This window comes from Flavobacterium sp. MMS24-S5, from assembly GCF_050320125.1.
GTDB lineage: Bacteria > Bacteroidota > Bacteroidia > Flavobacteriales > Flavobacteriaceae > Flavobacterium > Flavobacterium tyrosinilyticum.
The window spans coordinates 2,195,172-2,310,514 of the sequence record NZ_CP190016.1 but is presented as its reverse complement, the minus strand read 5'-3'; the positions used below and the strand labels follow the sequence as shown (position 1 = coordinate 2,310,514).

Genomic DNA, 115,343 nt, shown 5'->3' with positions numbered 1-115,343 from the left:
ACTTCTTTTAAAGCCGATTCGTCTTGTCCTAGGAAATCTTTTAAAGTATCTAAAGAATACATTTGAGAAGAATTATTGCTTTCAGTTTCTAGAAATTCGGTTGCAGGAACTTCTTCGTGATCTAAAATATGCTGAATCGTTTCCAATAAAATTTTTGGAGAATATGGTTTCTTTACAACTGTTGTAAAACCAGCATTTTTATAAACCGAAATATCCAGATCTGTCCGGCCAGTAAGTGCAATTACAGGCTGATTTTTAAAGATAGTTTCTGGAAGTTCACGAAGTTTTTCTAAAAACAAGAAACCATCAATTTCCGGCATTTGAATATCAGTGATAACAAAATCAAAACGCGTGTTTTTAATCGTTTCTAAAGCCTTAGCAGGATTCGTAAACGAAAATACATGATGTTGTTCTTGTTTTAAAACTCCAGTAGTTAGATTCAGAAGATTAATATCGTCATCAACTACAATGAAAGTTTGTTTCTTAGTGTTTTTTGATGGTTTGCTTTTAATCTCATTTGAAACAATTGGTGCAGTCTGACTGTTATCAAACAATAATGGCAATTGAATGGTGAATGTGCTTCCTTTTCCAAAAATACTGTCCAAACTTAAGCGTCCGCCCAAAATAGAAATAATCTTTTGGCAGATTGATAATCCTAAACCAGTTCCGCCGTATTTTTTTTCAATGCCTTCATTTGCTTGTGCAAATTCTTCGAAAACCAATTTCTGATTCGCTTTTTCAATTCCAATTCCAGTGTCTTGAATTGAAATTGTAAAAGACTGCTCGTCATTCGCGTAAGCGGCAATTCGAATATGACCTTCTTCTGTAAATTTATAGGCGTTACCAACAATATTTGTCAAAATTTGTTTTAAACGAAATGGATCTCCAACAATACGTTTCTGAAATTTTTCATCCACATTAATTATAAGATCAATATCTTTTTGTTTGTACACCGTTTGGATATTTCTCGCAACATCTTCGATAATTTCTGGCAGTGAAAACGGAACTTTTTCTATAGAAATTTTTCCTGCTTCGATCTGAGAGAAATCCAATAAATCCTGAACAAGCTGCGTAATATATTCAGACGAATTTTTTATGTTTTTAATGAAATACGATTGCTTGGTGTTGACATCTGAATTTCCTAAAAGTTCAGAATAACCAACAATGGTACTCAAAGGCGTTTTCAAATCGTGACTTACGGTCGAAATTAATTGTTCCCGACTTTTCAGCAGATTCTTTGTTTTGAAATTGGCGATTTCCAACTGTTTTTTATACAATTGAGATTTAGAATAATCGCTTACAATTAGAATCGAGAAAAAGAGCGTTAGCAATAAACCAATTACGGCAGATGCTGTGACAATTTCGTTGACTCTTTTTAATGATTTTTCTTTTAATGAATTGTTTTTTATCGAATTAATGATGATTTCTCGTTCGATAATTCGTAGTATTTTTCGAAGCTGATCAGAAATTGCAATCTCATTTTGAAGTAGTTTGTTTTCTTCAAAATTCAGAGATTCTTTCTTTTTTTCAGCTTTTAATTTTACAGAACTCAAAAGCTTTTTAGAATTGGCTAAAATCGAATCAGAAGCTTTTTTACTTAATGTGTTTGTGCTGTCGTCAGGAATATTCGAGTTTAAATAATCTACATATTGTTGCAAAACACTTCGCTGGTAACTTCCTAACTGATTTGGGTTTTTGGTGAAATCCTGAAGTTCGAGTTTTCTTAGATTAAACTCCATTTTCGTGATTTCATCAATTGCTGTATTTACCGAAGTTTCGTCGTCTGCTTTATTCTTGATTTCTCTTAATTGTTTAATGTTTTCTGTCTTTTCAGCCAAAAAATAATTCACACTATCTAAAAGCGTTTTCTGATACTCGGTAGTAACAATTTGTTTTAAAGTATCAATTCGTTTTCGGAGAGAATCGGTTTCGATAAGATAATTTTTGAAATCTTTTTCGGAGTTATTTTGAATGGTTTGCCTTGCTAAACTTTCAGTTTTATAGACATTTGAATATAATTTACTAACTCTAAGAATTTTGGTTTTTTCTAAAGCAATTTTATCTTCCAGTTTGTTATAAACGACATTTTCAGAATATAGAAACCATCCAACCGTTACAACCAAAGCCAATAATGCAACATAGCTGAATAAAACTTTGATTGCGGTGTAACTTCTTTTGGTCTCCATATTTTGCTTAAAAGATTTGGGAATTAGGTCCCGAAGCCTCGGGATTAAAACATTGCAATTTATCTAAAAAAATCTGTTTTCGGAAGAGTAAATCTATCCAATATGTTATATAATTGTAAGGTTTGAAAATGAAAACAGCCGTAGATTATGTAAATCTACGGCTGTAAAATATTCTTTTTAGGTGTTACAAAGTTTCATCTAACCATTTGAAAAATTCACCTTGCCAAACCTGTGCATTTTGTGGTTTTAATACCCAGTGGTTTTCGTCTGGGAAATACACAAAACGGCTTTTGATTCCTCTTAACTGAGCAGCTTGAAAAGCTTCCTGGCCTTGCCCGATCGGCACACGGAAATCTTTTCCTCCTTGAAAAATCAAAATTGGCTTATTCCAGTTTTGAACCAAAGTTGCAGGATTAAAAGTTGTGTAGGCTTTTTGCGCTACAGCATTATCTTTTTCCCAGTATCGTTCGCCAAAATCCCAGTTATTAAAGAAAACTTCTTCAGTTGTTCCTAACATAGAAACGGTATTGAAAACACCATCATGAGCGATAAAAGTTTTGAAACGATTTTTGTGAATTCCAGCTAAATAAAATACAGAATATCCTCCATAACTAGCGCCAACACAACCTAAACGGCTTTTGTCAACATAACTTTCTTTTGCCACATCGTCAATTGCAGAAAGATAATCGTCCATAACTTGTCCACCCCAATCTTTACTAATTTGCTCGTTCCATTCAACTCCGTGTCCTGGCATACCGCGACGGTTTGGAGCTACAACCACATAACCTTTAGCGGCCATTAAAGAAAAATTCCATCGGAAAGAATACGATTGTGTTAACGCACTTTGTGGTTCGCCTTGGCAAAATAACAAAGTAGGATATTTTTTTGAAGCGTCAAAATTTGGAGGAAGAATTACCCAAACCAGCATTTTTTTACCGTCAGTTGTTGTAACATAACGTTTTTCCGTTTTGCTTAAAGCTAAAGTTTTATACGTTTCAGTATTGATGTTTGATAATTGTTTCCAAGTATTTTTCTTCAAATTGAAAGAATAAATTTCTCCCGCATGATTCATATCAGTTCTTGTTACGATGATATCGTCTCCAGAAAAGCCAATTAAATCATTCACATCAAAATCTCCGTTTGTCAATTGACGAACGTTGATTGCGATTTTAGTTAAACCAGGGAAATTAACAGAGAAAAGTTGTTTTGTTCCATCAATTGGTGCAACAAAAAATACTGTTTTCCCGTCTTTGTTCCAGATAAAATTATCTACAGTTCCGTCCCAGTTTGCCGTTAAGTTTGTTTTAATTCCTTTAAATTCAACAATAATATCGTTTTTATCAGACTCGTAACCGTCGCGTTTCATTTGTAGCCAAGACAAATTTCCTGTTGGTGAAAATTGTGGAGCCGTATCGTAACCTAAATTACCTTCAGTTTTATTCGTTGTTTTTTGAGTTTCTAAATTGTACTCATAAATGTCTGTGTTGGTAGAAATCGCGTAGGCAGTTCCTGCTTTTTTCTTGCATACATAAAAAATGCTTTTGCTGTCTGGAGACCAGATGTAATCTTCGTCACCACCAAAAGGCTTTTGCGGAGAATCGAAAGTTTCACCTTTCAAGATGTCGATTCCTTTTGCTCCGTCTTTGTTTTCTTTATAAAAAACGTGATTAAACTTTCCTTCGTTCCAAGTATCCCAATGACGGTAATCCAATCCATCATAGATTTGAGCATCAGATTTATCAAGACTTGGGTAGAAATCTTTACCTAAAACTTTGTCGATTTTTACTTCATCATTATAAACAACAAATTTTCCGTCAGGAGAAATATTTTTGTCTTTTAAAACGTCTTTTGTGTCTTTGATTTCAGTGGCATTACCTCCGTTTACTGGAATAATATAAAGTTTAGAAGTCGATTTGTTATCGGCAACAGAAGGTGTTGAAACCTTGTAAACAATATTTTTTTCATCTTTCGAAAGTCCGAGTGGAGTTACTCGTCCTAATTTCCATAACAATTCCGGAGACATTACATTCTGTCCGATAGCATTTAAACTCATCATTATTAAGGTTGTTACTACTACTTTTTTCATAATCAAATTATTCTTTTTTTTGTGTGCTAAAAATACAACATTTAAAGGCCAAGTTGTTAAAATCCAAATCCCAAAAAATGTTAAAATTCCAATGTGAAGAAATTCCTATTTGTCACCCTGAGCGAAGTCGAAGGGCTTATCGAGATGTGGCTTCGACTTCGCTCAGCCTGACAGTTCGAGTAAAATTGTAAGCAATCAAGTTTTTGGAATTTGGAATTTCATTTAGTTTTGGATTTTAAAAAATTGTAATTTAACCCAAGATTGGAATTTGGAGTGTAAAGAATTGAAATTTATTTTTTAAAATAAAAAATTTATGGAACTAAGCTATTGGGAACTTAAAAACTGGTTTACGAATATAGATTATACTATTGTAGGAAGCGGAATAGTTGGTCTTCATACCGCATTACGCTTACGCGAAAGATTTCCTGCTGCAAAAATTCTGGTTCTTGAACGCGGAATGCTGCCTCAAGGAGCAAGTACCAAAAATGCTGGTTTTGCCTGTTTTGGAAGCCTGTCTGAAATTATGGATGATTTAAAAACAAATTCAGAAGAAGATGTTGTGGCACTTATTGAAAAACGATGGAAAGGATTGCAATTGCTCCGAAAAAGATTAGGAGACGTGGCAATCGATTTTAAACCTCACGGGGGATACGAATTATTTTTGAAAGAAGATGAATTTGGATTTAATGAATGTATTTCGAAAATTCCGTTTATCAATGAAATTTTAAAACCACTTTTTAAAGCTGATGTTTTTTCGAAAGAAGTAGACCGTTTTGGATTTGGAAATAGTAACGAGTATTTAATTTTTAATCCATTTGAAGGACAGATCGATACTGGAAATATGATGCAGGAATTGTTGAAACAAGCAATTTCGGAAGATATTTTAATCTTAAATCAGCAAACGGTAAAATCGTATATCGATGCAGGAAATCAGGTTGAAGTTGTAGTAAACGATTTTAGTTTTAAAACCCAAAAACTGCTTTTTGCGACCAACGGCTTTGCGGGCGAACTAACAAAAGGTGCTGTAAAACCGGCGAGAGCGCAAGTACTTATTACAGAGCCCATTCGCAATTTAGACATCAAAGGAACGTTTCATTTAGATCGAGGCTATTATTATTTCAGAAATATTAATGACCGTATTTTATTAGGCGGAGGAAGAAATCTTGATTTTGAAGGAGAAACAACTACTGAATTTGGACAGACGAAAATTATTCAAAATAGATTGGAAGATTTACTGAAAAATGTAATTTTACCAAATCAGGATTTTCAGATTGCGCACCGATGGAGTGGGATCATGGGAATCGGAAATAGTAAGAATCCCGTCGTAACCCAACTTTCTGAAAATGTATTCTGTGGAGTGCGTTTAGGCGGAATGGGAGTCGCGATAGGCAGTTTAATAGGAACAGAATTAGCAGATTTAATAGAATGAAAGTAACCAAAAAACCGGCACCAAAAACAACTACAAACAAACCAAAACCTAAAACTTCGGCTTCAAAAAAATCGAATCGTTCTTTTGGAGAAAAAGTGAAATGGTTTTTTATTAAAGCCGCTTTATGGTTTTTTGGAATTTCTATCGGGTCGGTTATATTTTTTAAATATGTTCCTGTACCATTTACGCCATTAATGCTCATTCGTGCAATCGAAAATAAAATGGCAGGAAAAGAAGTTTACTTTGACCACGATTGGGAACCGATTGAAAAAATCTCAATGAATTTGCAAAAAGCAGTTATTGCCAGTGAAGACGGAACTTTCCTTACACATAATGGTTTCGATTTTAAAGCATTGCAAAAAGCATATAAAAGCAACGAACGCGGACGCCGAATTCGAGGCGGAAGTACGATCTCCCAGCAAACAGCCAAAAATGTCTTTTTATGGCAAGGAAAAAGTTATTTCCGTAAAGGTTTAGAAGCGTATTTTACGATTTTGATTGAAATTGTATGGGGCAAAGAGCGCATTATGGAAGTTTATTTGAACAGTATCGAAATGGGTGATGGAGTTTATGGTGCTTACGCAGCAACAGAACATTGGTACCGTAGAGATGCTTCGAGTTTAACGCCAATGCAGGCAGCAGGAATTGCAGCGATTCTTCCAAATCCAAGAAAGTTTAAAGCTACAGGATCTTCAAGTTATATCAATAGAAGAAAAGAACGAATTGTACGTGAGATGCATTACGTTGGAAAAATCAGTTATAATGGAAAAGAAGAAAAGAAAAAGTAAAAAATCGCTTTTTGCTTTTCTAATATTGACCGTAACGCTCGCTTTTGGACAAGGAAAAACTGCAGAAATAGGTTTTATATCTGATAACGATTTATATACATCGTCTAAATACGATATGTATTATACCAATGGTTTGGAGCTTTTTTATCGTTTTTTATCAAAAAATGACAATCCGAAAATTAATAAAGAAATGACCGAATTTAGAATTGGGCAGTATCTTTACAATCCGAGATTTTTAAACAAAGAAGCAGTTACGGTAAACGATCGTCCTTTTGCAGGTTATCTTTTTGCTGAAGTAGGAAAAAGCTTTTTTTATCAGAGCGAATCGGTTTTAAAGACCGATTTTCAAATTGGTTTTCTTGGACCGAATGCTTTGGGTGAGGAATTACAGGAAGGTTTTCATAAAATAATTGGCTACAAAAAAGTATATGGCTGGCAAAATCAGATTCATAATGCTTTAGGGGTTCAGGCTCACGCTATTTATTCTAAAAAAATGTTTCCTTCAAAACATAATGATTTTATAGATCTTCATTGGCAGTCAGAAGGAAATCTGGGAACGATTTTTTCAGGAGTTTCAACAGGATTTATGGCTAGATTCGGATTTAAAAAATTACTGCCAATTTATGACTCTAATATGCATGATGCTTCGATAAGTACACAAATTCAACCAAACATTAGAGAATTTTATTTCTACGCAGCGCCAAGTGTCAACTATCAGTTTTATGATGCTACAATCGAAGGAAGCATGTTTAACGATACAAGTCCGATTACTTTTGAATTGGAGCCACTTCGTTTTAATGCCGAAGCTGGTTTAAAATACCGACACAACAATTTCAATATTTCGTATTCTTTTCTTTATCGAGGAAGAGAACTGAATGACCCTGGAATTGATACTAATTCGGGATATTTTTATGGTTCGATAAGGATGGGGTTTTTGTTGCGATAGTTATGTGAGGAAGTTATGTTAGGAAGTTATGTGAGATAGTGGTGCGAGATAGTGCTATGAAATAGTGCGTTGCACTATCTTGATGTATTTTAGGCTTTCAGCCTAAATCCCTAATAGTAGCTCTGAAAGAGCAAAACCAACAGAATAGTGCAACGCGCTATTGACAATAGGCGTAACCCGATATGAATGTGAATGTTATGAATGTGAATATAGAGAGTTAGCCCTGAAAGGGCGAAAGCCTAATCCCAAAGATAACGTTCGTCATATTCAACATTATATTTGTTTAGAAAGGCTAAAAGTTCTTTTTTGAATGTCTTTTTTCTATGATGTTCCTCTTGGTTTTTAATATACTTTATCACTATATCTAATTGAGAAGGATTAACAGAAAAAATACCATAACCGTCCTGCCAGTAAAAGTTTGCATAACGCGAATCTACTGTTTTTACCCATTTTGATGATTGTTTTTTTACTTCTTCAACCAATTTCATTTGCGTAATTTTTTTAGACAGCAGACATAAAATATGAACATGGTCATCATGTCCTCCTATTTGAATAGGATTGCATTCTAAACCTTTGCAAATCCCTCCAAGATATGCCCATAATTTTTCTTTCAGATTGTCATCAATAAATGGATAACGCCTTTTTGTGCTAAAGACTAGATGCACATATACTTTGTATAATGATTGTGGCATGTTTTTCTCTTTTGTTATTACATTTTATGAATTTTAAGCCGTAAGATGAACGATTTGAAATGCAAATATTGTATAAGTAAATAGAGAATTTGGATCTTAAAAGTTTTATTTATGACACAATAGGGCATAATGTAAAAAAAGCCACTTCTGTTAATTTCCAGAAATGGCTTTTTGTTATAATGAATAGATTGCCCTTTAATCCCAACGGCTTAAATTTCCTTCGGCACGTTCAAATAATTCTTCCAAAACATTTTCCAAAGATCTTTCGGGAAGACCAGATTCTAAAAAATCCAGTAATTGATCTGTAGTAGCTTTAATATTATCCTGATGACAATAAATGTTGGTAAAGTTTCCGTTTTGATCAAAAATAACATATTCGCTACTTTCCTCTATATCTTCTTCAGATGTCATCCAGCCAATACATTGAAAGTTTGAATTTATTTTTTCAGTTTCTTCTAGAGTAAGCAATTTGTATTTCTGAAGTTCTGGTCTGTCATTTCCCCAATAAGCAATAATCATATCGATAATACCTGTAGAATTATGGGCAAAATCGGCTCTCTGTTTCATGTATTGGGTTAGATTTTGAGCAGAAGAAATACAAAAAATCTCATCAGATTCGATACCGCCAATAGTTTTATAAAATTCGATTAATTCTTTTGGTAAAGGAAGAGAGAAATAAGAAGTCAATTCTTGTATTTCTTCGTCTGAAGCCGGAGACGATTCTTTGATTTCATCGTATTCAAGTTCACATTCGATAATGCGTATTTTTATTTGTTCCATGGTTTTCTTAGAATTGATGTTGTTGCAAATGATTATTAATGACGATTATCGCATTGCAGAAAAATCTCCTCATTAGATTTGTCAATAATTGAAATATTTGGGCAGCCAAAAGACATATATTCGAAACCAAAAACAACTTCAGGTTTATTTTTAAAAAGTTTTCCTATCCATTGATCAATAGAATCGTCTCCATTTTCATAATTTAATGGAGCAGGAGATGTGCCTTCGCTTTGGCTAAAAAGTTTTTCGATTATAACATTTTTCGTTTTAGAATCGACAACCAAAAGACGTCTGCCATAAATTATTTTATTGCTATCTAGATAGTCTTGTAAAAAATACTCATAGCTTTCTGTTTTGTAAAAATACGTATTCCCTGTTACTGTGTTCTTTAACAAAGTACGGTCGTTATTTTTCATTGCTCTTGATGGATAATCCTTTTTTGCAATTTTTTCCCATGTAATAGGCTTCAAACGTTCCTTCGAGAACGGATTTTCTTTACCTACATATACCAAAGCATCTCTATAATATTCGCTGAATCCATTTAAATATTTTTTGCTGATTTCAAACCCAATCATAAAATCATAATTTTGGTATGGCCAATCTTCTTCAGAAGAATAACCATTTAACATTGCAGCAGTTTTTAGGTTTTTTACAGCAAAAGAAACGTGTTTGTTTTTAGCATAATCGATTATGAAAACAGAATCGGTTTCAGATATGTTGGTTTTAGACAAAAACCTTTTTCTATAGTTTTTGTCAAACGTGAAATACACCGCATTGTACTTTCCTATTTTTTGGATGTTTGGTAAAGCAAGAGTATCTTTTTCGTCGTTTACAGGATAAATATCCGAAAGAGAAACAAAAGCAACATCGCTGCTGTCTTTTGGAGTAATTGTAAATAAATTGATGCTTTCTTTTCTTGTAGCATCTTCGGTTTGAAGAGTATCCGTTTCAGTTTCTGCGTTTTCTGTCACTTCAGGAAGTGCAGTTGTTGTGGTGTTTTCTTTTTTATTGCAGGCAGATAATAGAATTAAAAAAGTGGCTAATAATAAAAACGATTTTGTTGTCATTATTTAAATTTGATTTTGGGGTTCGCTATGTACGAAAGTACTTTAATTGTTTTTTATTGCAATACTATTTCCTGTGTTTTTATCGAAAGTAATAGTTTTGTTTGGTTCGCCGTAAAAGAGAGTCAAAGTCAGCGTGCTATCGGTTTCACTTCTAAAAATAATATCTTTTGCCGTCCTGATTTTAATGTCCAAATTATCATTCATAAGCTGAGAGTCGGTGCATTTGATAATTCGTTTTTCAAATAATCCTTTCTTCTCAATTACCTCCAACCACGGATGAACCATCACACCGTAACCCACAATTTGTACTCTATAATTTTCATTTAAGTCTTTATTTTGGTACAAACCTAAAGATGTGCTTGAAAGCAGTAAAGTATAAAACGGAAGCATCATGGCAATAATGCTAATTGCAAATGTTACGATTATCGCTGCCAAAAGAAGTTTTGCCAAGAGTTTTTTCCAAAAAACAATAATTATTACAAAGTTGCTTATCAGCCAGAGCCATGATAAAACTACATCGCTATAATAACCACGAAGACTAATTTCTTTAAAGTAATATAAAAGGCAGTCCATTACAAAAAGTGTCCAGATGATGAAATAGATTCGTAAAAGTGTTTTTTTACCCGAACTCATAATTTTCTTGAGATATAGTTTAAACTAAATACTGTAACAATAGATAAAATTGAAATAGGAAGGAAGGAGAATTTAAAAGTATACATTATTTCTTCTTTAAAGAGATAGGTACTCCAAGCAGATTCTCGATCTACAAAAATGGTGTAATTCCAGAAAAACCAAACAGTAATTAAGATTAGTAATTGAAGTATAGCTTTTAGATTACTGTTTTTAATGAATGAAAGAGCCAGTAAAACTATGGATAAGAAAACAGTAGAAAATAAAGTCATTAAATAAGCATCGTCAAAAAAAGAACAATCTAAACAGCCACTTGATATTTTATCAGAAAAGCTTCCCATTGCCCAATATATTTCAATTAAAGTAAAAACGAAAAGTAAAACTGCAATTATAAGAGGTTTCTTTGTGAATGAGAATATTTTGTGTTTTAAGGTTTGATCCATTTGGAAATGTTTGATAAACTATTAAAAATAGCGTGTTTTGAATTTTGTCTCATGCAAAAATAGAAAACAGTTTTTTAAAGAAATATCTTTCAAAGGATATAATTGCATTAAAATAGGTTTTATTAAAAAATAAAACACTTAACTGTTTGATAACATGAAAGATATTTTTAATTATTTACTTTTAATTAAAAATTTAATTATGGATATCAATTGGAACATAATAGCGGTTGTAGCAATATTGGTAGTTATTCTTGTTGTGATAACAATCAGAAAAAATCTTCGGGAGAAAAAGAAATTGGAAAATTTGCTGAACAACGATTTTAAAAAAGCTGAGAAAGACAGGGTTGATGCTGATGATTCGGCGGATGAGAAATAGTTGATTTTATAATCTTTAAAATTCTATTCATAGCGATAGATTTTTCATTTCGATTTCTATGACAAAATTATAGAAAAGACAAAACCCTTGTAAAATAAAGCTTTACAAGGGTTTTATGTTTATTGTGGAGAATACCGGATTCGAACCGGTTACCTTCCCGATGCATCGGGATACTCTAGCCTTTTGTTTCTATTAGGGTTTCAATGTATTTCCGACTTTTCATTTTTTTTATTTGTAATTCTCTTTGATAAGCTTCACTTCTGGTAGCAAATGTTTCTGAATATTTTAATACCCAGTCTTTCACAATTTTTGTGAATTTACTTCTGCTATTTAAATGATCTTTTAAACGCTGTTCAATATTTTGGCAGGAACCAACATAGTATTTGTCTAAGGTTTTTGAATATATGATGTAGATATAAAACATAAAATGTGTGCTAAAAAAAAATACCCAAACAACAGTATCTGTTTGGGTATTTTTAAATTATTTGTGGAGAATATCGGATTCGAACCGATCGCCTCTACGCTGCCAGCGTAGCGCTCTAGCCAAATGAGCTAATCCCCCGTTTGTTGAGAAATAGAATTCAAACTGTCACCTTCCCGATTTTTCATCGGGACGCTCTAGCCAAATGAGCTAATCCCCCGTTTGTTGAGAAATAGAATTCGAACTGTCACCTTCCCGATTTTTCATCGGGACGCTCTAGCCAAATGAGCTAATCCCCCGTTTGTTGAGAAATAGAATTCGAACTGTCACCTTCCCGATTTTTCATCGGGACGCTCTAGCCAAATGAGCTAATCCCCCGTTTGTTGAGAAATAGAATTCGAACTGTCACCTTCCCGATTTTTCATCGGGATACTCTAGCCAAATGAGCTAATCCCCGTTGGTTTTTGAAAAATACCAGATTCGGACTGTCACCCTCCCGATTTTTCATCGGGACGCTCTAGCCAAATGAGCTAATCCCCCAAATGCGTTAACAAATTAAGTCAATTAATTCTCAAAAAACAAATTTCCAGAAGTTTCGTATCAATTATTTTCAAAAGCGTAACTTTACCTTTAAATGTAATTTTTATGAGCCTAGAAAATACAAACGGAAGCTTAGAAACTTCTTTTCAAAATACGATTGCGACTGTGCAATTTGGTCATCCAGCAAGTAATTCTTTTCCGCGTGAATTGTTAAACAGACTTACAGCTGAAATTAATTCTTTAAGCAGAAATGAAGAAGTTTCGGTAATTGTTCTGAAAAGTGAAGGAGAAAAGACGTTTTGCTCTGGCGCTTCTTTTGATGAACTTTTGAAAGTTGAAAACGAAGAACAAGGTCTAGAGTTTTTTTCAGGTTTTGCACATCTGCTCAATGCCATGCGAAATTGCAACAAAATTATAATTGGACGTGTTCAGGGAAAAGCAGTGGGTGGTGGTGTCGGAATTATTTCGGCTTGCGATTATGTTTTTGCAACTTCTCGAAGTGATATTAAATTATCAGAATTAGCAATCGGAATTGAACGATTCGTAATTGAACCTGCAGTTTCTAGGAAAATAGGAAAAACAGCAATGACACAAATGACATTAGCGGCTCACGAATGGAAATCGGCAAATTGGGCTTTTGAAAAAGGACTTTTTTCGGTTTTATGTGACGCTGAAAATTTGGATGCTGAGGTTGAAAGTTTTGCTCAAAAACTAAGTTCTTATAATCCTGAAGCGCTTTATGAAATGAAAAAGATTATTTGGGAAGGAACAGAACAATGGGAATCTCTTTTATTTGAGCGTGCTGCCATTACAGGTAAACTCGTTTTGTCTGATTTCACTAAAAACGCTTTGTTGCAATTTAAAAAATAGGTATGATATAAGTCATTGATTTTAGAAAAATGGGAGCATAGCTTTGAAAAATATTTTAAAATCAAATTTTCACTATATAAATTATTGAACATGACTATTATTTCGTTAATGCAAAAAGTTGACATTGCAGAGAAAATTAAAGATGCTCCAGACAACGGTTATCAAATTGGCGTTGTCATTGGATCTTTCATTCCGTTTCTAGTTTTGGGCGGAATTGCTTTGTGGATGTATACTCGTGCTAAAAAAAGAGCTAAAAACGGCAATTAATTTGTAAATTTGCAAGCTTAAAATTAAAAATCGATGAGTAATATCAGAATTACAAAACAATTTAGTTTCGAAACCGGTCACGCTTTGTACGGTTACGACGGAAAATGCAAGAACGTTCACGGACACAGTTATAAATTATCGGTAACAGTTATTGGTTCGCCAATTACAGATCGATCGAATGTAAAGTTCGGAATGGTTATTGACTTTTCTGATCTAAAGAAAATTGTAAAAGAAGAAATCGTCGATCAGTTTGATCATGCTACAGTTTTCAATCAGACAACTCCGCATATCGAATTGGCAAATGAATTGAAAAACCGTGGACATCACGTTATTTTGGTAGATTATCAGCCAACAAGCGAAAATATGGTGGTCGATTTTGCAGAGAGAATCGTGGCAAGACTTCCAGAAGGAATTTCTCTTTTCTCATTAAAACTTCAGGAAACAGAATCGTCTTTTGCAGAATGGTACGCATCGGATAATATCTAAAACTCCAATTTTTTTAAATTCCAAACTCTTCGACTTCGCTCAGAGAGACAAAAGTCTAAAATTCTAAGAAGTCTAGTAATCTAAAACTCTAAATGAAAAAAATATATTTTGCTTCAGATCAGCATTTTGGTGCGCCAACTCCAGAATTGAGTTTACCGCGTGAAAAGAAATTCGTGGCTTGGCTTGATGAGGTTAAAGAAGATGCCGAAGCAATTTTTTTATTGGGAGATTTATTCGATTTTTGGTTTGAATATAAAACCGTTGTTCCAAAAGGTTTTGTACGCATATTAGGCAAACTGGCTGAAATTCGCGACAGCGGAATTCCGATTTACTTTTTTGTCGGTAATCATGATCTTTGGATGAATGATTATTTTGAAACCGAATTGAATATTCCGGTTTATCACGATAATAAAGAATTTACCTTTAACGGAAAAACCTTTTTAATTGGTCACGGTGACGGAAAAGGTCCTGGTGATAAAGGTTATAAAAGAATGAAAAAGGTTTTTACCAATCCGTTTTCAAAATGGCTTTTCCGCTGGCTTCATCCAGATGTTGGCGTAAGTTTGGCTCAATATTTATCAGTAAAAAACAAACTGATTTCTGGTGACGAAGACGTGAAGTTTTTAGGAGAAGAAAACGAATGGCTGGTTTTATATGCCAAACGAAAACTAGAAACCAAACATTACAATTATTTCATTTTCGGACACCGCCATTTACCAATGATTATTCCTGTTGGAGAAAACTCCGAATATGTCAATCTTGGCGATTGGATCGGATATTTTACTTACGGTGTTTTTGACGGCGAAAAATTCGAACTTAAAAAATTCGAAAAATAATTACTTCGCATTCGGATAAATTCCGATTTTATGCGTTCGCAAAATATATTCTGAAAGCTGTTTGCTGTTTGAAAGCTGAAACTTAATTGCTCCAGATGCTTTTTTCGGCATGTGGCATTCTACACAATTGCTCGCTAATAATTGCTCTGGCATTGTTTTTAAAGTGGTTTCTTTGTGCTTTAAGCCTTGATGACAGCTCATACAGATTTTAGAATAGGAAGCCAAGTTTTTAGAGGCATTTTCATGAGGATTATGGCAGGTAATACAATCCATTTTGTCGCTTTTTATAAAGCATTTGCTCTGCGCCATCAATCGATACTGATTGCCATGCACATCAAAATTTGTTGTGTCATTAATGCTTTTGGTTTCGCGAAAGAACTCCGATAAATTATCTCCAGGTTTAAACTCAAAACGAGATTTTAGTTTCATACCATCGTTTCCTGCGTGGCATAAAGCGCAGGCATCAAGTTTTTGCTGTCTGTTTAAGTTTTTAAAACTTGTAATGCTATTGGCAACTTTTACGTTTGAATTTTTTAAATGAAAGTTCACATGTTTTTTAGCAGGACCGTGACAGCGCTCGCAGTCAATTCCGTAAACAATTGTTTCTTTTCGGATGATATCTTCAACATCCATAGACATCATATTTCTTTGTTCAGAATTTTGATTCACGCTTCGGCTGCTGGCATTTGAGGCGTGGCACGAATAGCAGTCTTTAACCACCATTCGATCAAAATAGGGTTTGTCTGCAGGAAAACCAGGACTTGTTGCCCAATTGTTTATGGAGTGATAAAAAGAAACTGGCAATTCGTATGTATTGTTGTCTTTCCAGTAAACTGAAGTTTGAGCATGTTTGGTTCCAAATACAATTTCAAATTTGTATTTAGCTGTTTCTTTACCGTTTTTATAAACAACTTGATACAAACTGTCGCCACGTTTTTCCATGACCAGTTTGGTGTCTTTATCGTAAATGAAGGTGTGATTTTTAGAATCGAAATCGCCTAAAACGTTTCCTAAAATTGCTGGAGAAGTTGCTTTAAAGTGCGAACTTTTGAATGCCATATCAGATTCTACTTTATGACATTGTATACAACTCTCAGATCCCGCATAATCAGTTCCGCGCGGATCAATATATTCTTCAGATTTGTTATTGCAACCGACAACGAGAATTGCCAGAAGTGTTAGAGTTAGTCGAAATACAGCTTTTTTCATTGCTGTAAATATACTTTTTTTTGAATTGAATCGAAATATATTTCAATAATGAAAAAATGCTGTTAAAATATTTAGAATGCTTCTTAATTCATGCCAACTCCATAAACATACTCATCCAGTTCGATTTTAAATAAAGAGCCTTCAACCAAATCTTTAATCGATTTTAATTCGGTCATGTTTACAGCCAAATCTATAGAATTGCAAGGTGTTTTCAATAAAAACTTATGGCAAGAATATTTCATTTCGCATGCTTCGCAACAAGCATTTTCTATCATGCTGTCTTCAATCAAATCGCAAAAATGATTTAATTCTTGAACCGTAAAATAAAAGCCAGTTTCTTTAAAAACCAATTGCACTTTGTCGGAAATTGTAGTGTTATGATCTTTCCAGTAAAAAGCTATTCCAAAGTTGTTATGATATATCTGCTCAATTTCTCTCATCGTAAATCCTTTTATTTCAACAAATATAAATATTATTTATATTAATTCTAAATAAAAAAATCATAAAAGTTTGAAAAAAAATCTTTCCAGCTGGCTTTAGTTCATACCCGAACCGTAGATATATTCATTGAGATTAAGTCGAAATAAAGAACCATCAACTAAGTCTTTTATAGAATTTAACTCCATTGGAGATATTTCTAAATCCAACGCAACATAAGGAGTCTTCAATAAAAATTTATCGAAGGCGCGTTTTACACCATGCGTGTCATAATTATTATGGTCTGTTACGCAGTCTTCAATTAAATCGTGAAATTCATTTAATTCTTGAACCGAAAAATAAAATCCCATTTGTTTAAAAAGCAATTGGATTTTATCTGATATAATTTCGTTGCCTTCTTTCCAATAAAATGAAATTCCAAAATCGTTTCGGTATATCTGCTCGATGTCTTTCATGGCAATTTTTTTAGGCCACAAAGATACGAACTGTTTGTATTAATACTTGACTAAGAAAAGCATAAAAAAAAGCTAAAAACCAACATGACTATTTGATTTTTAGCTGTTTATAAAGTATTTGTGATTTTGCTTTTTTATGAAATTCTATCTCATAATAAGATTATTTCAACCAATTTTTTAGCTTAGAAAGAAATGCTGTCTGTTGGTCAACAAATAAATAATGCGAGCAATTATCAAGGAAAGCAAAGTGATTTTCTCCAGTAATTGCCTTAAGAGAATTAATTTGTGCCGATGAAAAAATACCGTCATCTTTTCCGTAGATTTCATAAATAGGAACTCCAGCAGATTTGATTTTCTTTAAAATCGCGCGCGTATCGATGTTATTTTGTTTTTCATTTTGATAAAAAAGAAGTGGAGCATTTTTATTTCTAATATTCGTTTTATAAAATTCTCCAGCTTCATAATCAGAATAAAGCTTTTTAGATTCTGCTGTCGGATTTGGCATTTTAAAAAAGCCATTTTCACCAGCAAGGTCATAACATCCTTTTCTGTATGCGGCTGAGTTTTTATTAAGATTCTCAACAATGCTGATTTTTTTTAATTGTTCAGAATCGTTGCTGTACTTTTTCTTCAGCGTATTTAAAATGTGATCGTAAGTTTCCTGTTGAGAAAATAAAGCGCCAGCCAAAACCAATCCACTTACATTTTTCGGATATTTATGGGTATAAAGTGTCGCAACTAAACCGCCAAAACTATGACCTAGTATAACGGCTTTCTTTAAGTGATATTTTGAATAAATTGAGTTCAGATCCTGAAAAGCTTCTTCATAAGTAAATTTTGCATTTGGGTCTGCAGATCTTCCTTCTCCTCTTCGGTCATAAGCAATCACATAGAAGCCTTGATCGGCCAGTTTTTGAGCCGTTGTTCCTTCAAATAAAGTTGCGTTGCCACTTGGTCGCCATGAATGAAAATTATGGGTTTGTTATTTTCATTTCCGTAAGTTTTGATATAGAGATTTTTCCCTTTTGCGAAAAAGGAAAATATTAGAAATAAAGAAAGAAAAAATGACTTCATCTATTCTAACTTATGATGATCGTCCATATCTTTTTTCAAATCTAAATTTCTAAAAGTTGGAGATTTCAATGCAGTGAAAATTACAGTTAAAAGCGTAACACTTCCTCCAAAAACAACCGAAGTTACAGCTCCCATCAATTTGGCAGTTGCACCACTTTCAAAAGCACCTAATTCATTTGAAGATCCAACAAAAATTGAGTTTACGGCACCGACGCGTCCGCGCATGTGATCTGGAGTTTTAAGCTGTAGAATAGTCTGACGGATTACCACTGAAATTCCATCAGCCAATCCGCTTAAAAATAAAGCGAAAACAGAAAGCCAGAAATAAGTAGATAATCCAAACAAGATGATGGATAAACCAAAAACAAAAATGGCAATTAAAAGTTTCTTTCCTGCATTTTCATACAAAGGTACGTAAGCCGAAATGAGCATCGTGATAAAAGCACCTACAGCAGGAGCGGCTCTTAAAATTCCGAAACCTTCAGAACCCACTTTCAAGATGTCTTGTGCAAACACAGGCAATAAGGCAACGGCACCTCCAAAAAGGACAGCAATCATATCAAGTGATAATGCGCCAAGAACAATTTTGTTCCTGAATACAAATGTCAAACCTTCCATAAGGCTATCTTTTATAGATTCTCCCATTTTCGGATTTACAATCGGTTTTTGGCCAATTTGTGATAAGGCAAATAACGAAAGAATTGAAAATCCAAAAACCAAACACATCGGACCAGTGAACACCAATCCAATTAATAGAAAATCCAGCTAATGCAGGTCCCATAACGGCTCCAATCTGCCAAACCGAACTACTCCAAGTTGCCGCATTTGGATATACTTTTTTAGGAATGATCAACGATAAAAGAGAGAAAATAGTTGGTCCCATAAAAGAACGAACGATTCCGCCAAAAAAGACTAAAGCGTAAATAGAATACAAAATAACATGTGTAGACCAGCTTCCAACAACTTTTGGCCAAGTCAATAAGAAAAGCCCAAAGCTAATTACTGAAAATCCTAAAATACACTTTACCAATAAGCCTTTCTTTTCTCTTTGATCGACAATGTGTCCTGCAAACAAAGACATTGAAACGGCAGGAATAATTTCCATTAAACCAATAATTCCTAAAGAAAGCGGGTTTTTGGTTAGACTATACACTTCCCATTCAATAACAATAAACTGCATAGACCAAGCAAAAACCATGGCAAAGCGCAATAATAAAAATACGTTGAATTCTTTATATCGAAGCGCCTGATAAGGATCGGGTTTGTTGGATTTAATTTCTTCCATTTGTTCTAATGTCTTTCAGCATAAGCTGTGTTGAAACAGTTCCGTTCCATTCGTTTTCGGCAATGCAATATGCTAATTGAAACGGATTTTGATTTTTTACAATATTTAGTTTTTTTCCTAATCCGAAACCAATTGCGGCGATTCCGTCTGAGTTGTTTTGTTTGGCAAAAAGCCTTAAATGTTCTTCTTCTGCACCTAAAGTTTTAGCGTAACCTGTATCAATAGCATTTTCAGTCATAAAAACAGGCGTCATATTCTGAGGTCCGAAAGGTTCGAATTGTTTTAGAATTCGAATTAATTTGGGTGTTATATCAGAGAAATTGATTTCGGCATCTATCTCAATTTCTGGAGTAAGCATTTCGGGTAAAATAGTTTCAGAAACCTGTTTTTCGAAAGCATCTTTAAAAGTTTGATAGTTTTCTGCTTTCAAAGTCATTCCTGCAGCGTACATGTGGCCTCCAAATTGTTCCAGATGTTCGGCGCAAGCGTCTAAAGCATTGTAAACATCAAAACCTTTTACAGATCGGGCAGAGGCTGCATATTTGTCACCGCTTTTAGTAAAAACCAAAGTCGGACGATAATACGTTTCAATTAATCTTGAAGCTACAATTCCGATTACGCCTTTGTGCCAATCTTCTTGAAAAACGACTGTTGAAAAACGTTCTTCTTCGTTGTTTTCTATAATCTGCTGAAAAGCTTCTTTGGTGATTTTTTTATCTAAATCTTTTCGATCTGCGTTGTATTGCTCAATTTCCGAAGCAAATTGTTGTGCTTGTTCAAAATTGAATTCAGTTAACAATTCAACAGCGTGATTTCCGTGTTTGATTCTTCCGGCAGCGTTAATTCTTGGCGAAATAATAAAAACGACATCGGTAATATCGAGAACTTTCTTTTTTACCTGATGTGTTAAAGCTTTAATTCCAGGTCTTGGTTCGCTATTAATAACTTTCAATCCGAAATGTGCTAGAACTCGATTTTCTCCCGTAATAGGAACAATATCAGCAGCAATTGCAGTAGCTACCAAATCAAGGTATGGAACTAAATCTTCAATCGTTTCATTTCGATTTTGTCCTAAAGCTTGAATTAATTTAAAACCAACTCCACAACCGCACAATTCATCGTAAGGGTAGGAGCAGTCTTCTCTTTTTGGATCTAAAACAGCAATGGCATCTGGAAGAAATTCTCCGGGGCGGTGGTGATCGCAAACAATAAAGTCAATGTTTTTTGCTTTCGCGTAGGCGATATGATCAATCGATTTGATTCCGCAGTCTAGAGCGATAATTAAAGAAATTCCGTTGTCATCTGCGTAATCAATTCCTTTATAAGAAACGCCATAACCTTCGGCATAGCGATCGGGAATGTAAGTGGCAATGTTGGGATAATGCGATTTTAGATACGAAGAAACCAAAGAAACGGCTGTTGTTCCGTCAACGTCGTAATCGCCAAAAACTAAGATGTTTTCTTCGTTCTGAATGGCTTGTTCAATTCGGGCAACAGCTTTATCCATATCTTTCATCAAATACGGATCATGTAAATGTTCTAAAGAAGGACGAAAGAAATTCTTCGCCTCATCAAAAGTTTCAATGCCACGCTGAATCAAAAGCGTTGCAACAAAATCTTCTACATTTAAGGCTTGCGCCAAATGTTTGACTTTTTCTTCAGAAGGTTTTGGTTTTAAGCTGCCGAACGCATGGGTTGATTTTAGATTTTAGATTTTAGACTTCAGATTTGTGAAATCGTTTAATCTGATTGTAATTTTTTTGCCACAGATTAAAAGGATTATAATGATTTTTTAATCTGTGTTAATCATTTTAATCTGTGGCAAAATATCTTGTATTTAGAAGGGCTTCGACTTCGCTCAGCCTGACAATGCTATTTTGCTTCTAAAGCATTGCCTTCAAACTGAATTCCGTCCCAACCTAAGTTGATGAAATTTCTAATATTCTGGTGATTTGTTCCGTTTGGATCTCCTAAAACTTCTTCAAAATAAAAAGCTCCAAAACACGCTAAAGTTTCTTCTTTGCTTAAGTTTTGCAATTTCGCGAAAGAAAACAATTTGCAAGAACCTGAATTTTCGCCAGCTGCATTATGCTGTGTTCCGTTTTGAAAAGCTGTTGGAGTAAAGTTGTAATTTTCTTCGATTACTGCAATCGTTTCAGGAAATGTGATTTGTGTTGGAGTTTGTTTTACTTTTTCTAAAAAGGCTTGAATGCTCATGTTGTTATGTGTTGTTTTTTTTGCCACAGATTAAAAGGATTAAAAAGGATTTTTTTTATGTGATTTTTTAAACACAAATTACCGCTAATTAAATTTGTGCTAATTTGTGTAATTTGCGGTAAATCCCAACATTAATCTATGTCAATTTTTAATATTGTTTCTATTCTTCTTCGTCCTTAGAATACTTACTTTTTTTCGCTTCTTTTTCTATTGTCTTCCCTGCAACAACAACTACGATTTCGCCGCGTGGTGCTGTTTTTTCAAAATGCGCTAAAACTTCTTTTGCAGTTCCGCGTACATTTTCTTCGTGTAATTTTGATAATTCGCGTGAAACGCAAACTTGTCTGTCTTCTCCAAAATATTGCACAAATTCTGCTAAAGTTTTAACGAGTTTATGCGGAGAAACGTATAAGATCATCGTTCGAGTTTCTTCGGCTAAAGCCAAAAAACGAGTCTGACGTCCTTTTTTATCAGGTAGGAAACCTTCAAAAACAAATTTATCATTTGGAAGTCCGCTGTTTACCAATGCAGGAACAAAAGCAGTTGCTCCAGGAAGACATTCTACTTCAATTTTATTTTCTACACAGGCTCTTGTCAATAAAAATCCTGGATCAGAAATCGCTGGAGTTCCAGCATCTGAAATCAAAGCGATAGTTTCGCCCGCTTTCAAACGTGCAATTAAGTTTTCGGTAGTTTTGTGTTCGTTGTGCATATGATGGCTGTGCATGTGCGTGCCAATTTCAAAATGCTTTAGGAGTTTTCCGCTTGTACGTGTATCTTCCGCCAAAATCAAATCGACTTCTTTCAAAACCCGAATGGCTCTAAAAGTCATGTCTTCAAGATTGCCAATTGGCGTTGGAACGATATATAATTTTGACATAATTTATTTTAAAGTTTGAGCACGAATTGCACGAATTGGCACAAATTCTAATTTCTCTAAAAACTGTACCCAGCAAAATTCGTGTGAATTGGTGAAATTTGTGTTTTTAAGAGAATTTTTTCTCGATAATTCCCATAAAACGCTCTGCGTAATCGTCTTTTCCTTCCCAGTTGTTATAATCAGGTTTTACCATGTTTTCGATAAACTCGTTTGCTTCCACATAGGAATCAAAAGTTAAAAGCTGATTTAAAACACGGCTGTAATCTTCTGTGCTGTTGCCAAAAAGATTTTTAGTAAAAGCAATTCTGTCATTCAAATCAATATGAAAACCTCTTGCCAGTTTTTCGTTCAAACTTACCGATTTTGGCTGTGCAGGAGTTTCAAGAATAGCCGTTTCCACTTTTTTAGTTTCCTTAAAATCACTGATTGAAGGAGCTTGTGTTGGTGGAACAGCTTCAAAACTTTCCACTTTTACAAACTGTGCATCGGCGTAATTAATGCCGAAATCTTCAAATTGAATAGTTGGCTGTGCAGGAGTTTCTGCTTTTGGCTCTTCTATAATTTCTTCTTTGATTTCTTCCTTAATCGGCTCGGTTTCTAATTCAAAAGCAGGTTTAAAATCAGGAATAGGCTTTAACTCATTAACAGTCGTAAACGAAAGATCATCGATAGGTTTTTCAGTTTCTTCTACTTTTTCAGCAATTGGCTCAACAATTTCTTCGACAATTGGCTCTTCAATAACTGCTTCTTCAATTTCGGCGGCAATTGGTTCAATAGTTTCTTCAATTACGGGTTCTTCGATTTCAACCGCAGGTTCAATGGTTTCGGCAATTTCAGCTGGTTCTTCTTCTGGAATTTCATTTTCGTAAGATTCTTCAAGTGCAATAACTTTTTCTTCAGCAGGAGCTTCAAGTTCAATTATTGTTGGAACTGCATCTTCTTTTTCGAAAATAGTTTCCAATTCAGAAGTAATATCGCTTTGCCCGATTGTTGGTTTTGCAGCTATCGAAATTCTCTTCTACAAATTTTAATACCGCTAATTTCTCGTATAATTTCTGAGTTTCAAGGTACAATTGATTGATATCGGATTTATTTTTAAGTTTTAAAATTCGATGTGCAATGCTAATTAAATCAGCTTCCAATTTTTTTTTCATAACTGTTGAAAATTATAGTGAATAAGGTATTTTAGTGTATTTGATGTCTGAATGTTTCTATTCTCAAGGAAATTCAAAAGATAATTTTTTATTTCTGTTAATACGCTGTCGCGAATTTAAGGTTTGATAAAAATTTTCTACTTTTGAAAAAATGTAAAACAGTACATTTTTACATCAATTTATTGCCAGTACAAAGTAATAAAAACTATTCATTTTTAAAGGTAGAAAAATACAAAATGTTTCTCGAAAATACAGTAAATCACAAAGAACAATTTGGTTGGATTGAAGTTATTTGTGGATCAATGTTTTCGGGTAAAACCGAAGAGCTGATCCGAAGATTAAAGCGCGCCCAATTTGCCAAACAAAGAGTCGAAATTTTTAAACCCGCTATTGATACCCGTTATCATGACGAAATGGTTGTGTCGCATGATGCCAACGAAATTCGTTCTACGCCAGTTCCTGCGGCGGCTAATATTTTAATTTTGGCCCAAGGATGCGATGTGATCGGTATTGATGAAGCTCAGTTTTTTGATGACGAAATTATTACCGTTTGTAACGATTTGGCAAATCAAGGAATTCGTGTAATTGTGGCTGGATTGGATATGGATTTTAAAGGAAATCCGTTTGGACCAATGCCAGGACTTATGGCAACTGCAGAATATGTAACGAAAGTTCATGCTGTTTGCACGAGAACTGGTAACTTAGCAAATTATAGTTTTAGAAAAACAGCTAATGATAAATTGGTAATGTTGGGTGAAACCGAAGAATATGAGCCACTTAGCCGTGCAGCGTATTTTAACGCCATGAAAAAAAATCAGGAAAAATAGATCTATTTTCCTTGTACAAGCCTTAACAAAACAATATAAAATATGAGAAAATCGACTGGTTTATTGTTATTATTAATTGGAATTGCAGTTGCTTTTGTAGCTTATTTTCAATTTTATCTTGGCGAAAAGGAAGATGAAGTAAATACTGAAGTTAAAGAACTAGTTGTGAAATACAATAAAAGCTGTCCGCTAAATATTCAAGAAGGAATTCGTTTAGACAGTGTCACTTTACCTCAAGAAAGAACAGTTCAGTATAATTTAACCTTGATAAAGGTGGTTAAAGAAACTGCAGAGATCAGCGTAATTCAGGAAGAAATCAGAAAAAGTCTTTTAAGCACTGCGAAAGCAAATCCTGGACTGCAGGTTTTTAGAGAAAACGATTACACTTTGGTGTATAGTTACTCTGATAAAAAGAAAGTGTTTTTGTTTGATGTAAAAATATTACCAGACGAGTATAAATAATTCTAAGAAAAAGATATATAAAACCCGACAGATTTCCAAAACCTGTCGGGTTTGTTGTTTTTGAAAACAATTGTCAGACTGAGCGGAGTCGAAGTTCTATCTAACGTAAATGAGCTTCGACTTCGCTCAGCCTGACAAAAGGTAAGCGTTTAGAATTTATCAAAAATTAGTATAAAATAAACCCGACAGGTTTTAAAAACCTGTCGGGTTGCTATTTAAATGGACTTATATTTCTTATGAGGTTAGAAAAAACTAAATTTTCTTTCTCATTCTCGCCACTGGAATATCCAATTGTTCACGGTATTTTGCAATAGTTCTTCTCGCAATCGGATATCCTTTTTCTTTTAAGATTTCTGCCAATTGATCGTCTGGAAGCGGTTTTCTCTTATCTTCTTCTTCAATTGTATTCTGAAGAATCTTTTTAATTTCAAGAGTTGAAACGTCTTCTCCCTGATCGTTTTTCATAGCTTCAGAGAAGAATTCCTTAATCAGTTTTGTTCCATAAGGTGTTTCAACATATTTACTATTGGCAACGCGTGAAATCGTCGAAATATCCAAACCAACCATATCTGCAATATCTTTTAAGATCATTGGTTTTAGTTTCGTTTCATCGCCGTCTAAGAAATATTCTTCCTGATAATGCATAATGGCATTCATGGTTACAAAAAGAGTTTCCTGACGTTGTCTGATGGCATCGATAAACCATTTAGCAGAATCCAGTTTTTGTTTGATAAACTGAACGGCATCTTTCTGTGCAGTCGATTTATCACGGGATTCTTTGTATGTCTGCATCATTTCCTGATAATCTTTAGAAACGTGCAAAGAAGGAGCATTTCTTCCGTTTAGGGTCAATTCTAATTCGCCATCTACAATTCTGATGGCAAAATCGGGAACAATGTTTTCTGTAACTTTATTGTTTCCGGTAAAAGAACCGCCTGGTTTTGGGTTCAAACGTTCAATTTCGTGAATTGCTTTTTTAAGCTGTTCGTTAGAAATGCTGTATTTCTGTAATAATTTATCATAATGTTTCTTCGTAAAAGCATCAAACTGATTTTCGATAATGTCAATTGCTAAATCAACATATTCAGTTGGAGTTTTATGTTTTAACTGAAGCAATAAACATTCTTGTAAATCACGAGCACCAACACCTGAAGGTTCAAGCTCATGAATTACTGTCATCATTTTTTCGACCATTGCTTCATCAGTATAAATTCCCTGAGTAAAAGCCATATCGTCTACAATATCTGGAATACTTCTACGGATATAACCCATATCATCAATACTTCCAACAAGGAATTCAGCGATTTCGCGCTCTTCATCATTCAAAATAAAAGTATTCAACTGATTGATTAAGTCTTGATGAAAACTGATTGGAGCTGCAAAAGGCGTTTCGCGTTCTTCGTCGTCACTGTAATTGTTTACCTGAGTTTTGTAATCAGGCATATCGTCGTCGCTTAGATATTCGTCAATGTTAATGTCGTCTGCTTCGATTCTGTCAGATTCTGCGTCATCATAATCGTCGTAGTCTTCATTGGCGTATTCATCAGCTTCGTAATCGTCTTCTTTTCCAGCTTCAAGAGCCGGATTTTCGTTCATTTCTTCTAATAAACGCTGTTCAAAAGCTTGCGTAGGCAATTGAATTAACTTCATCAGCTGAATTTGCTGTGGAGATAATTTTTGGGATAATTTTAAATTTAAAAATTGCTTTAGCATAGTTAAGGCGCTATTTTTTGCCACTAAGGCGCGAAGGCACAAAGTTTTTTTTATTTTTTTGTTTCTTGTTTTTTGCCACAAAGGCAATAAGCCACAAAGTTTTTTGCTTTCTTATATTTCTGCAAAAACTTAAAATACTCTTTTGGTATTTATAAATCTTTTGATTCCGCTCTTTATTAAAGGAACATTGAAATTAATTAAAAAGCCTAAATCTTTATTCAATAGTTTTAATTGACTTATAATTTGTGCTTCCCAAACGGGATTTATTTGTTCAACTGCTTTTATTTCTATAATTATAGAATCTTCAACCAGTAAATCTAATCTTAATCCTTCGCTAAATTCTATTCCGTCGTAAAATATTGGAATATCAACTTGGCGTTTTACATCAAGACCAGCTTTAGTGATTTCATGAGCCAAACAAACTTCATAAACTCTTTCTAATAATCCAGGCCCAAGTTGTTTGTGAACTTTAAATGCTGCGTTTACAATTATTTTTCCAATTTCTTCCGTTCTTTCAGAGAGCATATTTTTTATGGTTTTTCCACGAAGACGCTAAGGCACAAAGTTTTTTTTAAGTTTTTAAATCTTTAGTAAAAATTAAAATAATACTTGTGAATTTGTGTCTTCGTGGTATTATTTTAATTTTTTTTGAGCCTTTAACTCAGTTAGTTTAAAAATAAACTTAGCGTCCTTGTGCCTTTGTGGCAAAAACTTTATTTCTTAGAATTCCGCACTTCCAGGAGTTCTTGGGAAAGGAATTACGTCTCTAATGTTTGTCATTCCTGTTACAAACAATACCAAACGCTCAAATCCTAAACCGAAACCTGCGTGAGTTGCCGATCCGAATCTTCTGGTGTCTAAGTACCAGTATAATTCTTCTTTATCAATTCCAAGTTTTTCCATTTTCTCAACCAAGACATCGTAGCGCTCTTCTCTTTCAGAACCACCCACGATTTCTCCAATTCCAGGGAAAAGGATATCCATTGCACGAACTGTTTCTCTTCCTGGTTCAGTGTTGTCGTTTAAACGCATGTAAAACGCTTTAATGTTTGCTGGGTAATCGTATAAAATTACTGGACATTTAAAGTGTTTTTCAACCAAGAAGCGCTCGTGTTCTGATTGTAAATCAGCTCCCCATTCGTTGATTAGGTATTGGAATTTTTTCTTTTTATTTGGAGTTGAATCTCTTAAAATGTCAATTGCTTCTGTATAAGAAACACGTTTGAAGTTGTTTTCTAAAACAAAGTTTAGTTTTTCTAACAACGCCATTTCGCTTCTTTCTGCCTGTGGTTTTGATTTTTCTTCTTCCAGAAGTCTTCCTTCTAAGAAAGCTAAATCATCTTTACAGTTGTCTAAAGCATATTTGATTACGTACTGAATAAAATCTTCAGCCAAATCCATGTTGTCATCCAAGTCGTTGAAGGCAACCTCAGGCTCGATCATCCAGAATTCTGCCAAGTGACGAGAAGTGTTTGAGTTTTCTGCTCTAAAAGTTGTGCCCAAAAGTATAAATCTGACCCAAAGCCATAGCAAAAGTTTCACCTTCTAACTGTCCAGAAACCGTCAAGTTCGTATGTTTTCCAAAGAAATCTTTTTTGAAATCAATGTTACCTTCTTCATTTTTAGGAAGATTATCCAATGGCAATGAAGTCACTTGGAACATTTCTCCAGCACCTTCAGCATCAGCTCCAGTAATAATTGGCGTGTTTACATAAACGAAACCTTTATCCTGAAAATATTTGTGAACAGCATAAGATAAAACCGAACGCACACGCATAATCGCACCAAAAGCATTTGTACGAACGCGCAAGTGAGCGTTTTCACGTAAAAATTCTAAAGAGTGTTTTTTAGGTTGCATTGGGAATTTCTCAGCATCTGAATCTCCAAGAATTTCAAGTTTGTTCACCTGAATTTCATATTTCTGACCCGCACCTTTACTTTCAACCAAAGTTCCAATTACAGAAACCGCTGCTCCAGTTGTGATTCTTTTTAAAGTCTCTTCTGGTGTATTTTCAAAATCAACAACACATTGAATATTATTAATGGTAGAACCGTCATTTAAAGCGATGAACTGATTATTTCTAAAAGTTCTCACCCAACCTTTTGCATTCACTTCCTGTAACGTCGTCGTACTGTTTAATAAGTCTCTAACTTTTGTGTGTTTCATTTTTATATATAATTGATATTAAATAATATTCGTTTTGAACAACTGCAAATATAATCGATAATAATTAAATTTTGAAGCTGTTTCCCGCTCTTCGCTATATCTTTCTATTTTTAAAGAAAAAATAGAAAGGATGCCGCTTCGATCGGGGCTAGGGCATTTGGTTTCATGAGAGACCAATCTTTTATATGAATATATGATTTATTCTCATTTTTGTCATTCCGAGGAACGAGGAATCTCCGTAAGTAGCTCTACAAAGATTAGCGATCATTGGAGCGGAGTTTCTTGCGGAGATTCCTCGTTCCTCGGAATGACAAACTATGTTTGACTTCCTAGTTTAATTCTTGTATTTCTTCAAATTTTGATTTAATACTTTCATAAGTTCAGCATGATTTATTTGCATTGAAACTGCTGAAAGGCAAAATGGTGAACCGTAATTGGTAAAATTAAATTGCGTTAATTTTTTCCGTATTAGATTCTTTTCATTTTCAATCCAATAATCGGGATTATTAATTTTAATAAGCACCATTTTTTGGCTTTGAATTTTTAGTTCTGAAAATCCTTCAATATTGTTCCATTTTATAAATTCTGATGAATTCTTTTCCGGATTAACATTGATTCCATTTTTATCAATAATAAGAAAAAGTTTGTTTTTTATTAATTGCCTAATAGCTATGTAAACACCTAAGCCACAAAATAGGATCCAAATAATTCCTATTCCTTTTATAAATATTAGACTTTTAAATTTATAGGAAAGATAATGTTCAGCATTAATAAATAATTCGAAACCTAAAGCAGTGAACAGTACACCAATAATCAACAATAAAGACGCCTTTTTTCTACTTGAATAAATTTCTATTCTCTCCATTTATTTTTAATTCGTGCCAATTAGTGAAATTAGTGTTTTACTTCTCCAATCCCTCCAATTCCTCTTTTCTTGTTTTCTTCTTCTCAAAAGTCAAAACCAACGAAGGCAATACAACCAAGTTAGCAAACATTGCAAAAACCAAAGTACAAGAAATTAATCCTCCTAAAGCAATTGTTCCGCTGAAGCTTGATAATGTAAAAGTGGCAAAACCTAGGATCAACACGATTGAAGTGTAGAATGTACTTACTCCGGTTTCTCTTAAAGCGCTGAAAACAGATTTTTTTACTTTTCCTTTGTTTTGAGTCAATTCATCTTTGTATTTCGCCATAAACTGAATCGCATTATCAACCGAGATTCCGAAAGCGATACTGAATACCAAAATCGTCGAAGGTTTTAACGGAATTCCGAAATAACCCATTAATCCAGAGGTAATGCAAAGCGGTAAAATATTCGTAATCAAAGAAGCTGCTACCATTTTGAACGAGCGGAATAAATACAGCATTAAGATTGCAATAGTTAAAATCGCAAACAATAATGACTCAATTAAGTTATGCGCCAAATAAGTTGTTCCTTTCTGGAAAACTAAAGCTTTTCCTGTAATTGTAACTTCGTAACGGTCTTTCGGGAAAATTTCGTCAATTTTCTTGCGAAGTTTTCCTTCTACTTTTGCCATTTCATCTGTCCCAATATCTTTCATGAAAGTAGTGATTCGCGCGTATTGTCCAGTAGAATCGACATAGGCTTTCATTAAGTTTTCTTTACTGTTTTTGGTTGCATTTTTAGCATAACCTAAAATAAAAGTCTGTTCCTGAGAAGTTGGCAGTTGGTAATATTCAGGATTTCCGTTGTAAAAAGCCTGTTTTGCATATTTAACCAAGTTTACAACCGAAACAGGTTTTGCTAATTCAGGAATTTCAGAAATGGTGTTTTGTAATTCATCCATTTTACGAATGGTTGCCGGTTTCATAACACCTTTTTTCTTTTTGGTGTCAATCATGATTTCCAGAGGCATTACACCATTAAATTCTTTTTCGTAAAATAAAATATCTTTAAAGAAAGAAGCGCTTTTTGGCATTTCGCCAATCAAACTTCCCGAAACTTTCATTTGTCTAACTCCATTCAAACTCACAAGAAACAGAACAGCGTAAATGCAATAAACAATTGTCTTTTTGCCTTTTACGATAGTTGTAACTGTATTTAAAAGCGTTGAAATATAAGTTTTATCTAAATGATATAAGTGTTTTGCTTTTGGCAATGGCATAAAACTGTAAATAATTGGCACGATAAAAAGTGTCAAAGTATAAACAGAAATCACGTTGATAGAAGTGACCAATCCAAACTCAAAAAGCAGTTCGTTTCCTGTAATCATTAAGGTTGCAAAACCAATTGCAGCCGTTAAGTTGGTCATGAAAGTTGAATGCCCAATTTTTGAAATAACACGCTGTAAAGCTTTTGCCTGATTGTTGTGTATTTTGATTTCCTGCTGATATTTGTTGATCAGGAAAATACAGTTTGTAATTCCGATTACGATAATTAGCGGCGGAATAATAGCTGTTAAAATCGTGATTTTATAACCAAATAATCCAAGCGTTCCAAACGACCAAGTTACTCCGACAATTAAAATGCAGATTGAAATAAACGTAGCTCTGAACGAACGGAAGAAGAAAAAGAAAATCAAAGAAACGGTCAATAAAGACGCTCCAATGAAAAGTCCGATTTCGCCTTTCATATTATCCGCATTGATTGTACGGATGTACGGCATTCCTGAAACTTTAAGGTCGATTCCCGTTTCTTTTTCGAATTTATCGATTTTCGGAACTAAATCTTTTAAGATAAAAACCTTTCTTTCTGCTGTATTTACCAGCGCTTTATTCATGTAAATGGCAGAACGAACGCTTCCGCTTTCTTTGTTAAACAGCAATCCTTCGTAAAAAGGAAGATTGTGAAACAAATCGTATTGTACGCTTTTTAAATAAGCAGCATCCAATACTTTACTTTCGTCAATAAACGGTGCTAAAACAAATTTTTGGTTTACGGTATCTTTTTCAAGTTTCTTTAGATCATTTAAAGAAATTACCAAATCAACTTCTTTGGCTTTTTTCAAACCGTTCATTAATTCGGCTCAAGCCGCATAATTTTTTGGTGTAAAGAATTTAGGATCTTTGAAACCAATAACAATTAAGTTTCCTTCTTCGCCAAATTTGTCTAAGAATTTTTGATAATCTTTATTTGCAATATGATCTTTTGGAAGCAGGTTAGCTTCGGTATAAGTCATAGAAAGATTCTTCCACTGATAACCAAAGAAAATAGTTAAAGCAGAAAGTATAACCAGAATCGTAATTCGGTTTTTAAGTATGATTCGGGCTAACTTTTCCCAAAATCCAACTTGGATAGCGTTTTTCATAAAATCTTTAAAAATGGATGCAAATGTAGTGAAAAGTGCTCGAAATCATAAATATTCGATTCTATTTTACTTTATGTTAACACAAAATGCAAGATTTTTAAAAATGGGATAATTTATATGCTTTTTGCCAATTAGTCGTTAGCTTTTGCCATATTTGCAATTAGTTTTACAGTAAAAAATACTGTTATTGTAATTTTGCACTAAAAAATAGATCAGCAACAATGCAACAAAATAATACTACAACTTTCATTTTTCTAACCATTCTTTTGCTTTTAATTGTTATTATTTGCTTTATGATTTATCAATTAATGCAAACCAAAAAAGCAAAAGAAGATGCTGAAAAAAGTTTTTATGCTTTAGAATCTAAGGTAAACGATTTGCAGTTGGAGAATTTAGAATCCAAGCTAAATCCGCATTTGTTTAAGAATATCTTAAATTCAATTCAATCGCATGCTTATCAAACCTATTTTGCTCTGGATAAATTGGCTAATGTTCTGGATTATATTTTATACGAAAGCAAAAAGAAATTTGTAACGGCCAAAGAAGAAATAGATTTTGCACTGAATTTAATCGAAATCAACAAAATCAAAATCAGTCCGCTTTTTGAACTTAAGGTTAAAACCAATATTAATCAGGAAGACAAATTATATGAACAGCCTTTGCTAGCGCCTTTAATTTCGATTGATCTAATTGAAAACGCATTTAAACATGCCGATCTCCAAAGTGCAGATGCTTTTATTTCAGTAGTTTTTGAATTTAAAAACAATGCTTTTTTTATGACGGTTTCGAATAAAATATCAGATAAAAAAGTACTGAAAAAAGAACGAAGCGGTTTTGGCCACACAACGCTCGAACACCGTCTTCGCATTATTTATAAGAATAATTTCAAACTCGATAGGTTTATAGAAAACGATGTTTATATTGCCCATCTAAAAATTGATTTACTTGAATACAAAACTGAAATGCTTGCTTCTGGACGATGAACTTCCAGGATTGACTTACCTAAAAATGCTTTGCGAACAAATTCCAGAATTAGAAATCGTGAAGACATTCAATAATCCTGAAAAACTTTTGTCTGATATACCTAATTTAGATTTTGACCTGCTCATTTCGGATATTGAAATGCCCGGAATTGATGGGCTACATCTGGCTGAAAAACTGCAAGATAAATTGGTGATTTTTTGTACAGCGTATAAAGAATATGCGGCCGAAGCATTTAATATCGACGCCGTAGATTATATTACAAAGCCTGTAAAATTGGAACGTTTGCAAAAAGCAGTCACAAAAGCTTTGGAGCGTTTTGAGAAATCAAATTCAGATAAAAAATTCATTCAGCTCAATACAGACAAAGGAAAAACGCTGTTGTATTTTAATAAAATTCAGTACATAAAAACTGCTGCAAGTGATAGTCGTGACAAAACGGTACTGCTTACCGATGGAAGTTTTTTGAATTTGAAAAATGTAAAATTCGATACCCTTTTAAACGAATTGCCAGATGCTGATTTCTGTCGAGTTAATAAAAAAGAAATCGTGGCAGTAAAAGCAATTAAGTTCTTTAATCATAACGAAATTGTGCTGCACCATGTTGAAGAAAACAGCAAAAACACAACGCTAATCTTAAGCGAAACTTATCGAGCTGATTTTTTGAAAAAGGTGAAATTATAGCCATCTCTAATCTATTTTTTGTCAGGCTGAGCGAAGTCGAAGCCCAATGCGGAGCGTTAAGTCTTCAACTTCGCTAAGGATGACAATCATTTCTAAAACTTATTACAATTTTTTCCTGACTTGTTACATGTGATTGAAATTAACAAGTGAATTACTTTTTCACTAAATTCACAGTGCTGATATTTGCGTTAATTAAATCTAAAGAACGAGTTTATGAATAACGTTAAGAACTCTCTATTCTACATAACAGTTATTGGTGGTTTTACAGCGCTAATATATTGGGTAATTTCAAAAGGCGCTTCATTGGAAGTTGGGCGCAATATTGTAAAGAAAAGTGTTGAAAGCAATCATTGGAAAGACTTTCTTCATTCGATGGTCGAAAATCTGCAACACCCTTTGGCTATTTTATTAGCGCAGATCGTAACCATTATTTTAGTTGCCCGTTTGTTTGGATGGTTTTTTAGAAAAATAGGACAGCCGTCTGTAATTGGAGAAATGATTGCGGGAATTGTGTTACTGACCATCTTTGGTCGGAATGTATTTTCCAGAGTTTTCGGCTGCTTTATTTCCAAAAGAATCTTTAGGTAATCTGCAGTTCTTAAGCCAAATCGGTTTAATCCTTTTTATGTTTGTTATCGGAATGGAATTGGATTTAAAAGTGCTGAAAAACAAAGCGCATGATGCAGTTGTAATCAGTCACGCCAGTATTGTAATTCCGTTTGCTTTAGGTTTATCATTGGCATTTTTTATTTATGAAACCTATGCTCCATTGGGAGTTGAGTTTTCTTCTTTCGGTTTATTTATGGGAATCGCCATGAGTATTACTGCTTTCCCGGTTTTGGCTAGAATAGTTCAAGAACGTGGCATGCAGAAAACAAGATTAGGAACCATTGCTATTACTTGCGCGGCTGCAGACGATATTACGGCTTGGTGTATTTTGGCAGTTGTTATTGCGATTGTAAAAGCGGGTTCGCTTTCAAGTTCATTATATGTAATCGGAATGGCGATTTTGTACGTAATTATCATGCTAAAAATAGTTCGTCCGTTCTTAAAAAGAGTAGGAGATTTAAATGCAACGAGAGAGAGTTTGAATAAACCAGTTGTTGCCATTTTCTTTATAACACTTTTAATTTCGGCTTATGCGTCTGAGTTAATTGGAATTCATGCTTTGTTCGGTGCTTTTTTGGCTGGAGCGATTATGCCAGAAAACAATAAGTTTAGAAATATATTTATCGAAAAAGTAGAAGACGTTGCCATCATTGTTTTATTGCCATTGTTTTTCGTGTTCACAGGTTTGCGTACACAAATCGGATTGTTGAATGATCCTGAATTATGGAAACTTACCGGTTTGATCATTTTGGTTGCTGTCGTTGGGAAATTCTTCGGGAGTGCTTTGGCAGCGAAATTTATGGGACAGAACTGGAAAGACAGTCTAGCCATTGGAGCCTTGATGAATACAAGGGGTTTGATGGAACTAGTGGTTCTAAACATTGGTTACGATCTAGGGGTATTGTCAACAGAAATCTTTACTATGATGGTAATTATGGCATTGGTGACTACTTTTATGACAGGCCCGGCTTTAGATTTTATTGGATTTATTTTTAAAGATAAAATCACAGCCGTTCCAGAGGAAATTGGGACTAAAAGTAAGTACAAGATTTTACTTTCGTTTGCTACTCCAGAAAAAGGAAAAAAATTACTCAAAATTGCCAACAGCCTTGTTAAAAAGCAAACGGATAATTCGGTTGTAACAGCAATGCATATTTCTTTAAGTACAGAAATACATTCTTTTGATGTTAAAGAACATGAACGTAAAATGATCGGGCCAGTGGTGGAAGAATCGCAATTGTTAGATCAAAATTTAGAGAGCTTGTTTAAAGTTTCGAGTGATATTGATTCAGATATTATTGATACGGCAAACCATGGAGAATATGATTTATTATTGGTTGGTTTAGGACAATCTATTTTTGATGGAACTTTGTTGGGGAAAATTCTCGGATTCACAACCAGAATTGTAAACCCAGATCGTTTGATCGATAAGTTCACAGGAAAAGAAGGTTTGTTTGAAAACAATCCGTTTGATGAGAGAACACGACATATTATTACTAAAGCGAAAATGCCAGTTGGTATTTTTATTGATAAGAATCTAGAAGAAGTAAACCAGATTTTTATGCCCGTTTTTAGTAAAGAAGATGCTTTTTTAATTGATTATGCTAAAAAGCTAATCAATAATAATGGTTCTCAGATTACAGTTTTAGATGCTGGTGGAGAAGTTAAAAATACAAGAGAAATTCAGGAAACAATTCGTTCTATCGAGCAGATTGCGCCAAATCATATCATGATTATGAATGATAGAACACTGAAGAAAGAATTTTTAGAAAGCCAAAATCTAATGATTATCAGTTTAGATAGCTGGAAAAAATTAATAGAATCTCAAAGTATTTGGCTGAATAATTCACCATCGGTTTTGATTTTGAAACCTTAAACTTGCTGAAATTCCAAAATTTTAAAATTCCAAATTCCAATTTTAATATTGGGGTTTGGGATTTTTTTTAGCCACGAATTCACGAATTTTATTGAATTTCTTTACGTGGTACTTGTTGATAAATTGCACAAATTTGCGCAGATTACTACCGGAAATTCGTGAAATTCATCGGTAAAATTTTCGCAAAGTTTAAGTGCATAAATTTGTGAATTCGTGGCGAAAAAATGAATTTTAAATTAAAGCCCAAGATCAAGAACATAAGAAATCTTAACCGCGATATTGTCTTCAAACTTCAATAACTGATTTGGTCCATATCTATAGAATCCGCCTAAACCAACACCTTTAAAAATTCTGTTCAATTCGATTCCTGATTCAAAATAACCTTTATCTAAAGTTTTATAATCTGGGCCAACATGTTGTTCTGGATTTTCCATACTTCCCCAAGCCATTCTAGTAACTAAAACCAACGATGGGCGAACTTTTCTCATAATTCTAATTCGGTCAAAACCGTGCTTAATTTGAAACATCAAATATTGGCTCGAGAAGAACTCGTTAAAATACATGGTTTCAAAAGCATTTCTTCCGGCAAAAGTGATACGCTGAATAACGGTTTCCTTCGTTAAGTTATTCGGAGAGGTATTGTATAAATGTGTAATAGGAACATCTCCCATTGCATAACCAGCCTGTAAAAGCAAACTTGTTTTTTGGCGGTTTAAATACTGTTTTTCGTATTCGGCTTTAAAATCTATTTTGCTAAAAGTAAAATCATTTTCAAAAACATTCGGTAAAGATTGTGTGTATTGAAAAGTAAATCTCGGAAACTTTTTATCGCTTTCAGTTCTTCCTGTTGGAGTCTGCATATAATTGCTGAAAGGCTACACAATCGAAAGCATTGCTGTGGTCATGATATAATTTGAATATAAATTCCCGTTTAGATTAAAAAGATAATCAAATTTTGGCTCGATATAATTTCGCGAAAATTCCAAAACGGCTTCAGTTTTCGGAATAAATTTGGTTTGAACATTGGCACGCCATCCTATATATTCATAAAATGTACTAATGTTTATCGGACGCGGGTCGTAAATTTTAAAAACACGTTTATCAACAGAAAAAACGGTACTTGCAATTTCTCGCACATCATCAGTATAATAACCATTAAACCAAGTATTGGTGTATTTGTCTAATAAAACGCCACCTCCAACACTGTATTTAAAAACACCATCTTTTGTTCCGTATGCGGTGTAGCCTTCTAGACGGAAGTTTTTAGATAAACGATCGTTTGTGATCCCGCCTACGCCAATACGAAAACCTTCGTAATTGTTATAACTTATGATTTTTTTCAAATCTAAATCGACAGGGCCAATCGGGTAGAAGCCATTAATGATTTTTCGGCCAATTCCTAAGCGTTTTTCGATTCGATTTCGAATTGAAAGACTATCTAATAGCAAATAAGTTTTTTGGCTTTTTAAATCCAAATTTTCCTTTCGGTAAGCTTCCCAGAAACTTTCCGGTTTTTTGGCCGCATCGTCTTTAATTTCGATATAAAGCGAAGGGTTTTTTATTGGGCCGTCGGTGTTTACACGAATATCAAAACTATTACTTTCAGAAAGGAGATAGGTAAAATCTGAAGCCACTTTTTTTCTGGGTTCGAAATTCTCTTCAACATCTCCGTCAAATTGAATTGTACCGCCCAAAATTCGAATATCATCATCATTTTTACCTTTTACGATTTTAAAAGTGGTGTTGCTTTGAAACCATATTTTCTCTTTCGGAATATATTCAAATTCGTGAATTCCACTAATATCCAAAACACCCTTAATACGCATTACAGCTTTCGCGACAGCGTAATTTTCTTTATCGATATATAAAACACCTTCTAATCCAGAAGTTCTGTGTTTTGATTTATTTCTAAAATAAATCATATACGCGTCACGACCTTTAATGCTAACAGTATCTAAGAGTTTATAATTGTAGTTAGAAGGCGCATTTTTCGAAATCGGATTTTCATATTTGGTTTCGAATAATTCGTACTTAGAATCATAAATCGAGATAGATTGAAGATTGAAAGCCAGAACTTCATAAATAGGCTGTTTGAAACCTGCAATTTTGGTTCCCAAAACGGTTTCTTTTAGCTTGTGATCTCCAAACTGATATTGAGAAACTTTCTCGGTCTGAAACAAATGCTGTTTGCTTACAATTTCTTTAAACTTATAGTCGGAAGAATCGATATTGATAACTTTTTTACTTAAGTCTTTATATGCCGCCAAAGTATCGATACGTCCATCAATCGAATCGGGATTAGCAGTAACAATAAGTTTGTTATAGGTTTTGTATTCAAAATTATTGAGTTTTTTCTGCGGATTGTTTATGGCTTTATTGGCAATAACTTTTCTAATTATGGTAAGCGCAGGGTTTTCATTAGAAACCACAACTTCTTTTAGATCGTCTGTCTGCTGTAAAAGCGCTACCGAATAAAAGGTTTTATTATTAATTAACGCAATAGTTTTAGTTTGGAAGCCTACATAAGAAACCGTAAGTGATGTAGCCGAACTGCTAATTTTAAAAATAAATTTTCCATCAACATCTGTAATAGTGTTATTGCTTTCTGAGGTGGTAATGGTGGCAAACGGAAGAGGTTTGTTGTTTGAATCGGTTACGATTCCGTTTATTTGAATTTGCGCTTGAAGAGTAAGCGTAAAAAACAAAGTCAAAAAACAAAATAGCTTCATACAGAATGATATAGTTTCAAAAACGAAAAATAAATAATTTTCGTATGCAAAAATAGCAATAAAAAAATCCGTCTGGTACAATAAACCAAACGGATTTTTTATTTTATCTCAATCTAAAGATTACACCTTCATGATTTCGGCTTCTTTTGCAACCAATAACTCATCAATTTTTTTGATGTAAGCGTTTGTTAAGTTCTGTACTTCTTCTTCAGCAGATTTGCAGATATCTTCAGAAGTTCCTTCTTTTTCTAACTTTTTGATATCAGTATTAGCATCTTTACGAGAGTTACGAATACCAATTTTAGCATCTTCCGCCTCAGATTTTGCTTGTTTCGCTAAATCGCGACGACGCTCTTCTGTTAATGGTGGTACGCTAATGATGATCATATCTCCATTATTCATTGGGTTGAAACCAATGTTAGCGATCAAGATTGCTTTTTCAATTGCTTGCAGCATATTTTTTTCAAATGGCTGTAATGTAATTGTTCTAGCATCTGGAACACTGATTTTAGATACTTGAGAAAGCGGAGTTGCAAATCCGTAATAATCTACAAAAACACCTCCAAGCATAGCTGGAGAAGCTTTCCCTGCACGAATATTAAGAAATTCTTTCTCTAAGTGTGCAATAGTACCGTTCATTGATTCCTCAGTACTTTCTAAAATAAAGTCTATTTCTTCAGTCATTTTTTTTTAGTTTTCAGTTTTCATTCTCAGTTTTCAGTTAAAGTCTTGCGCGACTGTAAAACTGTTACTGATGACTATATATTTACTACAGTTCCAATGTTTTCGCCTTCGCAAATTTTCAATAGGTTTCCGATTTTGTTCATATCAAAAACAACGATTGGTAATTTGTTTTCTTGGCTTAATGTAAATGCAGTTGTGTCCATTACATTTAATCCTTTTTTGATTACGTCATCAAATGAGATAAAATCAAATTTTACTGCAGAAGCATTTTTTTCTGGATCAGAATCGTAAACACCATCAACACGAGTACCTTTAAGGATAACATCTGCATTGATTTCGATACCTCTTAAAACAGCAGCTGTATCAGTTGTAAAATATGGATTTCCAGTTCCAGCACCAAAAATTACAATTCTGCCTTTTTCAAGGTGGCGATCTGCTCTTCTTTTAATATATGGTTCTGCAATAGATTCCATTTTCAAAGCAGTCTGCAAACGCGTTTTCATTCCTTTATCTTCAAGAGCGCCCTGCAAAGCCATTCCGTTAATAACAGTCGCAAGCATTCCCATGTAATCGCCTTGTACTCTATCCATTCCAGCACTTGCTCCGGCAACGCCTCTAAAAATATTTCCTCCTCCAATAACAATAGCAATTTCTACTCCCTTTGCGTGAATCTGCTTGATTTCATCTGCATATTCGGCTAATCTTTTCGGGTCTATACCGTATTGTAAATCACCCATTAAGGCCTCGCCGCTAAGTTTAAGAAGAATTCTTTTATATTTCATGTGTGTGTTGCGTTAATTTGTGCAAATATAGACATATTCTGATTTTTAAAAATAATGTTTGCAAAATTATTTTGAGAAGCGTCGATTAATTAAATTTTTTATTTTTGTAGGAAAATTATTTTGTTTAATGCTGTTGGTGTCTAAATGTCAATAAATGGATTTAATAAATAAATATAGTAAGATCGAAGAAGACGAATTTATTAATAGTCTTACAGAAGAAAGCTTATCGAATTTAATCGATGATTTATGTGAATATTGGTTTGAGAATAATAAAGGAATTGAAGAATCTGAATTTTCATTTGTACCATGGTATTGTTTTGAAGATGATATTTGGAGATTAGGAGAAGATTTGAGGCTTCTTTTAAAGAAGAAAAAGAGCTTTAAAAAATCGACATTAATTCAAAATACAATTATTGGGATTCTCAAAAATGATAAATATGGCAAGGGAAGGCAAACTTTTGCATTGTTGATTGGCGAATTAAAATGTGATTTAACGAAAGATGATATTAGAATGTTTTTAAATGATAAAGATGTTTATGGTCATTTAATTATTTCTTTAAGAAAATTGAAGATTAAAGGTTTTGATGAAAAAATAAAAACCATTATGAATTCTGAAAAAGGTTGGATAAAGTCAGAAGCAAAAAAGTATTTGGATAAGTCAGCTTCTTGGTAAATTAATATTTAAGTAAATGAAAGATGAAAATTTTAGATAAATATAGAAAGATCGAAGACGAAGAATTTATTAATAGTCTTACTGAAGAAAGTTTGTCGAATTTAATCGATGAGTTATGTGAATATTGGTTTGAGAACAATAAAAAAAAAGGGGAATCAAAATTTTCATTTAGAGTATGGTATTCTTTTGAATATGATATTTGGCGATTAGGAGAAAATCTAAGAAATATTATCAAGAAAAAGAATTTCAAAAAATCTGCACGAGTTGAAAAAGCAATTATTGAAGTTCTTATGAATAATAGATATGGTAAAGGGAGAGAGACTTTTGCATTATTGGTTGGGGAGTTTAAATTTCATTTATCCGAAAAACAGGTTCAAACGTTATTAGAAGATAAAGAAGTTTATGGTCATTTAATTGTTTCTTTGAGGAAATTGCGAATGAAAGGTTTTGATGAAAAAATGAAAATCATTATAAATTCTGAAAAAGGTTGGATAAAGACAGAAGCAAAAAAGTATTTGGATAAGTCAGCTTCTTGGTAAACTAGTATTTAAGTAAATGAATATTGAACTTTTTTTTTGGCAAATGAGATTATTGATAGTTTAATTTAAAATATAATCAATGAAAATTACAGAGACAATGAATACATATGACATTGCATTATTCACAATTAAAAATAAAGAATTTGAAATTTCATTAGAAATGAATGATTCAAAAGATGAAATACTTTTTTGGGTAGCAAAAAATAATAATGTAACCGTTTCTGCTTTTAACCCTTTGTCTCTTCTTGCATTAGTTGAGGTTTTTGAGAAGTATGATGAGAATTGGAATTCTATAGAAACAGGAAATATGTATGATGAAATTTTAAATTCAGAGATGTGACAAATGTCATTTTCTACGTCTTCCTAAATTTCGTATTTTTATTGTAACCTAAAAATGGAAAAATATGAAAAGCATCGTAGCCAAAGCATTATTCAATAGTCATTCTTATGCTGAATATAGAAAAATAGTAACCGACTTATTGACTGAAGGAAAATCTACAGGAAATGAACAATCTGAAAGTCTTACCAATTATTCCAAGTTGAATGAAGCCAGAATGAATAGGCTAGACAAAACGATTACTATTTCAGATTCGATTGCAGAGAAACTTCAAAATTTGGACAATCATTATATTTGGCTGGTTCTTTCAGAAGGTTGGTGTGGAGATGCAGCACAAATTCTTCCAATTTTAAATAAAATGGCTTTGGTTTCTCATAAAAAGATTGATTTGAGAATTGCATTTCGCGATGAAAATGACGATTTGATGAGCCATTATCTAACCAATGGAGGAAGAGCAATTCCTAAAGTAATCGTTATTTGTAAAGAAGCCGGAATTGTACGTGCAGATTGGGTGCGAAGACCAAAAGGAGCGACCGAATTAATGGCCAAACATAAAAGAGAAGTTGGTGCTATTGATGAAAAAATTAAAACAGATTTGCAGTTATGGTATTTAGCAGATAAAGGAATTTCGGTTCAGGAAGAATTGGTTGAAATTATGGAAAACATCAAATATAATCGCCTTTAATCGGATTAATGTGTTGATAAGCAGATGATTTAGTTGATAAAATTATCTTAAAGTCTTTTTGACTTCAATAGATTTTTGTAACTTAGTGAAAGTAACCCACTTCTATTATAACTTTTAGATTTACTCTTTTTATTGGTGTTTTATTTATTGTTCAACAATTAAAATACACTATTATGAAAAAGTTATTCGAAAGGTTTTATGATTTCTTTTCTAAATTTCTATTTGGAGGGAAGAATGTGCCTCACTATTAAACAGAGATAAGTATGAAATAATTTTTACTTATTTTAGGAGCTTGGCACATTACTTTTCAAATTGTAATGTGCTTTTTTTGTTTTAATTATTTAAAGCTTTCTTCAAATAAAGTAATATCAATCGCATTTTTTACGTCATAATCGCCAATTTTAGTTCGGCGTAAAACAGTTAAATGCGAACCTGAATTCATTGCTTTTCCAAAATCATAAGCCAAAGAGCGAATGTAAGTTCCTTTAGAGCAAACTATTCTAAAATCTATTTCAGGCAATGCAATTCTTGTAATTTCAAATTCGTGAATTGTAGTTTTTCTGCTTTCGATTTCTATAGATTCTCCAGCACGAGCGTGTTCGTACAAACGAACGCCGTCTTTTTTAATAGCCGAGAAAATAGGCGGTTTCTGATCGATTTCGCCCAAAAATTGTTTTACAGTTTCATGAATCAAAGCTTCATCGATATGATCGGTTGGAAAAGTCTGATCGATTTCTGTTTCTAAATCATAAGATGGAGTAGTGGCGCCTATATAAAACGTACCCGTATATTCTTTTGCCTGACCTTGAAGCTCTGAAATTCTTTTAGTGAATTTTCCCGTGCAGATTAATAAAAGTCCAGTTGCTAAAGGATCTAAAGTTCCTGCATGACCAATTTTGAACTTCTTTGGAAGTCCAACTTTATTAATTAAAAGGTATTTTAATTTATTGACAGCTTGAAATGAACTCCATTTTAAAGGTTTGTCAATCAATAAAACTTGTCCTTCTAAATATTCTTCAGGTGTCATTATATAATCGTAAGCGGATGAATAAAAAAGTGAATCAATAATAAAATGATTCCGGCAATGATTCGGTAGTAACCAAAAACTTTGAATCCGTTTTTAGTCAAAAATCCGATGAAAGTTTTAATTGCTAATAATGCTACAACAAAAGCAACAATATTCCCAATAACCAACATGTTTACTTGGTCGTGAGATAATTCAAAACCAGCTTTGTAATAATCGTAGCATTTTTTTGCAGTTGCTCCCAACATAGTAGGAACGGCTAAGAAAAATGAAAATTCTGCGGCTGTCGTTCTTGATAATTTTTGAGACATTCCCCCAACGATGCTAGCTCCGCTTCGAGAAACTCCAGGAATCATAGCGATACATTGAAATAATCCAATTTTGAAAGCTTGTAAATAACTTATTTCTTGAGAAGTTTCAGCTGTATTTGGATTATTGAACCATTCGTCAACTTTCAATAAAATAATTCCACCGATTAAAAGCGAAATAGCAACTGTAATGGGATTTTCTAATAAGCCATCAATAAAATCGCTTAATAATAATCCTAAAACAACTGCTGGAATAAAAGCAACAAGAAGTTTAAAGTAAAAATCAAAAGTTTGAAAGAAACGTTTGAAATATAAAATAACAACAGAAAGTATTGCGCCAAGCTGAATTACAATAGTAAAAAGTTTAGTGAAATCGTCATGCGCGATTCCAAAAAAAGAAGAGGCAATAATCATGTGGCCTGTAGAAGAAACAGGCAAAAACTCTGTAATTCCTTCAATAATAGCAAGAACAATAGCTTGTAGTGTATTCATTTAAAATTTTAGATTTCAGATTTTAGATTTCAGATTGATTACTTCGCTTTGCTCAGTGTCTAAAATCTATAAATCTTTATTATTTAGATTTTTTGAATATAGAATAAATCGTGATTCCGAAACCGATTAAAACAGTTGTCGGTGCTAAACGAATACGTCTAAAGTTAAAAATATCTTCGTTAAAAACATTTGGATCTTTACTTCCTCCGCCAGACATTAAAATGAATCCTAGCGCAATTACAGCAATACCAATCAATAAAATTTTATAATTGATGCTGTCAAAAAGGAATTCTTGTTTTTGAACTTGTTGTTCTTCTTTATTATTGTTGTTTTTCATTTTTATCTTTTGTTAAACCAGCAAAGCTAAGTTTGTTTATTTGTAGCCTGAGCAAAAACGAAGGCGTTATAATCTAAAATCTACAGTCTGCAATCTAAAATCAAAAATTAATAAAGATCGTCAGTTCTTAAATTCAAGAAACGTTGTGTTGCAAAATGCGTGCTAACCCAAGTAATTAAAACTCCTAATCCGAAAACGGCAACCAATACTAAACCAGTTAAAGCTTTGTCTTCTAGAATTCCTAAACCAGGAAAATTAGTGTCTACATATAATAAAAGCGCGATTAAAGCAATAATGGCTAAACCAGCGCCAAGCATTCCAAGTTTTACGCTTCGCATTACAAAAGGTTTACGGATAAACGCTTTTGTCGCTCCAACCATCTGCATGGTTTTGATGATAAAACGATTTGAATGTATAGATAAACGTAGCGAACTGTTGATTAATAAAACAGCAATTACAGTCAAGAAACCGCTGATAATCAAAATCCACATACTTACTTTTCTGATGTTATCATTTACCAGATTTACTAATTGTTTGTCGTAAACAATATCTGAAATCATAGTATTTTTGCGAAAATTACTTTCGATCTTAACGATGCTGTCTCTTTCTACGTAATCTGCTTTTAAGTGAATATCGTATGAATTCAATAATGGATTTTCTCCCAAAAAGGTTAAAAAGTCTTCTCCAATGATGTCAGTATGGTCTTTTGCCGCTTTTTCTTTGGTTACATAAACAAAAGATCTCGCAAAAGGAGCTCTTTTAAGTTCGGTATTAAATGCTTTGATAACACTGTCGTTTGCTTCATTTTTAAAGAAAACCGTCATAGCGATTTTTTCTTTAAAATCGTCCGCCAGCTGTTTAGAATTAATAATGAATAATCCTAGTACTCCCAAAAGGAATAATACTAAGAATACACTTAAAACTACCGAAAAATAAGAGGAAATTAACCTGCGTTTTTGAAATTTATCAAAGTTAGAACTCATAGTTTGCTTAAATTATGTGGTAAAAATAATAAAGAATTTCTTTATTTAAAGTTAATAACAAACTTTTATACTTAAAAGTACAATTTAAATCTTGAATGAAGTTTTTATTTAATCCCAAATTGTGCAAGGTTTTATGTGAAGTTTTTAAAACAAGCTTATTTAATCTCGCAAAGTCGCAGAGTCGCGAAGTAAAAAGTATAGCCACAGATTAAAAGGATTCAAATGATTTTTTAAATCTGTGTAAATCCTCTAATCTGTGGCAGAAAATTGCGTAAAGCCTTTTGCAAGGTTCGCAAAGTAAAAAGTATAGCCACAGATTAAAAGGATTAAAATGATTTTTAAAATCTGTGTAAATCTTCTAATCTGTGGCAGAAAATTGCATAAGCCTTTTGCAAGGTTCGCAAAGTAAAAAGTATAGCCACAGATTAAAAGGATTAAAATGATTTTTAAAATCTGTGTAAGTTCTTTAATCTGTGGCAAAAAAACAAAGCTTTGCATTTTGCACGTATTGTTTTTCAAATATAGCCCGTGGTTTCAACCACGGAGACACAATCATGGGCACGATCCGTATTTCAGTCGATTCGATCACGGGACGAAAAATATATAAAAACGTTTCCCGTGGTTTCAACCATGGGCTATGTTTGACAATAAGATATTAAATTGGTTGAACAAAAACTTTGCAATTCCGCGACTTTGCGAGCAAAAAACTTAGTACCTTAGAATCTTAGCATCTCAGAATCTCAGAGCCTTTACTTAACCTTATAAACTTCGATGCTTTTTAACCAATAAACATGACGCGGTCCAGTTTTAATATCATTTTTGCAAATCGCAATCATCTCTCCGTTTTTAACTGGTTTTCCATTTTCTTCAAAAAGGATATAAGTATTTTCTCCCGTCGGATTATTGAAAAGTTCTGCCCATGAATAAGTTGCTTTGTAATCATCTGAAGCTCTTTCTACAATATAGAAATTTCGGTCTTTATGATCTTCCTGTTTAATTTTGGCCTTTTCTAAAATGTCTCTTAGTAAAACGCCTTTGCAGGTTTTTACTTCTCGCTTTACTTCTCCATTTTTACCTAAAATTTTGAAATTGTCAATTGTTGTGACTTTCATTTTCTTTAAAGAATCAACAGTTAATTGTAGAGGAAACTCGACATCGCCTTTTACTTCAATGGTATGATTGGCTAGCTTTAAACTGTCTTCAGAAGAAAGAGTTGCGTGTTCGTGTTTTTTGGTTTCAGAAGTTTTTTCAGTTGATTTTTTTTCTTCTTTTTTAGATGAATTGCACATGGAGCATGAAAATGCAATTAAAAGAACGAGAATGTAATTTTGTGTTTTCATAAGAGTTGTGATTTAAATTTTACTGCTTTCCCAAACCAATGACAAATAGTATAATCCGCCAATTGATGGGCCGCCGAGAATTGAAGTGTAGGGTTTGTTGAGAATATTGGTTCCGCCTAATTTAGCCGAAATTCCTTTTTTGAAAGCATAATTAACCTGTGCATCCATTGACCAATATGCAGGAACCGTTCCGCTGACTAGAAAAGAAACATAATCAAAATTATTTTGATAACGTGCCGTAACACTCGCGCCTAGATTTTTCCAGATATTTTGAGCAATTAGAGTTCCGTTCACATTAAATTCTGGCGTGTTGAAACCATCTTCTAAACCATCTTTATCATCTGTTCTGTCTAGTTTGGTATAAGTTAAATTGGTAAGTGCGCTAAAAGTGTTATCAAAACGGTATTTCAAACCTAAACTTCCTCCGTAATTGTAAATTTTACTTTTAGAATTGGTCCAAAGTCTGTAGCGATTTTGTGTGTTTTTTGAGTATAAAGCAGTCGGAATCAAGTTTGGATCTGCAGTATTCGGAATACTGGCTTCGACCTGAGCAATGAAATTTTTATACGAGTTGTAATAGAAATCGGCGTCAATAAAAAGATTTCTGTTTAAAGCCATTCCTCTGAAACCAACTTCAAACGATTTTACAAATTCAGGTTCTAAATACGTGTACGGATTTTTCTGAATCGTATTTTTATTTTTTTCGATCGCCTGCGCTTGAGTCAAACCATTTGTATTAACATCGGTATTTACCTGCGCCTGAAATTTATCAATTGAAGCTTTCGTATACGAATTTTCGAAAATTCCATCAGACATAATTCGTAATCCGCCAACACGTTTTACACCGCCTGAATTTACATTCGAAAATCCTTCAAAAATACTCGGAAAACGATAACCGTTTTGGTAAGAAGCTCTAAAGTTTAAACTTTGTTTTGGTGAATAAACAGCTGTAAATTGAGGCGTAAATTTCGCATCAAAATAATCCGCTTTGTCCATTCTAATAGTTGCACCCAATCTTAATTTATCTGAGAAAAAATCTTTTGTGACTTGCGTGAAAGCACCAGTTTTTTGATACGTCAGATTTTCATCAGCATGAACGGGATTAATAAAATAGTTTCCGTCGGGAACAATAATGTAATTTCTGTAATCGACACCGCTCAAAAGTTTCGCATCAATTTTTTCGAAAAAAGAAACAAAAGCTTTATCCCAATTTATCAATCCTTCGCCATGAACCAAAGTCGATTTAACTCTCAGAGCTGCGCCAATATCCCAATTATTAATATCGATCAATTCGTTTTTCTTTTGTTCGTAAGCTTCAGTTCCGGGCAAAAATCTTCCTGCATCAGATTGCGTTCTGGCAATCCTGTGTGCGTCAGCAACGCTTGCTCCGCCTGTAAAAGCATTTTTATAAGCTGTGCTGTAATCGGCAAACCATCTATCATCCGATTTGTAAGCGCGATCCATATTTTCTGCCAGCGAACGCATATTGTATGAATCGCCAGTATTTTCGGTTGTTGCATAAGCTTTTACCTGAAAAACAGGAGTGTGATAATCGGCAGAAAATTGATTTAAAGTATAATTGTCTAATCTAAATCGGTTGGAACGCTGATAAATCGTATTGATAAGAGCAGTTTTATAAGTCAGAGAAAGTTCATGATCTTTTTTTGGTCGAAAATACAATCCGAAATCGGCTTTATAATTTTTGATTTCGTAGTCAGAAATGTCAGTTTCGCGATAACCTGTTCTGGCAACAACATAATTTTTGCCGTTTAAGTTTAATGTTTTTCTGTTCGCCGATTCATTTCCGTAACCGTTTACTTCGTCGTAAGCCGGGTTATCTGCGCCAAACAAACCTGTCGAAGCATTAGCATTTGGAGCTAAATCTGTTCTGTCATCTGCAATCCAGTCTGTTCCGCCTGTAGTTGATGCATTGATTTTAAACGCTAATTTTTCATTGAAAGCTTTGGCCAATCTTAAATTAAACTGCGAATATACTTTCGGTGAAAACCGATCAATATTCCCTACATGATTTACGCCAGTTAATTGTTGAATGGCGATTCCCTGATATTCAAAAGGATTTTTGGTCTGAATATTGGCTAAACCATTAATCGCATTCATTCCATACAAAGCGGCTGCCGTTCCGGGGATGATTTCGATTTTATCAATATCCAAATCATTTGCGCCCAAAGCGTTTGCAATTGGAGCGCCCAAATGCGGAGCCTGATTATCGATTCCGTCTACCAATTGCGCAAATCTTACATTGGTAGAATTGGCAAAACCTCTTGTATTGATGACTTTAAAACCTAAACTTGGCGTTATAATCTGAACGCCTTTTACATTTTCTAGCGCTTCGTAAATACTTGGCGATCCCATTGTTTTGGCTTCCGCCGATTTTAATTGCTCGATACTGATGGGAGAATGCATTAATCTTTCGGAACGGCGAGAAGCTGTTATGACAATTTCATTCAGTTCTTCTTTTTTAATGCTGTCTTGCGTTTTCGAATTTTGGACTTGAGAAAAACTTTTCAGGCTTATAAAAACAAAGAATAAATATATTTTTTGGTTCATGGGTTTTTGGCTGTTAAATTCAGTATGTTTTAAAATGAATACTGATAGTTTAAAAAAAAGGTTTTGGTTTAAATGCTTAATCTGCTTTGGGGTTTTATTAATCTCGCAAAGGCGCAAAGTTTTTTTCTTTTTTTAAGTTTTAAAATTATTCTCTTTGCGACTTAGCGCCTTTGCGAGATTAAAAACATAAACTTTGCGAGTTGGTTTCTTTAAAATCAAAACTTCAAATTCTGAGTTTCTTTTTGAGCAAACTCTTTAATGCGTTTTTCAACTTCATAAAAAACAGCAATAGCTCTTTCTCCAGCTTCTGTTAATCGTGCACCTCCGCCACCTTTTCCTCCAAGAAGTTTTTCAACTAATGGACTTTCGGCACGCTGATTCATTTCTTCGACCAATTGCCAAGCTTGACGATATGCCATTTTCATTTCTTTTGCAGCATTGGTAATCAATCCCGTTTTCTTGATGTTTTCAAGAAGCCAGATTTTGCCAATGCCAAGAAATGCGCCTTCAGCTTCCTCAATCCAAACACGAACTTCAACATTGTATTTTTTACTGTCGGCCATTTTAATTTTTTAAATGCTATTCAAAAATAATTCTTTTCTGATAAAAATATTCTGTCAAGGCAATATATTTTCTAAGTATAAAAATGCAAAAATAAGTATTTTTACGTAATTAAAAATACGTATTTTGTTATTTTATTTGTTTGTCAGTGAAATAGCTTTGCTACAATGCGCAATAAATGTAAATTTGCGGCTAAATTAATTTAGTGAAAAGCTTAGAACCTTAGTAACTTAGAATCTTAGTCACTTAGAAATGAAGTACAATCCAAACGAAATTGAAGCCAAATGGCAAAAATATTGGGCAGAAAATCAAACTTTTGCAGCAAAAAATAACTCTGAAAAACCGAAACATTATGTTCTCGATATGTTTCCTTATCCATCTGGAGCAGGACTGCATGTTGGGCACCCGCTGGGTTATATAGCTTCAGATGTATATTCTCGTTTCAAAAGACATCAAGGTTTCAATGTTTTGCACCCAATGGGATACGATAGTTTCGGATTGCCAGCAGAACAATATGCGATTCAGACCGGACAACGTCCAGAAGATACAACGCGTGTAAATATTGACGGTGGAGTAGACAAAGAAGGAAAACAAATTGCGGGTTACAGAAAACAATTAGATAAAATCGGATTCTCATTTGACTGGGCGCGTGAAGTGCGTACATCAAATCCTGATTATTACAAACATACACAATGGATTTTTATTCAATTGTTCAACTCTTGGTATTGCAGAAAACAAGGTCAGGCTTTTGATATTTCTGAGCTTGTAACTGTTTTTGAAGAAAGCGGAAATGCATTGGTTGAAGCAGTTTGCGACGATAACGTTGCGATTTTTACTGCAGACGAATGGAAATCTTACTCTGACGATCAAAAAGAAAAAATCTTGTTGCAATACAGAATGACGTATTTGGCAGAAACCGAAGTAAACTGGTGTCCAGGCTTAGGAACTGTTTTGGCAAACGACGAAATTGTAAACGGAGTTTCAGAACGTGGAGGTTTTCCTGTTATAAGAAAAAAAATGACACAATGGAGTATGCGAATTTCTGCTTATGCCGAACGCTTACTTCAAGGTTTAAATGATATTGACTGGAGCGAGTCAATTAAAGAATCTCAAAGAAACTGGATCGGGAAATCGGTTGGGGCTTTGGTAACTTTTAATGTGAAAAATCACGATGAAGTAATCGAAGTGTTTACAACAAGACCTGATACTATTTTCGGAGTTACTTTTATGACTTTAGCACCAGAACATGATTTGGTTGCTAAAATTACAACTCCAGAACAAAAGGAAGCGGTTGAAGCGTATATCGAAAAAACAGCAAAACGTTCGGAGCGTGAGCGTATGGCCGATGTAAAAACGATTTCAGGAGTTTTCACTGGAGCTTATGCTGAACATCCTTTTACAAAAGAAGCTATTCCGGTTTGGATTGGTGATTATGTTTTGGCAGGTTACGGAACTGGTGCTGTAATGGCGGTTCCTTGCGGAGACGAAAGAGATTATGCTTTTGCTAATTTCTTTAAAGGTCAGAACGGAATGCAGGAAATCAAAAATATCTTCGCTAATGTTGATATTTCTGAAGCTGCTTTTGGATCAAAAGACAATGTTGAAATCGCAGCTTCTGATTTCTTAAACGGATTAAATTACAAAGACGCCACAGCAAAAGCAATTTATAAGTTAGAAGAAATCGGACAAGGAAAAGGAAAAACAAATTACCGTTTGCGTGATGCTGTTTTCTCTCGTCAGCGTTATTGGGGCGAACCATTCCCAGTTTATTACGTGAATGGATTGCCTAAAATGATCGATACGCAGCATTTGCCAATTATTTTACCAGAAGTAGAGAAATATTTACCAACAGAAGACGGATTGCCACCATTAGGAAATGCAGCAGTTTGGGCTTGGGATACAAAACAAAATAAAGTTGTTAATACAGATTTAGTTGACAATGTTTCTGTTTTTCCTTTAGAATTGAACACTATGCCAGGTTGGGCAGGAAGTTCATGGTATTGGATGCGTTATATGGATGCACACAACGAAAATGAATTTGCAAGTAAAGAAGCTTTGGCTTACTGGGAAAATGTAGATTTATACATTGGTGGAAGTGAGCACGCAACGGGTCACTTATTGTATTCTCGTTTTTGGAACAAATTCTTAAAAGACAAAGGTTTTGCTCCAACCGAAGAACCATTCAAAAAACTGATCAATCAGGGAATGATTTTAGGGACTAGTGCTTTTGTTTATGGAGTTTGGGTAGAAATTAGCCATTCTCATTCTGCGAAAGATACTTTTAATGATGATTTAAATCTTATTGCTGTTGAATGTCCACGTCCTTTCTTTGTAGGTATTTCGAAAAATATTTTCGAGACAAGTGAATTCAAAGCTGATGAATATGGTACTGTAGATAATATAGTTTTAGATAACTTAATTAGAAATAGGTTTCCCGAACTACATTTTAGAGGTTTAGAGGTAAAAGGAGATGAGGAGTACTTCAATTATAGATGTTCAGCAGTAAAATTACATACAGATGTTAATTTAGTAAATTCTTCAGATGAATTAGAGCTTGACAAATTTAAATCATGGAGAGAAGAATATGCTACTGCAGATTTTATCAAGGATGCAAATGGTAAATTTATTGTAGGCCGCGAAGTCGAAAAAATGTCTAAATCAAAATACAATGTTGTAACACCAGATGATATCTGTGATGAATACGGCGCGGATACTTTACGTTTATACGAAATGTTCTTAGGGCCATTAGAGCAGGCAAAACCTTGGAATACTGCTGGTATTTCTGGAGTATTTGGTTTCTTGAAAAAATTATGGAGATTGTATTTTGATGATAATGGCTTAATCGTAAACAACGACGAGCCAACAAAAGACAACTTAAAATCGTTGCATAAAACGATCAAAAAAGTAGCCGAAGATATCGAGAATTTTTCTTTCAATACTTCGGTTTCTCAGTTTATGATTTGTGTAAATGAATTGTCTTCTCAAAACTGTCATTCTAGAGCGATTTTAGAACCGTTGGCAATTTTGGTTTCGCCTTATGCACCGCATATCGCAGAAGAATTATGGGCACAGTTAGGACATACAACTTCGATTTCTGAAGTTGCTTTCCCGATTTTTGATGAGAAACATTTAATTGAAACCAATAAAGAATATCCAGTTTCTTTCAACGGAAAAATGCGTTTCACAATCGAATTGCCTTTGGATTTAACCAAAGAACAAATCGAAGAAATCGTAATGAAAGACGAAAGAACACAAAAACACTTAGACGGAAAAACGCCAAACAAAGTGATTATTGTTCCTGGAAAAATCATCAATTTGGTAGGATAACCAAATTAATTTTCAATATAAAAATTCCAAATTCCAAATTCCAATTTTACGATTGGGGTTTGGGATTTTTTTTGTGCTTGTTTTGTCAGTCTGAGCGAAGTCGAAGACCGCATAAGTAACTCTACAAAGATTGGCGATTTTCTTTACGGAGCTTCTTGCGTGGTCTTCGACTTCGCTCAGACTGACAATGCGTACAATTTGTCTTTGCGAGGAACGAAGCAATCTCATTTGCTGCATCAATTTTTGTGTCTTTTTTTAGTGAGGTTGCTTCGTTTCTCGCAATGACAAAAATGAGGAAAAAACTTTGAGCTCTTCCTTCGATAATATCGGCACTATAAACAAAAAACTTCCAAACTTTGCGAAAAACCTTTGTGAACTTTGCGTTACAAAACCCACACCAGCACTGGAATTTGGATTTTTTTTATTGAAATTTTCATTTTCGTTGTAACATTTTAATAGTTGTCGTATCAAAAGCATGGATCCGATTTAATTAGCAACTTAAAACTATTAAAAATGAAAAAGTATATCATCTTAATTATCGCATTCTTATTCTCAGCATTATGTTTAAATGTTTTTGCGCAAACGAAACAATTTCCGTTTGAAGTTTTAAAAACCGGAAATGGAAATCAGTCTATTATATTTATTCCTGGTTTTGCATCGTCTGGAGATGTTTGGAATGAAACCAGAGCTACATTCGAAAATCAATTTACCTGTTATACACTTACAATGGCTGGTTTTGCTGGAAGAAAACCACAGCCGAATGCTTCGTTCGAAAACTGGAAGAATGGAATTGCCAATTATATCAAAGAAAATAATATTGAAAAACCAATCTTAATTGGCCACAGCATGGGTGGAGGGTTAGCGCTTGCCATTGCGGCAGATTATCCAGATTTGATCAGTAAAATTGTAGTAGTAGATGCGCTTCCTTGTTTGGCGGCGTTAAGTGATCCTGCTTTTAAATCAAAAATAAATAACGATTGTTCTTCAACTGTAAATCAGATGACAGGAATGACCAATGATCAGTTTTATGATATGCAAAAAAAGACAATGCCAAGACTTTTGGCTGATGCGTCTAAGTTGGACATGGTTGTAGATTGGAGTGTAAAATCGGACAGAACAACTTTTGGGCAAATGTATTGTGACTTTTATAATATTGATTTAAGAGAAAGAATTGCACAGATTAAATGCCCCGCTTTAATTTTATTAGAATCTTATTTTATAAATTTAAAACCAGCTATAGAAGATCAGTATAAAAATTTGAAAACGGCCAATTTTCAGTACGCCACTAATGGACTGCATTTTATTATGTACGATGATACAGCTTGGTACTTAGAGCAATTAAGCACTTTTTTAAAATAGAAAGAATGGAATTTGAACAAATCTACAAAATGTATTGGGATAGAATTTTCAGGCTCTGTATGGGTTTCGTGAATGATTATGATGCCGCTCAGGATTTGACCCAGGAAACTTTTATAATTGTTTGGCAAAAGCTGGAAACCTTTAGAAACGAATCGGCTATTGGAACTTGGATTTTTAGAATAGCTTCCAATAACTGTCTAAGGCAGATAGAAAAACAAAAACGTTTTCCGAAATCAGAACTTCCTATTCATCTTTCAGAAGAAAAACAACATTCTATAGAACCTCAGATTCAATTCTTGTATAAATGTATTGCTGAGCTTCCCGAAACCGATCGTATTATTATTTCATTAGAATTGGAAGATATCAAACAAAATGAAATCGCAAAAATTGTCGGACTTTCTGAAGCCAATGTTAGAGTGAAAATCCATAGAATAAAAGAAAAACTGACTCAAAAATTTAAAGAAAATGAACAACGATAATAATATAGATTTTAAAGATTTATGGAAAAAACAATCCGTAAGTCAGCCAGACCTAACCGATTTGCTGGCGCGATTAAGCAAATTTAAAAAAGCGGCTTTACGCAGTTTATGGATGATCAATATTTTGCTTTCGGTAACAAGTGTCTTTATTGTTTTTATTTGGATATATTATCAGCCACAATTTGTTTCAACTAAAATCGGAATTGTGCTTACCATTCTGGCTATGGTCGTTTATGTATTTGTCTATAATAAGTTAATGGGCGATTATAAAAACATAGATGCTACACAGCCCAATCAGGAATACCTTCAAAAACTGATTTCGATAAAAAAGAAGCAGCAGTTTTTGCAAACCAAAATGATGAGTTTTTACTTTATAGTACTAACACTTGGAATTTGTTTGTATATGTACGAATACGCTAGTAGAATGAGTGCTTTAGGAGCGAGTTTAACATACGGAATCACTCTGCTTTGGATGTTGTTCAATTGGTTTTATATTCGCCCAAAACAAGTTAAAAAACAACAGGAAAAAATAAATACTTTAATTGAAAAGTTTGAAGAAGTCAATAATCAATTAAACGCATAAAAAAAGAAGCTTCGTAAAATCTTACGAAGCTTTCTTTTTACCAAAAACTTAAATCTAAATTCTAAACTAATTTTTAAAGAGGAAAAACGTACGGTGTAAGAGATAATACAATTATTCCGTCGCTATTTGCTGTTGCAGTCAATTCATTCTCTAATTTTCCTCCAATGTAAAGTTTTCCAGTTAAGGTTTGTCCAGCAACTCCACCGTATCCACTTGCGCTCAATGATGCTCCCATAGATTTTGCTTCAGCAGTAAATTCTTTAGTCCAAGGAAGTTTGGTCATATCTTCATTTAATGCATTACCTCCTTTTTCAAAATAAGTAACTGAAGCTGTTCCTGTATAATTTCCAGTTATTTCATATTTAACATCTCTTGATGCACTTCCTGAACCATTATCATCATTATCGCTGCTGCAAGAAACTGCTGTAAAAGCAAGAGTCATTACAATTGCTAAGGTTTTCAAAATTGATTTCATAATAAAATTCTTTAATTAAAATTCATAACTTAACAAAGTTAGACGCTTATCCTACGGACGGCAATACCTGATAAAATGTATTTTTTATTACCTGATATCAGGTAAAAGCAAGCGATTTTTTTTTGAAAGTCGTTAAGCTTTAATAACTTTGAGTAAATGCCACATTTATGAAGAAACTCTACGCCTTATTCTTTTTTTTATTTTTCACTGCAATTTCCAGTTCGCAAGTAATTCTTTCATTAGATGATGATACGGTTTATATTGACAGTATTGTTAAAATCACAAAAAACACAAAATCCGACAGTGTCAAAAGTTTGAATAGTTTCAGATTGTCAAAACTATTTTTAATGGCCAAGATGCAGAAAAATCAAAGGAATACTTGGATCAAGCGAATCGTCTAAAAGTTAAATTTCCTTTTTTAAAAGACGCTTCTATTTTTTATAATGCGTACAGCTTTATAGAAAAAGGTGATTTGGAAGGTTTTGAAAAAGCTTTACTAGATGCAAACGCGAAACTTAAAAAGTATCGTAATAAGGAAGCCTATAAACTTCGTGCCGTGATACTTCAGAACTACGGCATTATGCAGCAAAGGAAGAATAATGAAAACGCTTATATGAAATTGCTAGTGAACGAAGCGATTCCTATTGCGAAAAAAAGTGGTGACTATGAATTGATAAGTGCTTTAAATAAAGCAGTTGCCATTATTTTTATGAATAATGATGAACGCGAAAAAGCGGCAGAATATCTAGATCAGGCGCAGAAATATATTGAAAGTGCTACGAAAAAATCGGCAACTTTAGCCGAGTCTAAGATGGAGACGTATATTATAAATGCGGAAAATTTAGTTGAGCTGAAGCATTTTTATGATGCTAAAGAAATTCTGGAGAAAGCTTATGCGACATTAGAAAAATACCCAGAATCTAATCTAAATGATTCTTATTTTTATTCGGAAGGACTTTATTATGCGAAACAAAATAAGCATAATGAGGCATTGCAAAGTTTTGATAAAGGAATTAAATCGGCAGAAAAGCATCATAATGCTATAGCGGTAAACAGATTGAAGTTTGCAGAATATGAAGTGCTCTTTAAACTTAAAAATTATGATAAGGCCAAAAGCAATTTAGAATATTTAATAAAAAATACTCCTTTTATTGTAGACAAGAAAAACTATTATAAAGAGTTGTCAAAAGTTTATAACGCGACCAAAGAATATCCGAAAGCCTATTATTATTCGAATAAATACAATGTCATTAATGATAGTCTAAACGATGCGAAACTGAAAAATGAAATTGTAGAGCTTGAAGCCAAATATAAAAAAGCAGAAAGCGAAAAGAAAATTGGTTTGTTGCAATCTGAAAATGAAAAAGCGGTTTTGCAGGTTAATAATAATCGCTTGAATATGATGCTTTTTGCAGTGCTTTCGTTTGTATTGTTTTTGACTGTTTTGTTTTTGTGGAGTTGGAATAATTATCAGAAAAAGATAAGTTTTCAAAAAGAAGTCAATCATAAACAAGAACTTGAAGCATTAGAGAATCAGCAGAAATTATCTGTTTCAAATGCCTTGATTGAAGGGGAAGAAATCGAACGTAAAAGAATTGCCAGAGATTTGCATGACGGACTAGGAAGTATGCTTTCTGGATTGAAAATTCATTTGAATCTTGCGGAACGTGAAAACAGTGAAAATGTTTCCAATATAAACGGAATGCTGAACGATTCGATAAAAGAACTTCGCAATATTTCTCAGAATTTAATGCCTGAAAGTTTAATGAAATTAGGGCTCGAACATGCGCTGAGAGATTTGTGTGCATCGCATTCAACACCAGAGACAGCAATCGAATTTCAGTATTTGATTAAAAAAACAACTTTACCGCAGCATTTTAAAATAATGATTTTCAGGATTATTCAAGAACTTTTAAATAATGCTTTAAAATATGCAAAAGCTTCTCAGATTTTAGTTTCCTGCTCTCAAAATAAAGACGTGTTTTTTATAACAGTTGAAGATAATGGAGTTGGTTTTAATGTGGAGTATGCAGAAAAAAGAGACGGAATGGGATTGCGAAATATTAAAAACCGCGTGGCTTTTTTAAACGGAAAATTAGAAATTGATTCTGTCCTTGATAAAGGGACTTCAACTTATATCGAATTAAAATATAACCCAAATCATGATTATGAAGTATAAAACGGTAATAGTAGACGACCATCCAATTGTGATTTCTGGAATTGCGGGCTTACTTTCAGAGTTAGATAATATAGAAATTGTAGAAAAATTCGAATCGGGAATTGCGCTTTTAGATTATATAGAAGACAATAAAGTGGATTTGATTTTAATGGATATTTTTCTGCCTGTAATAAATGGAGTAGATCTGTGCAAAACAATCAAGCAAAAGCATCCTAAAATTGTAATTATAGGGATGAGTAGCCAGTCTGAAAGAAGTTTGGTTATGCAGTTTATCCAGAATGGAGGAAACGGATATATTCTTAAAAATGCTTCTTTCGATGAATTTAAAAATTGTATTTACAAAGCAATTGACGGCGAAATTGTTTTTAGTGAAGAAGTAAAAACGATAATCAGTCAGCCTTTGTCTGAAGATTTGGAACGAATTCCAGGTTTGAGCCGAAGAGAACGTGATATTGCTTTGTTGCTTTCGCAAGGAAAATCGACTCAGGAAATTGCTGATGATTTATTTTTGAGTTTTTTAACTGTTCAAACACATCGACGCAATATTCTTCAGAAATATAAAATGAAAAATGTGGCAGAATTAATTGCTTTTCTACTTAAAAACAACATGTTGAATTAAGTCAAAAGTGGTAAAATAATGTCAAAATGACATTTTGTTAAAATGGTTCGCAATTTGCAGTTTGTTTTGTAAATTTAAAAATCAATCTAAAAACACAAAAAAATGGGATCAGGATATTTAATTATTGCTGGAGCTATCATGCTGTTCAGCTGGCTGGTAAGCTCGCAGCTGAAAAGTAAATTCGAATTGTATTCGAAGTTGCAATTGAGAAACGGAATGAGCGGAAGAGAAATTGCTGAAAAAATGCTTGCCGATAACGGAATCACAGATGTTCGTGTTATTTCGACACCAGGTCAGTTAACAGATCATTATAATCCTTCAGATAAAACAGTAAATTTAAGTGAAGCTGTTTATAACCATCGCAATGCGGCTGCGGCTGCCGTTGCAGCGCACGAATGCGGTCACGCGGTTCAGCATGCAATTGGTTACGAATGGCTTACAATGCGTTCTAAATTAGTGCCTATTGTTAGCGTTGCTTCAAATTATGTACAATGGATTTTAATTGCAGGAATTCTTATGATTAAAGTTTTTCCTGGATTATTATTAATAGGAATCATCATTTTTGCTGCAACGACTTTGTTCTCGGTTATTACGCTTCCTGTAGAATATGATGCGAGTAATCGTGCTTTGGCTTGGTTAGAAAACAAACACATGCTTACGCAAGAAGAGCAGGCTGGAGCAAAAGATGCCTTAAAATGGGCGGCAAGAACGTATGTAGTCGCGGCAATTGGTTCTATAGCAACGTTGTTGTACTATATATCGATTTATTCTGGAAGTAGAAGAAATTAATTAGTTAATTGAGATAATTAGTCAATTAGATAATTTATAGCAACCCGACAGATTTTAAAAATCTGTCGGGTTTTTTGATTAATAGATTACGTATTTTAATGCATTATAAAATATCATCCATAATGCAGTTGTTATAAATATGGCATTTATGTAGCTTTTATTTCCAGATCTGAAATATTTGTAAAGTAGAAATAAGGTGTAGACTATGCTTGCAGGAATAGATAACAAGAAAAAAAGATCACTTACATTTGGTATATGCGGACTGCGAGTCGGCTGAAATGTTTTTATAAGTATAAAAAGTATAAAGTATAGTAAGAAAAATAGAATTGTTTTAAATTCAGGTCGAATATTGGTCATTTATATTTCTAAAAAATTATTTAATTATCAAATTTTCTTATTGGTACATTTATAATTGTATCTGTCTATCAATCTGCTGATCCAGTGAGATAAAGGTTTCAGTTCTCGAAACTCCTTCAATTGCTTGGATTTTGTTGTTCAAAAGCTGCATTAAATGTTCGTTGTCTCGACAGATAATTTTGATCAGAACCGACCAGTTTCCTGTGGTATAATGACATTCTAAAACTTCGGGTATTTTTCTAAGTTCTTTTACGGCTTCTGAGTTTCTGGAAGCTTTATCCAAATAAACTCCAACAAATGCCATGGTATTGTAACCCAGAACTTTTGGGTTTACAGTAAACTTAGAACCAGAAATTACGCCCGATTGTTCCAGTTTTTTTAATCTCTGATGAATCGCGGCTCCAGAAATTCCGATTTTATTGGCGATTTGCAAAATCGGTTTTCGAGCATCTTCCATTAGGTATCGAAGAATCTCTTTGTCGATTCCGTCAATTTCAATTAAGAGGGAGTTGATTTTCATAACTTACAATTTGAAACTATTTTTGTGATTTGGGTTTTGAATAGAAATCAAATGTAATTAAAATGCAGAACAAAAAGAAAATTCCAATTTTTTTAAATTCCAAAAACTAAAAAGCAAACTCCAAAAAATCAAATTCCAAATTCCAAATTGCTTCACCTGTTCATTACCGCTCGAGTCCAAATTTCAAAATTCAAATATAACCCGTGGTTTCAACCATGGGAGACGTATAGCATAGATCTCAAATCCCAAATCCCAAAATTTAAAATATAATCCTTGGTTTCAGCCACAGGACAAATCGTGAAAATCCTAAAAACAAAAAATCCAAATCCCAGTGATTAGTTGGAATTTGGATTTTTAAAATTTGTATATTTTTATTCTTAGGTTATTTTCCTTTGTTGGCTTCTGCTACGTATTTTTCTAAAGCCATTGTCATAGAAGGAGTTTCAGGAGTTGGAGCAAGAATATCAATTCTTAAACCATGATCTAAGGCTTCTTTCTGAGTAGTGCTTCCAAATACAGCAATTCGGGTATCATTTTGTTTAAAATCTGGGAAATTTTTAAACAACGATTTGATTCCTGTTGGGCTGAAAAAAGCTAAAACATCATAATAAACGTCAGCTAGATCAGATAAATCGCTCATTACAGTTCTGTAGAAAATAGCTTGTGCCCAATCTACTTTTAAACTGTTTAAGGTAACAGGAGCATCTGCATTTAATTGGTCAGATGCAGGAAGTAAAAACTTCTCGTCTTTGTACTTCTTAATTAGCGGAGATAAATCTGCAAAATCTTTTGCTCCAACGTAAATTTTACGTTTTCTGTACACAACATACTTTTGAAGGTAGAACGCAACAGCCTCAGATTGACAAAAATACTTCAATCCTTCAGGAACTTTGTAACGCATTTCATCAGCCACTCTAAAAAAATGATCTACAGCATTTCGACTTGTTAAAATGATCGCAGTGTAATGATTAAGATCGATTTTTTGTAATCGAATCTCTTTTGCGCTAACCCCTTCTACATGAATAAATGGTCTGAAATCAATTTTTATTTTGTGTTTTTGTTGGAGCTCAAAGTAAGGAGAATTCTCCACTTTAGGTTCAGGCTGTGACACCAAAATTGTTTTCACTTTCATATTATAAATATTTACTAAGCACTCCCTTTTGCTATCCAATAATAGAGAAAATAATAAGGGGCTATTTCAAGAGCGCAAAGATACAAAATAAAATAAAATAACTTACCGATAATTACGTTTTGATACGTTTTAATTGAAATAAAGTAAGAGTATACACTAATACACAGGGAAATACCTATGATTGCTAGCGGAATAATCTGCGGAATATTGTTGTAATAGAACAAAATAGCATTGATTGGAAGGATTAAAACGCCAATATAAGTCCTGTAAGTTACTTTTTGTAGATTAAATAGCTCTACAAAATCGTCAATATTGAATGAAGCTGCTACAATTTTTTCGATTAAATACTTTCCTAAAATGAAATAAAGCAAAAAAGTGGCAATCTGAATAAATAGAACCCAGTCGGTTTTTGAAGCGTAACCAAAACTATTCATGGTAAGCAGAATAAAAAAGGCAAACGATACAATTTGTACAAAAAATAAACCAACCGTAAAGCTGTTTTTCATGTGGCTGTTGTCTCGATAAATTTTAGCGTATTTATCAGAAAAAATAAGTTTACTAAACTCACTAAATCTTGTTTCGTAAGCAGATTTTGTCATGGCAACAACGGCAAAGGTCACCACAAATAAAAGTGTTGCCCAGTCCTTGTTTTCGATTATTCGAGGATGAAGTTGTTCAATCATAGCGATACAAAATTAGTAATTTTTTGATGCAATACTTTTATTATATATTTATTATGAATCAAATGCTATAAAAAGTTTACTTTTGCGATGAAATTACCGAGAAAAAAATGAATGATAGTATTGTCATAATTCCCACTTATAACGAAATTGAAAACATAGAAAGTATAGTAAGAGCTGTACTTTCGCAACATAAATCTTTTCATCTGCTGATTATTGATGATAATTCTCCAGATCATACTGCTAAAAAAGTGATCGCTTTACAGGAAGAATTTCCAGGAAAACTTTTTTTAGAGCAAAGAACAAAAAAGTCTGGATTAGGTACTGCGTATGTTCATGGCTTTAAATGGGCTTTGGAGCGCGACTATCAATTTATTTTTGAGATGGATGCCGATTTTTCGCATAACCCAAATGATTTAGAAAAATTATATGATGCTTGTCATTTTGGCGGAGCAGATCTTGCAATAGGATCTCGTTATGTAACGGGTGTAAATGTGGTAAACTGGCCTCTTAGCCGAGTTTTGATGTCTTACTTTGCATCTGTTTATGTGAAATTTATCACCGGAATGAAAATTCATGATGCTACTGCAGGTTTTGTGTGCTATAAAAGAGAGGTTTTGGAAAAAATCAATCTGAACAAAATAAAATTTGTCGGATATGCGTTTCAAATCGAGATGAAGTACAGAACCTATTGTGCTAAATTTCAAATTACCGAAGTCCCAATTATTTTTACAGACCGAACAAAAGGAGTTTCTAAAATGAGCAATGCCATTATTAAAGAAGCGATACTTGGAGTAATTTCACTTAGAATAAGAAAATTAGTCAATTCATTATAAACCAACCAAAATGAACAGGATTTTAATAAAGAATGCCAAAATTGTAAACGAAGGGACAATTGTTGAAGGTGATGTTTTAATTGAAAATGATCTGATTGTTGAAATTGCAGACAGCATTTCATTAAAAACTTCAGATTGTATTGTAATTGATGCTGAAGGAAATTATTTAATGCCTGGCGCGATAGACGATCAAGTGCATTTTAGAGAACCAGGATTAACACATAAAGGCGATATTGAATCTGAGTCTCGTGCAGCGGTTGCGGGAGGAATTACTTCTTTTATCGAACAGCCGAATACAGTTCCGAATGCGGTTACTCAGGAAATTTTAGAAGATAAATACCAAATTGCTTCTCAAAAATCATTTGCGAATTACTCGTTTATGATGGGAGCAACAAATGATAACTTGGAAGAGGTTTTAAAAACAAATCCAAAAAATGTTGCTGGAATTAAAATTTTCTTAGGTTCATCTACAGGGAATATGTTGGTTGATAATGAAGCTGTTTTGGAAAAAATTTTTTCAAGCACTCCAATGTTAATTGCAGTTCACTGTGAGGATGAGACTACGATTAAAAATAATTTAGCAGCTTTTAAAGAGCAATATGGAGACGATGTTCCAGTTACGGCACACAATTTAATTAGAAGTGCAGAGGCTTGTTACATTTCTTCTTCAAAAGCAGTTGCTTTGGCTAAAAGAACTGGAGCAAGATTGCATATTTTCCATCTTTCAACTGCAAAAGAAATGGAATTGTTTACGAATAAAATTCCATTAGAAGATAAAAAAATCACCGCTGAGGTTTGCGTGCACCATCTTTGGTTTACAGACGAAGACTATAAAACAAAGGGAAATTTCATTAAATGGAATCCTGCGGTTAAAACTGCCGAAGATCGTGCAGAACTTTGGAAAGCCTTAAACGACGGAAGAATTGATGTGATTGCAACAGATCACGCTCCTCATACAAAAGAAGAAAAACAGCAGTCTTACTTGAATGCGCCTTCTGGAGGTCCGCTTGTTCAGCATGCAGTTGTAGCAATGTTCGAAGCGCATCATCAAGGGAAAATTAGCGTGGAGAAAATTGTGGAGAAAATGTGCCACAATCCGGCTAAGATTTTTAAAATAGAAAAAAGAGGTTTTATTAAAGAAGGATACCATGCCGATTTGGTAATCGTAAATCCAAGTTTACCTTGGAGCGTGAAACCAGAAAACATTTTATACAAATGCGGATGGTCTCCATTTGAAGGTTTTACTTTTAAATCTAGAATCACACATACTTTTGTAAACGGTGAATTGGTTTATACTAACTTTAAAGTAAAAGATACCAGAGCGGGTAAAAGATTATTGTTTGACAGATAAAAAGCAACTATGAAGAATTTTATAGTAATAATATTGGTTATATTTCTTTCTATAAGCTGTAAAAAGGATGTTGTAAAACAGCCTGCAAAGCTTATCGAGAAAGATAAAATGATTGATATTATGTATGATTTATCTCTTTTGGAAGCAATGAGATATCAGAAACCGTTGTCTTTGGATTCTATAGAAAATGATCCGACGAAGTTTATTTTGAAAAAATACAAAGTAGACAGTCTTCAATTTGCTCAAAACAACATGTATTATGCTTCAGATTATGAGAATTATAAAGACATGTTTGATCAAGTGAACAAAAGGATTTCTGTAAACCAGCGAGCGGCAGATTCTTTAGCTAAAATTGATGAGAAAAAGCAGCTAAGGAAATTAAAAAGAAAGCTCAAGAAGTTTCAAAAGATTCGGTGAAGAAAGTAACTCCTAAGGTTAATATCGATTCTATAAAAAGAGCTCACATGCAAATGCAAGACAGAAGAAAAAAACGATTATAGTTTAGAACTGTCCTTAATATATTGATGAATATTAGTAAAAACCGTTCCTAGAGCGGTTTTTATTTTTTCATTACTATACAGATTTTTTGAGTACGAAGCTTTTGCTGTTGCTTTTGTAATGCTTCTTTTTCTGAAAAATAAAGTAGAAAATATTCCATCAGTAATCCATAAGAAATTCATTAAGAGAGGCTTTGCATGAGTGTGAGGTCTTTTTGCTTTTAAAGCATCAGAAACGGTGTCTAAAAGATCTTTAAAAACAATATTGTCTGAGATAAGTGTGAAACGTTCGTTTTTTATTTCGCTTTTCATCAATTCAAAACTTATTTTTGCAACATCGTCAACCGAGATAAAACCAGTGCTTCCAAGTGTGTAGAATGGAAGTCCTTTTGAAACTTTTCGATAAATTTCACTACTGCCTTCATCAAAAATATCCATCATTTTTGGCGTGCATAAAATAACTCCCGGATTTACAATAATAACATTTAAGCCTTCTTGATGCCCTCGCCAAACTTCCATTTCGGCACCATATTTAGAAATGGCGTAATCGCTGTGTGGTTTCTCCGGATTCCAATCGGTTTCTTCGGTAATGTGTGTTTCGTGAGGAGCAATATCGCCTAAAGCGGCAATCGAACTGATATAGCAAAATTTTTCTACTTCTTTGGCAATGGCAAAATTGACCATGTTGGCCGTTCCTTCGATATTGGTTTTTCTAAGGATTTCTTCGTCTTTTGGTTCAAACGAAATAAAAGCTGCGCAATGATATACTTGTTTAATATCGATAAAAGCAGTTTCGAGTGAAGGTACATCTAGAATATCGGCTTCAAGCCAATTAATTTTTTCAAACAAATCTGCTTTTTTATAAAAATCAAAAACCGATTTTGTTTTTTCAATTTTGTTTTCACTTCTGTAAATAGCCCGAACATTTTCTCCATTTTCTATTAAATGAAGCAATAAATGTGCGCCAACTAAACCAGTTCCTCCAGTTACTAATATCATGTTGTAAAGATAGTACTTTTGTATAAATGAGGTCTGGTTACAAAGGGAGTTGTTGATAAAATTAGATAAAAAAACAGTTTAGAGAAATCATTAATTTCTGTAAACTGTTTAATTATTAAGTCGTGAAAAAAATTGGCTTAAAATATCGTGTATGAAAAGATAAAATCAACAGAGCCATAGTTTGCAGCAAGATCGCTATACTCGCTCATTAAATCTTTTTTGGTATTTAGTCTTGCTTCCACACCAAATTTATCTCTAAAATTATATCCAAAACCAAAGGCTAGATTAGATCCCGCTGTACTTTCGCTAACTCTATCTTTATCATAGACAACTTTACTTTTGCCCGCATCGAAGGTAAATCCTGCGTTGATAAAGAATTTTGAATTTTTGTTCAAGAAAAGGTAGTGGCGAATTCCCATCGGAATCTGTATTCCGCTGTATTCTACATCTACGTCATGTTCCTCTAAAGGAGATGTAGGGAAAAGACCAGGAAGGCTGTAGCTTTTTTGATTTTTGTATTTCTGGTATGTCGGATTTAAAAATACGCTCCATTTATTTTTGTTGAATGGAAGAATATATTCTGCTTCAATACCGATTTTAAAATTCGTTTTATTGTCTAATTTTATATTGCGGTACGGAAGACTTTTACTGTCCATGGATAAAGAAATTAAGCTTATTCCAGGAGTAATTTTAATATGGAAAATGTTTTTCTCTCCATCAGCCGATGTTTTTTTAGTTTCCGTAGCAGGAGAAATATTGTTGAATTTTATAAAATATTTCGTCAAATCAGATTTTGTGTAAGACAAGTTTTTAATATCGTTATCAGTAATGTTTGACGATCTTACATTTAGGTTTAGCTGTTGCTTATAATATGTGTTCTCCTTAATATTTTTGCTAGCGTTTTCATTTTGTGTTTCAATGTATCTAAGGTACACAAGCTGTTCAAGAGGCACTTCTTTTGTTTTATAAAAGTATCTGAAAAGATTGGCTTCTCTATAAGAATATAATGAGGCTTCGCCCGTAACTAAAACACGAAGAAAAAGAGTGCTTTCTTCCCAAACTGGTTTTCCTGTTTGTGATATTTTGGATAAATCATCAGTGGAACGATCTATCTTTACTTTTGCTCTTTTGAAAGTAATATTGTCTCCAATTCCAAATTCAGAAACGTTTGCAATAGTTTCGGTTACATAGTCCTTGTCGTTTGGATTTATTTTGTATCTAAAATCGGTTGGGTTGTCTTTCCAGTCTAAGTTTCGGATTAAACATTCTGTTCGATTTCCGTTGTTGGAAATAAAGTATCCTTTTTCAAAAGTAACCTGTGCATTGATGAAAGTGCAACAAAGTAAAAGAATAAGTAAATAAGTTTTTTTCATTATGGGTAGTTTTTTTGGGAGGCGAAACTAAAGAAAAAACAAAATACTTTTTTACGTGTTTCCGTAAATTGATTTGTTTAATATACTCCAGTCTGCTTTTTAGAAAACAAAGTGTCTAAATAATGCATTTAACAAACACTTTGCTTAAATTTTATAAAAATAAAAAACTTTGTGCCTTAGTGTCTTCGTGGCAGACTTTTTTGATATTGCCATTGACATTGATTACATTTGCGCAAATTATTTAAAAAAATGAAGAATCTAGTTGAAGAATTAAAATGGCGCGGGTTATACCATGATAGTATGCCTGGAACGGAAGAACAATTGCTAAAAGAAGCAACCACTGCCTATATCGGTTTTGATCCAACGGCAGATTCACTGCACATCGGAAGTATGGTTCAGATTATTTTATTGGTTCACTTAAAGAATTTTGGTCACAGACCGATTGCTTTAGTAGGTGGAGCAACAGGAATGATTGGTGACCCTTCTGGTAAATCTGATGAAAGAAACTTGCTTGATGAAGTAGCTTTGGCTAAAAATGTAGCTGGAATCAAAAGTGTTTTGTCTCGTTTCTTGGATTTTAATTCAGCCGAAGCAAATGCGCCAGTGATGGTGAATAACTACGATTGGATGAAAGAATTCTCTTTTATTGATTTTGCACGTGAAGTTGGAAAAAGAATCACTGTAAATTATATGATGGCTAAAGATTCTGTAAAAAAGAGATTTAGCGGAGAAGGTGAGGGAATGTCTTTTACAGAGTTTACATACCAATTAATTCAAGGTTACGATTTTTATCATTTATATAAAAACAACAATTGCATTCTGCAAATGGGAGGTTCTGACCAATGGGGTAATATTACCACAGGAACAGAATTAGTGCGCAGAATGGGAGGAGAGAATGCAAAAGCGTATGCTTTAACAACGCCTCTAATTACAAAAGCAGACGGATCTAAATTTGGAAAATCTGAAGGTGGAAATGTTTGGTTGGATGCTGATAAAACTACTGTATACAAATTTTACCAATTTTGGGTAAACACAACAGATGTTGATGCAGAGAAATACATTAAAATCTTTACTTTCTTAGATAAAGAAGCTATCGATGGATTAATTGAAGAACACAAAGCGGCTCCTCATTTGAGAGTTTTACAAAAGAGATTGGCAGAAGAAATCACCGTTTTTGTTCATAATCGTGAAGAATTAGAAAAAGCAATTCAGGCTTCAAATATTTTATTCGGAAATTCAACTGCCGAAGATTTGAAGAAATTGGATGAAGCGACTTTTTTAGAAGTTTTTGATGGAGTTCCGCAAGCTGAAATCGCAAAAGCTGATTTAGAAAACGGATTGGATATCATCACGGTTTTAAACGAAAAAACAGGTTTCTTTAAATCAAATGGAGAAGCGAGACGTGCTTTGACAGCAAACTCAATTTCTGTAAATAGAGAAAAAATCAAAGAAGATTTTGTTTTAACAGCAAATGATTTAATTAACGATCAGTTTGTTTTGTTGCAAAGCGGAAAGAAAAATTATTTTGTAATCCGCGTTGTTTAAAACGTTTAACTCTTTAATTGATCAATTGTTTTAATCAATCTCTAAGAATCTTGTAAATTAAATATATAAATCCCAATGTTCGGAAAGGATGTTGGGATTTTTTATTTTAATTCGCTGACAATGAAAATATAAAACTTTTTTTATTAAGTTTATTCCCTAAAAACTAACAAAACGATTATGATTGGAATTTTACTTATTTATTGGATTTGGAAAGGGTATACCAATTTGGCTCTTGAATATGATAAGAACAAATGGGGTTATTTCGGAATTGGAATAGCGTCTTATTATGGAGGCACTCTTGTTTCTGGATTTGTTGTTGGACTTTTATCCGTTCTTATCAGCGGTGTTGAAAATGTAAACGATGACAGTTTTAGCAATCCAGGATGGAATATACTTTTTGTGCTTTTTGGCGCTTTGGCTTGCTATGGAGTTTACAAACTATTAGAAAGCAAAGGTGAAAAAGAAAAAGCGCTTCAAAAAAGAGAAGGGATTGAAAGTATCGGTGTAATAGAGGAGAATTAATTTTGTTTAACTGTTTAATCGATTTTTTTTGCGATTAAACAAGTCAACGATTAGACTTTTTTTACAAAACCATCAAATTACAGCCACGAATATCAGAATTATCAAAACGTCCCAATACTTCAAAAGAGTTGTTGGGATTTTTTTTGCCTAAATCCTGCGTAGCAATAAAAGAACAGGAATTGATATTGGCTAAATCAATTACATTGATTCCACCAGTTTTTCCGTCTTTCACGTAAGTGAGAGCATCTTCGGGATCTCGAACCAAAATATGCATCCAAGAAGGGCATTCAAAGACACCTTCGCCTAAAGAATAGGCTTGCGCTAAAAGCTCGGTCATTCCGTATTCTGAATGAATAGAAGAAACGCCGAAACCTTTACAAAGTATTTCATGTAATTCTTCACGAATCATTTCTTTACGTTTTCCTTTCATTCCTCCAGTTTCCATAATAATGGTATTTTGAAGGTTGAATTGGTGTTTTTCGATCAAATCTAATAAAGCGTAAGTCACCCCAATTAGAATTACATTTTGACCCGCTTCGTCCAATTCAAGAAGTTTTTTGATTAAGTCGTCGTGGTTGTGCAAATAAAACCCACTTTCAGGCTGATTAGAGAGTTTTATTAAATCTTCTACCATGTAAATTAAAGAAGAGCCTTTGCGTTCTAAATAAGATGGCAAAAGGGCTAAAACAACGTAATCTTCGATATTGCCGTAAAATTGCGAAAATCCTTTGCGGTAACTTTCCTCATATAGGGAAATATCGGTCACTAAATGTTTGCTTGTAATCATTCCAGTTGTTCCACTGCTGGTAAAAGTTACTTGTGTCGGATCTGTATTAGAAACAACATCATGACTTTTGAAAAACTGAATGGGTAAAAAAGGAATTTGCTGCAGTGATTTTACTTGTTGCGGATTAACATTTAAAAAATCACAAAAATCACGATAAACTTTGTTGTTCTCGTGCTGAAAACGAAACACTTTTAATGCTATTTTTTCAAATTGTTTCTGACTTGAAATGGTAAAGATATCGTTGGCTGTGATCAAAACTTTTTTTTGCAAAGATATTGTTTTTTAGTGTTCAGTTGCAGTATTCAGTCACAGTTTTCAGCAAAGTATGTAAACTGAAAACTGCTACTGAAAACTAAAAAAAGCTCCAAAGGAGCTTTTATCTTATAATGAGTTTTCGGGTTGCCGATGCATTTTGTTCGCTTATTTTGATGATATAAACACCTGGCGGTAATTCTGCAACACTTAGCTCTCTTGATACTAAATGAGCTTGCAATACTTTTTTGCCTAAGATGTCAAACACAATAATTTCTTTCTCTAAATCGTTTTTAGATGAGATATAGACTTTTCCGTTTGTAACTGGATTAGGATACAAGCTAAGACCCTCGATAGAAGTAGATTCTTGAGTTTTTGGTAATTGCTTGCTGTCCTGAGCCGAAACGCTTACAGTGAAGAAAAATGCCAATAAGAAAGTAATATAAAAGTAGTTTTTTGCCATCGCGTGTATTTGATTAATGTAAATATACAAAAAAAATTACAAAAAGTACGCCAAAAAAAAACATCCTAAAGAATTAGGATGTTTTTAACATTATGTTTTCGAAGCGATTAAGAGATTGCATTACTTTAGAGGCAATTTACATTGCTAAAAAGCAAAAAAAAAACACCCTAATAAAATTAGAGTGTTTTTACTATTTTTTGTTTTCTTATTATAGACCTTTTGTCCATCCAGCAGCCCAAGTTGGAACTCCTGATCCGTTTCCTGCTCCAGTTGCAGTTGTAGATTCTGTATAAACTTTAGATACATCAGCAGTAAGTTTTCCTGTAGTTGTACCTTTTGATTTAGTAGGAACGTCTTCAAATTTAACGTTAGTAGCTAATAAGTCAGCTCCAACATATGAGATAGTTTCGTCATGTTCTACGTCAAATCCAGTTTTCCAACCTTTTAATACAACGTTATCAAATTTACCTTTTGTACCAACTCTTAATTTGAAAGCTTGAGACTCTGCACTTGTGTCAGTAGATCCGAAACCAATTAAAGTAAGGTTTTTGATAGTTGGGAAAGAAATTGGTGTAGCTAAGTGGTTGTTAGAGTTGTTATCAGCTTCGATACCTCTGTTACCAGCGTTAGTTCTGATTCCGTAGAAGTTTTCTCCTGTTCCACTCCATCCTTCAGTCCAGTCAAATAAATCATCACCTACAGCTGTATTGTCTTTATTAGAAACTACTAAGTGAGATGCATTTACAGTTCCACCAAACCACTCGAATCCGTCGTCAGAGCTTTCGTAAATTTGTACATAATCAATAACAGTTCCGTTTCCAACTCCAAATAAAGAAAGTCCGTTGAATTCTTTGTCACTGCTGTAAGAGAAACCTGGGTACTCAATTCTTAAATATTTAATTGATCCAGAGTTGTCGTTAGCTACAGTTCCACCGTAAGTTAACTCAGAAACTTCAGCACTAGCAGTAGTTCCTTTGTTGATAGGTGCTTTTCCACAGATTACTAAACCACCCCAAGCAGCTGGTTTTTTAGTTTCTGAAGTCATAATAACTGGACTAGCAGCAGTTCCTTGAACGTCGATTTGTCCTCCTTGTGCTACAGCAATATATCTTACTGCTTGTAATTGGTCAGCTGCTACTGCAGTTGCTTCAATGATAACTCCAGGTTTGATTGTAAGTTTAGCAGTGTTTTTAACTACTAATTTCCCTGTTAGTTTATAAGTTCCAGATTCTAATACTACCTCTCCGCTGTTGATTTCTCCTTGTAAGTTATCTCTAACTACTACGAAATCAGATTTTGGTCTCCTCGTTTTTGTTGTCATCACTTGAGCAAGAAGTTGTAAGTGTTGCAAGCGATAATGCAGCTAAACCGAAAATTGTTGAAATTGTTTTTTTCATTACTTTTTTAATTAGTTTGTGTTTATGCAAAGATTAGAACTTAAGCTTTAATCAACGTTAAGCCGTTGTCATCTATTTGTTATGTGTTTTTTATTCTAACGTTAAGGAATTGATAACTCAATATTTCCAGTATGTTTCTTAGAATTGGTAGTTCATTCCCAATCCGAATGTCAGACCTTTTTTGTAGTTGAAAACCAATACGTCTCCACCTGCATTTTCTTGAACTCTTTTGAATTCTGGATTCAATAAGTTTCTTGCTCCAAAATCAATTCCAAAGCTTTTAGTCAATTTTGTTTTTAAAATAAGGTCTAAAGATCCCATTGCTTTGTCAACTAAATTTCCTTTTCCTTCGTTTCCAATTGCGTAAAGCTTATCAGAATAATGGTTGTAAGCAAGAGTTGCCATAATTCCAGAGTCGTTTTTGAAGTTTTTAGTATACGATAAATCAGCATTTAAAATCAAATCTGAAGCTCCTGTAAATCCTGAACTACTATCTGTAGTGTTGATGTTTAATCTTCCATCTGTTTCATTTCTAACTTTTTCCGCATCAATGTCTTGATGTGTTTTCATTAAAGAAGCATTAAATCCAACAGAAAGTTTGTTAGTGTATTCTCCTTCAATTTCAAAAATATTCTTTCTTGCTTCTAACTCAACTCCATATGCGTAACCTGTATCTCCAATATTAACAAAAGAAATATCATTTGTAGAAGAAGCAATAATGATTTGGTTGATTGGTCCATGATATATTTTCCAAAAGCAGTAACAGATAATAACTCATCGCTTTTTGGGAACATTTCCCATTTTAAATCCAAATTGTAGTTTTGTGAAGGATATAAGCTTGGATTACCAATTACAGATTCCATTACATCTTCATAGATAAACAAAGCACGTTCTTTAAACTGTGGCAATGTGTAGGTTTTACTAGCTGCTAAACGAAGATTTTGTTTTTCGTTTAATTCATATTTTAAAACAGCACTTGGTAAAAATTCATTTCTTTCAAAAGTATTTGTTCCTCCACCTGCATCAAGCTGTGTTCTCCAGTTAACTGTTTGAGAGATTCTTTCGTATCTTACGCCAATAACAGAGCTTAATTTGTCAGTGAATTTATATTCGAAATTACCAAAACCTGCGTGTATATCTTGTTTTCCATCATAAGTTTGAGGAGCCATTCCTGCAAAAGATGCAGTTGAGAATAAACCACTTTCGTAATTTGCTTGGTTAAAAAAAGCATCTAAATTGTTTGGATCTACACTTGTGTTTTGACCAGTTTGGCTAATGTTGAAGTTGAATTGAATAGCTTCAAAATCACGTTTTTTAAATCTTCCGTTATAACCTGCAGTGATTTTTCCTTTAGAAGCCCCATCTTGATCTTGTAACTTGTATGAGAAGGCAAGATTGGCTGCTGCTTCATTTTCTGTAAGATCTTGGAAATACCTTTGGTTATCGGTAGTGGTTCTTTGAGCAAGTGTATAAATGTCAGTTGTTGGATTGTAGAACATTTTGTTTTGGGTTCTATCTGGCATATTACCTTTCACAGTATTGTATGAAACACCCCAATCCAAATCAATTTTATCAGTTATTTTGTCATTTCCTAAAAGCTGATTGATCATTACAGTGTTTTGTGTAAACGTACCTCTTTGAACTAAAAGACTTGCATCAGCATTGTCAAAATCACGATCACTTCCAAAATAAGTATCTCTGGTTTGCTCAGATGAGTTAACATACAAGAAGTTGTATCCAATTTTATGGTTTTTGTTCAAACGGTAGTTAGCATTGAACATTCCAGTAGTATTGGTGTTGTACGTGAATTTTTCTTGTTGGAAAGATTTTAATGAAGCACCCTGAGCATTTACACTTTGGCTAAGCCCTTCTCTATACTCGTAACCATTTCCAAAACCTGCAGTAGCAAAAAGGCTTAATTTTCCTTCTTCACCAATGTTGAAAGTTTTACCTGCTTTTAGATTGAAGTTTCCGCCAAAAGGAGATTCTTTTTTAGGATTTAAACTGTTTTCAAAACTAAAACTGGTTAAAGGATTGTTTGGAACTCCGTAAGAAACAAAACCAGATTTGTTTGGGCCTTGTTGTAATAAGAAATTGCTAGAATTTGATACTGCATTAGTGTTAACTTTTGATCCTAATGAGATTTCGAACATTCCTTTTCCGCGGTAATCTTTAGATACTATATCTACATTTCCTCCAGCAAAATCTCCATACATTTTTGCGCCGTATGATTTGTCAATTGAAATGTACTCAACAATGTCAGTTGAGAAAAGATCTAGAGCAATGTTTTTTCTTTGTGGATCATTGGATGGAATTGGCAATCCGTTCATCGAAGTCGAGTTGTAACGGTCACCCAATCCTCTTACGTAAACGCTGTTGCTTCCTTCTTGTTTAGAAACTCCAGATGTTTTTGCAACAGCTGCAGCTACATCGCCCACACCTTTTCTAGAAAGTTCCTGCGCGCCAATAGTTTGTTTAATATCTACAGCATTTTTTTGTTCCAAAAGTAATGCAGTTTCTTTTTGTTTGCTTACTGCACTTGCTTGAACCACTACATCTTTAAGAGTATAACTTCCTGCTGAAAGCCCTTGATTAACCGTTACGGTTTCGTTTGCTTTTACAGCTACAGGAGCTTCTACAGATTCATATCCTAAAAAACTAAAAATTAAAGTATAATTTCCAGGATTTACGCTTAAGGAATATTTTCCATCTACGTCCGTATTTACGCTAATATTTGTACCTTTAACTAAAACATTAGCAAATGGTAACGATGCGTTGTTCATATCTTTGTCAGTCAGAACTCCAGAAATCGTACCTTTGTTTTGCGCGATCGAAATCGTACAGATAAATAATGCAATAAAGAGAAATCTTAAATTGAATTTCATTTTTTTTCAGTGTTGTGTTTGTGTCTTATTATTTTTGTGCAAAGAAAGAACCGCTCTGTGAAGTCCATGTTACCGACTTGTTATGTTTTTGTGTTGTTAAGATTATCAAATTGTTACGAGATTAAATTACGGTTAACACCATTTTTTAAAGGTTCTTTTGTTAGTATATTTACCCTGTGAAATAAGAAATATCGAATGTTTAATGAAGAAGTTTCGATATAAAAATCTCAATTTTTGCTATTTATGAAAAAAACACAAACTAAGATTTTATTAGTTGACGACGAACCAGATATCTTAGAAATCGTTGGCTATAACCTTGCTCAGGAAGGCTACCAGATTGTTACAGCTTCTAATGGAAAAGATGCTATAGCAAAAGCACAGAAAGAGCTGCCAGAATTAATCATTATGGACGTGATGATGGCAGAAATGGACGGAATGGAGGCTTGCGAGCATATTAGAAAAATTCCTGAATTAAATAATGTTATCATAACATTTCTTACAGCAAGAAGCGAAGATTATTCTCAAGTAGCTGGTTTTGATGCAGGTGCTGATGACTATATTACTAAGCCAATTAAACCAAAATTATTGGTCTCAAAAGTAAAGGCGCTGTTAAGAAGGTTAAAAGAACAAGAAGTTGTTACAGATACTTTAAATGTAGGCGGAATCGAGATTAATCGTGAAGAATACAAAATCATAAAAGGCAATGTAGAAATTGCTTTGCCAAGAAAAGAATTCGAATTATTTTATCTATTGGCTTCAAAACCAGGTAAAGTTTTTAAAAGAGACGAAATCTTGGATAAAGTTTGGGGTAACGAAGTTGTGGTTGGAGGAAGAACAATCGACGTTCACATCAGAAAACTGCGCGAAAAAATAGGCGAAGACCTTTTTAAAACTATAAAAGGTGTTGGTTATAAATTTGAAGTTTAGATTTTAAGATGCTAAGGTTCTAAGATACTAAGTTGCTAAGTGATTTTAGAATTTTGGTAAAGATTTAAGCCCTTTCAAATTCTTTTAAAAATATTCAATACATTTAAACCATATAAGAATTGAAGCTGTACAATCTTCATTTTCTTATATGGTTTTTGAGTTATTCCTTTTTTGTTTTTTGATTTATTCAAAAGAAAATAACTTAAAAGCAAAACTTAATTTTCTTAATTTCTTAATGGTTCAATTTTTTCAATGAAAATTAATTTTAAAAAAACATACAAATTCGCCATAAAATCGGCATTGTATATCAGTCTCTTTACAACAGCATTTGTATTGATGTTAATGTCATTATTTTATAAAAATCAATTAAAACATCAAGTTGCGTTTGGAATAATTTTCATTATCGTAATCTATATTTTCTCTTTTCTGGTTTTACAATATCGTGTAGAACGATTTATTTACCGAAGAGTAAAGAAAATTTACGATGAGGTTTCGCTATTAGAATCAACAACATTAATCAATCAGCCGATTAATACCGATATGGAAACGCTTTCGCGTGAAGTGAAAAAGTTTGCGACCGATAAAAAACTCGAAATCGAAATGCTCGAAATTCGTGAACAATATAGAAGAGAGTTTTTAGGAAACGTTTCGCACGAACTAAAAACCCCTTTATTTACGGTTCAAGGTTATGTTTCAACTTTGCTTGATGGAGCAATGGATGATAAAAATATCAGAAAGAAATATTTAAAACGCGCCGAAAAAGGAGTGGAGCGTCTTATCTATATAGTAGAAGATTTGGATATGATTACCAAATTAGAATCGGGCGATTTAGATTTGAATATGACCGATTTTGATGTTGTCGAATTAATTCAGAATGTCTTTGAATTGCTTGAAATGAAAGCTGATAAAAAGAAAATTAAATTGGCTTTTGAAAGTAAAAATATACAATCGGTAATAATTAGAGGAGATCAGGACAGAATACAGCAAGTGCTGGAAAATCTGATTGTAAATTCTATTAAGTACGGAAAAGAAGGCGGTCTGACAGAAGTTGGCGTAGTTAATTTAACGAAGAAAAAAGTCTTAATTCGTATTAGTGATAACGGAGAAGGTGTCGAAAAGCAAAATATTCCAAGGCTTTTTGAACGTTTTTATCGAGTGGATAAAAGCGGAACAAGATCGGAAGGTGGTTCTGGTTTAGGATTAGCAATTGTAAAGCATATTATTGAAGCGCATAAAGAGAAAGTTTATGTAGAAAGTGAGTTCGGAATTGGTTCTGAATTCTCTTTTACGCTCGAAAAAGCAAATAAAGCATCAAAAATCGACGTTAAAAAATCGTAACGTCGGTTTTGCTGAAAGTCCTAAAACAAAGGTGTTTAACAATAAATAAACATAGTGATTTAGGTCATAACATTAAATTTTTATTATAGTAACATCTGGTTAATGATTTCTTAACATAGGTGCTCCATCTTTGCATCCTGAAATTAAGGGAATTACAGAACTAATGATAAAAAGAAAACTTTTAGCCGTTTTATTACTGTTAGCTTGTGCAGCAAATGCGCAGGAAACAAATAAGCAAGAATTAAATAAACAGGATGTAAAAAACGAAGTAATGCGTATTTTAGATTCTATAAACAAAGCTAAACTTCCAGAGACAAAATCTGGAGGAGGAGTTGAAGAACATTGGTACGATAGAATCTCCTTAAGAGGTTACGCACAAATTAGATACAATGGCTTGCTTTCTACAAACGATAAAGTGTCTTGCGAACAATGTGATAGATCTTGGGGAACAACTTCTACAGCTCCAGATGCAAAAGCAAACAATGGACTTTTTATTCGCCGTGCTCGTTTAGTATTTTCTGGACAAGTTCATCCAAATGTATTTTTCTATTTTCAGCCCGATTTTGCAAGTTCACCTTCTAGTGGAATTAATAATTTCGTACAGATTCGTGATTTGTATTTTGATCTTTCTTTTGATAAAAAAAGAGAATATCGTGTGCGTGTAGGACAAAGTAAAATTCCATACGGATTTGAGAATATGCAGTCAAGTTCACAGCGTTTGACTCTAGATCGTGCAGATGGAATCAACTCTTCAATTTTAAATGAACGTGATTTAGGAATATTCTTTTATTGGGCTCCAGCCGAAATCAGAAAGCGTTTTGAAATGCTGGTTAGAGATGGTTACAAAGGTTCTGGAGATTTTGGTGTTTTTGCTTTAGGAGTTTACAATGGTCAAATCGCAAATAAATTAGATGGAAACAGAGACTTAAATGTGGTGGCTAGAGTAACTTATCCTTTTGTTATTGGAAGCCAAATTATAGAACCGGGAATTCAGGCTTACACTGGTAAATGGGCTTTTACAGGAGAAGTTTCGCCAGGAGTTACAGTTAACGATCCTCAATATGTAAAAGATCAGAGAGTTGGAGCGACTTTCGTTTTATATCCAAGACCATTCGGAATCCAAACCGAATACAACATCGGAACTGAACCTCGATATAACACACTTACCAATACAATTGACCAAACCGATTTGAACGGAGGTTATGTTTTGTTAAACTATAAATGGGATATTAAAAAACAGCATATTTATCCTTTCGCTAAATTTCAATATTATGATGGAGGAAAAAAATACGAAAAAGATGCTAGAAGTTATGTAGTAAGAGATTTTGAATTTGGTGTAGAATGGCAGCCAATTAAAGCCTTAGAACTAACTGCAGAATATGTAGTAGCAGACCGAACTTTTGAAGACAGCGTCTTGCCAGTAAACCGACAGCAAGGAAATGTTCTTAGAATGCAGGTACAGTTTAATTTCTAAAATGAGTACGCAGATAAAACAGATTCGCTTTCGCGAAGACGTAGATAAAAACTGATTTTTTATTTGAGAAAAAATTCAAGCCTCCAGCTTTAACTGGAGGTTTTTTTATTGTAGTAATAAGGTTGCAGCCAAATTAGTTTGTTGCAATTATGCTGTTTTGTCTTCAAAAACCTTAAATAAAGAATCCCAGTCGATATTATTTTCAAATTGAGACAATCCTTGAAACGATTTTACTTTTGATAAATCTTCAATGCTAAAGTCATCCTGCATGGCATAAGGTACAAGATTTTCTTCCTGAAGTTTTATGGCCAAATATTCCTGTTCATATTGACCAGGTGTCGGAATAAAAAAGGCTTTTTTACCCAACTTTGCCAAATCCATTACAGTCGTATAACCAGATCGGCACAATACAAATTCACTTTCATTAAAAGTCTGCTCCAACTGTTTCGAGTTCATGAAATTATAATAGGTAACATTTCCGGCTTGCCATTTTTCTTGCGATTTTTCTACAATTCCTTGTACAAACACCACTTTTCCTGGGTAGTTTGCCGCTTCTTTCTGTAATTTTTCATCCAAGAAAGTACGCTGAGGTTCATGGCCAGACAAGATAATCATCAAATCATATATTTTTGGAGTATCCTTTTTCTTCATGCGGCTCAACGGACCAATATATTTTAGATTGAGTTCATTCGATTTTAAATGACCTAAATCTCCCGTTAAGTTAACTTTTCCGTCTGTATCAGGAACCCAGCATTCATTGTATTTTTTAATAATATGCTGGTGACATTTACTCGTAAACCAAGTCGTATTTCCTGTCATTACATTCAATTGATGCGTCATAAAAACCGAAGGCACTTTTTTGCTAAAAACCCCCAATCTATTATCTGAGATTATGCCATCAATGCCATGTTTTTTGATCCAATGATTAACCATTTTTTTCTCATCCAGAATGGCAGTAATCATTTTCGGAAGATTCTTAATCAGTTTCCATTTAAAGTTCTTACCATTCTTTGCATATTCAATATGATAAGAAGGCAATTCTAAGGTTTGTATATAAGGAAATTCTTTTCGTAATAGAGCCAGCGCAACACCATCTGAGGCGATAATCGGAATGTAATTATTCTCTTGAAGCGCTTTGATAATTGGAATGCAGCGAGTGGCATGCCCAAGTCCCCAATTTAATGGAGCTACTAAAATAGTTTTATTCGCAGAATAATCTATGCTCATTTTTAACACGTTTTAAAAACGAAGATAGACAAATATGTTTTCTGTGTTATTTCGAGGGTATTACTAAATTATTAATTTAAGGTTCTAAGATCAAGGTTCTAAGGTGCTGAGGTACTAAGGTTCTAAGGTTATTGGATTGAATAAAAAAAGAGGTTGTGTCAATAATACATTCATTTTGAGTTAACAGAATATTTTTAGCTATAAACATTTCGCTTCTCCGAAGCTTACAAAAAAAGAAGCTGTCCAAAAGGACAGCTTCTTCAAAGTCTCGTATTAAATCTTAGCACCTCAGAACCTTAGTCCCTCAGCACCTTAGTCTTGAATATAAGTTTTATTTCCATTTTTGTTAATGTAGTATTTACCGCCTCTTCGTCCAGTATATACTTTTTTACCATTGTATTCGCCGGTTACTTTGTCTGGAACAGATGGTGCTTTTTCGTTAGTTTCTTTTAAAGTTTTTGTGGCCGATTTTTTAGCAGCAGTCGCATCTTTTTTTGCAGCGTCAGCTTTTGCGGTCGATTTCTTGGCGTCGGCTTTGGCTTTGTCAGCAGTAGTTTTGGCTTTATCAGATTCTACAGTAGCTTTTTTTGCATCGGCTTTAGCTTTTGCAGCTTCCTTATCAGCGGTTTTTTTTGCAGCGTCAGCAGATTCTTTCTTGGCTTTTGTTGAGGCAGCTTTTGCATCATCAGCGGCCTTTTTCGATTTTGTGGCTTCTTTTTTTGCGTCAGCCGAAGCTTTGTCCGCACTTGCTTTGGCTTTTTTTGCCGAAGTTTCTGTTTTACTTTTTGCAGTCTTTGTAGTTGTTTCCTGAGCATAAAAATTAGAAGAGAAAGCAACCATTAAACAGAACAATACTAATTTTTTCATAAGGCTAAAAGTTTAAATTTCAATTAAAATTAAACAATTTATTGTCATCTTTTTCGTGTTACATTAAAAATATGCACGAAGCTGAACGTTTCCTGTATGAATCGTATTTCCGGTTTCACTTTTTCTTCCTTGATAATTTAAATTAACATCCAAAAAAGACGTAATGTTCTTTTGCAGAAGCAGTTTCCAAACCAAATTTGATCCCGCCTGAAGTCCTTCTAGCATCTGAAAACCTACTGATGAAAATTCATTTCCGCTAAATTTATTTTCATAAAAAGAGAATTCTCCATTAATCGTAACTTTCTTTTCGCCTGCATAAGAAAAAGAAGTTCCAAGCCTGTTTTGGTCTAAAGTTTCCAGATTTCCAATTTGATTTTTTTTGTTTTGAAGTTCGTAAAAGAAATCCAATTTGGTGTTTTTAGAAAATAAATAACTGATTTTTGGCGCCAGCTGCCAGCCTTGAATATCATAATTTTTCTCTGTAAAATCTTTAGAAACCAAATCGGTTTTAATGGTTTTGGTAAAGAGATTAAATAGCCAGCTTTTTTGGTACAAATGGGTATATTGAATTTGATGCGAATAATTCTGTACGTTTTGCGAACCAATAGAAAGCAGACTTTTACCTTTATTGACCAAATAGGAATAGGTTACAGAATGTTTTTGTTTGCCTCGATTGTAAAACAAACTGTTTCTAAAACTAGAATTCAAGCCTAAAATATTTTCTTCTGAGGAATCAAACGGATTGAGTTCTAATTTTTCGCCCTCGCTTTTTACCTTTCGATCCATTATAAAAGAGGTCTGGTTATAGAAGTAAGACAGCAGTTTTTTGAAGCCTTTTTCATTCTGCCATTGCAGCGGATTCAAAGTTAAAGATTGCGAAAATTTATTTTGGTTGGTTTTTATATAAACCTGATTCGGTAAAAAGACTCTAACATATCTCGCCTGATCTTGGTAAACTGCAACTTCAAATTCTTCCAATTCCTGAATTCCGTTTCCGTTATAATCGTTCCAAGTGTAAACTCCTTGGCCTGTTGGAACTTCTACGTATGTAAATTCTTGTTGGGCAATAGTTCCAGAACTCGTTTCGTAAGCTGTTCCAATCTGCATGAACTGATTGAAAAAACGATCATTGTATAAAACTCTCGAATTTAAGGAAGGTTCATTCTGTCTGGATTTATCGGTAAAATCTAGATTACGATAACTTGCATAAACTGCTAAATCGGTCTTTTTGGTCTGAATTAATTTCGACTTTAAATAATACGTCTGCGAATTGTTTACATGCTGCAATAATCCGTTTTGCAAACTATCGTTGCGTCTTTGCAGAAAACCAAGTTCAACGAAAACTTTGGTGCTGTCACCACGTCCCGTAAATACGCCATATTCTGTAAATCTTTGGCTTAAAGCCGAAAACTGATTGGTGACTTTGTCTTTTTCTTGATTATCTTCTAGTTGCATAGTACCACCAACCCAGTTTTTTCCAAAATGATATTTGGTTCTAGTCTGGTTTCTAATAAATTTTGAAGTCGAAGCTGTAGCGTCAGAATTCAAGAAACTTCCGTTGTTCTCTATTGTCCAATTTTTCAATTTGAACAAAGCATTTGTGGTATGTCGAACACCTGTGTAGCTTTCGCTAAAATCTAATTTCTCAAATTGATACGTTAGCAAACCTATATTGGAAGTCTTATTTTTAGAAAATAAATCAAAATTTAATCCCGTAACCAAAAGGCTCTGATTGCCATAAAGTGTACCAGTTAAATTCCAATCGCGATTAAACTCAATATTGTATAAACGCTCAACCGATTTAAAATTCTGCTGCACATATTGATAATTTGCGAAAGCGTCTAAACTCCAGTCTCTAGAAAAAAGACGTTTTTTAAGATTGGTTTTAAAAGCGACTCCTTCATTATTAGCATCATCAATTGTAGAAAATAAATTCTGGTCATTATTACTGACCGCCAATTCAAAATCAACCAACGTTTTTTCATCAGGATTGTATTTACCTAAAAACGTTGCGACTTGAAGTTTCATTGGCGCGACAAGCTGTACAATTGGTTCGTAATTTCCTTGCAAGATTCCGTTAACAGGTTCGATATATTGATAAATTCGTTCGACAGAATTATTGTTTTGAATGATATAATTTCCGGCATTTGCACCAACTTGGCTAAATCTTACATTGTACAAAACATCGGCAGAATTATTCGAATATTCATAAACTTCAACAGAATTGACGAGTATTTTTCGATACAAAATTTTATTTTCGGCATAAGTATCTTCGTAAGCAGAAGGCGCTTTCATTAAATTGATGTCATCACCCGCCTGACTTAATATCTGAACTTGTTCTGAAGAAAGATTTTGCTGCAAAGGCTGATTTTTCATATCATTTTCAGAATACAAATAACCGCCAAAACTCCAGTTTTTGTTTTCGTGAGTCGCGCCTGCGTATGTTACAAGACGATTATAATTTCGTTCCGAATATTGGTATTCCACATTAATACGCATTTCTGAAGTAATGGTAAAAAGCGAAGTAAAGACAATTTCTCCTGCATTGTAATCAATCACATAATCGTTGTTTTCGCCTCTTTTTAATAAAACCCCGTTTACATAAACGCGTTCTGAACCCGAAATAACGAGAACATACAATTCGCCATTCTGGCCTTTTAGTTTATACGGACCTTGGTTTCCTTCCTGACCCGTAAAAGTACTTTTGGCATATTGGCCTTTTACAAAAGCAACCGAAGCAAAAACATTGGTCTTGCTTTTTCCGGTATCAAAATCAAAGTTGGCAGACAGTCCCTGAACCTTTTTATTAAAACCCAAAAATTGAGTTTTTCTGTTTTCTAAAAATACATCGCCGGCGCGAATGTTCCAATCATCACTAAAAAGTTCGATGAAAATATTGTCAAACTGATCAAGTTTTTGCGAATAACCGCCATCTTGTAACGGAATATTATTGTCTTGAAGTGAAGCTCTCAAACTTACTTTGTCCGAAAGTTTTCCTGTAATCTGTAAATCTAAATTGGAGTTCAAAACCGTACTTTGATTATTACCAACCGTAATGCCTCGAGTAATGCTTCCAGAAGTTTCCAGACCATCAAATGGTGTTACTTTTTTAGCGTTTGAATTGTTGTCTATTCGGTAAAGTTTTTCTGTTCCAACATCGCCGCTTACAATTTGTTCCGATTTGTAAAGACTGTATTCTTTGGTTAAGAGATCGGGATAATTAAGATAATTGACAATTAAAGTATCTGAAACCGATTGGAAATTTTCATTTAAAAGCAAATATCCTTTTTGAAAGTCGACTTTATAAGATGTCGAATCAATCGGCTGGTTTTTAGTATTTAGAATTTGAAAAAATCCAGAATTTATAGAGACTTTTTCCAAACGAATAGTGTCTTTTGAAACGATTACTTTTTTGGTTTTGTACAGTGATTCAGTTTCCTGAGCCTGAAGCGCAGAAAACCAGAAGAAAACCGTCAAAAACAGTAATTTTTTCAACATAAATACTTTAACTCTAAAAAGTCAAAAGTAGTATTTATAATTGGGAATTGTGGTTTGTCTAACTTTAGTTTTAAGTTCTTAAATAACTCTAATTTGTGACCTATTAGCGAAGAAACAGTATGAAGATTAACAATACTAAAATTAAAATTATCATCACAGTTACCGAATTTGGATTTGCAAAGTTCGTAGTCCATCCAAATTCTTTAATTTTTTTGGGAGGAAAGAGCCTTGGTCCTCTGGATTATAATAAAACATTCCCCAAACCCAATTCTCAGGATCATTATGCCATCTATTTTTTGTTTCTTCACTTGGTTCGTTAAAGTTTTTCATAATTTTTTGTATTAGTTGGCTATTATAAAGTTAATTCATTTTCATTTAGGAATAATCTTTTTAGCTTTGTTAACGATATGACAAATTTAAATTATGGATACTAGCAAAGAACTTTTATTCTTTTTTAGTGCTTTAGGAGCTTTCAACGGAATTATTCTCGGCATTTATTTCTTCTTTTTTACCAAGAAAAAGCACCTGACGAATTATTTTCTAGGCGCACTTTTGTTTGCCTTAAGCATCCGTATTGGAAAATCTGTATTTGTTTATTTTCATCCCGAACTTCCAAAAATGTATCTTCAGTTTGGGCTTACGGCTTGTTTTTTTATCGGACCATTTTTGTATTATTTCATCAAATCCGCAGTTGAAGAAGTGCAGATAATGCCCAAATCATGGAAATTTATTCTGGCATTTTGGGCAACTTTAATTATTGCTGTAGGTATTTTATATCCGTACGAAGCGTATCCAAAACTTTGGGGTGGCTATTTTATAAGAATCATTTATTTTCAATGGTTTATTTATATTGTTTTTGCTGGTTTTGAACTTCATGGCGTTTTGAAAAAAATCCTCACCCCGAAAGAAAAAACAACTCCAGCCGAAATGTGGTTTGGAATGCTTTTTTTAGGTAATTTTCTCTTGTTTCTATTTTATTTTCTATCCATCATGGGAGCTCCAGGAGCAACCTATATAAGCGGAGCGGTTGTTTTTTCATTTATTTTATACTTGGGAATTTCGATTCTTTTGTACCGAAAAAAAACAGACGATTTGTTTTTATTGAACGGAAAGATTTCGAATAAAAAAATAGAATCAGCAGATGCAAGAATGTGGTCAGAAAAATTGGAGAACGCCATGTTTGAAAAAAGTTTATATAAAAATCCAAACCTGACACTTCAAGATCTTTCTCAAGAAATTAATATATCAAGCCATCAATTATCGCAGTTTCTGAATAATAATCTAGGAAAGAATTTTACCAGTTATGTCAACGAATTTAGAATTAACGAAGCGTGTAAAATTATCACTTCTTCAGATAAATTGACATTAGAATCTGTGGGTTATGATGTTGGTTTTAATTCTAAATCAACCTTTTTTGCCGCATTCAAAAAACATACAGGAACAACTCCGCTTAACTATCAGCTTCAGGCTTTACAATCCTAATGGAGTATCAATTTATAAATTCGTACTCCTGATTTCGCTTTTTGCAATCTCATTCATCAATTTTCAGATGACTTTTGTTTCAAATAAAAGTCAAACTGCTAATTGTTAAAGTTTATGAGATTTCTAAAATTGGTTATCCTTTATGTTTTTCTTCTGATTTTTTCATCAATAGAAATAAAAGCGCAACGCATAAAAAAAAATGCAGATAAAAGTTATTATAATGATGATGTACTCTTCGGAAAGATATTTAAGTCTGTTCAAGATACTTTAATTGTTAAAGAGAAAGAAAAAGAAAAAGAAAAAGAGAAAGAGCACAATGAGCTAAATGAAGTGGTTATAAAAAGCCAACCATCATTATTAAAATATGGAGCAAACGGCAATATTGATGTCAATGTAAACGGAACTGTTCTGGCAACGAGCAGTTCGGTAAATGAATTGCTAGGAAGAGTGCCCAATGTTGTGGTTGCCGACGGAGAAATAAACGTTGTCGGAAAAGGTGAAGCCGTTATTTATCTCAACGGAGTTTTGATTAATTATGAACGCTTTGCTGCAATTCCCGTTTCGCAAATTCAAAAGATTGAAATCATTTCTAATCCTTCTGCGAGATACGATGCCGAAGGAAAAGCGGTCATTAATATTATAACCAAAAAAAACATAGAAAGCGGTGTAACGGGAACTGTCAATCAGCATGTAACCGTTTCTAAATTTGGCGGAACAATCTATAATACGCTTTTAGACTTTAATTATTCCAAAGGGAAATTTTCGTTTGTAACCAACTACGGTTTGCAGTTAGGACGAAACCGCGAGTTGCTGTACACCACAAGAACACGCCCCGATCCTGATGATTTTATGAAATCTGAATTGACAACCGACTGGAAAAGGAGATTTAATAATTATTCTAATTTCGGATTCGGACTTCAGTATAGTTTTTCTCCAAGCAATTATATTTCATTGGCTTACAGCGGAAACGTAAATGATCTGGGCGGAATTACAGAAAGCAGAAACTCGATAACGAATAGTTTTGGAAAAAGTTTTTATGCCACAGATGTTGATCGAAACGATGTTTTGTTAAATCAGTTTGTTAATTTGAATTATAATTGGACAACGGCTAAAGGTTCGACATTGTTTATAGGATCGCAATTTTCAAATTATAATCAAACCATAAGAGATTTTATTGGCGAAAATAGCTTGGTCGACGAAACAGATTCCGAAAGATTTTTAAAGAATAATGTGGGAAGCCGGATTAATATAATCGCAGTTCAAGCCGATTATTCGAAGAAAATAAATGAAAAGGCAAAACTAGAAATAGGAGCGAAGCTAAGCCACGTTATAATAAATTCAGGAACAGATTTTTTGATTTCTGATGATGAAATCAATTTTGAGCTGGATGACGAACTTTCAAGTGATTTTGAATACAATGAAAAAATTGTTGCGGCTTACTTTAATTATATCGGAACATGGAGCGAAAAGTTTAATTTTTCTCTTGGCGTAAGAGGCGAAAAAACAAGTTATGATTTATTTACAAATGCCAACGGAACTCAGAAATTTGATAAATCGTACGGCAATTTTTTCCCCAATGCACTTTTAAACTTTAATCTTTCAGATGATTGGAAAGCGCATTTTTCTTATGTTTCCAGAATTACAAGACCGAGATATCAGGCTTTAAATCCGTATGTGATTTATCAAGATCCATTTACTACGATTGAAGGAAATCCGAATCTGCTTCCAGAAAAAACACACGCTTTTGAAATAGGAACGATGTATAAAAAGTTCGATTTTAAAGTTGGCTATACTTATAAAATCGATCTCATTTCTGCGGCCGCTTTGCGCGGAGATACGCCAAACAGCTACATTTTAAGAGCACTAAATCTAGAAAAAGGACATACTTTTTTTACTTCACTATCCAGAGCTTTCAATGTCAAATGGTGGAATTCTGTTAACACAGCAAGCATTACCTGGCAGAAATCGGTAGACAATTATTATGAATTTGCTTTTAGTCCAGTAGAACCTCAAATTTATTTATATACTAATAATACATTTACAATCCCTAAACTTTTCAAATTGCAGCTTTTGGCTTGGTATTTAAGTGATAGAAGCTATGGGTTAGGAAGCGAAAACGGTCGTTCGACAGTAACTTTAGGAATAGAAAGAAACTTTTTCAAAGATGCACTAAAAATCAATTTCACAGCCAATGACATCTTTCATAAGTTTATGGTTTCTGGTGATTATAACGTAGGACAGACTCAAATTTACTATCATCGAACGTATAGCACTAATTATTTTAAATTAATTGCAACGTATAGTTTTGGAGATTCAAAAAAGATCACTTATAAAAAATCGGAAGTTGAGCAGTCGGAGAATAATAGGGCAAGGTAAATAATTAATTTTTTCTTCTTTTCAGTTGTGTATAGGTAATGAGGATTGCAACTGTAGAAAGAAAAGGAGCAATCACTAATCTAAAATCGGAGTATGAAATATCTTTAATGTCTTTTGTAAGCAACGGACTTAAAGATATACTGATGTATAATAAACCAAGGATAATGAAAACGAATAAAAAGCTCTTTTTGCTCATTTTAAGTTCTTTAGAAAGAAAGTAAATATAATCAAAAACAAGTTAAGTGAAGAAAATTCTTTCGAAATAAAAAAGGCTTCACTTAATTGTGAAGCCTTTTCAATAATTTTTGAATTAAATAATTACCTTTTATAAAGCAATATTAGATTAATTCTTTCGTCACAATCTGCATGGTTTCGCGGCTAACTTGTTTCAATAAAACTTCTTTGTTAGCTTCAACAGTCTGAGCAGCTTCTTCTGTAAAGTGACGAATGGTATATAAGGTTACATTTTCGCTGTATTCTACTTTGAATTTTTTAGAAAGAATCGAATTCAATTCTGGGAAATTTCCAAATTTATCTTCCACGCAAACAGAGAAACTAATCGCAGAGTTTTGAATTAAGTTTACTTTGATTTTGAATTCGTGGAATAAACCGAAAATCTCACTGATGTTTTCCTCCATAATAAAAGAGAAATCAATTGATGAAAGCGAAATTAAAAGCTGTTCTCTTTTTACGATAAAACATGGATATTGCGGTTCCAAGTCAACTCCTTTAGAAACACAAGTTCCTTTTAATAACGGATTGATAAATGATTTTACGTATAATGGAATTTCTTTTTTCTGTAACGGCTGTAATGTTTTTGGGTGAATAACCGTTGCTCCGTAAAATGCTAATTCGATAGCTTCACGATATGAAATCTGGTTCAATAAACTTGCATTTTTAAAATAACGCGGATCGGCATTCATAACTCCTGGAACGTCTTTCCAGATCGTTACACTTTCAGCATTTAGGCAGTAAGCAAAAATTCCGGCAGTATAATCAGAACCTTCACGGCCAAGAGTGGTAGTGAAGTTGTTTTCGTCGGCACCTAAGAATCCTTGTGTAATATTTAATTGTTTTCTAGGTACATTTTTGCTGATGTTTTGTTGCGTTGTTTCCCAATCAACCTCTGCATCTCTGTAGTTTGCATTGGTTTTGATGAAATTGCGAACGTCAAGCCATTGCGTCTGAATTCCCATGAAATTCATAAAATGACTTAAAATATTAGTCGAAATCAACTCACCAAAACTAACAACCTGATCGTAAACAAAGTTGTAATTTGGAGATTTATTATGTGCTAAGAAATATTCTAGTTCAGCAAACTGAGCATTTACAGCTGCAAAAACGGCATGATTTTCATCTTCAAACAGATCCAATAAGATCTGATTGTGGTATTTTTTGATTTCCTGAACAGAAGAATTCAATTCTGTCGATTTTTCAAAGTAATTCTTGATTACTACTTCAAGAGCATTTGTTGTTTTTCCCATAGCCGAAACTACAAGAATTACGTCTTCGTAACCTACTTTTTGTAAAACGTCGTATACGTTTTTAATTCCATCTGCATCTTTTACCGATGCTCCTCCAAATTTAAATACTCTCATTTTTTAATTAATAGATTTTTAGATTTTTTTTCCGCCACGAATTCACGAATTATTTTTTCTAATTCTTTACGAATGAAAATTCGTGAATTCGTGGCGAATTGCCAAAGACTTTAAAATCTTTTTAATCCTTATAATCTGTGGCAAACTATTTTTTTATAATTTTTCTAAGAACGAATTAACGCCTGCTTCATCCATTTGAACTACTTGCCAGTCTTCTAGAATTCTGGCGCCAGAATTTTTGTAAAAATTAACTGCAGGTGTGTTCCATGCCAAAACATTCCACTCAACTCTTCTCACATTATCTTTTTTTCCTTGCTTCATGATTTCAGCATAAAGAGCAGAACCTAAACCTGTCCCACGCATCTTTTCTTTTACAATCAAATCTTCAAGATGAATCGTCTTTCCTTTCCAGGTAGAATAGCGATAATAATACAATGCAATTCCAACAATTTCTTTCTGTTTTTCTTCGTTTTCGATTTCTGCTACAAAAACGTGAAATAATGGCTTTTCACCAAAACCATCACGTATTAAATCTTCCTCAGTAATGACAACCGCATCAGGCTCTTTTTCGAATATAGCCAGCTCCTGAATAAGCTCTAACACCGATTTCATGTCTTCAGGATTTCCTTTTCTAATATTCATATATTCCTATTTTTAACTATTTAATATCTAAAAAAGCTTCATTTTATTGGTCGCTTTTTGCAGATTATTAGCAAATATACAATAGTAACAAACTAACAAAATAATTTTTAAATCATTCTCACAAAATAGACGATATTTGTGACTTAAAAATAAAACTATAACGATTTAGAAATGGAAGAACGCAATAAAACACTGGGAGAGTTTATTATTGAGAACCAAAAAGCATTTCAGTATTCGTCGGGAGAACTCTCGCGAATTATCAACTCTATTCGATTGGCGGCAAAAGTGGTCAATCATAAAGTAAACCAAGCGGGTTTAGTAGATATTGTGGGCGCGGCAGGCGAACAGAATATCCAAGGCGAAGACCAGCAAAAATTAGATGTCTATGCAAACGAAGTATTTATCCAGACGTTAATAAACCGTGAGATTGTCTGTGGTATTGCTTCTGAAGAAAACGACGATTTTATTACAGTTCAGGGGAGCGACAACTGTCATAATAATAAGTACGTGATCTTAATGGATCCGCTCGACGGATCTTCAAACATTGATGTGAATGTTTCTGTGGGAACTATTTTTTCTGTTTTCAGAAGAATTACTCCAATAGGAACCCCGGTAACTAGCGAGGATTTTTTACAGCCGGGAATCAATCAAGTTGCAGCAGGCTACGTAATTTATGGAACTTCAACAATGCTGGTTTATACAACTGGACATGGGGTGAATGGTTTTACACTAAATCCTGCGATAGGTACATTTTACCTTTCGCACCCAAACATGAAATTTCCAAAAAATGGAAATATTTATTCGGTAAACGAGGGGAATTATGTTCATTTTCCGCAGGGGGTAAAAAATTACATTAAATACTGCCAGCGAGAAGAGGGAGACAGGCCGTACACTTCAAGATACATTGGAAGTTTGGTAGCCGATTTTCACCGAAATATGATTAAAGGTGGAGTTTATATCTATCCAACAAGTTCAAAAGCTCCAAAAGGAAAATTACGTTTACTGTACGAATGTAATCCGATGGCGTTTTTAGCAGAACAAGCAGGAGGAAAAGCAACAGATGGTTTTGGAAGAATCATGGAAATCCAGCCAACCGAACTGCATCAAAGAGTTCCTTTTTTCTGCGGAAGCTATAATATGGTAGAAAAAGCAGAGGAATTTATGGCGGCTGAGTGAGTGATCAGTTTTTAGTGTTCAGTCACAGTCGCAGTTTTCAGTCTGGATTATAAATAGTAAGCCTGACAGGTTTTAAAAACCTGTCGGGTTTTATTTTTAAGATAATTAAAAAAAGACGCAACCATTTTTAGTTTTGTCAATCTTTAAAAAGAACCAAATGTTTATGAGAAATTATGGATTAATTTTTTGTAAGCGCCTTAAAACTAATCAAAAACCAAAAAGTGAATTATTATGAAGAAAAAACTATTGATGATTCTGTTCGGAATATTTTCAGTTTTGTTTGTTGCCTGTAGTAGTGACGAGATTAAGGATCCTCCAATTGGACGATCTGAGGATGATATTAAGCTTTCCAAGAAAGAAGCTTCTTTTACGGCAGAGGCCAATACAGTTACGATTACTACAGAATATAAAGGATGGTGGGTAAATGGCTTTGCATTAGACAAAGTAAGAATTGATAAAGGAAATGTAAATTTGTCTTCTGAAAATTTTATCTTTAAAAATGATGTTTTTGAGGTGGAAAAGAAAAACGGAAACACTTTGATTATTACGATGAGTAAAAATACAACGGGTACAGAAAGGATTCTTAATATAGGATTACAGTCAGGAAACTATTTTGATAATATAAATGTCACCCAATCAAAATAAAAGACTTAAAAAAACAAACCCGACAGTTTTTAAAAACTTGTCGGGTTTATAATTTAATGCGAGTTTTAGTTTCTTTTTTCGGCATCAAAATAAACTGTAAACTGAAACTGAAAACTATTTATGCATGTGCTGCATTTCATAGATAAAAGTATCTGCATCCACTTTTTTGTCAACCAATGACAATGCTTTTGCAATAATGTAATCTACGTTGCTTGGTGTGAATCCTAGTGCAACACTTATTTTTTTCAATAATACTTCTTGTTTATCTTCAAGATGATGATCAACATGAACCATTCTTGTTAAATCATATAAACGCTCTAAACGTTGAACATATGAATAAGGTGGATTGATAGGATATTTTAATGGATCGCTAAGAATTTCTTCGTATTCCGATTCTGTAATTTCTAAACGAGAAGCAAGTTTGTCCAAAAAGGCTTTTTCCTCTGGATATACAACTCCATCTGCTAATGCTACACGTACGATAGCAGAAAAGTGTCCTTTGTTTCTTTGCTTGAATTCGCTATCAAATAATTCTGAAAATGACATAATTATTAAGTTTTTATATCACAAATATAAATTTTATTTTACATTAACGATTTTAAATTTCTCATAAAATTTAACTTATTTTTATTGCAGGAATTGGAAACTTGAATCTTTAATTTTGAAAATTAATCGTAAGTTTACAACCCCTAATTATTTAATTACAATATACCTATGTCACAATTTTGGATTTATTTTCAAATAGGATTAAAACACGTTTTAGATATCAATGCTTACGATCACGTTCTTTTTTTAATCGCCTTAACCGTTCCGTATCTTTTTAAAGACTGGAAAAAGATTTTTCTTCTGGTTTCTATTTTTACAATTGGTCATACTTTGGCTCTAGTGCTTTCTGTTTACGGTATCATTGCCATAAAAGTAGATGTTGTAGAATTCCTGATTCCGATTACAATTCTCGTAACCGCTCTTTATCATTTGTTTACGGCCGGAAAGACCTCAAAAAATGATGGCGTAAATTTGGTATTTTTCATAACTTTATTCTTTGGAATTATTCACGGACTAGGTTTTTCTAATTATTTCAAAACAATTTTAGGCGGTTCTGCAACCTCAAAATTGTTACCTTTGGGAGAGTTTGCCTTAGGGATAGAAGCTGCTCAATTAGTAGTGGTTTTTGTTGTTCTGGTAATTTCATATATAGTGCAGACGGTTTTTCGTTTTTCAAAACGCGACTGGGCGCTTGTAATGTCGGCTTTCATTATTGGAGTTGTAATTCCGATGATTATTGAAAGTCCAATTTGGAACAGATAAATTAAATGGAAGTAAAAAAGCTGAATAAATACGATAAAGCATATCTGCGAATTGCAAAAGAGTGGAGCCTGCTTTCTTACTGTAAACGTAAACAAGTTGGTGCAATTATCGTAAAAGACAGAATGATCATTTCTGATGGCTACAACGGAACGCCGTCTGGATTTGAAAATTGTTGTGAAGACGAAGACGGATTAACACGCTGGGATGTTTTACACGCCGAAGCAAATGCGATCCTGAAAGTAGCCAGATCAACGCAGTCTTGCGAAGGTGCAACATTGTATATTACGCTTTCGCCTTGCAAGGAATGCAGTAAATTAATACATCAATCTGGAATAAAAAGAGTGGTGTATAAAGATGGATATCGTGATGATTCTGGAATTCAATTTTTAATAAAAGCAGGCATAGAAGTAGAGCATATTCCTGTTTTAGAAGAGTAATGAAATTTAACTCAAAATATTTACCCATAGTAATAGGAGCTACTTTTGCTCTTGGAACAATTGCCGGAAGCGTCATGAATGCTCCCGCAAGCGACCAGCTTTTGGCTAAAAATTACTCTAAAACCAAATTGAATAAACTTATTGATTTTATTAATACAGAATATGTTGATAGTGTCAATACCGATTCGATTGTAAATCTTACGGTCGATAATATTCTTTCCAAACTAGATCCGCATTCGGTTTATATTCCGCCAAGCGAACAAGCTGAGGTTGCGGAAAGCATGAAAGGTGATTTTGTCGGAATCGGAATCAATTTTTATATGTATAAAGATTCGGTTGCGATTATAAAACCAGTTGAAAATCTGACCTTCGGCAAAAGCGGGAATAAAATCTGGCGATCGTATTTTATTTGCTGGAAAAACGAAATTATACGGTAGAAAACTGCCTTCAGATAGTTTGTTTTCTAAATTAAAAGGGCTTCAGGGTTCAGAAATTGAGCTGACTGTTTTTAGAAAATCAGAACAAAAGAAACTCAAGTTTAAAGTAAAAAGAGATATTATTCCAATTAAAAGCGTAGACGCGTCTTTGCTAATTGGCAACAATGTAGGTTATATCAAAATTAACCGTTTTGCAGAAACTACTTTTAATGAATTCAAAACGGGTTTAACAAGATTAAAACAAAAAGGAATCCAGTCGCTTGTAATTGATCTTCGTGATAATGGCGGTGGTTATATGGAAGAAGCAATTGCTATTGCCGATGAATTTTTAAAAGATAAACAGCTGATCGTTTTCACAAAAAGCAAAAATGGCTCTACAGAGAAAACATACGCTACAAAAGCAGGAAGTTTTGAAACTGGAAAGGTTTATGTTCTAATTAATGAGAATAGTGCTTCTGCGAGCGAAATTTTAGCAGGTTCTATTCAAGATAATGATCGCGGTACTATCGTTGGTCGCCGTTCTTTCGGAAAAGGGTTAGTTCAAAGAGAAATGGATTTTAACGACGGATCTGCCGTTAGATTGACCGTAGCGCGTTATTATACGCCAACAGGAAGATCAATTCAGAAACCATATAAAAAAGGAAACGAAGAATATTTTAAAGAATCAGAATCTAGAATTGCTACTGGAGAATTTTATGCAAAAGACAGCATAAAAGTGGCAGATTCTTTAAAATTCAAAACTCCAAAGGGTAAAATAGTTTACGGCGGTGGCGGAATTGTTCCAGATGTTTTTGTGCCCTTAGAAGCAGAGCACGGGAATGAAAATGTTGCTTATTTGCTGCAAACAGGAATTGTGGGGCATTTTGTTTTTGAAGAATTAGATAAAAACAGAAATGCTTTTGCAGGGGATAGTTTTGCTGAATTTTTAGCTAAAATGAAAAGCTCAGACCTATATTTCAAAAAATTCAAGAATTATATCTTGATGACGGGTCTGGATTTAAAAATGGATAAAACAAAAGCACTTGTCAATCGTTATATTACGGCTGAATTTGCCCGACAGCTTTATGGAGAATTGTACTATTATGATGTAATCTTAAAAGAAGACGCCATGATAAAAACAATTCTGACTTCGAAGAAATAACTTCAATCTTTATATCATGAAAATAGAAACCGTTGTTAATGCAGAAATCGAACTTCTAACTGCCATTAAAAAATCGGATGTTTTGGCTTTGGATACCATCCTTCATGATGATTTATTATTCAACATGCCAGACGGACAAACCATCACTAAAGATTTTGATTTGCAGACATACCGTTCTGGGAAGATTAAAATTGATTCTTTGGAGGGTTCTGATCAAATCGTTAATATAATTGGAGATTCGGCGGTAGTTACTGTTACAGTCGCTTTAAATGGGACTTATGATAACACCCCGATTAATGGCGTTTTCAAATACATAAGAGTTTGGAAAAAAATAGGAAAAAATCTAAAAGTTATTGCAGGAAGCTGCGTTCAGCTGGCATAAAGTTTGAAGCTGGAGAAATAATATTAACTTAAAACATAATTAGGCAATCTGAGTATAAATAAGAGCTTAATTTGCGGTAAAATTAAATTATATGAAAAATCTAAAAAGAATAAGTTTATTAGTGATTTTAATGACTTTTGTAATCTCTTGTAAAACAATGAAAAACGATCCCAATACTGCAGTTTCTGGAAAAGTAGATTCTATTGAGGCAGGAAAAGACGGGTACACAGCAAAAATTACTACAGACGCCAAAGAAGTTTATTTTGCAACAATTAGTATCGTAAATGTTGGCAGTCGCAAAACTACAAACAATTAAAAATTGGAGATGTTGTGTCTGTAAAAGGAGAAAAATGGAAAAGCGAAGACGAAAATCATATTAAAGTAACAGAAATCGTTTCGGTTAAATAAATCAACAAAATAATTAAACCATTAAGAGATTAAGTTTATTAAGCTTTATGGCTTGTTTTCTTAATCTCTTAATGGTTTTTTGTTTGGAGCTTTTTCTTAATGAAACTTGATGAAGTTTGCATCCGAATAAAACTTAATTTTTCTTAATCTCTTAATGGTAAAAACAAAAAAATTATCGAATACTATCGTGAGCGTGAGTTTGCACGCCATTATTCCATAAAGTAAGAATATCTGTTGCTACTGCAGCGCCGCTTCCGGCAGCAATTGCCAATTGACTTCTCCAACCCGCTAAAGTTCCGATTACATAAATGCCGTCAGCAACTTTGTGGTCTTCGTTTTTAAGCTGAATACGCTGTTTTTCTGGTAGTGCTTTTTTATGTGGTTCAATGTATTGCATTAAACCTTCAATGTCGAAAGTATTGGCAGAACCAATTCCGACTACGATATTTTTTGTTTGGTATGAATTCTTGTTGGTTACAACAGTAAATTCAGGATAGCTGCCCTCGATTTTTATTACTTTTTCATTTGGAATCTGAGTAATGTGTGGGTAAGTTGTGGCTAGATCCTGTGTGCTTTCAGTTAAAAGTTCAGAACCTAATTTTCCTGGTGTAATTCCGTAAGCGTTATAAAATATTGCTTCTTGTAAAGAAGAATTTTTCTGGTGGGTAAAAATTCCGATTTTTTTATCAGTAACAAAAGTTTTGTTTTTTGCGGACCCTAAGACAAGAGCACATGACATTCCTGATACTCCTCCTCCGATAATTAAAACATCAAACATATTATCTGTTGTCATTCATTTTTTCTTCAATTCTTTTTGAAATTCTAAAAATCAAAAGAATCAAAACAGCGCAAAATGAAGCGGCGATTCCAATAAAAGCTACCATACTATCTCCTTGAAAAGGGTTCTGAAAGTCTAATAGCGTAATATTAAAAACAATTAAAGCTAGTGCCAAAAGCACTAAGATTGAAGTGAAAATTTTCATAAGGTTGTTTTGTTTTTGCCTAAAATAATAAAGTAGAACTTTAATGGGGAAAATGTCTTAAAGTTGTATTTTAGAAATTTTACGGGGTAAATTTATAAAAATAAAATTTAGACAAACAAACCTTTAACATTAGCAGCGAATAATTTAACAGCAATCGCCAAAAGTATTACTCCAAATGTCTTGCGAACTACTCCAAGTCCGTTTTCTCCCAATAGATTTTCGATTTTTTTAGAAGATTTCAAAACGATGTAAACTAAGATAATATTTAGAACAATCGCGATGATGATATTAATGGTATGAAATTGAGATCGAAGCGATAATAAAGTTGTCATTGTTCCTGCTCCAGCAATTAGCGGGAAAGCCAAAGGAACGATAGAGGCAGATCCTGGTTCTTCGTCTCGGTAGATTCTGATTCCTAAAATCATTTCTAGCGCCAAAAAGAATAAAACGAAAGATCCGGCAACGGCAAACGAGTGAACGTCAATACCAATTAAATTTAGTAAACCTTCTCCAACAAAAAGAAAAACAATCATAATAGCTCCTGCAACAATAGAAGCTTTTTCAGATTCGATGTGTCCAACCTTAGCTCTTAAATTCACAATAATCGGAATTGAACCAACAATATCAATTACGGCAAAAAGCACCATACTAACGGTAATGATTTCTTTAAAATCGATTTCTAACATATCGCTTTGATTTTTAGGGTTTAAAAAACTGCTGCAAAAGTAGTTAATAAAGTTAGGTGTTTTTTCGTTACTATGTATTTTTGTTATAAAAACATGTTTTATTGGTTAAGAAAGTGATATTTGTAACAATTAATAATTTAACCGCAAAGATTCGCAAAGAATTACGCAAAGTTCGCAGGGCTAAAAATTAATAATACTTTGCGAACTTTGCGTAATTCCCTGCGCACTTTGCGGTTAAATATTTACAGTGTTTTATCTGTTTTCTTTGACTATCTTTGCATTTTAAAATTTACAGTATTTAATATCATGTTTCAGTTAGGTAAAACTATTATTTCAGAAGACATTCTGGAAAAAGAATTTGTGTGCAACTTGTCTGCTTGTAAAGGAGCTTGTTGTGTTGATGGAGATGCGGGCGCGCCTTTAAATGAGGCTGAAACTAAAATCTTAGAAGAAATTTATCCAAAAGTAAAGCCTTTTTTAAGAAAAGAAGGAATCGAAGCAATCGAAGCTCAGGGTACCTGGGTAAAAGGAACCGATGGAGATCTCGAAACTCCACTTATCGATAATAAAGATTGTGCTTACGTAATTTTTGACGGAAAAACAGCTCTTTGCGGAATCGAGCAAGCTTATAATCAAGGAGTAGTTGATTGGAAAAAACCAGTTTCTTGTCATTTATATCCAATTCGTGTAAAAGACTTCACAGAATTTGCTGCGGTCAATTATGATAAATGGGATATTTGCGATGATGCTTGTTCGTTAGGTGCAGCATTAGAAGTTCCGGTTTACAAATTTGTAAAAGAAGCGCTCATTAGACGCTTTGGCGAAGATTGGTATTTGGAGCTGGAAAAAGTAGCCGAAGAACTTAAAAATTCGTAAAAATCTGCAGTCAAAATTATAGTCTTTTTGACTACATCTTTTGACTCAAAAAAATAAAGTTTTGACTCAAAAAAAACTTTTTAAAACTATTTAAAATTTCTTGCTTTTTATTCGAAAAAGTCTATATTTTACGGGGCTTTTGAAGTGTGAAATAGCTTTTAAATCATTCATTTGCAGTAAATTAATTATTGTCTGAAAAGTTTTTCAAATTTTAGGCTTTGTTAAAAACTACGTCCGATTGTGAATAAGTTTGGCTTTTATTTTTGCCGTTAATTGACAATCTTTGTAGTGCACTGAATGTGTAAAAATTCAATAAAAAAATTAACAGAATCTGTCATGTCACAAATCGAACCAATATTACAAGAAAATAAAAATCGTTTCGTTATTTTTCCGATTAAACATCATGATATTTGGGAGTGGTATAAAAAGATGGAAGCAAGTTTTTGGACTGCAGAAGAAATCGATTTGCACCAAGATTTGACAGACTGGAATAATAAATTGAATGACGACGAAAGATATTTTATTAAACATATCTTAGCATTCTTTGCTGCTTCTGACGGAATCGTAAACGAAAACTTGGCTGAGAACTTTGTAAACGAAGTTCAATATGCTGAAGCGAAGTTTTTCTATGGTTTCCAAATTATGATGGAAAACATTCATAGTGAAACGTATTCTTTATTGATTGACACTTATGTGAAAGACGAAGCAGAAAAAGCAGAATTATTTAATGCTTTGGAAGTATTCCCAGCAATTGGTAAAAAAGCAGAATGGGCTTTAAAATGGATCGAGTCTGATTCATTTGCAGAAAGACTTATTGCTTTTGCTGCTGTTGAAGGAATCTTTTTCTCAGGAGCCTTCTGTTCTATTTATTGGTTGAAAAAACGTGGTTTAATGCCAGGTTTAACTTTCTCTAATGAGTTGATTTCTCGTGACGAAGGCGTACATTGTGATTTTGCAGTTCACCTGCATAATCATCACTTGGTAAACAAAGTGCCAAAAGAAAGAATTAAAGAAATTATTGTCGATGCCTTAGATATCGAAAGACAGTTTGTTACAGAATCTCTTCCGGTAAGTTTAATTGGTATGAATGCTGGTTTAATGACACAGTATTTAGAGTTTGTTGCCGATAGACTTTTGGTTGAATTAGGATGCGAGCGTGTTTACGGATCAGCGAATCCATTTGATTTCATGGACATGATTTCTCTTCAAGGAAAAACTAATTTCTTTGAAAAACGTGTTGCAGAGTATCAAAAGTCAGGTGTTATGAACAATGACAGTGATGCTCAAAAAATTTCATTCGATGCAGATTTTTAGACAACAAAAAATACTTTTAGCGTCTATCTTCTAGAGACGCTAAAAAAAAGATTACAGGAATATTTTAAAGGTTGAATCTCTTTCCCCAAGTCGCAGATTCAATAGCAATTTTTGACGCATTTAAATTCGAATTTCGAATTTGAAATGAGTAACTATTGAGAATTTGGTAATTCTCCAAAATTAATTTAAAAACACGCAATGTTTAAGTACTAGGGCTCGTTCTCTAGGTACTTTCATTTTTTCAATAACTAAAAAGGTAAGCTTATGTATGTAGTAAAAAGAGATGGCCACAGAGAGCCCGTAATGTTTGATAAGATTACAGAAAGAATCAAAAAATTGTGTTACGGCTTAAATGAGCTTGTAGATCCAGTTAAGGTAGCGATGAGAGTTATCGAAGGATTGTATGATGGGGTTTCGACTTCTGAGTTGGATAATCTTGCAGCAGAAACGGCGGCTTCTATGACAATTGCGCATCCAGATTATGCTCAATTGGCAGCTCGTATAGCTATTTCTAATCTACATTCAAATACTAAAAAATCTTTCTCTGAAACGATGAAAGATATGTATAACTATGTGAATCCAAGAAATGGACAAGATGCTCCATTAATTGCTGACGATGTGTACAAAGTGATTCAAGAAAATGCTCTCTTTTAGATTCTCATATTATTTATACAAGAGATTTTAATTACGACTACTTTGGTTTTAAAACTTTAGAGCGTTCTTATCTTCTTAAAATAAACGGAAAAATCGTGGAGCGTCCGCAGCACATGTTAATGCGTGTTTCTGTTGGTATTCACTTAGACGATTTAAAATCGGTTATTGAAACTTACGATTTAATGTCTAAAAAGTTCTTTACGCATGCAACGCCAACGTTGTTTAATGCAGGAACTCCAAAACCTCAAATGTCTTCTTGTTTTCTTTTGGCAATGCAGGATGATAGTATTGATGGTATTTACGATACATTAAAACAAACAGCAAAAATCTCGCAATCTGCGGGAGGAATCGGACTTTCTATTCATAACGTTCGTGCAACTGGATCTTACATTCGTGGTACAAACGGAACTTCAAACGGAATTGTTCCGATGTTGAGAGTTTTCAACGATACTGCTCGTTATGTAGATCAAGGTGGCGGAAAACGTAAAGGAAGTTTTGCGATTTATATCGAAACTTGGCATGCTGATATTTTCGATTTCTTGGATTTGAAGAAAAATACGGGAAAAGAAGAAATGCGTGCAAGAGATTTATTCTTCGCGATGTGGACTTCAGATTTATTCATGAAACGTGTTCAGGAAGATTCAACTTGGACTTTAATGTGTCCAAACGAATGTCCAGGATTATATGATGTTTACGGAGATGAATTCGAAGCATTATATACCGACTACGAATTTAGAGGAAAAGGAAGAAAAACAATCCGTGCTCGTGAGTTATGGGAGAAAATCCTAGAATCTCAAATCGAGACTGGAACACCTTATATGTTGTACAAAGATGCAGCAAACCGTAAATCGAACCACAAGAATTTAGGAACTATCCGTTCTTCTAACTTGTGTACAGAGATTATGGAGTTTACATCTAAAGACGAAATCGCAGTTTGTAACTTAGCTTCTATCTCATTACCAATGTTCATCGAAAATGGACAATTTGATCACCAAGCACTTTACAATGTTACAAAACGTGTAACTCGTAACTTGAACAAAGTAATCGACAGAAACTATTACCCAGTTCAAGAAGCTGAAAACTCTAACATGCGTCACCGCCCTGTTGGTCTAGGTGTTCAAGGGTTAGCAGATGCTTTCATTATGTTACGTATGCCGTTTACAAGTGATGAAGCTAAAAAATTAAACCAAGAGATTTTCGAAACTTTATACTTCGCTGCTGTAACTGCTTCTATGGAAATGGCAAAAGAAGAAGGACCATATTCAACTTTTGAAGGTTCTCCAATGTCACAAGGAGAATTCCAATACAATATGTGGGGAATGAAAGATGAAGAATTATCAGGCCGTTGGGACTGGGCTTCATTAAGAAAAGAAGTGGTTGAACACGGAGTTCGTAACTCATTGTTAGTGGCGCCAATGCCAACTGCATCAACTTCACAAATTCTAGGAAACAACGAAGCTTTTGAACCTTACACATCAAACATTTACACACGTCGTGTATTGTCTGGAGAGTTCATCGTGGTTAACAAACATTTACTAGAAGATTTGGTAAAACTTGGTTTGTGGAACGAAGATTTGAAACAAGAAATTATGCGTCATAACGGATCTGTTCAAAACATTGATAGAATTCCGCAAGACTTAAAAGATCTTTATAAAACAGTTTGGGAAATGTCGATGAAAGATATTATCGATATGTCACGCCAAAGAGGATATTTTATTGACCAGTCTCAATCTTTGAACTTGTTCATGCAGGATGCAAACTATTCTAAATTGACGTCAATGCACTTCTACGCTTGGCAGTCTGGTTTAAAAACAGGAATGTATTACTTAAGAACAAAAGCGGCTGTAGATGCGATTAAATTCACATTAAACAACGATAAAAAAGAAGAAACGGCTCCATCTTTAGTTGCAGAAACTGAAGCAATCAGTGTTGAGGATTATAAAGCAATGCTTTTAAAGGCACAAGCTGCAGATCCTGAAGATTGTGAGATGTGTGGGTCTTAATTGATTTTAGATTGTAGATCTGAGATTTTAGATTTTTAAAATATGAAAAGCAGTTATTATAATGATAGCTGCTTTTTTATTTTATATTTGTTTTTTTAATAGTAAAAATAATACAAATAATGAAATTACAAATTGAAAATTACAATAGAATTGCAAAACAATTAAAAGATGAATATTCAAAACTATCAGATTTTGAAATTTTATCATTAGCGATTCAAATACAGAGAAATCAAATTTTAGAAAATGGATTAGTAGTTAGTTCATCAGATAAACATCCAAGTGCGTTAGAAGCAATAGCTATTGCATTAGGTTATGAAGGAAGTAATTCAGTAACTATTACTGATGCTTTGCGAAATATTTCAAATAGAGAGGAGGTTTAACTGTTTCAAATGTTTTTTGAATTTATAAGTTGCACTTCGGTACAACTTTAATATATTTGTATATTTATGAATAATAATGAAAAGATTAGGTCTGTTTTTTTCTTTAAAGATTATTTTAAAAAGTTTTTTGATAATCAAGAGGAAAAAGTTAAAGCAAAAATAATCTGGATAATAAGAGTGATTGAATATGTTGAAAAAATCCCATCAGCATACTTAAAACATATTGAAAATACAGATGGACTTTTTGAAATTCGAATCCAGGTAGGAAGTAATATATTTAGGGTGTTTTGTTTTTTTGATGAAGGAAGCTTAGTTGTTCTGGCTAATGGATTCCAAAAGAAAACTCAGAAAACACCAAAGAAAGAAATTAAAAAAGCGTTGAAAATTAAGAAAGAATATGAAAGCGAAAAATAAAAATTTGGTTAGCTTAGAAGATTTTGTAGAACAACATTATGGAAAAACTGGAACACCAAAACGTGACGAACTAGAAGCGGGTTATGAAATTTTTAAAATTGGGGTGTTGCTTCAAGAAGCGAGACTTCAAAAAGGAATGACTCAAGAAGAACTTGCTGTAAAAGCAGGAACAACAAAATCATATATTTCTAAGATTGAGAATAATATAAAAGAAGTTAAATTTTCGACACTGCAGAAAATTGTAGAACTTGGATTAGGAGGTCATTTAGAGCTATCAATTAAATTATAATTTGAAATAAATGGATTTGCTAGAAAGAATATTTCATTATAAAAAAGAGTTTTACAGTCTTGCTTTGGAATATTTTCATAATATAAATTCCCAAGAACATGAAAATATTGACTATGATGAAATTATTCCAAAATCTATTTCACTTTTAGTTGATTACGATTTTATTCCGACTCCTTGTATTGAAATCAAATTAAAACTTTATAAAGATGAAAAAAAGAATGGGAATTATTTTCTTTATGTTAATGATAACAAAGAATTCATAGATGAATTTTTAATAATATAACCCGTGGTTTCAACCACGGGCTAAGTTTGATTATGATTGCCGAATATAATTAAACAATATCCCCAAAAATTCCCCGTTCTAATTATTACCAAAGACTTTTCAAAACTCAGCACCTTAGAATCTCAGCGACTTAGCATCTTTAAAAGAATTAAACCTTTAAAAGAAACTCAAGTCTTATTGTAATAATTTCTGAACAATGAAAAAAAGCAGTCTTTGGTCCTTACGATTAGGTTTTTCAGGAAAACAAACTTCAAAAATTGAAAAACTCGGCTTAGAAAAATTTTTAAAGCAATCTTATAATTCAAAATTTGATACAACACTTCCAGGCTTTCTGCAAGATCAGCCTAAAACGACTTTAGAGTTGAAGCAAATTCGGGAAATAATTAAAACTTCAGATCCCGAAACCAAAAAAGAAATTCAGAAAAAAGAAAATCAAGCAACTGCCGAATTTAAAAGATGGTGGATTGCGAAAATGCGTAATGACGAATTCCCGCTTCGCGAAAACATGGTTTGTTTCTGGCACAATCACTTTGTTTCGACTTCTCAAAAAGTAAAAATCAATTACTGGATTTATCAGCATAATATGATTTTGCGCGAAAATGCCTTTGGTAATTTTAAAGAATTAACCAAGCAGATTCTAAAATCGAATGCAATGGTTAGGTATTTAGATAATGGCGATAACAAAAAAGGGAAAGTAAACGAAAACCTAAGCCGTGAATTACTGGAACTATTCACAATCGGAATTGGAAATTATACCGAAGACGACATTAAAAACGGTTCAAAAGCTTTGGCAGGTTTAAATGTTGGCGATGAAGGTGCAGTTTATAGAAAAAATATAGAAGATAACAGCGATAAAATCTATTTCGGAAAAACCGGAAACTGGAAAGCAGACGATTTAGTTGATATTATTTTCGAACAAAAAAACATTCCGTATCTCATTACCCGAAAAATTTTGAAATGGTTTGTGTATGATAATCCACCAGAAGAGTTGGTAGTTTATTATGGTGATTATTTCCGAAAGCAAAAGTTCGAAATCGAATCTTTGTTGACTAAAATTTTTACGGAAGAATTTAAAAAAGAGAATTCAGGAAATAAGATCAAAAACCCGCTGGTTTATATTTTACAGCTTTGCGACGAATTGCAAATGGAGAATGTTAACGACACTGCAATTATGGCATTTATAAAACAGCAAGGAATGGATTTGTACAATCAAGTAAATGTAAAAGGCTGGGATGGCGGGAATTCTTGGCTGACTTCGCAGATTTATCTTCAAAGAAATAATACAGCCGATTTATTATGCAGTGGAAAAAGCCTAAACCGAAGAGTTTTAAAAACAATGGTAAATGGAGTTGAAAAAGAAAAGTCAGAATACGAAAAAACTGCTGTAAAAGTCGCTTTTGATTCTGGTGGAAATAATAAAACGATTATTTCTGAATTGTCAGATCGATTATTATTTGCCGTTAATGATTCGGAACAAAAGGATATGGAGAATCTGCTGAAATACGATTTTGATCCCAAAGACCCGCACGCCGATTTTGCTGTGGTACGACTTTTTAATTACATCACAAAACTTCCAGAATATCAATTAATCTAAAAAGCAGTAATCATGAACAGAAGAAATTTTCTAACACTGACCGGAACTTTTACAGGTGGACTGCTTGTACTTCCTGATTTTTTACACGCTTTTGGTTCTCAAAACAATTTGATTGTGGGAGAACAATGCATTGTTTTTGTTCAGTTAAATGGTGGAAACGATGGTTTAAATACTTTCATTCCGTACGATGATCCGTTGTATTACGATTTACGAACTAAAATTGCTTTAAACAAAGATTTGGTTGTCGGAAAGAATAAAGGAATGGCATTTCATCCTTCATTAAAAGATTTTGCTCAAATGCAGCAAAATGGAGATTTGGCAGTAATTCAGAATGTGGGTTATCCAGAACCCATTCGTTCGCATTTTAGAAGTCAGGAAATTTGGCAGACGGCTACTGATTCTAATAAATATATAAATGAAGGTTGGCTCGGAAGGTTTTTAGATCTGCAATGCAACGGCCATCAGGCAACGGCGGGAATAAATTTAGATTCAATTGATAATCTGGCTTTAAAAGGAGTCGAGCCGAATTTTATAACGGTAAAAGATCCAGATCGATTTAAGGTAAAATCCAAAGAAGAGAATGTGACATTGTCTAAAAATCCTCATTTGGATTTTGTTCGAAAAATTGCCAATTCGGTTACGGAAGGTTCAGATGAAATCCAGAAAGCTTTAGTGAAGTCTAAAACGGAAATCAGTTATCCGAAAACAGAATTATCTAAAAATCTCGAATGGATTGCGAGATTGATAAAAGGAAATCTTAATTCAAAGGTATATTATACATCGTTGAACGGATTTGATACACACGATAATCAGCTCTCCATTCACGAAAGAAAATTGACAGATTTAAATGATTCCTTATATAGTTTTTATTCCGATTTAAAACAATCTCAATTATTGCAGAATGTCACAATAGTAGTTTTTTCCGAATTTGGAAGGAGAGTAAAAGACAACGGAAATGGAACCGATCACGGAACTGCAGCGCCAATGTTTATCATCGGAGGAAATAATAAAGGAACGATTTTAGGAAAAAATCCAAATTTAGCAGACTTAGATAATGGTGATTTAAAATATGAGATAGATTTCAGAAGTGTCTATGCCTCTTTATTAAAAGAAAAAATGAACTTCGATTATTCAAAAATTGGAATTTTGAATAAACCAGTTTCGGGGTTGTTTGGATAACCGCAATCTTGTCATTTCGAGGAACGAGAAATCTTCGCGAGTAACTCTACAATCAAAATCGCCAATCTTTGTCGAGCCGCTTGCGAAGATTTCTCGTTCCTCCTTTAGATTTGTTTTTTGAAATTTTAAGTAGATTTATGATTGAGAAAGGAAGCAAAAGTAAACTGTTCGTTCCTCCGAGCTTGTGACTCATATTTCGATTAAGACTTTAGCTTCCTTTTCATCAAAGACTCAGATAGAAATTTGGGCTAGTGACCCGTTATTAAGGAGTTGAGCTTATGATGAATTTCTCAAATCATTTGTTGAATCGTAAAAGCAAAGTTATGAAAAACATTATTATCGGCATTGATATCAGCAGCAAGACTTTAGATATTTGTGTTAAAGAGGAATCAGTAAATTATTTTTCTATTGAGAATAAGATTCAGGCAATAAAGCATTTTTTCAAAAAATATTCAGGTGAAAATGTAATGATCGCTATGGAAAATACTGGCAGATACAATTGGAATCTGTTTGAAGCACTTGAAAAATTCAACTTTAAGGTTTATGTAATATCTGCTTTGCATATCAAGAAAAGCATAGGTCTTGTCAGAGGCAAAAATGATAAAATTGATGCGTTGCGAATTTGTAGTTTTATTGAAAAAAAATTATCAGGAAAATAGGGAATGGAAACCAAGTTCCTGCTCCATTAAAAAGATAAAAATATTATTAACCGAAAGAGCTTTAAGAATAAAAATCAAAAAACAGCTTATGGTTCAGCAGCATGACTACAAATTAATGAAAGGCATTGCAATGGATGAAGAATTGAAAAGCTTAAACATCAAACTTATTAAAAGCATTGATGCACAGATTAAGATTATTGAAAATGATATTGAAAAAGTAATACATAATGACCAAAGTTTAAGCCAGCAACAGAAACTGATAAGATCTGTTCCTGGAGTGGCCAAGTTCTATCATGGACATTATTATCAAAAACAGAAGGTTTTACAGTTATAACTGATCCAAGAAAAATGGCATGCTACAGCGGAGTCGTGCCTTTTGATTTTCAATCTGGAACATCATTAAAAAGAAGACCCGGAGTATCAATGCTTGCAGATAAAAACCTAAAAACCATTCTGCATTTGGCAGCAATGAGTGCAATTAGATTCGATAATGATCTGAGAAGATATTACATTAGAAAAGTTGATGAAGGAAAAAACAAAATGAGTGTTTTAAATGCTGTGAGAAACAAAATAATCCATAGAGTTTTTGCAGTAATAAAAAACCAAACCTTTTATGAAAAAGATTTGGTTTTATCATAGAAATCGAAATGACAAAACTGACGGATAAATATTGACTATTGAATTAAATAACCACAAAGATTTGTACTAATTCGTGAATTCGTGGCGAAAAAAACTAAGGATCTTAGCATCTCAGAATCTTAAAACCTTCAAAAAAGCTATTGTATATATCTCATTTTAAGCCCATATTTTTATATTATCATACAAAACCTGCTAAATTTGTTAAGAAATCCTTTTTTGTTTCATAAAATGCAATCTTTTTTTTGGTGCACTAAAAATAATTTATACATTCGCAGAGAATTTAAAACAAAACACAAACAAAATGGCAAGTAACCGTTTTTATTTTAGCAACTCTTTTTATTTCTTCTTTAGTAGAAGTGAGGATTGTGCTATGGTTATTTGAGATCAAATTTTAAGACAAATAAAACTAATATACAATCCTGATGCAAATCAGGATTTTTTTTTGACTATATGACAACGAAAATTGCAATACAAGGTATTAAAGGATCATTTCATCATCAGGTTGTAAAAGAGTATTTCTCTGAAAATGTGGATATTGATGAATGTCTGTCTTTTGAAGAATTGATCGATAGCCTTATTGCCGGAAAATCTGATCAGGCTGTAATGGCGATCGAAAATTCAATTGCGGGGCCAATTATCCCGAATTATGCATTGATTGACAAGAATAATTTACACATAATCGGAGAGCATTATTTAAACATTCAGCAGAATTTAATGGCTTTAAAAGGTCAGAAAATTGAAGATATTAGAGAAGTTCATTCGCACCCAATGGCACTTTTGCAGTGTATGGATTTCCTGAAACAATATCCAAATATCAAATTGGTTGAGGATAAAGATACAGCTGAAACAGCAAGAAGAATTCAAGAAAAACAATTGACTGGTATTGCAGCAATTGCAAGCGTAACAGCTTCTGAAATGTATGATTTGGATATTATTGCGTCATCGATTCAAACGATCAAAAACAATATGACCCGTTTCGTAATCATCAAAAAACAAAATTCATTTTTGCCAGAAAGCGAAATCAACAGAGCCTCTGTAAAATTTGAATTAGATCATAAAAGAGGAAGTTTAGCGGCGGTTTTAAATGTAATGAGTGACTGCAAACTGAATTTGACAAAAATCCAGTCGCTTCCAAAAATTGAAACACCTTGGAAATATTCATTCTTCGTAGATGTGACATTCGAGAAATACGAAGATTTTGCAAAAGCCAAAGCCTTATTAAACATAATGGCAGAGTATTTTAAAGTACTGGGAGAATATAAGAATACGAGACCATAAGAAGTTAAAAGTTATAGGTTAAAAGTTAAAAGTTTTGTCAGGCTGAGCGAAGTCGAAGCCCGCTCCAATTGGAAAGCCCTTCGACTTCGCTCAGGGTGACAAATCAAAAAAGAAAAAGCATATAGCGTTAAGCTTAAAGCATATAGCAAAAATTAAAAACAATGATTACAACAGCAAAACGATTAGACACAGTTGAAGAATACTACTTCTCATCAAAATTAAGAGAAGTTCGTCAGTTGATGTCTGAAGGAAAATCGATCATCAATATGGGAATTGGAAGCCCTGATTTGAGTCCGTCAAAAGCAGTAATTGAAGCAGTCGCTGCAGCAATTCAAGACGAAAACGGGCATGGCTATCAAAGCTATCAGGGATTACCAGAAATGAGACAGGCGATGGCAGATTTTTATCGTGATCAGTTTGGTGTTGAAGTGAATCCGAATAATGAGATTTTACCTCTTATGGGTTCGAAAGAAGGAATTATGCACATTTCGTTAGCATTTTTAAATGAAGGCGATCACGTCTTAATTCCGAATCCAGGTTATCCAACTTATACTTCGGTAACCAATTTGGTAGAAGCAGTTCCAGTTTATTATGATTTGAAAGAAGAAAATGCTTGGGAACCAGATTTTGAAGCTCTTGAAAAATTAGATCTTTCGAAAGTAAAAATTATGTGGCTAGGTTATCCGCATATGCCAACAGGGGCGAGAGGAAGTTTAGCGTTATTTGAAAAATTGGTTGCTTTTGCTAAAAAACACAATATATTATTGATCAATGACAATCCGTATAGTTTTGTTTTGAATGATAATCCGATGAGTTTATTGCAGGTTGAAGGAGCTAAAGAAGTGGCTTTAGAATTGAATTCACTTAGTAAAACATTCAACATGGCAGGCTGGAGAGTCGGGATGGTTTTAGGAAATCCTGAAATTATCGATGCAGTTCTAAAAGTAAAAAGCAACATGGACAGCGGAATGTTCTACGGAATTCAAAAAGGTGCAATCGCCGCTTTAAAATGTGATAAATCCTGGTTCGAAGATCAAAACAAAATTTACAGACGCCGTAGAGAATTGACGGAGAAACTAGCAGAAAAATTAAACTGCAAAGTGTATAAAGAAGGAGTTGGTCTTTTTGTCTGGGCGAAATTACCAGAAGGAATCGAATCAGCAGAAAAGTTCATTGACGAAATATTATATGAGAAACATATCTTCATTACGCCGGGAACCATTTTTGGAAGCAACGGCGAAGGTTATATCAGATTCTCATTGTGTGTAAAAGAAGAAAAAGTACAAGAAGCGATAGATCGATTTTAGTATTAAGATTATAGAACCAAGAGCCAAGATTTTATCTACATTGTCAGGCTGAGCGAAGTCGAAGCCCCGTTCCAATTGGAGCGCCCTTCGACTTCGCTCAGGGAGACAAAAAAAATAAAAAGGTCTTGAAAAAACGAGAAGCCTTAGCCCTGATAGAAGTGAAAATCCTTTTGCGCCGGGGTTCGGCGGAAAAGATTGAAACGGATAGCAGGAAATAGCTTCTAATAAAAAAGAATATGAAAGTATACGTAATAGGAATAGGATTAATAGGCGGTTCGATGGTGCTGGACATCAAAGACCAACATCCTGATTCGACAATTTTTGGAATTGACAGCAACGAAAAGCATTTGCAGGAAGCAATTGATTTAGGAGTTATTGACGAAGCAGGAAGTTTTGAAGATTTGCAAAAAGCAGATTTTGTAATTGTTTCGGTTCCGGTAGATGTGGCGCTAACGGTTTTGCCTAAAGTTTTGGACGCTGTAGGAGATAAAACGATTGTTTTTGAAGTAGGATCGACTAAAAAGCCAATTTGTGAAGCAGTAGCCAATCACCCGAAAAGAAGAAATTTTATTGCAACGCACCCAATTGCCGGAACAGAGTTCTCGGGACCATCAGCAGCAATAAGAGGCTTGTTTCAAGGAAAAACAAACATTATTTGCGAAGTAGAAAAGACTGCTTTTAAATTACAAGAGAAAGCACTGAATCTTTTTACTTCGATCGGAATGAGAATTCGATATATGGATCCCATTTCTCACGATAAACACATTGCTTACGTTTCGCATTTATCGCATATTAGTTCGTTTATGCTCGGTAAAACGGTAATGAATAAAGAAAAAGACGAACAGGATATTTTTGATATGGCGGGGAGTGGATTTGAAAGCACTGTTCGTTTGGCAAAAAGTTCGCCCGCAATGTGGACACCAATCTTTAAACAAAATAAAGAATACGTTCTCGAAACTTTAGAAGCTTATATATCAAACCTGAGTCGGTTTAGAGATTTGCTAAAAGAAGAAGATTACAACGCCATTTTTGAAGAAATGGAAAGCACAAATAAAATAAAAGAAATACTAAACGGATTAACAACAACTAAAAAGTAAATTAGAATTAAGATGGAAAATAAGAAAGAAATGAGAAAGTGGTTAGAAGATTTCAATTTAAATCACCCACTTGTGATAGCTGAACCTTGTAGTGCAGAAACTGAAGATCAGGTTTTGAAAATCGCTCACGAATTAAAAGATTCAAAAGTTAGCGTTTTCAGAGCCGGAATCTGGAAACCAAGAACTCGTCCAGGAGGATTTGAAGGTGTTGGTGAAATCGGATTAAAATGGTTGCAAAAAGCAAAAGCTGAAACTGGTTTATTAATGGGAACTGAGGTTGCAACTGCAGCTCACTGTAAACTAGCTTTAGAACATGATATCGACGTTTTATGGGTTGGTGCACGTACAACTGCAAACCCATTCGCAGTTCAAGAAATTGCTGATACATTGAAAGGAACTGATAAAATCGTTTTGGTTAAAAATCCTGTAAACCCGGATTTAGCTTTATGGTTAGGTGGTGTTGAGCGTTTACACATGGCTGGAATCGAGAAATTAGGTGTTATTCACAGAGGTTTCTCTACTTACGAAAAAACAAAATACAGAAACATTCCAGAATGGCAGATTGCTATCGAATTACAAAATAAATTCCCTGATTTACCATTAATCATCGATCCATCTCACATTACTGGAGATCGTAAAATGATTTTCGAAGTAACACAAGAGGCTTTAGATTTGAACTACGATGGTATGATTATCGAAACGCACTACGATCCAGACAACGCTTGGTCTGATGCTGCGCAACAAGTAACTCCAGATTCTTTGAAACAAATCATTAAAGATTTGACGATTAGAAAAACGGATGATACTACAGATGAGTACAGCCAAAAAATGACTAAGTTAAGAGCTAATATCGACGTTTTGGATGCTAACTTATTAGAATTGTTAGGAAAACGTATGAAAGTGGCTGACGAAATTGGTCAGGTAAAAAAAGATGCAAACGTTGCGATTCTTCAAAACAACCGTTGGAACGAAATTTTAGGAAAAATGATTTTGGAAGGTGAGAAAAAAGGTCTTACAGAAGAATTTGTTTTGAGAATGTTCAAAGCAATTCACCAAGAAAGTATCGGTCACCAAGAGAAAATTTTCAACGCATAATTTTCTTTCAAACCATATAAGTGATATAAGTTAATTTAAGTTTTAAAAAAAACTTGTTATTGGGTTCAATTATATCACACATTTAAAATTAGATTGTTTTTTATATTAAATCTCCATTGCTTTCGGGTTTTGGAGATTTTTTTTTTGAAAATAAGTAATATCTTCCCAACCTTTTATCGTTTTTTGTTCTCTATAACAATATGAACCTTAATTTTTGTATCATGAAATTAAAATTGTTTTCATCTATGCCACGCATTTTTCAAATGAATTTGAATGTATTGTTTTTCTTTCTCATTTTTACGGGCACAAAAACTTTTGCACAAAGTCCGGAGCTTACCGTTAAAGGAGAGGAAGCTGAGAAAGTAAGAATGAGTCAATTGAAAGTCAATGTGAAAATCGTTGGCAATATTGCTTACACTACAGCCGAAATGCATTTTTTTAATTCGGGAAACCGTCAAATGGAAGCAGAACTTATTTTTCCGTTGCCTGAAAATGTTTCGGTTTCTAGATATGCGATTGATATTAATGGAAAATTGCGAGAAGCTGTTCCGGTAAATAAAAATAAAGGGAAACAAGTTTTTGAAGCCATCGAACATCGTCGTGTCGATCCAGGATTGTTGGAAAAAGTCGATGGGAACAATTTTAAAACTAGAATTTATCCGTTAATGCCAAATGGCGAACGAATTGTTGTTATTGGTTACGAAGAAGAACTTTCGGCTTCAGATAAAGATAATCTGGCGTATCAGCTTTTGAGCCGTTATCCTAAAAAGCTAGATAAATTCGAAATTAATGTTTCGGTTTTAGGTGTTGCTGCAAAACCTGTTGTGACGGGAGATTCTGAAAAAGAAATTGTTTTCTCAAAATGGAATCAATCTTTTGAAGCTTCTGAAAAGAAAGAAAACTATCAGCCTGCTGAAAAATTACTTTTTAAAATTCCAATTCAGCAAGATATTCCGAGTGTTGTAATGCAGAATGCTGGTGGGCAATATTATTTTTATGGAAATAATTTTGTTGAAGGAAACAAAACTGCTAAAAAAACTCCAGCTTCAATTGGTATGATTTGGGATAATTCTTTAAGTTGTCAGAATCGTGATCTAAAGAAAGAATTGGATTTGCTGGAAGCTTATTTTCAGAAAATAAAAAATACAAAAGTGACTTTGTATTTTCTGAATTATACTTTCGAAAAACAAAAAGAGTTCGTGATCTCGAACGGTAATTGGTCCGAATTAAAAGCGATTTTAGAAAAAACAAAATACGATGGCGGAACTCGTTTCTCTCAAATTAACTTTGAAAATCAAGATGAATATTTATTTTTCTCTGACGGATTATCTTCTTTGAGTGAAAATCTTCTTCCAAAAACTAAAAAACCTGTTTATACCATTACCTCTTCTGTTTCTGCAGATTTTGCTTTTTTGAATTTTTCTTCAATGAAAACGGGAGGTAATTTTATCAATTTAAATCAGATAAATGCTGAAACGGCTTTGGATAAATTGACAAATACAAATTTGAAGTTTCTAGGCATAAAAGAGAATTTAACCGTAACCGATTTATTTCCTATGGAAGGAACTTCGGTTTCAGGGAATTTTAGTTTTTCTGGTATTTCTTTGAATCCAAAAAATGAAATCACGTTGTTATTTGGCTATGATAATGAAGTTACTT

At 33.6% G+C, this 115,343-nt stretch carries 106 protein-coding genes, 5 tRNA genes and 6 pseudogenes (2 of these 117 cut by a window edge); 58 read left to right on the top strand and 59 right to left on the bottom strand.

What is annotated here, in order from left to right:
- Positions 1-2,186, bottom strand: the 5' portion of a protein-coding gene (locus ACPWTF_RS10720; protein ID WP_427875414.1) for an ATP-binding response regulator. It extends 259 nt beyond the left edge of the window; the window shows 2,186 of its 2,445 coding nt (coding positions 1-2,186); it begins with the start codon at positions 2,184-2,186; its stop codon lies beyond the left edge, outside the window.
- 184 nt (positions 2,187-2,370) lie between these two features.
- Entirely contained in the window at positions 2,371-4,272 is a 1,902-nt protein-coding gene (locus ACPWTF_RS10715) for an alpha/beta fold hydrolase (protein ID WP_427875413.1), read from the bottom strand.
- Positions 4,273-4,585: 313 nt separating this feature from the next.
- Between ACPWTF_RS10715 and ACPWTF_RS10710 the strand changes: the two genes are divergently transcribed.
- From ACPWTF_RS10710 to ACPWTF_RS10700, 3 genes are read left to right on the top strand one after another with little or no spacing between them, the layout of a single operon-like run.
- The gene (locus ACPWTF_RS10710) at positions 4,586-5,701 is read left to right on the top strand and encodes an NAD(P)/FAD-dependent oxidoreductase (protein ID WP_427875412.1); all 1,116 of its coding nucleotides are present in this window, start codon (positions 4,586-4,588) and stop codon (positions 5,699-5,701) included.
- Positions 5,698-6,489 (top strand): monofunctional biosynthetic peptidoglycan transglycosylase, encoded by a 792-nt coding sequence (mtgA, locus tag ACPWTF_RS10705; RefSeq protein WP_427875411.1) that lies wholly within the window; start codon positions 5,698-5,700, stop codon positions 6,487-6,489. The genes ACPWTF_RS10710 and mtgA overlap by 4 nt, the downstream gene beginning before the upstream one ends.
- A complete protein-coding gene (locus ACPWTF_RS10700) occupies positions 6,464-7,435 on the top strand; it encodes a lipid A deacylase LpxR family protein (protein ID WP_427875410.1) in 972 nt (323 codons plus the stop codon). The genes mtgA and ACPWTF_RS10700 overlap by 26 nt, the downstream gene beginning before the upstream one ends.
- Positions 7,436-7,674: 239 nt before the next feature.
- On the opposite strand, the gene tnpA is transcribed toward ACPWTF_RS10700, so the two are convergent.
- The 5 genes from tnpA to ACPWTF_RS10675 all read right to left on the bottom strand — a co-directional run bounded on the left by tnpA (position 7,675) and on the right by ACPWTF_RS10675 (position 11,047).
- On the bottom strand, positions 7,675-8,127 hold the full coding sequence (gene tnpA / locus ACPWTF_RS10695; protein WP_427875409.1) for an IS200/IS605 family transposase: 453 nt from the start codon (positions 8,125-8,127) through the stop codon (positions 7,675-7,677).
- A gap of 195 nt (positions 8,128-8,322) precedes the next feature.
- Positions 8,323-8,907, bottom strand: coding sequence for an SMI1/KNR4 family protein (locus ACPWTF_RS10690; RefSeq protein WP_427875408.1), 585 nt, complete (start codon positions 8,905-8,907; stop codon positions 8,323-8,325).
- Between the two features lie 35 nt (positions 8,908-8,942).
- A complete protein-coding gene (locus ACPWTF_RS10685) occupies positions 8,943-9,974 on the bottom strand; it encodes an oxidoreductase (RefSeq protein WP_427875407.1) in 1,032 nt (343 codons plus the stop codon).
- 42 nt (positions 9,975-10,016) lie between these two features.
- Positions 10,017-10,607, bottom strand: coding sequence for a hypothetical protein (locus ACPWTF_RS10680; protein WP_427875406.1), 591 nt, complete (start codon positions 10,605-10,607; stop codon positions 10,017-10,019).
- The gene (locus tag ACPWTF_RS10675) at positions 10,604-11,047 is read right to left on the bottom strand and encodes a hypothetical protein (protein ID WP_427875405.1); all 444 of its coding nucleotides are present in this window, start codon (positions 11,045-11,047) and stop codon (positions 10,604-10,606) included. The genes ACPWTF_RS10680 and ACPWTF_RS10675 overlap by 4 nt, the downstream gene beginning before the upstream one ends.
- Positions 11,048-11,201: 154 nt before the next feature.
- Between ACPWTF_RS10675 and ACPWTF_RS10670 the strand changes: the two genes are divergently transcribed.
- Entirely contained in the window at positions 11,202-11,423 is a 222-nt protein-coding gene (locus tag ACPWTF_RS10670; RefSeq protein ID WP_427875404.1) for a hypothetical protein, read from the top strand.
- A 175-nt stretch (positions 11,424-11,598) separates the two neighbouring features.
- Here the strand turns inward: ACPWTF_RS10670 and ACPWTF_RS10665 are convergent, their stop codons facing one another.
- The 6 genes from ACPWTF_RS10665 to ACPWTF_RS10640 all read right to left on the bottom strand — a co-directional run bounded on the left by ACPWTF_RS10665 (position 11,599) and on the right by ACPWTF_RS10640 (position 12,384).
- Positions 11,599-11,847 carry a GIY-YIG nuclease family protein gene (locus ACPWTF_RS10665; protein WP_427875403.1) on the bottom strand — a complete coding sequence of 83 codons (249 nt, stop codon included), beginning with the start codon at positions 11,845-11,847 and terminating at the stop codon, positions 11,599-11,601.
- Positions 11,848-11,911: 64 nt separating this feature from the next.
- A tRNA-Ala gene (locus ACPWTF_RS10660) sits at positions 11,912-11,985 on the bottom strand.
- 6 nt (positions 11,986-11,991) lie between these two features.
- Positions 11,992-12,064 (bottom strand) — tRNA-Phe (locus ACPWTF_RS10655).
- Between the two features lie 6 nt (positions 12,065-12,070).
- Positions 12,071-12,143: transfer RNA gene (locus ACPWTF_RS10650), tRNA-Phe, on the bottom strand.
- Between the two features lie 6 nt (positions 12,144-12,149).
- Positions 12,150-12,222, bottom strand: a tRNA-Phe gene (locus tag ACPWTF_RS10645).
- 87 nt (positions 12,223-12,309) lie between these two features.
- A tRNA-Phe gene (locus ACPWTF_RS10640) sits at positions 12,310-12,384 on the bottom strand.
- A gap of 105 nt (positions 12,385-12,489) precedes the next feature.
- Between ACPWTF_RS10640 and ACPWTF_RS10635 the strand changes: the two genes are divergently transcribed.
- From ACPWTF_RS10635 to ACPWTF_RS10620, 4 genes are all read left to right on the top strand, one after another.
- Positions 12,490-13,254 (top strand): enoyl-CoA hydratase/isomerase family protein, encoded by a 765-nt coding sequence (locus ACPWTF_RS10635; RefSeq protein WP_427875402.1) that lies wholly within the window; start codon positions 12,490-12,492, stop codon positions 13,252-13,254.
- Between the two features lie 90 nt (positions 13,255-13,344).
- Positions 13,345-13,521 (top strand): hypothetical protein, encoded by a 177-nt coding sequence (locus tag ACPWTF_RS10630; RefSeq protein ID WP_427875401.1) that lies wholly within the window; start codon positions 13,345-13,347, stop codon positions 13,519-13,521.
- A gap of 33 nt (positions 13,522-13,554) precedes the next feature.
- A complete protein-coding gene (locus tag ACPWTF_RS10625; RefSeq protein WP_281634078.1) occupies positions 13,555-14,007 on the top strand; it encodes a 6-pyruvoyl trahydropterin synthase family protein in 453 nt (150 codons plus the stop codon).
- A 92-nt stretch (positions 14,008-14,099) separates the two neighbouring features.
- A complete protein-coding gene (locus ACPWTF_RS10620) occupies positions 14,100-14,843 on the top strand; it encodes a UDP-2,3-diacylglucosamine diphosphatase (RefSeq protein ID WP_095928326.1) in 744 nt (247 codons plus the stop codon).
- Here ACPWTF_RS10620 and ACPWTF_RS10615 read toward each other — a convergent pair whose 3' ends face one another.
- From ACPWTF_RS10615 to ACPWTF_RS10575, 9 genes and pseudogenes are all read right to left on the bottom strand, one after another.
- Positions 14,844-16,052, bottom strand: coding sequence for a cytochrome c3 family protein (locus tag ACPWTF_RS10615; protein ID WP_427875400.1), 1,209 nt, complete (start codon positions 16,050-16,052; stop codon positions 14,844-14,846). It lies immediately after the preceding gene.
- Positions 16,053-16,135: 83 nt separating this feature from the next.
- The gene (locus ACPWTF_RS10610; protein ID WP_111425144.1) at positions 16,136-16,492 is read right to left on the bottom strand and encodes a hypothetical protein; all 357 of its coding nucleotides are present in this window, start codon (positions 16,490-16,492) and stop codon (positions 16,136-16,138) included.
- Positions 16,493-16,588: 96 nt separating this feature from the next.
- Entirely contained in the window at positions 16,589-16,945 is a 357-nt protein-coding gene (locus ACPWTF_RS10605) for a hypothetical protein (protein WP_427875399.1), read from the bottom strand.
- Positions 16,946-17,105: 160 nt separating this feature from the next.
- Complete coding sequence (locus ACPWTF_RS10600; RefSeq protein ID WP_427875398.1) at positions 17,106-17,834, bottom strand: alpha/beta hydrolase; 729 nt, start codon at positions 17,832-17,834, stop codon at positions 17,106-17,108.
- A 185-nt stretch (positions 17,835-18,019) separates the two neighbouring features.
- Positions 18,020-19,304, bottom strand: a pseudogene (locus tag ACPWTF_RS10595) (MFS transporter).
- Positions 19,291-20,946 (bottom strand): single-stranded-DNA-specific exonuclease RecJ, encoded by a 1,656-nt coding sequence (gene recJ, locus ACPWTF_RS10590; RefSeq protein ID WP_427875397.1) that lies wholly within the window; start codon positions 20,944-20,946, stop codon positions 19,291-19,293. The pseudogene ACPWTF_RS10595 and the gene recJ overlap by 14 nt, the downstream one beginning before the upstream one ends.
- A 230-nt stretch (positions 20,947-21,176) precedes the next feature.
- Positions 21,177-21,521, bottom strand: a complete 345-nt coding sequence (locus tag ACPWTF_RS10585) for a HopJ type III effector protein (RefSeq protein ID WP_008465164.1) — start codon at positions 21,519-21,521, stop codon at positions 21,177-21,179.
- A 160-nt stretch (positions 21,522-21,681) separates the two neighbouring features.
- The gene (gene rsmI / locus ACPWTF_RS10580) at positions 21,682-22,401 is read right to left on the bottom strand and encodes a 16S rRNA (cytidine(1402)-2'-O)-methyltransferase (protein ID WP_250834968.1); all 720 of its coding nucleotides are present in this window, start codon (positions 22,399-22,401) and stop codon (positions 21,682-21,684) included.
- 106 nt (positions 22,402-22,507) lie between these two features.
- On the bottom strand, positions 22,508-23,362 hold the full coding sequence (locus tag ACPWTF_RS10575; RefSeq protein WP_427875396.1) for a hypothetical protein: 855 nt from the start codon (positions 23,360-23,362) through the stop codon (positions 22,508-22,510).
- Positions 23,363-23,791: 429 nt separating this feature from the next.
- On the opposite strand from ACPWTF_RS10575, the gene ACPWTF_RS10570 reads away from it, so the two are divergent.
- Together ACPWTF_RS10570 and ACPWTF_RS10565 are read left to right on the top strand one after the other, a co-directional pair.
- The gene (locus ACPWTF_RS10570; RefSeq protein ID WP_095928508.1) at positions 23,792-24,382 is read left to right on the top strand and encodes a thymidine kinase; all 591 of its coding nucleotides are present in this window, start codon (positions 23,792-23,794) and stop codon (positions 24,380-24,382) included.
- Positions 24,383-24,424: 42 nt separating this feature from the next.
- Complete coding sequence (locus ACPWTF_RS10565; RefSeq protein ID WP_427875395.1) at positions 24,425-24,844, top strand: hypothetical protein; 420 nt, start codon at positions 24,425-24,427, stop codon at positions 24,842-24,844.
- A gap of 252 nt (positions 24,845-25,096) precedes the next feature.
- Here ACPWTF_RS10565 and rpoN read toward each other — a convergent pair whose 3' ends face one another.
- The 5 genes and pseudogenes from rpoN to ACPWTF_RS10540 all read right to left on the bottom strand — a co-directional run bounded on the left by rpoN (position 25,097) and on the right by ACPWTF_RS10540 (position 31,993).
- Positions 25,097-26,557, bottom strand: coding sequence for an RNA polymerase factor sigma-54 (gene rpoN, locus ACPWTF_RS10560; protein ID WP_095928315.1), 1,461 nt, complete (start codon positions 26,555-26,557; stop codon positions 25,097-25,099).
- A gap of 129 nt (positions 26,558-26,686) precedes the next feature.
- Positions 26,687-27,082 (bottom strand): GxxExxY protein, encoded by a 396-nt coding sequence (locus ACPWTF_RS10555; RefSeq protein WP_427875394.1) that lies wholly within the window; start codon positions 27,080-27,082, stop codon positions 26,687-26,689.
- Positions 27,083-27,277: 195 nt separating this feature from the next.
- Positions 27,278-28,724: pseudogene (gene asnS, locus ACPWTF_RS10550) on the bottom strand (asparagine--tRNA ligase).
- 334 nt (positions 28,725-29,058) lie between these two features.
- Positions 29,059-29,589 (bottom strand): STM3941 family protein, encoded by a 531-nt coding sequence (locus tag ACPWTF_RS10545; protein ID WP_427875393.1) that lies wholly within the window; start codon positions 29,587-29,589, stop codon positions 29,059-29,061.
- A gap of 37 nt (positions 29,590-29,626) precedes the next feature.
- Positions 29,627-31,993: pseudogene (locus tag ACPWTF_RS10540) on the bottom strand (efflux RND transporter permease subunit).
- A gap of 221 nt (positions 31,994-32,214) precedes the next feature.
- Between ACPWTF_RS10540 and ACPWTF_RS10535 the strand changes: the two are divergent.
- The 3 genes and pseudogenes from ACPWTF_RS10535 (at position 32,215) to ACPWTF_RS10525 (ending at position 36,143) form a co-directional block, all read left to right on the top strand.
- Positions 32,215-32,976 carry a histidine kinase gene (locus ACPWTF_RS10535; protein WP_427875392.1) on the top strand — a complete coding sequence of 254 codons (762 nt, stop codon included), beginning with the start codon at positions 32,215-32,217 and terminating at the stop codon, positions 32,974-32,976.
- Positions 32,939-33,658, top strand: coding sequence for a LytR/AlgR family response regulator transcription factor (locus ACPWTF_RS10530; protein ID WP_427875391.1), 720 nt, complete (start codon positions 32,939-32,941; stop codon positions 33,656-33,658). Before ACPWTF_RS10535 ends, ACPWTF_RS10530 begins: the two co-directional genes overlap by 38 nt.
- Before the next feature lie 213 nt (positions 33,659-33,871).
- Positions 33,872-36,143: pseudogene (locus tag ACPWTF_RS10525) on the top strand (cation:proton antiporter).
- A gap of 236 nt (positions 36,144-36,379) precedes the next feature.
- Here the strand turns inward: ACPWTF_RS10525 and ACPWTF_RS10520 are convergent.
- The 4 genes from ACPWTF_RS10520 to pyrH form a co-directional block, all read right to left on the bottom strand.
- Positions 36,380-37,003, bottom strand: coding sequence for a hypothetical protein (locus ACPWTF_RS10520; protein WP_427875390.1), 624 nt, complete (start codon positions 37,001-37,003; stop codon positions 36,380-36,382).
- 15 nt (positions 37,004-37,018) lie between these two features.
- Entirely contained in the window at positions 37,019-38,872 is a 1,854-nt protein-coding gene (locus ACPWTF_RS10515; RefSeq protein WP_427875389.1) for a DUF5686 family protein, read from the bottom strand.
- 120 nt (positions 38,873-38,992) lie between these two features.
- Positions 38,993-39,556, bottom strand: a complete 564-nt coding sequence (frr, locus tag ACPWTF_RS10510; RefSeq protein WP_427875388.1) for a ribosome recycling factor — start codon at positions 39,554-39,556, stop codon at positions 38,993-38,995.
- A 74-nt stretch (positions 39,557-39,630) separates the two neighbouring features.
- Positions 39,631-40,338 (bottom strand): UMP kinase, encoded by a 708-nt coding sequence (pyrH, locus tag ACPWTF_RS10505; protein ID WP_057122376.1) that lies wholly within the window; start codon positions 40,336-40,338, stop codon positions 39,631-39,633.
- Between the two features lie 154 nt (positions 40,339-40,492).
- Between pyrH and ACPWTF_RS10500 the strand changes: the two genes are divergently transcribed.
- From ACPWTF_RS10500 to ACPWTF_RS10485, 4 genes are all read left to right on the top strand, one after another.
- Complete coding sequence (locus tag ACPWTF_RS10500; RefSeq protein WP_427875387.1) at positions 40,493-41,011, top strand: hypothetical protein; 519 nt, start codon at positions 40,493-40,495, stop codon at positions 41,009-41,011.
- Between the two features lie 23 nt (positions 41,012-41,034).
- The gene (locus ACPWTF_RS10495; RefSeq protein WP_427875386.1) at positions 41,035-41,550 is read left to right on the top strand and encodes a hypothetical protein; all 516 of its coding nucleotides are present in this window, start codon (positions 41,035-41,037) and stop codon (positions 41,548-41,550) included.
- 79 nt (positions 41,551-41,629) lie between these two features.
- Positions 41,630-41,890, top strand: a complete 261-nt coding sequence (locus ACPWTF_RS10490; protein WP_427875385.1) for a hypothetical protein — start codon at positions 41,630-41,632, stop codon at positions 41,888-41,890.
- 64 nt (positions 41,891-41,954) lie between these two features.
- On the top strand, positions 41,955-42,572 hold the full coding sequence (locus tag ACPWTF_RS10485; protein WP_427875384.1) for a thioredoxin family protein: 618 nt from the start codon (positions 41,955-41,957) through the stop codon (positions 42,570-42,572).
- A 337-nt stretch (positions 42,573-42,909) separates the two neighbouring features.
- On the opposite strand, the gene truB is transcribed toward ACPWTF_RS10485, so the two are convergent.
- The 7 genes from truB to ACPWTF_RS10450 form a co-directional block, all read right to left on the bottom strand.
- A complete protein-coding gene (gene truB, locus ACPWTF_RS10480; RefSeq protein WP_427875383.1) occupies positions 42,910-43,599 on the bottom strand; it encodes a tRNA pseudouridine(55) synthase TruB in 690 nt (229 codons plus the stop codon).
- On the bottom strand, positions 43,599-44,396 hold the full coding sequence (locus ACPWTF_RS10475; protein WP_427875382.1) for an undecaprenyl-diphosphate phosphatase: 798 nt from the start codon (positions 44,394-44,396) through the stop codon (positions 43,599-43,601). Before ACPWTF_RS10475 ends, truB begins: the two co-directional genes overlap by 1 nt.
- 79 nt (positions 44,397-44,475) lie before the next feature.
- The gene (locus ACPWTF_RS10470; RefSeq protein ID WP_095928298.1) at positions 44,476-44,733 is read right to left on the bottom strand and encodes a DUF3098 domain-containing protein; all 258 of its coding nucleotides are present in this window, start codon (positions 44,731-44,733) and stop codon (positions 44,476-44,478) included.
- A gap of 107 nt (positions 44,734-44,840) precedes the next feature.
- Positions 44,841-45,716, bottom strand: coding sequence for a cell division protein FtsX (locus ACPWTF_RS10465; protein WP_095928297.1), 876 nt, complete (start codon positions 45,714-45,716; stop codon positions 44,841-44,843).
- Between the two features lie 749 nt (positions 45,717-46,465).
- A complete protein-coding gene (locus ACPWTF_RS10460; protein WP_427875381.1) occupies positions 46,466-47,056 on the bottom strand; it encodes a molybdopterin-dependent oxidoreductase in 591 nt (196 codons plus the stop codon).
- A gap of 12 nt (positions 47,057-47,068) precedes the next feature.
- Entirely contained in the window at positions 47,069-49,624 is a 2,556-nt protein-coding gene (locus ACPWTF_RS10455) for a TonB-dependent receptor (RefSeq protein ID WP_427875380.1), read from the bottom strand.
- 215 nt (positions 49,625-49,839) lie between these two features.
- Complete coding sequence (locus ACPWTF_RS10450; RefSeq protein ID WP_427875379.1) at positions 49,840-50,187, bottom strand: winged helix-turn-helix domain-containing protein; 348 nt, start codon at positions 50,185-50,187, stop codon at positions 49,840-49,842.
- 250 nt (positions 50,188-50,437) lie between these two features.
- Here ACPWTF_RS10450 and ACPWTF_RS10445 point away from each other — a divergent pair, with 250 nt between their 5' ends.
- The 4 genes from ACPWTF_RS10445 to ACPWTF_RS10430 all read left to right on the top strand — a co-directional run bounded on the left by ACPWTF_RS10445 (position 50,438) and on the right by ACPWTF_RS10430 (position 55,933).
- On the top strand, positions 50,438-53,512 hold the full coding sequence (locus ACPWTF_RS10445) for a leucine--tRNA ligase (RefSeq protein ID WP_427875378.1): 3,075 nt from the start codon (positions 50,438-50,440) through the stop codon (positions 53,510-53,512).
- A 513-nt stretch (positions 53,513-54,025) separates the two neighbouring features.
- Complete coding sequence (locus ACPWTF_RS10440; RefSeq protein WP_427875377.1) at positions 54,026-54,871, top strand: alpha/beta fold hydrolase; 846 nt, start codon at positions 54,026-54,028, stop codon at positions 54,869-54,871.
- Positions 54,872-54,876: 5 nt separating this feature from the next.
- The gene (locus ACPWTF_RS10435) at positions 54,877-55,350 is read left to right on the top strand and encodes an RNA polymerase sigma factor (RefSeq protein ID WP_248728467.1); all 474 of its coding nucleotides are present in this window, start codon (positions 54,877-54,879) and stop codon (positions 55,348-55,350) included.
- A complete protein-coding gene (locus tag ACPWTF_RS10430) occupies positions 55,337-55,933 on the top strand; it encodes a hypothetical protein (RefSeq protein ID WP_427875376.1) in 597 nt (198 codons plus the stop codon). The genes ACPWTF_RS10435 and ACPWTF_RS10430 overlap by 14 nt, the downstream gene beginning before the upstream one ends.
- A 73-nt stretch (positions 55,934-56,006) precedes the next feature.
- Here the strand turns inward: ACPWTF_RS10430 and ACPWTF_RS10425 are convergent, their stop codons facing one another.
- Positions 56,007-56,408: an MmpS family transport accessory protein gene (locus ACPWTF_RS10425; RefSeq protein ID WP_095928290.1), complete on the bottom strand. Its 402-nt coding sequence runs from the start codon at positions 56,406-56,408 to the stop codon at positions 56,007-56,009.
- Positions 56,409-56,787: 379 nt separating this feature from the next.
- Here ACPWTF_RS10425 and ACPWTF_RS10420 point away from each other — a divergent pair, with 379 nt between their 5' ends.
- From ACPWTF_RS10420 to ACPWTF_RS10410, 3 genes are all read left to right on the top strand, one after another.
- On the top strand, positions 56,788-58,587 hold the full coding sequence (locus ACPWTF_RS10420; protein WP_427875375.1) for a histidine kinase: 1,800 nt from the start codon (positions 56,788-56,790) through the stop codon (positions 58,585-58,587).
- Positions 58,577-59,206, top strand: a complete 630-nt coding sequence (locus tag ACPWTF_RS10415; protein ID WP_253251756.1) for a response regulator — start codon at positions 58,577-58,579, stop codon at positions 59,204-59,206. The genes ACPWTF_RS10420 and ACPWTF_RS10415 overlap by 11 nt, the downstream gene beginning before the upstream one ends.
- Positions 59,207-59,308: 102 nt before the next feature.
- Positions 59,309-59,995: a zinc metallopeptidase gene (locus tag ACPWTF_RS10410; RefSeq protein ID WP_095928287.1), complete on the top strand. Its 687-nt coding sequence runs from the start codon at positions 59,309-59,311 to the stop codon at positions 59,993-59,995.
- A 406-nt stretch (positions 59,996-60,401) separates the two neighbouring features.
- Here ACPWTF_RS10410 and ACPWTF_RS10405 read toward each other — a convergent pair whose 3' ends face one another.
- The 3 genes from ACPWTF_RS10405 to ACPWTF_RS10395 form a co-directional block, all read right to left on the bottom strand.
- Positions 60,402-60,872 carry an Lrp/AsnC family transcriptional regulator gene (locus ACPWTF_RS10405; protein WP_095928286.1) on the bottom strand — a complete coding sequence of 157 codons (471 nt, stop codon included), beginning with the start codon at positions 60,870-60,872 and terminating at the stop codon, positions 60,402-60,404.
- A gap of 382 nt (positions 60,873-61,254) precedes the next feature.
- Positions 61,255-62,004, bottom strand: coding sequence for a uroporphyrinogen-III synthase (locus ACPWTF_RS10400; protein ID WP_109190797.1), 750 nt, complete (start codon positions 62,002-62,004; stop codon positions 61,255-61,257).
- A 14-nt stretch (positions 62,005-62,018) separates the two neighbouring features.
- Positions 62,019-62,687, bottom strand: coding sequence for a DUF4271 domain-containing protein (locus ACPWTF_RS10395; RefSeq protein ID WP_250834991.1), 669 nt, complete (start codon positions 62,685-62,687; stop codon positions 62,019-62,021).
- Between the two features lie 107 nt (positions 62,688-62,794).
- Between ACPWTF_RS10395 and ACPWTF_RS10390 the strand changes: the two genes are divergently transcribed.
- From ACPWTF_RS10390 to ACPWTF_RS10380, 3 genes are read left to right on the top strand one after another with little or no spacing between them, the layout of a single operon-like run.
- Entirely contained in the window at positions 62,795-63,520 is a 726-nt protein-coding gene (locus ACPWTF_RS10390; RefSeq protein ID WP_095928284.1) for a polyprenol monophosphomannose synthase, read from the top strand.
- A gap of 10 nt (positions 63,521-63,530) precedes the next feature.
- Positions 63,531-64,871, top strand: a complete 1,341-nt coding sequence (locus tag ACPWTF_RS10385) for a dihydroorotase (RefSeq protein ID WP_427875374.1) — start codon at positions 63,531-63,533, stop codon at positions 64,869-64,871.
- 9 nt (positions 64,872-64,880) lie between these two features.
- Positions 64,881-65,288 carry a DUF4296 domain-containing protein gene (locus tag ACPWTF_RS10380; RefSeq protein ID WP_427875373.1) on the top strand — a complete coding sequence of 136 codons (408 nt, stop codon included), beginning with the start codon at positions 64,881-64,883 and terminating at the stop codon, positions 65,286-65,288.
- 77 nt (positions 65,289-65,365) lie between these two features.
- Here the strand turns inward: ACPWTF_RS10380 and ACPWTF_RS10375 are convergent, their stop codons facing one another.
- Positions 65,366-66,367: an NAD-dependent epimerase/dehydratase family protein gene (locus ACPWTF_RS10375; protein ID WP_427875372.1), complete on the bottom strand. Its 1,002-nt coding sequence runs from the start codon at positions 66,365-66,367 to the stop codon at positions 65,366-65,368.
- Positions 66,368-66,504: 137 nt separating this feature from the next.
- Complete coding sequence (locus tag ACPWTF_RS10370) at positions 66,505-67,740, bottom strand: outer membrane beta-barrel protein (protein ID WP_427875371.1); 1,236 nt, start codon at positions 67,738-67,740, stop codon at positions 66,505-66,507.
- A 249-nt stretch (positions 67,741-67,989) separates the two neighbouring features.
- Here ACPWTF_RS10370 and tyrS point away from each other — a divergent pair, with 249 nt between their 5' ends.
- A complete protein-coding gene (gene tyrS / locus ACPWTF_RS10365) occupies positions 67,990-69,285 on the top strand; it encodes a tyrosine--tRNA ligase (RefSeq protein WP_427875370.1) in 1,296 nt (431 codons plus the stop codon).
- A gap of 177 nt (positions 69,286-69,462) precedes the next feature.
- Positions 69,463-69,807: a hypothetical protein gene (locus ACPWTF_RS10360; RefSeq protein ID WP_095928277.1), complete on the top strand. Its 345-nt coding sequence runs from the start codon at positions 69,463-69,465 to the stop codon at positions 69,805-69,807.
- A 61-nt stretch (positions 69,808-69,868) separates the two neighbouring features.
- On the opposite strand, the gene ACPWTF_RS10355 is transcribed toward ACPWTF_RS10360, so the two are convergent.
- The 5 genes from ACPWTF_RS10355 to ACPWTF_RS10335 form a co-directional block, all read right to left on the bottom strand.
- Positions 69,869-70,849 (bottom strand): acyl transferase, encoded by a 981-nt coding sequence (locus ACPWTF_RS10355; RefSeq protein WP_427875752.1) that lies wholly within the window; start codon positions 70,847-70,849, stop codon positions 69,869-69,871.
- 121 nt (positions 70,850-70,970) lie between these two features.
- Positions 70,971-71,309, bottom strand: a complete 339-nt coding sequence (locus ACPWTF_RS10350) for a T9SS type A sorting domain-containing protein (protein WP_095928275.1) — start codon at positions 71,307-71,309, stop codon at positions 70,971-70,973.
- Between the two features lie 208 nt (positions 71,310-71,517).
- Complete coding sequence (locus tag ACPWTF_RS10345) at positions 71,518-72,630, bottom strand: hypothetical protein (protein WP_427875369.1); 1,113 nt, start codon at positions 72,628-72,630, stop codon at positions 71,518-71,520.
- 214 nt (positions 72,631-72,844) lie between these two features.
- Positions 72,845-73,276, bottom strand: a complete 432-nt coding sequence (locus tag ACPWTF_RS10340) for a hypothetical protein (RefSeq protein ID WP_427875368.1) — start codon at positions 73,274-73,276, stop codon at positions 72,845-72,847.
- A 74-nt stretch (positions 73,277-73,350) separates the two neighbouring features.
- A complete protein-coding gene (locus tag ACPWTF_RS10335) occupies positions 73,351-75,591 on the bottom strand; it encodes a TonB-dependent receptor domain-containing protein (protein WP_427875367.1) in 2,241 nt (746 codons plus the stop codon).
- Between the two features lie 243 nt (positions 75,592-75,834).
- Here ACPWTF_RS10335 and ACPWTF_RS10330 point away from each other — a divergent pair, with 243 nt between their 5' ends.
- The 3 genes from ACPWTF_RS10330 to ACPWTF_RS10320 all read left to right on the top strand — a co-directional run bounded on the left by ACPWTF_RS10330 (position 75,835) and on the right by ACPWTF_RS10320 (position 79,330).
- The gene (locus ACPWTF_RS10330) at positions 75,835-76,518 is read left to right on the top strand and encodes a response regulator transcription factor (protein WP_008465097.1); all 684 of its coding nucleotides are present in this window, start codon (positions 75,835-75,837) and stop codon (positions 76,516-76,518) included.
- A 252-nt stretch (positions 76,519-76,770) separates the two neighbouring features.
- Entirely contained in the window at positions 76,771-77,856 is a 1,086-nt protein-coding gene (locus tag ACPWTF_RS10325) for a sensor histidine kinase (protein ID WP_250835000.1), read from the top strand.
- Positions 77,857-78,019: 163 nt separating this feature from the next.
- Entirely contained in the window at positions 78,020-79,330 is a 1,311-nt protein-coding gene (locus ACPWTF_RS10320; protein ID WP_427875366.1) for a porin, read from the top strand.
- Between the two features lie 147 nt (positions 79,331-79,477).
- Here ACPWTF_RS10320 and ACPWTF_RS10315 read toward each other — a convergent pair whose 3' ends face one another.
- The 3 genes from ACPWTF_RS10315 to ACPWTF_RS10305 all read right to left on the bottom strand — a co-directional run bounded on the left by ACPWTF_RS10315 (position 79,478) and on the right by ACPWTF_RS10305 (position 84,922).
- Positions 79,478-80,557: a glycosyltransferase gene (locus ACPWTF_RS10315; protein ID WP_427875365.1), complete on the bottom strand. Its 1,080-nt coding sequence runs from the start codon at positions 80,555-80,557 to the stop codon at positions 79,478-79,480.
- 312 nt (positions 80,558-80,869) lie between these two features.
- On the bottom strand, positions 80,870-81,424 hold the full coding sequence (locus ACPWTF_RS10310) for a hypothetical protein (protein ID WP_427875364.1): 555 nt from the start codon (positions 81,422-81,424) through the stop codon (positions 80,870-80,872).
- Between the two features lie 63 nt (positions 81,425-81,487).
- Entirely contained in the window at positions 81,488-84,922 is a 3,435-nt protein-coding gene (locus ACPWTF_RS10305; RefSeq protein WP_427875363.1) for a hypothetical protein, read from the bottom strand.
- A gap of 423 nt (positions 84,923-85,345) precedes the next feature.
- Between ACPWTF_RS10305 and ACPWTF_RS10300 the strand changes: the two genes are divergently transcribed.
- Both ACPWTF_RS10300 and ACPWTF_RS10295 read left to right on the top strand, forming a co-directional pair.
- Entirely contained in the window at positions 85,346-86,404 is a 1,059-nt protein-coding gene (locus ACPWTF_RS10300; protein WP_427875362.1) for a helix-turn-helix domain-containing protein, read from the top strand.
- A gap of 114 nt (positions 86,405-86,518) precedes the next feature.
- Positions 86,519-88,780: a TonB-dependent receptor domain-containing protein gene (locus tag ACPWTF_RS10295; RefSeq protein WP_427875361.1), complete on the top strand. Its 2,262-nt coding sequence runs from the start codon at positions 86,519-86,521 to the stop codon at positions 88,778-88,780.
- Between the two features lie 4 nt (positions 88,781-88,784).
- Here ACPWTF_RS10295 and ACPWTF_RS10290 read toward each other — a convergent pair whose 3' ends face one another.
- The 3 genes from ACPWTF_RS10290 to ACPWTF_RS10280 all read right to left on the bottom strand — a co-directional run bounded on the left by ACPWTF_RS10290 (position 88,785) and on the right by ACPWTF_RS10280 (position 91,020).
- Entirely contained in the window at positions 88,785-88,976 is a 192-nt protein-coding gene (locus ACPWTF_RS10290) for a hypothetical protein (protein WP_427875360.1), read from the bottom strand.
- Positions 88,977-89,118: 142 nt separating this feature from the next.
- Entirely contained in the window at positions 89,119-90,378 is a 1,260-nt protein-coding gene (locus ACPWTF_RS10285) for an aspartate kinase (RefSeq protein WP_427875359.1), read from the bottom strand.
- A 153-nt stretch (positions 90,379-90,531) separates the two neighbouring features.
- The gene (locus ACPWTF_RS10280; RefSeq protein ID WP_250835009.1) at positions 90,532-91,020 is read right to left on the bottom strand and encodes a GNAT family N-acetyltransferase; all 489 of its coding nucleotides are present in this window, start codon (positions 91,018-91,020) and stop codon (positions 90,532-90,534) included.
- Positions 91,021-91,191: 171 nt separating this feature from the next.
- Here ACPWTF_RS10280 and fbp point away from each other — a divergent pair, with 171 nt between their 5' ends.
- Positions 91,192-92,196: a class 1 fructose-bisphosphatase gene (gene fbp, locus ACPWTF_RS10275; RefSeq protein WP_427875358.1), complete on the top strand. Its 1,005-nt coding sequence runs from the start codon at positions 91,192-91,194 to the stop codon at positions 92,194-92,196.
- Positions 92,197-92,427: 231 nt separating this feature from the next.
- Complete coding sequence (locus ACPWTF_RS10270) at positions 92,428-92,841, top strand: hypothetical protein (protein ID WP_427875357.1); 414 nt, start codon at positions 92,428-92,430, stop codon at positions 92,839-92,841.
- 114 nt (positions 92,842-92,955) lie between these two features.
- Here ACPWTF_RS10270 and ACPWTF_RS10265 read toward each other — a convergent pair whose 3' ends face one another.
- Complete coding sequence (locus ACPWTF_RS10265) at positions 92,956-93,387, bottom strand: TerB family tellurite resistance protein (protein ID WP_095928262.1); 432 nt, start codon at positions 93,385-93,387, stop codon at positions 92,956-92,958.
- A gap of 168 nt (positions 93,388-93,555) precedes the next feature.
- Between ACPWTF_RS10265 and ACPWTF_RS10260 the strand changes: the two genes are divergently transcribed.
- From ACPWTF_RS10260 to ACPWTF_RS10240, 5 genes and pseudogenes are all read left to right on the top strand, one after another.
- Complete coding sequence (locus ACPWTF_RS10260) at positions 93,556-94,149, top strand: HupE/UreJ family protein (protein ID WP_095928261.1); 594 nt, start codon at positions 93,556-93,558, stop codon at positions 94,147-94,149.
- A gap of 5 nt (positions 94,150-94,154) precedes the next feature.
- Complete coding sequence (locus tag ACPWTF_RS10255; protein WP_095928260.1) at positions 94,155-94,586, top strand: deoxycytidylate deaminase; 432 nt, start codon at positions 94,155-94,157, stop codon at positions 94,584-94,586.
- Positions 94,586-96,164, top strand: a pseudogene (locus ACPWTF_RS10250) (S41 family peptidase). Before ACPWTF_RS10255 ends, ACPWTF_RS10250 begins: the two are co-directional and overlap by 1 nt.
- 16 nt (positions 96,165-96,180) lie before the next feature.
- Positions 96,181-96,546 (top strand): nuclear transport factor 2 family protein, encoded by a 366-nt coding sequence (locus tag ACPWTF_RS10245; protein WP_095928258.1) that lies wholly within the window; start codon positions 96,181-96,183, stop codon positions 96,544-96,546.
- Positions 96,547-96,637: 91 nt separating this feature from the next.
- Entirely contained in the window at positions 96,638-96,862 is a 225-nt protein-coding gene (locus tag ACPWTF_RS10240) for a hypothetical protein (protein WP_427875356.1), read from the top strand.
- Between the two features lie 264 nt (positions 96,863-97,126).
- On the opposite strand, the gene ACPWTF_RS10235 is transcribed toward ACPWTF_RS10240, so the two are convergent.
- The 3 genes from ACPWTF_RS10235 to ACPWTF_RS10225 form a co-directional block, all read right to left on the bottom strand.
- A complete protein-coding gene (locus ACPWTF_RS10235) occupies positions 97,127-97,732 on the bottom strand; it encodes an FAD-dependent oxidoreductase (protein ID WP_427875751.1) in 606 nt (201 codons plus the stop codon).
- A gap of 1 nt (position 97,733) precedes the next feature.
- A complete protein-coding gene (locus ACPWTF_RS10230) occupies positions 97,734-97,937 on the bottom strand; it encodes a hypothetical protein (RefSeq protein WP_095928256.1) in 204 nt (67 codons plus the stop codon).
- Positions 97,938-98,044: 107 nt separating this feature from the next.
- A complete protein-coding gene (locus ACPWTF_RS10225) occupies positions 98,045-98,623 on the bottom strand; it encodes a MarC family protein (RefSeq protein ID WP_008465051.1) in 579 nt (192 codons plus the stop codon).
- A 306-nt stretch (positions 98,624-98,929) separates the two neighbouring features.
- Here ACPWTF_RS10225 and ACPWTF_RS10220 point away from each other — a divergent pair, with 306 nt between their 5' ends.
- The 17 genes and pseudogenes from ACPWTF_RS10220 to ACPWTF_RS10140 all read left to right on the top strand — a co-directional run.
- Positions 98,930-99,499 (top strand): DUF3109 family protein, encoded by a 570-nt coding sequence (locus ACPWTF_RS10220; RefSeq protein WP_427875355.1) that lies wholly within the window; start codon positions 98,930-98,932, stop codon positions 99,497-99,499.
- Between the two features lie 336 nt (positions 99,500-99,835).
- Positions 99,836-100,813, top strand: a complete 978-nt coding sequence (locus tag ACPWTF_RS10215) for a ribonucleotide-diphosphate reductase subunit beta (protein WP_248728436.1) — start codon at positions 99,836-99,838, stop codon at positions 100,811-100,813.
- 264 nt (positions 100,814-101,077) lie between these two features.
- Positions 101,078-103,470: pseudogene (locus ACPWTF_RS10210) on the top strand (ribonucleoside-diphosphate reductase subunit alpha).
- Between the two features lie 119 nt (positions 103,471-103,589).
- Positions 103,590-103,850 carry a histidine kinase gene (locus ACPWTF_RS10205; protein WP_427875354.1) on the top strand — a complete coding sequence of 87 codons (261 nt, stop codon included), beginning with the start codon at positions 103,590-103,592 and terminating at the stop codon, positions 103,848-103,850.
- A gap of 66 nt (positions 103,851-103,916) precedes the next feature.
- On the top strand, positions 103,917-104,264 hold the full coding sequence (locus tag ACPWTF_RS10200; protein WP_427875353.1) for a type II toxin-antitoxin system RelE/ParE family toxin: 348 nt from the start codon (positions 103,917-103,919) through the stop codon (positions 104,262-104,264).
- Entirely contained in the window at positions 104,248-104,553 is a 306-nt protein-coding gene (locus ACPWTF_RS10195; protein ID WP_427875352.1) for a helix-turn-helix domain-containing protein, read from the top strand. The genes ACPWTF_RS10200 and ACPWTF_RS10195 overlap by 17 nt, the downstream gene beginning before the upstream one ends.
- Before the next feature lie 10 nt (positions 104,554-104,563).
- Complete coding sequence (locus ACPWTF_RS10190; RefSeq protein WP_427875351.1) at positions 104,564-104,836, top strand: hypothetical protein; 273 nt, start codon at positions 104,564-104,566, stop codon at positions 104,834-104,836.
- A 196-nt stretch (positions 104,837-105,032) separates the two neighbouring features.
- Positions 105,033-106,430, top strand: a complete 1,398-nt coding sequence (locus tag ACPWTF_RS10185) for a DUF1800 domain-containing protein (RefSeq protein ID WP_427875350.1) — start codon at positions 105,033-105,035, stop codon at positions 106,428-106,430.
- Positions 106,431-106,442: 12 nt separating this feature from the next.
- Entirely contained in the window at positions 106,443-107,609 is a 1,167-nt protein-coding gene (locus tag ACPWTF_RS10180) for a DUF1501 domain-containing protein (RefSeq protein ID WP_427875349.1), read from the top strand.
- Positions 107,610-107,932: 323 nt separating this feature from the next.
- A complete protein-coding gene (locus ACPWTF_RS10175; protein WP_427875348.1) occupies positions 107,933-108,268 on the top strand; it encodes an IS110 family transposase in 336 nt (111 codons plus the stop codon).
- Complete coding sequence (locus tag ACPWTF_RS10170; protein ID WP_427875347.1) at positions 108,219-108,602, top strand: hypothetical protein; 384 nt, start codon at positions 108,219-108,221, stop codon at positions 108,600-108,602. Before ACPWTF_RS10175 ends, ACPWTF_RS10170 begins: the two co-directional genes overlap by 50 nt.
- A complete protein-coding gene (locus ACPWTF_RS10165) occupies positions 108,533-108,907 on the top strand; it encodes a transposase (RefSeq protein WP_427875750.1) in 375 nt (124 codons plus the stop codon). Before ACPWTF_RS10170 ends, ACPWTF_RS10165 begins: the two co-directional genes overlap by 70 nt.
- A 450-nt stretch (positions 108,908-109,357) precedes the next feature.
- Positions 109,358-110,185, top strand: coding sequence for a prephenate dehydratase (locus tag ACPWTF_RS10160; protein WP_250835020.1), 828 nt, complete (start codon positions 109,358-109,360; stop codon positions 110,183-110,185).
- Positions 110,186-110,346: 161 nt separating this feature from the next.
- Positions 110,347-111,492 (top strand): pyridoxal phosphate-dependent aminotransferase, encoded by a 1,146-nt coding sequence (locus tag ACPWTF_RS10155; protein WP_427875346.1) that lies wholly within the window; start codon positions 110,347-110,349, stop codon positions 111,490-111,492.
- 236 nt (positions 111,493-111,728) lie between these two features.
- Positions 111,729-112,589, top strand: a complete 861-nt coding sequence (locus ACPWTF_RS10150; RefSeq protein ID WP_427875345.1) for a prephenate dehydrogenase — start codon at positions 111,729-111,731, stop codon at positions 112,587-112,589.
- A gap of 12 nt (positions 112,590-112,601) precedes the next feature.
- The gene (locus ACPWTF_RS10145; RefSeq protein ID WP_427875344.1) at positions 112,602-113,684 is read left to right on the top strand and encodes a chorismate mutase; all 1,083 of its coding nucleotides are present in this window, start codon (positions 112,602-112,604) and stop codon (positions 113,682-113,684) included.
- A gap of 221 nt (positions 113,685-113,905) precedes the next feature.
- Positions 113,906-115,343, top strand: partial view of a VIT domain-containing protein gene (locus ACPWTF_RS10140; RefSeq protein WP_427875343.1) — the 5' end (the start) only. Its footprint extends 1,961 nt past the window's final position; 1,438 of the gene's 3,399 nt are visible here — the first part of the coding sequence; the start codon lies at positions 113,906-113,908; the stop codon falls past the right edge of the window.

Excerpts from the sequence above, each read along its gene's own strand:
- ACPWTF_RS10680 (WP_427875406.1), bottom strand. The coding sequence starts at position 10,607 with ATGAGTTCGGGTAAAAAAACACTTTTACGAATCTATTTCATCATCTGG.
- ACPWTF_RS10425 (WP_095928290.1), bottom strand. The coding sequence starts at position 56,408 with ATGAAATCAATTTTGAAAACCTTAGCAATTGTAATGACTCTTGCTTTT.
- ACPWTF_RS10335 (WP_427875367.1), bottom strand. The coding sequence starts at position 75,591 with ATGAAATTCAATTTAAGATTTCTCTTTATTGCATTATTTATCTGTACG.
- ACPWTF_RS10390 (WP_095928284.1), top strand. The coding sequence starts at position 62,795 with ATGAATGATAGTATTGTCATAATTCCCACTTATAACGAAATTGAAAAC.
- tyrS (WP_427875370.1), top strand. The coding sequence starts at position 67,990 with ATGAAGAATCTAGTTGAAGAATTAAAATGGCGCGGGTTATACCATGAT.
- ACPWTF_RS10635 (WP_427875402.1), top strand. The coding sequence starts at position 12,490 with ATGAGCCTAGAAAATACAAACGGAAGCTTAGAAACTTCTTTTCAAAAT.
- ACPWTF_RS10410 (WP_095928287.1), top strand. The coding sequence starts at position 59,309 with ATGGGATCAGGATATTTAATTATTGCTGGAGCTATCATGCTGTTCAGC.
- ACPWTF_RS10370 (WP_427875371.1), bottom strand. The coding sequence starts at position 67,740 with ATGAAAAAAACTTATTTACTTATTCTTTTACTTTGTTGCACTTTCATC.
- ACPWTF_RS10445 (WP_427875378.1), top strand. The coding sequence starts at position 50,438 with ATGAAGTACAATCCAAACGAAATTGAAGCCAAATGGCAAAAATATTGG.
- ACPWTF_RS10455 (WP_427875380.1), bottom strand. The coding sequence starts at position 49,624 with ATGAACCAAAAAATATATTTATTCTTTGTTTTTATAAGCCTGAAAAGT.
- ACPWTF_RS10195 (WP_427875352.1), top strand. The coding sequence starts at position 104,248 with ATGAAAGCGAAAAATAAAAATTTGGTTAGCTTAGAAGATTTTGTAGAA.
- ACPWTF_RS10175 (WP_427875348.1), top strand. The coding sequence starts at position 107,933 with ATGAAAAACATTATTATCGGCATTGATATCAGCAGCAAGACTTTAGAT.
- ACPWTF_RS10240 (WP_427875356.1), top strand. The coding sequence starts at position 96,638 with ATGAAAAATCTAAAAAGAATAAGTTTATTAGTGATTTTAATGACTTTT.
- ACPWTF_RS10255 (WP_095928260.1), top strand. The coding sequence starts at position 94,155 with ATGGAAGTAAAAAAGCTGAATAAATACGATAAAGCATATCTGCGAATT.
- ACPWTF_RS10485 (WP_427875384.1), top strand. The coding sequence starts at position 41,955 with ATGAAAAGCATCGTAGCCAAAGCATTATTCAATAGTCATTCTTATGCT.
- pyrH (WP_057122376.1), bottom strand. The coding sequence starts at position 40,338 with ATGAAATATAAAAGAATTCTTCTTAAACTTAGCGGCGAGGCCTTAATG.
- ACPWTF_RS10215 (WP_248728436.1), top strand. The coding sequence starts at position 99,836 with ATGTCACAAATCGAACCAATATTACAAGAAAATAAAAATCGTTTCGTT.
- ACPWTF_RS10320 (WP_427875366.1), top strand. The coding sequence starts at position 78,020 with ATGATAAAAAGAAAACTTTTAGCCGTTTTATTACTGTTAGCTTGTGCA.
- ACPWTF_RS10675 (WP_427875405.1), bottom strand. The coding sequence starts at position 11,047 with ATGGATCAAACCTTAAAACACAAAATATTCTCATTCACAAAGAAACCT.
- ACPWTF_RS10385 (WP_427875374.1), top strand. The coding sequence starts at position 63,531 with ATGAACAGGATTTTAATAAAGAATGCCAAAATTGTAAACGAAGGGACA.
- ACPWTF_RS10545 (WP_427875393.1), bottom strand. The coding sequence starts at position 29,589 with ATGGAGAGAATAGAAATTTATTCAAGTAGAAAAAAGGCGTCTTTATTG.
- ACPWTF_RS10150 (WP_427875345.1), top strand. The coding sequence starts at position 111,729 with ATGAAAGTATACGTAATAGGAATAGGATTAATAGGCGGTTCGATGGTG.
- ACPWTF_RS10350 (WP_095928275.1), bottom strand. The coding sequence starts at position 71,309 with ATGGCAAAAAACTACTTTTATATTACTTTCTTATTGGCATTTTTCTTC.
- ACPWTF_RS10515 (WP_427875389.1), bottom strand. The coding sequence starts at position 38,872 with ATGAAGCTATTTTGTTTTTTGACTTTGTTTTTTACGCTTACTCTTCAA.
- ACPWTF_RS10555 (WP_427875394.1), bottom strand. The coding sequence starts at position 27,082 with ATGCTCTCTGAAAGAACGGAAGAAATTGGAAAAATAATTGTAAACGCA.
- ACPWTF_RS10690 (WP_427875408.1), bottom strand. The coding sequence starts at position 8,907 with ATGGAACAAATAAAAATACGCATTATCGAATGTGAACTTGAATACGAT.
- truB (WP_427875383.1), bottom strand. The coding sequence starts at position 43,599 with ATGACACCTGAAGAATATTTAGAAGGACAAGTTTTATTGATTGACAAA.
- ACPWTF_RS10415 (WP_253251756.1), top strand. The coding sequence starts at position 58,577 with ATGAAGTATAAAACGGTAATAGTAGACGACCATCCAATTGTGATTTCT.
- ACPWTF_RS10290 (WP_427875360.1), bottom strand. The coding sequence starts at position 88,976 with ATGAGCAAAAAGAGCTTTTTATTCGTTTTCATTATCCTTGGTTTATTA.
- rpoN (WP_095928315.1), bottom strand. The coding sequence starts at position 26,557 with ATGCTAAAGCAATTTTTAAATTTAAAATTATCCCAAAAATTATCTCCA.
- ACPWTF_RS10380 (WP_427875373.1), top strand. The coding sequence starts at position 64,881 with ATGAAGAATTTTATAGTAATAATATTGGTTATATTTCTTTCTATAAGC.
- ACPWTF_RS10495 (WP_427875386.1), top strand. The coding sequence starts at position 41,035 with ATGAAAATTTTAGATAAATATAGAAAGATCGAAGACGAAGAATTTATT.
- ACPWTF_RS10330 (WP_008465097.1), top strand. The coding sequence starts at position 75,835 with ATGAAAAAAACACAAACTAAGATTTTATTAGTTGACGACGAACCAGAT.
- ACPWTF_RS10625 (WP_281634078.1), top strand. The coding sequence starts at position 13,555 with ATGAGTAATATCAGAATTACAAAACAATTTAGTTTCGAAACCGGTCAC.
- ACPWTF_RS10170 (WP_427875347.1), top strand. The coding sequence starts at position 108,219 with ATGCGTTGCGAATTTGTAGTTTTATTGAAAAAAAATTATCAGGAAAAT.
- ACPWTF_RS10225 (WP_008465051.1), bottom strand. The coding sequence starts at position 98,623 with ATGTTAGAAATCGATTTTAAAGAAATCATTACCGTTAGTATGGTGCTT.
- ACPWTF_RS10265 (WP_095928262.1), bottom strand. The coding sequence starts at position 93,387 with ATGTCATTTTCAGAATTATTTGATAGCGAATTCAAGCAAAGAAACAAA.
- ACPWTF_RS10345 (WP_427875369.1), bottom strand. The coding sequence starts at position 72,630 with ATGACAACAAAAACGAGGAGACCAAAATCTGATTTCGTAGTAGTTAGA.
- ACPWTF_RS10310 (WP_427875364.1), bottom strand. The coding sequence starts at position 81,424 with ATGAAAAAATTAGTATTGTTCTGTTTAATGGTTGCTTTCTCTTCTAAT.
- ACPWTF_RS10260 (WP_095928261.1), top strand. The coding sequence starts at position 93,556 with ATGTCACAATTTTGGATTTATTTTCAAATAGGATTAAAACACGTTTTA.
- ACPWTF_RS10615 (WP_427875400.1), bottom strand. The coding sequence starts at position 16,052 with ATGAAAAAAGCTGTATTTCGACTAACTCTAACACTTCTGGCAATTCTC.
- ACPWTF_RS10450 (WP_427875379.1), bottom strand. The coding sequence starts at position 50,187 with ATGGCCGACAGTAAAAAATACAATGTTGAAGTTCGTGTTTGGATTGAG.
- ACPWTF_RS10620 (WP_095928326.1), top strand. The coding sequence starts at position 14,100 with ATGAAAAAAATATATTTTGCTTCAGATCAGCATTTTGGTGCGCCAACT.
- ACPWTF_RS10200 (WP_427875353.1), top strand. The coding sequence starts at position 103,917 with ATGAATAATAATGAAAAGATTAGGTCTGTTTTTTTCTTTAAAGATTAT.
- ACPWTF_RS10520 (WP_427875390.1), bottom strand. The coding sequence starts at position 37,003 with ATGCAGACTCCAACAGGAAGAACTGAAAGCGATAAAAAGTTTCCGAGA.
- ACPWTF_RS10630 (WP_427875401.1), top strand. The coding sequence starts at position 13,345 with ATGACTATTATTTCGTTAATGCAAAAAGTTGACATTGCAGAGAAAATT.
- ACPWTF_RS10190 (WP_427875351.1), top strand. The coding sequence starts at position 104,564 with ATGGATTTGCTAGAAAGAATATTTCATTATAAAAAAGAGTTTTACAGT.
- ACPWTF_RS10205 (WP_427875354.1), top strand. The coding sequence starts at position 103,590 with ATGAAATTACAAATTGAAAATTACAATAGAATTGCAAAACAATTAAAA.
- ACPWTF_RS10160 (WP_250835020.1), top strand. The coding sequence starts at position 109,358 with ATGACAACGAAAATTGCAATACAAGGTATTAAAGGATCATTTCATCAT.
- ACPWTF_RS10405 (WP_095928286.1), bottom strand. The coding sequence starts at position 60,872 with ATGAAAATCAACTCCCTCTTAATTGAAATTGACGGAATCGACAAAGAG.
- ACPWTF_RS10500 (WP_427875387.1), top strand. The coding sequence starts at position 40,493 with ATGGATTTAATAAATAAATATAGTAAGATCGAAGAAGACGAATTTATT.
- ACPWTF_RS10360 (WP_095928277.1), top strand. The coding sequence starts at position 69,463 with ATGATTGGAATTTTACTTATTTATTGGATTTGGAAAGGGTATACCAAT.
- tnpA (WP_427875409.1), bottom strand. The coding sequence starts at position 8,127 with ATGCCACAATCATTATACAAAGTATATGTGCATCTAGTCTTTAGCACA.
- ACPWTF_RS10300 (WP_427875362.1), top strand. The coding sequence starts at position 85,346 with ATGGATACTAGCAAAGAACTTTTATTCTTTTTTAGTGCTTTAGGAGCT.
- ACPWTF_RS10145 (WP_427875344.1), top strand. The coding sequence starts at position 112,602 with ATGGAAAATAAGAAAGAAATGAGAAAGTGGTTAGAAGATTTCAATTTA.
- ACPWTF_RS10270 (WP_427875357.1), top strand. The coding sequence starts at position 92,428 with ATGAAGAAAAAACTATTGATGATTCTGTTCGGAATATTTTCAGTTTTG.
- ACPWTF_RS10315 (WP_427875365.1), bottom strand. The coding sequence starts at position 80,557 with ATGAGCATAGATTATTCTGCGAATAAAACTATTTTAGTAGCTCCATTA.
- ACPWTF_RS10325 (WP_250835000.1), top strand. The coding sequence starts at position 76,771 with ATGAAAATTAATTTTAAAAAAACATACAAATTCGCCATAAAATCGGCA.
- ACPWTF_RS10710 (WP_427875412.1), top strand. The coding sequence starts at position 4,586 with ATGGAACTAAGCTATTGGGAACTTAAAAACTGGTTTACGAATATAGAT.
- fbp (WP_427875358.1), top strand. The coding sequence starts at position 91,192 with ATGGAAGAACGCAATAAAACACTGGGAGAGTTTATTATTGAGAACCAA.
- ACPWTF_RS10460 (WP_427875381.1), bottom strand. The coding sequence starts at position 47,056 with ATGAAAACACAAAATTACATTCTCGTTCTTTTAATTGCATTTTCATGC.
- ACPWTF_RS10465 (WP_095928297.1), bottom strand. The coding sequence starts at position 45,716 with ATGAGTTCTAACTTTGATAAATTTCAAAAACGCAGGTTAATTTCCTCT.
- ACPWTF_RS10585 (WP_008465164.1), bottom strand. The coding sequence starts at position 21,521 with ATGAGCATTCAAGCCTTTTTAGAAAAAGTAAAACAAACTCCAACACAA.
- ACPWTF_RS10700 (WP_427875410.1), top strand. The coding sequence starts at position 6,464 with ATGGAAAAGAAGAAAAGAAAAAGTAAAAAATCGCTTTTTGCTTTTCTA.
- ACPWTF_RS10155 (WP_427875346.1), top strand. The coding sequence starts at position 110,347 with ATGATTACAACAGCAAAACGATTAGACACAGTTGAAGAATACTACTTC.
- ACPWTF_RS10340 (WP_427875368.1), bottom strand. The coding sequence starts at position 73,276 with ATGAAAACACATCAAGACATTGATGCGGAAAAAGTTAGAAATGAAACA.
- ACPWTF_RS10535 (WP_427875392.1), top strand. The coding sequence starts at position 32,215 with ATGCAACAAAATAATACTACAACTTTCATTTTTCTAACCATTCTTTTG.
- ACPWTF_RS10440 (WP_427875377.1), top strand. The coding sequence starts at position 54,026 with ATGAAAAAGTATATCATCTTAATTATCGCATTCTTATTCTCAGCATTA.
- ACPWTF_RS10435 (WP_248728467.1), top strand. The coding sequence starts at position 54,877 with ATGGAATTTGAACAAATCTACAAAATGTATTGGGATAGAATTTTCAGG.
- ACPWTF_RS10490 (WP_427875385.1), top strand. The coding sequence starts at position 41,630 with ATGAAAATTACAGAGACAATGAATACATATGACATTGCATTATTCACA.
- ACPWTF_RS10685 (WP_427875407.1), bottom strand. The coding sequence starts at position 9,974 with ATGACAACAAAATCGTTTTTATTATTAGCCACTTTTTTAATTCTATTA.
- ACPWTF_RS10430 (WP_427875376.1), top strand. The coding sequence starts at position 55,337 with ATGAACAACGATAATAATATAGATTTTAAAGATTTATGGAAAAAACAA.
- ACPWTF_RS10395 (WP_250834991.1), bottom strand. The coding sequence starts at position 62,687 with ATGATTGAACAACTTCATCCTCGAATAATCGAAAACAAGGACTGGGCA.
- ACPWTF_RS10665 (WP_427875403.1), bottom strand. The coding sequence starts at position 11,847 with ATGTTTTATATCTACATCATATATTCAAAAACCTTAGACAAATACTAT.
- ACPWTF_RS10715 (WP_427875413.1), bottom strand. The coding sequence starts at position 4,272 with ATGAAAAAAGTAGTAGTAACAACCTTAATAATGATGAGTTTAAATGCT.
- rsmI (WP_250834968.1), bottom strand. The coding sequence starts at position 22,401 with ATGTCAAAATTATATATCGTTCCAACGCCAATTGGCAATCTTGAAGAC.
- ACPWTF_RS10605 (WP_427875399.1), bottom strand. The coding sequence starts at position 16,945 with ATGAAAGACATCGAGCAGATATACCGAAACGATTTTGGAATTTCATTT.
- mtgA (WP_427875411.1), top strand. The coding sequence starts at position 5,698 with ATGAAAGTAACCAAAAAACCGGCACCAAAAACAACTACAAACAAACCA.
- ACPWTF_RS10565 (WP_427875395.1), top strand. The coding sequence starts at position 24,425 with ATGAGAAAATCGACTGGTTTATTGTTATTATTAATTGGAATTGCAGTT.
- ACPWTF_RS10570 (WP_095928508.1), top strand. The coding sequence starts at position 23,792 with ATGTTTCTCGAAAATACAGTAAATCACAAAGAACAATTTGGTTGGATT.
- ACPWTF_RS10305 (WP_427875363.1), bottom strand. The coding sequence starts at position 84,922 with ATGTTGAAAAAATTACTGTTTTTGACGGTTTTCTTCTGGTTTTCTGCG.
- ACPWTF_RS10230 (WP_095928256.1), bottom strand. The coding sequence starts at position 97,937 with ATGAAAATTTTCACTTCAATCTTAGTGCTTTTGGCACTAGCTTTAATT.
- ACPWTF_RS10235 (WP_427875751.1), bottom strand. The coding sequence starts at position 97,732 with ATGTTTGATGTTTTAATTATCGGAGGAGGAGTATCAGGAATGTCATGT.
- ACPWTF_RS10245 (WP_095928258.1), top strand. The coding sequence starts at position 96,181 with ATGAAAATAGAAACCGTTGTTAATGCAGAAATCGAACTTCTAACTGCC.
- ACPWTF_RS10375 (WP_427875372.1), bottom strand. The coding sequence starts at position 66,367 with ATGATATTAGTAACTGGAGGAACTGGTTTAGTTGGCGCACATTTATTG.
- ACPWTF_RS10670 (WP_427875404.1), top strand. The coding sequence starts at position 11,202 with ATGAAAGATATTTTTAATTATTTACTTTTAATTAAAAATTTAATTATG.
- ACPWTF_RS10470 (WP_095928298.1), bottom strand. The coding sequence starts at position 44,733 with ATGAAAAACAACAATAATAAAGAAGAACAACAAGTTCAAAAACAAGAA.
- frr (WP_427875388.1), bottom strand. The coding sequence starts at position 39,556 with ATGACTGAAGAAATAGACTTTATTTTAGAAAGTACTGAGGAATCAATG.
- ACPWTF_RS10285 (WP_427875359.1), bottom strand. The coding sequence starts at position 90,378 with ATGAGAGTATTTAAATTTGGAGGAGCATCGGTAAAAGATGCAGATGGA.
- ACPWTF_RS10220 (WP_427875355.1), top strand. The coding sequence starts at position 98,930 with ATGTTTCAGTTAGGTAAAACTATTATTTCAGAAGACATTCTGGAAAAA.
- ACPWTF_RS10180 (WP_427875349.1), top strand. The coding sequence starts at position 106,443 with ATGAACAGAAGAAATTTTCTAACACTGACCGGAACTTTTACAGGTGGA.
- ACPWTF_RS10295 (WP_427875361.1), top strand. The coding sequence starts at position 86,519 with ATGAGATTTCTAAAATTGGTTATCCTTTATGTTTTTCTTCTGATTTTT.
- ACPWTF_RS10185 (WP_427875350.1), top strand. The coding sequence starts at position 105,033 with ATGAAAAAAAGCAGTCTTTGGTCCTTACGATTAGGTTTTTCAGGAAAA.
- ACPWTF_RS10400 (WP_109190797.1), bottom strand. The coding sequence starts at position 62,004 with ATGAAAGTGAAAACAATTTTGGTGTCACAGCCTGAACCTAAAGTGGAG.
- ACPWTF_RS10280 (WP_250835009.1), bottom strand. The coding sequence starts at position 91,020 with ATGAATATTAGAAAAGGAAATCCTGAAGACATGAAATCGGTGTTAGAG.
- ACPWTF_RS10610 (WP_111425144.1), bottom strand. The coding sequence starts at position 16,492 with ATGAGAGAAATTGAGCAGATATATCATAACAACTTTGGAATAGCTTTT.
- ACPWTF_RS10475 (WP_427875382.1), bottom strand. The coding sequence starts at position 44,396 with ATGAATACACTACAAGCTATTGTTCTTGCTATTATTGAAGGAATTACA.